The sequence below is a fragment of the Cronobacter sp. 153480017-3 genome, assembly GCF_053627815.1.
Genome location: NZ_JBSEYN010000001.1, coordinates 339,422 through 451,594, shown reverse-complemented (window position 1 = coordinate 451,594; position 112,173 = coordinate 339,422). Strand labels below are relative to the sequence as shown.

The 112,173-nt window shown below is 54.9% G+C and carries 108 protein-coding genes, 2 tRNA genes, 3 other RNA genes, 6 pseudogenes and 1 other annotated feature (1 of these 120 running past the window's edge); of the genes and pseudogenes, 66 read left to right on the top strand and 53 right to left on the bottom strand.

Going from position 1 to position 112,173, the window contains the following annotated elements; translation table 11 throughout:
* Positions 1 to 254 precede the first annotated feature (254 nt).
* From ACUW6V_RS02200 to narI, 5 genes are all read left to right on the top strand, one after another.
* Positions 255 to 1,646, top strand: a complete 1,392-nt coding sequence (locus ACUW6V_RS02200; RefSeq protein ID WP_085959421.1) for a NarK family nitrate/nitrite MFS transporter — start codon at positions 255 to 257, stop codon at positions 1,644 to 1,646.
* 418 nt (positions 1,647 to 2,064) lie between these two features.
* Positions 2,065 to 5,811: a nitrate reductase subunit alpha gene (locus ACUW6V_RS02195; RefSeq protein ID WP_069681942.1), complete on the top strand. Its 3,747-nt coding sequence runs from the start codon at positions 2,065 to 2,067 to the stop codon at positions 5,809 to 5,811.
* Positions 5,808 to 7,343 carry a nitrate reductase subunit beta gene (gene narH / locus ACUW6V_RS02190; protein ID WP_007890044.1) on the top strand — a complete coding sequence of 512 codons (1,536 nt, stop codon included), beginning with the start codon at positions 5,808 to 5,810 and terminating at the stop codon, positions 7,341 to 7,343. The genes ACUW6V_RS02195 and narH overlap by 4 nt, the downstream gene beginning before the upstream one ends.
* Complete coding sequence (narJ, locus tag ACUW6V_RS02185) at positions 7,340 to 8,050, top strand: nitrate reductase molybdenum cofactor assembly chaperone (protein ID WP_076726711.1); 711 nt, start codon at positions 7,340 to 7,342, stop codon at positions 8,048 to 8,050. The genes narH and narJ overlap by 4 nt, the downstream gene beginning before the upstream one ends.
* Positions 8,050 to 8,727, top strand: coding sequence for a respiratory nitrate reductase subunit gamma (gene narI / locus ACUW6V_RS02180; protein ID WP_004386024.1), 678 nt, complete (start codon positions 8,050 to 8,052; stop codon positions 8,725 to 8,727). Before narJ ends, narI begins: the two co-directional genes overlap by 1 nt.
* A 145-nt stretch (positions 8,728 to 8,872) precedes the next feature.
* On the opposite strand, the gene ACUW6V_RS02175 is transcribed toward narI, so the two are convergent.
* On the bottom strand, positions 8,873 to 9,814 hold the full coding sequence (locus tag ACUW6V_RS02175; RefSeq protein WP_105622253.1) for an AraC family transcriptional regulator: 942 nt from the start codon (positions 9,812 to 9,814) through the stop codon (positions 8,873 to 8,875).
* A 94-nt stretch (positions 9,815 to 9,908) separates the two neighbouring features.
* On the opposite strand from ACUW6V_RS02175, the gene ACUW6V_RS02170 reads away from it, so the two are divergent.
* Positions 9,909 to 10,679, top strand: a complete 771-nt coding sequence (locus ACUW6V_RS02170) for an SDR family oxidoreductase (RefSeq protein WP_105622252.1) — start codon at positions 9,909 to 9,911, stop codon at positions 10,677 to 10,679.
* A gap of 182 nt (positions 10,680 to 10,861) precedes the next feature.
* On the opposite strand, the gene ACUW6V_RS02165 is transcribed toward ACUW6V_RS02170, so the two are convergent.
* The 7 genes from ACUW6V_RS02165 to ACUW6V_RS02135 form a co-directional block, all read right to left on the bottom strand.
* Positions 10,862 to 10,993, bottom strand: a non-coding RNA gene (locus ACUW6V_RS02165) — RtT sRNA.
* Positions 10,994 to 11,038: 45 nt separating this feature from the next.
* Positions 11,039 to 11,123 (bottom strand) — tRNA-Tyr (locus ACUW6V_RS02160).
* 36 nt (positions 11,124 to 11,159) lie between these two features.
* Positions 11,160 to 11,290: non-coding RNA, RtT sRNA (locus tag ACUW6V_RS02155), on the bottom strand.
* Between the two features lie 44 nt (positions 11,291 to 11,334).
* Positions 11,335 to 11,419, bottom strand: a tRNA-Tyr gene (locus ACUW6V_RS02150).
* A gap of 28 nt (positions 11,420 to 11,447) precedes the next feature.
* Positions 11,448 to 11,588, bottom strand: a non-coding RNA gene (locus tag ACUW6V_RS02145) — RtT sRNA.
* A gap of 168 nt (positions 11,589 to 11,756) precedes the next feature.
* Positions 11,757 to 12,599: a formyltetrahydrofolate deformylase gene (purU, locus tag ACUW6V_RS02140; protein WP_004384993.1), complete on the bottom strand. Its 843-nt coding sequence runs from the start codon at positions 12,597 to 12,599 to the stop codon at positions 11,757 to 11,759.
* 50 nt (positions 12,600 to 12,649) lie between these two features.
* Entirely contained in the window at positions 12,650 to 13,108 is a 459-nt protein-coding gene (locus ACUW6V_RS02135) for a YchJ family protein (protein ID WP_015386618.1), read from the bottom strand.
* Positions 13,109 to 13,462: 354 nt separating this feature from the next.
* Between ACUW6V_RS02135 and rssB the strand changes: the two genes are divergently transcribed.
* The 4 genes from rssB (at position 13,463) to ACUW6V_RS02115 (ending at position 17,976) form a co-directional block, all read left to right on the top strand.
* On the top strand, positions 13,463 to 14,476 hold the full coding sequence (rssB, locus tag ACUW6V_RS02130; RefSeq protein WP_004384995.1) for a two-component system response regulator RssB: 1,014 nt from the start codon (positions 13,463 to 13,465) through the stop codon (positions 14,474 to 14,476).
* 201 nt (positions 14,477 to 14,677) lie between these two features.
* Complete coding sequence (gene galU / locus ACUW6V_RS02125; RefSeq protein ID WP_007850600.1) at positions 14,678 to 15,586, top strand: UTP--glucose-1-phosphate uridylyltransferase GalU; 909 nt, start codon at positions 14,678 to 14,680, stop codon at positions 15,584 to 15,586.
* 21 nt (positions 15,587 to 15,607) lie between these two features.
* Positions 15,608 to 16,948, top strand: a complete 1,341-nt coding sequence (locus ACUW6V_RS02120) for a UDP-glucose dehydrogenase family protein (protein ID WP_004384996.1) — start codon at positions 15,608 to 15,610, stop codon at positions 16,946 to 16,948.
* 14 nt (positions 16,949 to 16,962) lie between these two features.
* Positions 16,963 to 17,976, top strand: a complete 1,014-nt coding sequence (locus ACUW6V_RS02115; protein ID WP_454037933.1) for an NAD-dependent epimerase — start codon at positions 16,963 to 16,965, stop codon at positions 17,974 to 17,976.
* Positions 17,977 to 18,090: 114 nt separating this feature from the next.
* Here ACUW6V_RS02115 and hns read toward each other — a convergent pair whose 3' ends face one another.
* Positions 18,091 to 18,504, bottom strand: a complete 414-nt coding sequence (gene hns, locus ACUW6V_RS02110; protein WP_007679581.1) for a histone-like nucleoid-structuring protein H-NS — start codon at positions 18,502 to 18,504, stop codon at positions 18,091 to 18,093.
* Between the two features lie 541 nt (positions 18,505 to 19,045).
* On the opposite strand from hns, the gene tdk reads away from it, so the two are divergent.
* Positions 19,046 to 19,651, top strand: a complete 606-nt coding sequence (tdk, locus tag ACUW6V_RS02105) for a thymidine kinase (protein WP_007850597.1) — start codon at positions 19,046 to 19,048, stop codon at positions 19,649 to 19,651.
* A 359-nt stretch (positions 19,652 to 20,010) separates the two neighbouring features.
* Here tdk and adhE read toward each other — a convergent pair whose 3' ends face one another.
* Positions 20,011 to 22,689 (bottom strand): bifunctional acetaldehyde-CoA/alcohol dehydrogenase, encoded by a 2,679-nt coding sequence (adhE, locus tag ACUW6V_RS02100; RefSeq protein ID WP_007850596.1) that lies wholly within the window; start codon positions 22,687 to 22,689, stop codon positions 20,011 to 20,013.
* Positions 22,690 to 23,167: 478 nt separating this feature from the next.
* Between adhE and ACUW6V_RS02095 the strand changes: the two genes are divergently transcribed.
* The 7 genes from ACUW6V_RS02095 (at position 23,168) to ACUW6V_RS02065 (ending at position 31,061) form a co-directional block, all read left to right on the top strand.
* Positions 23,168 to 23,806, top strand: coding sequence for a YchE family NAAT transporter (locus ACUW6V_RS02095; protein WP_004385002.1), 639 nt, complete (start codon positions 23,168 to 23,170; stop codon positions 23,804 to 23,806).
* Positions 23,807 to 24,596: 790 nt separating this feature from the next.
* The gene (gene oppA, locus ACUW6V_RS02090; protein ID WP_007850594.1) at positions 24,597 to 26,225 is read left to right on the top strand and encodes an oligopeptide ABC transporter substrate-binding protein OppA; all 1,629 of its coding nucleotides are present in this window, start codon (positions 24,597 to 24,599) and stop codon (positions 26,223 to 26,225) included.
* An 83-nt stretch (positions 26,226 to 26,308) separates the two neighbouring features.
* On the top strand, positions 26,309 to 27,229 hold the full coding sequence (gene oppB / locus ACUW6V_RS02085; RefSeq protein WP_004385003.1) for an oligopeptide ABC transporter permease OppB: 921 nt from the start codon (positions 26,309 to 26,311) through the stop codon (positions 27,227 to 27,229).
* Positions 27,230 to 27,243: 14 nt separating this feature from the next.
* Positions 27,244 to 28,152: an oligopeptide ABC transporter permease OppC gene (gene oppC / locus ACUW6V_RS02080; RefSeq protein WP_004385004.1), complete on the top strand. Its 909-nt coding sequence runs from the start codon at positions 27,244 to 27,246 to the stop codon at positions 28,150 to 28,152.
* An 11-nt stretch (positions 28,153 to 28,163) separates the two neighbouring features.
* Positions 28,164 to 29,177, top strand: a complete 1,014-nt coding sequence (gene oppD / locus ACUW6V_RS02075) for an oligopeptide ABC transporter ATP-binding protein OppD (RefSeq protein WP_454037932.1) — start codon at positions 28,164 to 28,166, stop codon at positions 29,175 to 29,177.
* Positions 29,174 to 30,178, top strand: a complete 1,005-nt coding sequence (oppF, locus tag ACUW6V_RS02070) for a murein tripeptide/oligopeptide ABC transporter ATP binding protein OppF (protein ID WP_004385006.1) — start codon at positions 29,174 to 29,176, stop codon at positions 30,176 to 30,178. The genes oppD and oppF overlap by 4 nt, the downstream gene beginning before the upstream one ends.
* Before the next feature lie 46 nt (positions 30,179 to 30,224).
* Positions 30,225 to 31,061, top strand: coding sequence for an ion transporter (locus ACUW6V_RS02065; protein WP_014728736.1), 837 nt, complete (start codon positions 30,225 to 30,227; stop codon positions 31,059 to 31,061).
* A 29-nt stretch (positions 31,062 to 31,090) separates the two neighbouring features.
* Here the strand turns inward: ACUW6V_RS02065 and ACUW6V_RS02060 are convergent, their stop codons facing one another.
* Together ACUW6V_RS02060 and cls are read right to left on the bottom strand one after the other, a co-directional pair.
* The gene (locus ACUW6V_RS02060) at positions 31,091 to 31,420 is read right to left on the bottom strand and encodes an HI1450 family dsDNA-mimic protein (protein ID WP_004385008.1); all 330 of its coding nucleotides are present in this window, start codon (positions 31,418 to 31,420) and stop codon (positions 31,091 to 31,093) included.
* A 34-nt stretch (positions 31,421 to 31,454) separates the two neighbouring features.
* A complete protein-coding gene (gene cls, locus ACUW6V_RS02055) occupies positions 31,455 to 32,915 on the bottom strand; it encodes a cardiolipin synthase (protein ID WP_007850578.1) in 1,461 nt (486 codons plus the stop codon).
* Positions 32,916 to 33,059: 144 nt separating this feature from the next.
* Between cls and ACUW6V_RS02050 the strand changes: the two genes are divergently transcribed.
* Positions 33,060 to 33,233 carry a YciY family protein gene (locus ACUW6V_RS02050; protein ID WP_100207185.1) on the top strand — a complete coding sequence of 58 codons (174 nt, stop codon included), beginning with the start codon at positions 33,060 to 33,062 and terminating at the stop codon, positions 33,231 to 33,233.
* Positions 33,234 to 33,732: 499 nt separating this feature from the next.
* A complete protein-coding gene (locus ACUW6V_RS02045; RefSeq protein WP_454037931.1) occupies positions 33,733 to 34,002 on the top strand; it encodes a hypothetical protein in 270 nt (89 codons plus the stop codon).
* A gap of 83 nt (positions 34,003 to 34,085) precedes the next feature.
* Here ACUW6V_RS02045 and ACUW6V_RS02040 read toward each other — a convergent pair whose 3' ends face one another.
* Complete coding sequence (locus tag ACUW6V_RS02040) at positions 34,086 to 34,382, bottom strand: YciI family protein (protein ID WP_007868299.1); 297 nt, start codon at positions 34,380 to 34,382, stop codon at positions 34,086 to 34,088.
* A 223-nt stretch (positions 34,383 to 34,605) separates the two neighbouring features.
* Between ACUW6V_RS02040 and tonB the strand changes: the two genes are divergently transcribed.
* The gene (gene tonB / locus ACUW6V_RS02035) at positions 34,606 to 35,337 is read left to right on the top strand and encodes a TonB system transport protein TonB (RefSeq protein ID WP_171966138.1); all 732 of its coding nucleotides are present in this window, start codon (positions 34,606 to 34,608) and stop codon (positions 35,335 to 35,337) included.
* A gap of 49 nt (positions 35,338 to 35,386) precedes the next feature.
* Here the strand turns inward: tonB and yciA are convergent, their stop codons facing one another.
* The 5 genes from yciA to ACUW6V_RS02010 form a co-directional block, all read right to left on the bottom strand.
* Entirely contained in the window at positions 35,387 to 35,788 is a 402-nt protein-coding gene (gene yciA, locus ACUW6V_RS02030) for an acyl-CoA thioester hydrolase YciA (RefSeq protein ID WP_007890010.1), read from the bottom strand.
* 161 nt (positions 35,789 to 35,949) lie between these two features.
* Positions 35,950 to 38,139, bottom strand: a complete 2,190-nt coding sequence (locus ACUW6V_RS02025; RefSeq protein ID WP_454037930.1) for a TonB-dependent siderophore receptor — start codon at positions 38,137 to 38,139, stop codon at positions 35,950 to 35,952.
* Positions 38,140 to 38,369: 230 nt separating this feature from the next.
* Positions 38,370 to 38,906 carry a septation protein A gene (locus ACUW6V_RS02020; RefSeq protein ID WP_007775538.1) on the bottom strand — a complete coding sequence of 179 codons (537 nt, stop codon included), beginning with the start codon at positions 38,904 to 38,906 and terminating at the stop codon, positions 38,370 to 38,372.
* A gap of 51 nt (positions 38,907 to 38,957) precedes the next feature.
* Entirely contained in the window at positions 38,958 to 39,701 is a 744-nt protein-coding gene (locus tag ACUW6V_RS02015) for a YciC family protein (RefSeq protein ID WP_007868279.1), read from the bottom strand.
* A 24-nt stretch (positions 39,702 to 39,725) separates the two neighbouring features.
* Positions 39,726 to 40,133: a YkgJ family cysteine cluster protein gene (locus ACUW6V_RS02010; protein WP_004385013.1), complete on the bottom strand. Its 408-nt coding sequence runs from the start codon at positions 40,131 to 40,133 to the stop codon at positions 39,726 to 39,728.
* Between the two features lie 282 nt (positions 40,134 to 40,415).
* Here ACUW6V_RS02010 and ompW point away from each other — a divergent pair, with 282 nt between their 5' ends.
* The gene (gene ompW, locus ACUW6V_RS02005; RefSeq protein WP_004385014.1) at positions 40,416 to 41,048 is read left to right on the top strand and encodes an outer membrane protein OmpW; all 633 of its coding nucleotides are present in this window, start codon (positions 40,416 to 40,418) and stop codon (positions 41,046 to 41,048) included.
* 130 nt (positions 41,049 to 41,178) lie between these two features.
* On the opposite strand, the gene ACUW6V_RS02000 is transcribed toward ompW, so the two are convergent.
* The 7 genes from ACUW6V_RS02000 to trpL all read right to left on the bottom strand — a co-directional run bounded on the left by ACUW6V_RS02000 (position 41,179) and on the right by trpL (position 48,369).
* Positions 41,179 to 41,406 carry a hypothetical protein gene (locus tag ACUW6V_RS02000; protein ID WP_007698390.1) on the bottom strand — a complete coding sequence of 76 codons (228 nt, stop codon included), beginning with the start codon at positions 41,404 to 41,406 and terminating at the stop codon, positions 41,179 to 41,181.
* A gap of 291 nt (positions 41,407 to 41,697) precedes the next feature.
* Positions 41,698 to 42,507 (bottom strand): tryptophan synthase subunit alpha, encoded by an 810-nt coding sequence (trpA, locus tag ACUW6V_RS01995; RefSeq protein ID WP_004385016.1) that lies wholly within the window; start codon positions 42,505 to 42,507, stop codon positions 41,698 to 41,700.
* Positions 42,507 to 43,700: a tryptophan synthase subunit beta gene (gene trpB / locus ACUW6V_RS01990; RefSeq protein ID WP_012124565.1), complete on the bottom strand. Its 1,194-nt coding sequence runs from the start codon at positions 43,698 to 43,700 to the stop codon at positions 42,507 to 42,509. Before trpB ends, trpA begins: the two co-directional genes overlap by 1 nt.
* Before the next feature lie 12 nt (positions 43,701 to 43,712).
* On the bottom strand, positions 43,713 to 45,071 hold the full coding sequence (gene trpCF / locus ACUW6V_RS01985) for a bifunctional indole-3-glycerol-phosphate synthase TrpC/phosphoribosylanthranilate isomerase TrpF (protein WP_105545993.1): 1,359 nt from the start codon (positions 45,069 to 45,071) through the stop codon (positions 43,713 to 43,715).
* Between the two features lie 3 nt (positions 45,072 to 45,074).
* Positions 45,075 to 46,670 (bottom strand): bifunctional anthranilate synthase glutamate amidotransferase component TrpG/anthranilate phosphoribosyltransferase TrpD, encoded by a 1,596-nt coding sequence (trpD, locus tag ACUW6V_RS01980; RefSeq protein ID WP_454037929.1) that lies wholly within the window; start codon positions 46,668 to 46,670, stop codon positions 45,075 to 45,077.
* Positions 46,670 to 48,232, bottom strand: coding sequence for an anthranilate synthase component 1 (locus ACUW6V_RS01975; RefSeq protein ID WP_454037928.1), 1,563 nt, complete (start codon positions 48,230 to 48,232; stop codon positions 46,670 to 46,672). The genes trpD and ACUW6V_RS01975 overlap by 1 nt, the downstream gene beginning before the upstream one ends.
* Positions 48,233 to 48,255: 23 nt before the next feature.
* Positions 48,256 to 48,348, bottom strand: a sequence feature (Trp leader region).
* The gene (gene trpL / locus ACUW6V_RS01970; RefSeq protein WP_108463469.1) at positions 48,325 to 48,369 is read right to left on the bottom strand and encodes a trp operon leader peptide; all 45 of its coding nucleotides are present in this window, start codon (positions 48,367 to 48,369) and stop codon (positions 48,325 to 48,327) included. It overlaps the preceding feature by 24 nt.
* 139 nt (positions 48,370 to 48,508) lie before the next feature.
* Between trpL and rnm the strand changes: the two genes are divergently transcribed.
* The 3 genes and pseudogenes from rnm to rluB form a co-directional block, all read left to right on the top strand.
* A complete protein-coding gene (gene rnm / locus ACUW6V_RS01965; protein ID WP_015386625.1) occupies positions 48,509 to 49,387 on the top strand; it encodes an RNase RNM in 879 nt (292 codons plus the stop codon).
* The gene (locus ACUW6V_RS01960) at positions 49,384 to 50,004 is read left to right on the top strand and encodes an L-threonylcarbamoyladenylate synthase (protein ID WP_007775522.1); all 621 of its coding nucleotides are present in this window, start codon (positions 49,384 to 49,386) and stop codon (positions 50,002 to 50,004) included. The genes rnm and ACUW6V_RS01960 overlap by 4 nt, the downstream gene beginning before the upstream one ends.
* A 126-nt stretch (positions 50,005 to 50,130) precedes the next feature.
* Positions 50,131 to 51,003 (top strand): annotated as a pseudogene (gene rluB / locus ACUW6V_RS01955) (23S rRNA pseudouridine(2605) synthase RluB); the annotation flags it as partial.
* 269 nt (positions 51,004 to 51,272) lie between these two features.
* On the opposite strand, the gene cobO reads toward rluB, so the two are convergent.
* Both cobO and ACUW6V_RS01945 read right to left on the bottom strand, forming a co-directional pair.
* Positions 51,273 to 51,863 carry a cob(I)yrinic acid a,c-diamide adenosyltransferase gene (cobO, locus tag ACUW6V_RS01950; RefSeq protein WP_104672315.1) on the bottom strand — a complete coding sequence of 197 codons (591 nt, stop codon included), beginning with the start codon at positions 51,861 to 51,863 and terminating at the stop codon, positions 51,273 to 51,275.
* Positions 51,860 to 52,621, bottom strand: coding sequence for a YciK family oxidoreductase (locus tag ACUW6V_RS01945; protein WP_454037927.1), 762 nt, complete (start codon positions 52,619 to 52,621; stop codon positions 51,860 to 51,862). Before ACUW6V_RS01945 ends, cobO begins: the two co-directional genes overlap by 4 nt.
* A 258-nt stretch (positions 52,622 to 52,879) precedes the next feature.
* On the opposite strand from ACUW6V_RS01945, the gene sohB reads away from it, so the two are divergent.
* Entirely contained in the window at positions 52,880 to 53,929 is a 1,050-nt protein-coding gene (gene sohB / locus ACUW6V_RS01940) for a protease SohB (protein ID WP_104676998.1), read from the top strand.
* 75 nt (positions 53,930 to 54,004) lie between these two features.
* Here sohB and ACUW6V_RS01935 read toward each other — a convergent pair whose 3' ends face one another.
* Positions 54,005 to 54,256, bottom strand: coding sequence for a YciN family protein (locus tag ACUW6V_RS01935; RefSeq protein WP_007868251.1), 252 nt, complete (start codon positions 54,254 to 54,256; stop codon positions 54,005 to 54,007).
* Positions 54,257 to 54,656: 400 nt separating this feature from the next.
* On the opposite strand from ACUW6V_RS01935, the gene topA reads away from it, so the two are divergent.
* The 5 genes from topA (at position 54,657) to acnA (ending at position 62,172) form a co-directional block, all read left to right on the top strand.
* A complete protein-coding gene (gene topA, locus ACUW6V_RS01930; RefSeq protein WP_004387669.1) occupies positions 54,657 to 57,254 on the top strand; it encodes a type I DNA topoisomerase in 2,598 nt (865 codons plus the stop codon).
* A 187-nt stretch (positions 57,255 to 57,441) separates the two neighbouring features.
* Positions 57,442 to 58,416, top strand: a complete 975-nt coding sequence (cysB, locus tag ACUW6V_RS01925; protein WP_004387670.1) for an HTH-type transcriptional regulator CysB — start codon at positions 57,442 to 57,444, stop codon at positions 58,414 to 58,416.
* Between the two features lie 356 nt (positions 58,417 to 58,772).
* A complete protein-coding gene (locus ACUW6V_RS01920) occupies positions 58,773 to 58,901 on the top strand; it encodes a YmiA family putative membrane protein (RefSeq protein ID WP_007775505.1) in 129 nt (42 codons plus the stop codon).
* 329 nt (positions 58,902 to 59,230) lie between these two features.
* A complete protein-coding gene (gene ymiC / locus ACUW6V_RS01915; protein ID WP_225318182.1) occupies positions 59,231 to 59,329 on the top strand; it encodes a small membrane protein YmiC in 99 nt (32 codons plus the stop codon).
* A 167-nt stretch (positions 59,330 to 59,496) separates the two neighbouring features.
* On the top strand, positions 59,497 to 62,172 hold the full coding sequence (gene acnA, locus ACUW6V_RS01910; protein ID WP_454037926.1) for an aconitate hydratase AcnA: 2,676 nt from the start codon (positions 59,497 to 59,499) through the stop codon (positions 62,170 to 62,172).
* Positions 62,173 to 62,235: 63 nt separating this feature from the next.
* Here acnA and ribA read toward each other — a convergent pair whose 3' ends face one another.
* Positions 62,236 to 62,829 carry a GTP cyclohydrolase II gene (gene ribA / locus ACUW6V_RS01905; protein ID WP_454037925.1) on the bottom strand — a complete coding sequence of 198 codons (594 nt, stop codon included), beginning with the start codon at positions 62,827 to 62,829 and terminating at the stop codon, positions 62,236 to 62,238.
* A 199-nt stretch (positions 62,830 to 63,028) separates the two neighbouring features.
* Between ribA and pgpB the strand changes: the two genes are divergently transcribed.
* From pgpB to yciH, 5 genes are all read left to right on the top strand, one after another.
* On the top strand, positions 63,029 to 63,793 hold the full coding sequence (gene pgpB, locus ACUW6V_RS01900; protein WP_004387673.1) for a phosphatidylglycerophosphatase B: 765 nt from the start codon (positions 63,029 to 63,031) through the stop codon (positions 63,791 to 63,793).
* 147 nt (positions 63,794 to 63,940) lie between these two features.
* Entirely contained in the window at positions 63,941 to 64,249 is a 309-nt protein-coding gene (locus tag ACUW6V_RS01895; protein ID WP_004387674.1) for a LapA family protein, read from the top strand.
* A 6-nt stretch (positions 64,250 to 64,255) separates the two neighbouring features.
* Positions 64,256 to 65,425 carry a lipopolysaccharide assembly protein LapB gene (gene lapB, locus ACUW6V_RS01890; protein ID WP_004387675.1) on the top strand — a complete coding sequence of 390 codons (1,170 nt, stop codon included), beginning with the start codon at positions 64,256 to 64,258 and terminating at the stop codon, positions 65,423 to 65,425.
* Between the two features lie 225 nt (positions 65,426 to 65,650).
* The gene (gene pyrF, locus ACUW6V_RS01885) at positions 65,651 to 66,385 is read left to right on the top strand and encodes an orotidine-5'-phosphate decarboxylase (protein ID WP_209641403.1); all 735 of its coding nucleotides are present in this window, start codon (positions 65,651 to 65,653) and stop codon (positions 66,383 to 66,385) included.
* The gene (gene yciH / locus ACUW6V_RS01880) at positions 66,385 to 66,711 is read left to right on the top strand and encodes a stress response translation initiation inhibitor YciH (protein WP_004386702.1); all 327 of its coding nucleotides are present in this window, start codon (positions 66,385 to 66,387) and stop codon (positions 66,709 to 66,711) included. The genes pyrF and yciH overlap by 1 nt, the downstream gene beginning before the upstream one ends.
* Positions 66,712 to 66,832: 121 nt before the next feature.
* Here yciH and osmB read toward each other — a convergent pair whose 3' ends face one another.
* From osmB to ACUW6V_RS01860, 4 genes are all read right to left on the bottom strand, one after another.
* Positions 66,833 to 67,048 carry an osmotically-inducible lipoprotein OsmB gene (gene osmB, locus ACUW6V_RS01875; protein WP_004386703.1) on the bottom strand — a complete coding sequence of 72 codons (216 nt, stop codon included), beginning with the start codon at positions 67,046 to 67,048 and terminating at the stop codon, positions 66,833 to 66,835.
* A gap of 257 nt (positions 67,049 to 67,305) precedes the next feature.
* On the bottom strand, positions 67,306 to 68,061 hold the full coding sequence (gene yciT, locus ACUW6V_RS01870) for a DNA-binding transcriptional regulator YciT (protein WP_454037924.1): 756 nt from the start codon (positions 68,059 to 68,061) through the stop codon (positions 67,306 to 67,308).
* Positions 68,062 to 68,106: 45 nt separating this feature from the next.
* Positions 68,107 to 70,539 (bottom strand): formate C-acetyltransferase/glycerol dehydratase family glycyl radical enzyme, encoded by a 2,433-nt coding sequence (locus tag ACUW6V_RS01865; RefSeq protein WP_454038053.1) that lies wholly within the window; start codon positions 70,537 to 70,539, stop codon positions 68,107 to 68,109.
* Positions 70,540 to 70,544: 5 nt separating this feature from the next.
* Positions 70,545 to 71,444, bottom strand: coding sequence for a glycyl-radical enzyme activating protein (locus ACUW6V_RS01860; protein WP_454038052.1), 900 nt, complete (start codon positions 71,442 to 71,444; stop codon positions 70,545 to 70,547).
* Between the two features lie 136 nt (positions 71,445 to 71,580).
* Here ACUW6V_RS01860 and fsa point away from each other — a divergent pair, with 136 nt between their 5' ends.
* Positions 71,581 to 72,243 carry a fructose-6-phosphate aldolase gene (fsa, locus tag ACUW6V_RS01855; protein ID WP_007901598.1) on the top strand — a complete coding sequence of 221 codons (663 nt, stop codon included), beginning with the start codon at positions 71,581 to 71,583 and terminating at the stop codon, positions 72,241 to 72,243.
* A 13-nt stretch (positions 72,244 to 72,256) separates the two neighbouring features.
* Here the strand turns inward: fsa and ACUW6V_RS01850 are convergent, their stop codons facing one another.
* The gene (locus ACUW6V_RS01850) at positions 72,257 to 72,439 is read right to left on the bottom strand and encodes a YciZ family protein (RefSeq protein ID WP_004386706.1); all 183 of its coding nucleotides are present in this window, start codon (positions 72,437 to 72,439) and stop codon (positions 72,257 to 72,259) included.
* Positions 72,440 to 72,650: 211 nt separating this feature from the next.
* Here ACUW6V_RS01850 and ACUW6V_RS01845 point away from each other — a divergent pair, with 211 nt between their 5' ends.
* Entirely contained in the window at positions 72,651 to 73,520 is an 870-nt protein-coding gene (locus tag ACUW6V_RS01845) for a crotonase/enoyl-CoA hydratase family protein (RefSeq protein ID WP_454037923.1), read from the top strand.
* A 21-nt stretch (positions 73,521 to 73,541) separates the two neighbouring features.
* On the opposite strand, the gene pdeR is transcribed toward ACUW6V_RS01845, so the two are convergent.
* From pdeR to pspF, 10 genes are all read right to left on the bottom strand, one after another.
* Positions 73,542 to 75,536, bottom strand: a complete 1,995-nt coding sequence (pdeR, locus tag ACUW6V_RS01840; protein ID WP_454037922.1) for a cyclic di-GMP phosphodiesterase — start codon at positions 75,534 to 75,536, stop codon at positions 73,542 to 73,544.
* A gap of 296 nt (positions 75,537 to 75,832) precedes the next feature.
* A complete protein-coding gene (locus ACUW6V_RS01835; RefSeq protein ID WP_054624731.1) occupies positions 75,833 to 77,767 on the bottom strand; it encodes an exoribonuclease II in 1,935 nt (644 codons plus the stop codon).
* An 87-nt stretch (positions 77,768 to 77,854) separates the two neighbouring features.
* Entirely contained in the window at positions 77,855 to 79,009 is a 1,155-nt protein-coding gene (locus tag ACUW6V_RS01830) for a CMD domain-containing protein (protein WP_454037921.1), read from the bottom strand.
* A gap of 189 nt (positions 79,010 to 79,198) precedes the next feature.
* Positions 79,199 to 79,987, bottom strand: a complete 789-nt coding sequence (gene fabI, locus ACUW6V_RS01825; protein WP_004385358.1) for an enoyl-ACP reductase FabI — start codon at positions 79,985 to 79,987, stop codon at positions 79,199 to 79,201.
* Between the two features lie 120 nt (positions 79,988 to 80,107).
* Positions 80,108 to 80,914: a putrescine export ABC transporter ATP-binding protein SapF gene (sapF, locus tag ACUW6V_RS01820; RefSeq protein ID WP_014728759.1), complete on the bottom strand. Its 807-nt coding sequence runs from the start codon at positions 80,912 to 80,914 to the stop codon at positions 80,108 to 80,110.
* Between the two features lies 1 nt (position 80,915).
* Positions 80,916 to 81,908, bottom strand: a complete 993-nt coding sequence (gene sapD, locus ACUW6V_RS01815) for a putrescine export ABC transporter ATP-binding protein SapD (RefSeq protein WP_004385360.1) — start codon at positions 81,906 to 81,908, stop codon at positions 80,916 to 80,918.
* Positions 81,908 to 82,798: a putrescine export ABC transporter permease SapC gene (gene sapC / locus ACUW6V_RS01810; RefSeq protein ID WP_007868183.1), complete on the bottom strand. Its 891-nt coding sequence runs from the start codon at positions 82,796 to 82,798 to the stop codon at positions 81,908 to 81,910. Before sapC ends, sapD begins: the two co-directional genes overlap by 1 nt.
* A complete protein-coding gene (gene sapB / locus ACUW6V_RS01805; protein ID WP_014728760.1) occupies positions 82,785 to 83,750 on the bottom strand; it encodes a putrescine export ABC transporter permease SapB in 966 nt (321 codons plus the stop codon). Before sapB ends, sapC begins: the two co-directional genes overlap by 14 nt.
* On the bottom strand, positions 83,747 to 85,387 hold the full coding sequence (gene sapA, locus ACUW6V_RS01800) for an ABC transporter substrate-binding protein SapA (RefSeq protein WP_014728761.1): 1,641 nt from the start codon (positions 85,385 to 85,387) through the stop codon (positions 83,747 to 83,749). Before sapA ends, sapB begins: the two co-directional genes overlap by 4 nt.
* Positions 85,388 to 85,484: 97 nt before the next feature.
* On the bottom strand, positions 85,485 to 86,486 hold the full coding sequence (pspF, locus tag ACUW6V_RS01795) for a phage shock protein operon transcriptional activator (RefSeq protein WP_014728762.1): 1,002 nt from the start codon (positions 86,484 to 86,486) through the stop codon (positions 85,485 to 85,487).
* Between the two features lie 152 nt (positions 86,487 to 86,638).
* Here pspF and pspA point away from each other — a divergent pair, with 152 nt between their 5' ends.
* The 10 genes from pspA to ACUW6V_RS01745 all read left to right on the top strand — a co-directional run bounded on the left by pspA (position 86,639) and on the right by ACUW6V_RS01745 (position 94,937).
* Positions 86,639 to 87,310 carry a phage shock protein PspA gene (gene pspA, locus ACUW6V_RS01790; protein WP_007782094.1) on the top strand — a complete coding sequence of 224 codons (672 nt, stop codon included), beginning with the start codon at positions 86,639 to 86,641 and terminating at the stop codon, positions 87,308 to 87,310.
* Positions 87,311 to 87,375: 65 nt separating this feature from the next.
* Positions 87,376 to 87,600, top strand: a complete 225-nt coding sequence (gene pspB, locus ACUW6V_RS01785; protein WP_004385364.1) for an envelope stress response membrane protein PspB — start codon at positions 87,376 to 87,378, stop codon at positions 87,598 to 87,600.
* Positions 87,600 to 87,956 (top strand): envelope stress response membrane protein PspC, encoded by a 357-nt coding sequence (pspC, locus tag ACUW6V_RS01780; protein ID WP_454037920.1) that lies wholly within the window; start codon positions 87,600 to 87,602, stop codon positions 87,954 to 87,956. Before pspB ends, pspC begins: the two co-directional genes overlap by 1 nt.
* 45 nt (positions 87,957 to 88,001) lie before the next feature.
* Positions 88,002 to 88,244: a phage shock protein PspD gene (pspD, locus tag ACUW6V_RS01775; protein WP_004385366.1), complete on the top strand. Its 243-nt coding sequence runs from the start codon at positions 88,002 to 88,004 to the stop codon at positions 88,242 to 88,244.
* A gap of 174 nt (positions 88,245 to 88,418) precedes the next feature.
* On the top strand, positions 88,419 to 90,134 hold the full coding sequence (locus ACUW6V_RS01770) for an alpha-amylase family glycosyl hydrolase (RefSeq protein ID WP_454037919.1): 1,716 nt from the start codon (positions 88,419 to 88,421) through the stop codon (positions 90,132 to 90,134).
* Between the two features lie 11 nt (positions 90,135 to 90,145).
* Positions 90,146 to 91,438, top strand: coding sequence for an ABC transporter substrate-binding protein (locus ACUW6V_RS01765; RefSeq protein WP_319738335.1), 1,293 nt, complete (start codon positions 90,146 to 90,148; stop codon positions 91,436 to 91,438).
* 23 nt (positions 91,439 to 91,461) lie between these two features.
* On the top strand, positions 91,462 to 92,343 hold the full coding sequence (locus ACUW6V_RS01760; protein WP_007866710.1) for a carbohydrate ABC transporter permease: 882 nt from the start codon (positions 91,462 to 91,464) through the stop codon (positions 92,341 to 92,343).
* Positions 92,330 to 93,172 (top strand): carbohydrate ABC transporter permease, encoded by an 843-nt coding sequence (locus ACUW6V_RS01755; protein ID WP_105539718.1) that lies wholly within the window; start codon positions 92,330 to 92,332, stop codon positions 93,170 to 93,172. The genes ACUW6V_RS01760 and ACUW6V_RS01755 overlap by 14 nt, the downstream gene beginning before the upstream one ends.
* 25 nt (positions 93,173 to 93,197) lie before the next feature.
* Positions 93,198 to 94,247, top strand: a complete 1,050-nt coding sequence (locus ACUW6V_RS01750; RefSeq protein ID WP_080320693.1) for a zinc-dependent alcohol dehydrogenase — start codon at positions 93,198 to 93,200, stop codon at positions 94,245 to 94,247.
* Between the two features lie 18 nt (positions 94,248 to 94,265).
* On the top strand, positions 94,266 to 94,937 hold the full coding sequence (locus ACUW6V_RS01745) for a sugar phosphate isomerase/epimerase family protein (RefSeq protein ID WP_105536967.1): 672 nt from the start codon (positions 94,266 to 94,268) through the stop codon (positions 94,935 to 94,937).
* Here the strand turns inward: ACUW6V_RS01745 and ACUW6V_RS01740 are convergent.
* The 6 genes from ACUW6V_RS01740 to ACUW6V_RS01715 form a co-directional block, all read right to left on the bottom strand.
* The gene (locus ACUW6V_RS01740; protein WP_454037918.1) at positions 94,934 to 96,217 is read right to left on the bottom strand and encodes a tyrosine-type recombinase/integrase; all 1,284 of its coding nucleotides are present in this window, start codon (positions 96,215 to 96,217) and stop codon (positions 94,934 to 94,936) included. The two genes, ACUW6V_RS01745 and ACUW6V_RS01740, sit on opposite strands and share 4 nt — an antisense overlap.
* A gap of 25 nt (positions 96,218 to 96,242) precedes the next feature.
* Positions 96,243 to 96,494, bottom strand: a complete 252-nt coding sequence (gene xisR / locus ACUW6V_RS01735; protein ID WP_015386639.1) for an excisionase family protein — start codon at positions 96,492 to 96,494, stop codon at positions 96,243 to 96,245.
* A gap of 80 nt (positions 96,495 to 96,574) precedes the next feature.
* Positions 96,575 to 97,675, bottom strand: coding sequence for an AAA family ATPase (locus ACUW6V_RS01730; protein WP_454037917.1), 1,101 nt, complete (start codon positions 97,673 to 97,675; stop codon positions 96,575 to 96,577).
* 1 nt (position 97,676) lies between these two features.
* Positions 97,677 to 97,967, bottom strand: coding sequence for a host-nuclease inhibitor Gam family protein (locus ACUW6V_RS01725; RefSeq protein ID WP_105547612.1), 291 nt, complete (start codon positions 97,965 to 97,967; stop codon positions 97,677 to 97,679).
* 86 nt (positions 97,968 to 98,053) lie between these two features.
* The gene (locus tag ACUW6V_RS01720; protein ID WP_071818003.1) at positions 98,054 to 98,260 is read right to left on the bottom strand and encodes a cell division protein FtsZ; all 207 of its coding nucleotides are present in this window, start codon (positions 98,258 to 98,260) and stop codon (positions 98,054 to 98,056) included.
* Between the two features lie 175 nt (positions 98,261 to 98,435).
* Positions 98,436 to 98,846: a helix-turn-helix domain-containing protein gene (locus ACUW6V_RS01715; protein ID WP_085013490.1), complete on the bottom strand. Its 411-nt coding sequence runs from the start codon at positions 98,844 to 98,846 to the stop codon at positions 98,436 to 98,438.
* An 80-nt stretch (positions 98,847 to 98,926) separates the two neighbouring features.
* Here ACUW6V_RS01715 and ACUW6V_RS01710 point away from each other — a divergent pair, with 80 nt between their 5' ends.
* From ACUW6V_RS01710 to ACUW6V_RS01695, 4 genes and pseudogenes are all read left to right on the top strand, one after another.
* Positions 98,927 to 99,166 (top strand): Cro/CI family transcriptional regulator, encoded by a 240-nt coding sequence (locus ACUW6V_RS01710; protein WP_454037916.1) that lies wholly within the window; start codon positions 98,927 to 98,929, stop codon positions 99,164 to 99,166.
* Positions 99,166 to 99,618, top strand: a complete 453-nt coding sequence (locus ACUW6V_RS01705) for a toxin YdaT family protein (protein WP_088251140.1) — start codon at positions 99,166 to 99,168, stop codon at positions 99,616 to 99,618. The genes ACUW6V_RS01710 and ACUW6V_RS01705 overlap by 1 nt, the downstream gene beginning before the upstream one ends.
* A 23-nt stretch (positions 99,619 to 99,641) precedes the next feature.
* Positions 99,642 to 100,526, top strand: a complete 885-nt coding sequence (locus ACUW6V_RS01700; RefSeq protein ID WP_105665344.1) for a helix-turn-helix domain-containing protein — start codon at positions 99,642 to 99,644, stop codon at positions 100,524 to 100,526.
* Positions 100,527 to 101,087: 561 nt separating this feature from the next.
* Positions 101,088 to 101,443: pseudogene (locus ACUW6V_RS01695) on the top strand (phage virion morphogenesis protein); the annotation flags it as partial.
* On the opposite strand, the gene ACUW6V_RS01690 reads toward ACUW6V_RS01695, so the two are convergent.
* Positions 101,440 to 103,236: an AAA family ATPase gene (locus tag ACUW6V_RS01690; protein WP_105547610.1), complete on the bottom strand. Its 1,797-nt coding sequence runs from the start codon at positions 103,234 to 103,236 to the stop codon at positions 101,440 to 101,442. The pseudogene ACUW6V_RS01695 and the gene ACUW6V_RS01690 sit on opposite strands and share 4 nt — an antisense overlap.
* Before the next feature lie 154 nt (positions 103,237 to 103,390).
* On the opposite strand from ACUW6V_RS01690, the pseudogene ACUW6V_RS01685 reads away from it, so the two are divergent.
* The 11 genes and pseudogenes from ACUW6V_RS01685 to ACUW6V_RS01635 form a co-directional block, all read left to right on the top strand.
* A pseudogene (locus ACUW6V_RS01685) lies at positions 103,391 to 103,752 on the top strand (phage baseplate assembly protein V); the annotation flags it as partial.
* Positions 103,737 to 103,964, top strand: a pseudogene (locus ACUW6V_RS01680) (baseplate assembly protein); the annotation flags it as partial. The pseudogenes ACUW6V_RS01685 and ACUW6V_RS01680, both read left to right, overlap by 16 nt.
* Before the next feature lie 885 nt (positions 103,965 to 104,849).
* Positions 104,850 to 105,305 carry a YbcN family protein gene (locus ACUW6V_RS01675; RefSeq protein WP_454037915.1) on the top strand — a complete coding sequence of 152 codons (456 nt, stop codon included), beginning with the start codon at positions 104,850 to 104,852 and terminating at the stop codon, positions 105,303 to 105,305.
* A 2-nt stretch (positions 105,306 to 105,307) separates the two neighbouring features.
* Positions 105,308 to 105,508, top strand: coding sequence for a hypothetical protein (locus tag ACUW6V_RS01670; protein WP_454037914.1), 201 nt, complete (start codon positions 105,308 to 105,310; stop codon positions 105,506 to 105,508).
* Positions 105,509 to 105,510: 2 nt separating this feature from the next.
* The gene (locus tag ACUW6V_RS01665; RefSeq protein WP_181144300.1) at positions 105,511 to 105,795 is read left to right on the top strand and encodes a hypothetical protein; all 285 of its coding nucleotides are present in this window, start codon (positions 105,511 to 105,513) and stop codon (positions 105,793 to 105,795) included.
* Positions 105,792 to 106,154: a RusA family crossover junction endodeoxyribonuclease gene (locus ACUW6V_RS01660; RefSeq protein WP_075184250.1), complete on the top strand. Its 363-nt coding sequence runs from the start codon at positions 105,792 to 105,794 to the stop codon at positions 106,152 to 106,154. The genes ACUW6V_RS01665 and ACUW6V_RS01660 overlap by 4 nt, the downstream gene beginning before the upstream one ends.
* Entirely contained in the window at positions 106,151 to 106,846 is a 696-nt protein-coding gene (locus ACUW6V_RS01655; RefSeq protein WP_105624880.1) for a bacteriophage antitermination protein Q, read from the top strand. The genes ACUW6V_RS01660 and ACUW6V_RS01655 overlap by 4 nt, the downstream gene beginning before the upstream one ends.
* A gap of 134 nt (positions 106,847 to 106,980) precedes the next feature.
* A pseudogene (locus ACUW6V_RS01650) lies at positions 106,981 to 107,213 on the top strand (hypothetical protein).
* Positions 107,214 to 107,702: 489 nt separating this feature from the next.
* Positions 107,703 to 107,918, top strand: coding sequence for a class II holin family protein (locus ACUW6V_RS01645; protein ID WP_007749455.1), 216 nt, complete (start codon positions 107,703 to 107,705; stop codon positions 107,916 to 107,918).
* The gene (locus ACUW6V_RS01640; RefSeq protein WP_015386656.1) at positions 107,918 to 108,403 is read left to right on the top strand and encodes a lysozyme; all 486 of its coding nucleotides are present in this window, start codon (positions 107,918 to 107,920) and stop codon (positions 108,401 to 108,403) included. Before ACUW6V_RS01645 ends, ACUW6V_RS01640 begins: the two co-directional genes overlap by 1 nt.
* Positions 108,403 to 108,753 carry a hypothetical protein gene (locus ACUW6V_RS01635; protein ID WP_015386657.1) on the top strand — a complete coding sequence of 117 codons (351 nt, stop codon included), beginning with the start codon at positions 108,403 to 108,405 and terminating at the stop codon, positions 108,751 to 108,753. The genes ACUW6V_RS01640 and ACUW6V_RS01635 overlap by 1 nt, the downstream gene beginning before the upstream one ends.
* 795 nt (positions 108,754 to 109,548) lie before the next feature.
* On the opposite strand, the pseudogene iraP reads toward ACUW6V_RS01635, so the two are convergent.
* Positions 109,549 to 109,893, bottom strand: a pseudogene (gene iraP / locus ACUW6V_RS01630) (anti-adapter protein IraP).
* Between the two features lie 347 nt (positions 109,894 to 110,240).
* Here iraP and ACUW6V_RS01625 point away from each other — a divergent pair.
* On the top strand, positions 110,241 to 110,306 hold the full coding sequence (locus ACUW6V_RS01625) for a hypothetical protein (protein WP_231692259.1): 66 nt from the start codon (positions 110,241 to 110,243) through the stop codon (positions 110,304 to 110,306).
* 79 nt (positions 110,307 to 110,385) lie between these two features.
* Here ACUW6V_RS01625 and ACUW6V_RS01620 read toward each other — a convergent pair whose 3' ends face one another.
* Positions 110,386 to 110,643, bottom strand: a complete 258-nt coding sequence (locus tag ACUW6V_RS01620; RefSeq protein ID WP_109996159.1) for a biofilm development regulator YmgB/AriR family protein — start codon at positions 110,641 to 110,643, stop codon at positions 110,386 to 110,388.
* A gap of 611 nt (positions 110,644 to 111,254) precedes the next feature.
* On the opposite strand from ACUW6V_RS01620, the gene ACUW6V_RS01615 reads away from it, so the two are divergent.
* Positions 111,255 to 111,614 (top strand): HNH endonuclease, encoded by a 360-nt coding sequence (locus ACUW6V_RS01615; RefSeq protein WP_109996036.1) that lies wholly within the window; start codon positions 111,255 to 111,257, stop codon positions 111,612 to 111,614.
* Positions 111,615 to 111,779: 165 nt separating this feature from the next.
* Positions 111,780 to 112,173, top strand: the 5' portion of a protein-coding gene (locus ACUW6V_RS01610; RefSeq protein ID WP_015386663.1) for a phage terminase small subunit P27 family. 35 nt of this gene lie beyond the right edge of the window; the window shows 394 of its 429 coding nt (coding positions 1–394); its start codon is at positions 111,780 to 111,782; its stop codon lies off the right edge, out of view.

The window sequence follows — 112,173 nt, the reverse complement described above, 5'->3', positions numbered from 1 at the left end:
CCCCTGGAGTATACCCATACCCATTATGGATTACTCCTTAATTGCCATTCATGTCACCCATTGTACACCGGCGGCATGCGCACAAGCGCTGCGTCTGAAAAACCACACTTTTTTTAACGCTAAGCTCTACTCCCTGGGGGGTAAGGCGTTTTTTTGGACAAATCAGAGAGCGTATATCCATTGATTTACATCAACTTAAGCGCGCGGCGAGACGCTACCGTGGCGGCATTATCCCCTTCATGTTTGAGGTGTTTATGAGTGACTCTTCCGCTGCGGCACGTTCCACAAGCGGGTTGATTACCGACTGGCGACCTGAGGATGTTCAGTTCTGGCAGCGTACCGGCCAGCACACCGCCCGTCGTAATCTGTGGATCTCCGTGCCTTGTCTGCTGCTCGCTTTCTGCGTCTGGATGTTGTTCAGCGCAGTTGCGGTCAATCTGAATAAGGTGGGCTTTCGTTTTACCACCGATCAGCTGTTTATGCTGACCGCGCTGCCGTCGGTCTCCGGCGCGCTGCTGCGCGTGCCCTACTCCTTTATGGTGCCGATTTTCGGCGGTCGTCGCTGGACGGCGTTCAGCACCGGCATCCTGATTATTCCGTGCGTGTGGCTGGGTTTTGCCGTGCAGGATCCTTCCACGTCCTTTGGCACGTTTATCATCATTTCACTGCTGTGCGGTTTTGCCGGGGCGAACTTCGCGTCCAGCATGGCGAACATCAGCTTTTTCTTCCCGAAACAGAAACAGGGCGGGGCGCTCGGTATTAACGGCGGTCTCGGCAACCTGGGCGTCAGCGTGATGCAGCTGGTCGCACCGCTTGCGATTTCGCTCTCCATCTTCGCCGCGTTCGGCAGCGAAGGCGTTATGCAGGATGACGGCACGCGCCTTTATCTGGAAAACGCCGCGTGGGTGTGGGTGCCGTTCCTCGCAGTCTTTACGCTGGCGGCGTGGTTTGGCATGAACGATCTGGCGACTTCGAAAGCGTCTTTCCGCGCGCAGCTTCCGGTGCTTAAACGCGGTCATCTGTGGATGATGAGCCTGCTGTATCTCGCGACCTTCGGCTCGTTCATCGGCTTCTCGGCGGGTTTTGCGATGCTTTCAAAAACCCAGTTCCCGCAAGTGAACGTGATGCACTTTGCTTTCTTCGGGCCGCTGCTCGGCGCGCTGGCGCGCTCGGCAGGCGGAGCGATTTCTGACCGTCTGGGCGGTACGCGCGTAACGCTGGTGAACTTCATTCTGATGGCGGTGTTCAGCGCGCTGCTGTTTGTAACGCTGCCGTCAGGCGGTGTGGGCGGGAATTTTGCGGCCTTTTTTGGCGTGTTCCTGGCGCTGTTCCTGACCGCCGGGCTCGGCAGTGGTTCGACGTTCCAGATGATTTCGGTGATTTTCCGCAAGCTGACCATGGATCGCGTGAAAGCGGCAGGCGGCAGCGATGAGCAGGCGATGCGTGAAGCCGCGACTGACACCGCGGCGGCGCTCGGGTTTATCTCCGCGATTGGCGCCATTGGCGGGTTCTTTATCCCGAAAGCGTTTGGTACATCGCTGGCGCTCACCGGCTCACCGGCAGGCGCGATGAAAGTCTTCTTAGTGTTTTATATTGCTTGCGTAGTGCTGACCTGGGCCGTCTATGGCCGTAAATCAGCACGCTGACCCCTTAACCTTTTGGTTATCCTTTGCGCGGCCTGGCCGCGCTTTTTTTTATGCCTGAGTTAGTTACAACATACTTATTGATGGCTTTAGCGTTTCAGTGCGGGCGGGGGGCGATAAAACGGCAAATAAGCGTGGCGGAGCTCACGTTCACTTTCAGACTACCCCTTAATACCCGACGGTTAACCGAAAGCGGTTAAAAAATCGTCATTTCGATAAAAAATATATTATATACAAAGAGTTAATGGATTGTCCTGTATCCCCCTTTGGGGGTAATGACATTTTGCGGTGCATTTTCTAAGCCAGACCGCGTTGATCGTTGTCAATTCTGCTGGCTAATCCACGCGTTACCGTCCCGTCCATTGAGCCAATGTCGATTTGACCAGAGAGCCAACAGGCTCCACACAGGAGAACACCCCGAATGAGTAAATTCCTGGACAGGTTCCGCTATTTCAAACAGAAAGGCGAAACCTTTGCCGATGGGCATGGACAACTTCTGGATACGAACCGGGACTGGGAAGAGGGTTACCGTCAGCGCTGGCAGCATGACAAAATTGTCCGCTCCACCCACGGCGTTAACTGTACCGGTTCCTGCAGCTGGAAGATTTACGTCAAAAACGGTCTGGTCACCTGGGAAACCCAGCAGACCGACTACCCACGTACCCGCCCTGATATGCCGAACCACGAGCCGCGCGGCTGCCCGCGTGGGGCCAGCTACTCCTGGTATCTCTACAGCGCTAACCGTCTGAAATATCCGCTGATGCGCAAACGCCTGATTAAACTGTGGCGCGACGCGAAAGCGCAGCACAGCGATCCGGTGAACGCCTGGGCGTCCATCATGGAAGACAGCGAAAAAGCGAAAAGCTACAAACAGGCGCGCGGACGCGGCGGGTTTGTGCGCTCTTCCTGGCAGGAGGTGAATGAGCTTATCGCCGCCGCTAACGTCTGGACCGCCAAAACCTTTGGCCCGGACCGCATCGCAGGCTTCTCGCCGATCCCGGCCATGTCGATGGTTTCTTACGCCTCCGGCGCGCGTTACCTGTCGCTTATCGGCGGTACCTGCCTGAGCTTCTACGACTGGTATTGCGACCTGCCGCCCGCCTCGCCGATGACCTGGGGCGAACAAACCGACGTGCCGGAATCCGCCGACTGGTATAACTCCAGTTACATCATCGCCTGGGGCTCTAACGTTCCGCAGACCCGTACCCCGGACGCCCACTTCTTTACCGAAGTGCGCTACAAAGGCACCAAAACCGTCGCCGTTACGCCGGATTACGCCGAAATCGCCAAACTGTGCGACCTGTGGCTCGCGCCCAAACAGGGCACCGACAGCGCGATGGCGCTGGCGATGGGCCATGTGATGCTGCGTGAATTCCACCTCGACAAACCGAGCCAGTATTTCACCGATTACGTGCGCCGCTACACCGACATGCCGATGCTGGTGATGCTCGAAGCGCGCGACGGCTTCTACGCCGCGGGCCGCATGCTGCGCGCCTCGGATCTGGTCGATAATCTGGGCCAGGAAAATAACCCGGAGTGGAAAACCGTCGCGTTCGATAACCGCGATGGCGATATGGTCGCGCCGAACGGCTCGATCGGCTTCCGCTGGGGCGAAAAAGGCAAATGGAACCTGGAACAGCGCGATGGCACCACCGGTGAAGAGACCGAACTGCGTCTCTCCCTGCTGGGCCATCACGACGAGGTGGCAGAGGTTGGCTTCCCGTACTTTGGCGGTGAAAGCAGCGAACATTTCAACAGCGTGAAGCTTGAAAACATTCTGCTGCATAAACTGCCGGTGAAACGCCTGCAGCTTGCCGACGGCTCCAGTGCGCTGGTGGCGACGGTCTACGACTTAACGCTTGCCAACTACGGTCTGGATCGCGGTCTTGGCGATGGTAACTGCGCGGCGAGCTACGACGACGTGAAAGCCTACACCCCGGCCTGGGCCGAACAGGTGACTGGCGTGCCGCGCGCGCAGATTATCCGTACCGCACGTGAATTTGCCGATAACGCCGATAAGACCCATGGCCGTTCGATGATCATCGTCGGTGCCGGTATGAACCACTGGTATCACATGGATATGAACTACCGTGGGCTCATCAATATGCTGGTGTTCTGCGGCTGCGTCGGTCAGAGCGGCGGCGGCTGGGCGCACTATGTGGGCCAGGAGAAACTGCGTCCGCAAACCGGCTGGACGCCGCTGGCGTTCGCGCTGGACTGGAACCGTCCGCCGCGCCATATGAACAGCACGTCGTTCTTCTACAACCACTCCAGCCAGTGGCGCTACGAATCCCTGACGACCGACGATCTGCTGTCGCCGCTCGCGGATAAATCGCGCTACAGCGGCCATCTGATTGACTTTAACGTACGTGCCGAGCGTATGGGCTGGCTGCCGTCCGCGCCGCAGCTTGGCACCAACCCGCTGCGCATCAAAGCCGCGGCGGACGCCGCCGGCATGAGCCCGGTGGATTACACCGTGAACGCGCTGAAATCGGGCGACATTCGTTTTGCGGCCGAAGAGCCGGAAAACGGCAAAAACCACCCGCGCAACCTGTTCGTCTGGCGCTCCAACCTGCTGGGTTCTTCCGGTAAAGGGCATGAGTACATGCTCAAATACCTGCTCGGCACTGAAAACGGCATTCAGGGCAAAGATCTGGGCCAGCAGGGCGGCGTGAAGCCGGAAGAGATCGAATGGCAGGACAATGGCCTTGACGGCAAACTGGATCTGGTTGTGACGCTCGATTTCCGTCTCTCCAGCACCTGTCTCTATTCCGATATCGTGCTGCCGACCGCCACCTGGTATGAGAAAGACGATATGAATACTTCGGATATGCATCCGTTTATTCATCCGCTTTCCGCCGCGGTGGACCCGGCCTGGGAATCCAAAAGCGACTGGGAGATTTACAAAGGCATCGCGAAGAAATTCTCCGAGCTGTGCGTCGGCCATCTCGGCGTGGAAACCGACGTTGTCACGCTGCCTATTCAGCACGACTCCGCCGCCGAACTGGCGCAGCCGCTCGATGTGAAAGACTGGAAAAAAGGCGAATGCGACCTGATCCCTGGCAAAACCGCGCCGCATATCATTGCTGTACAGCGCGACTACCCGGCGACCTATGAGCGCTTCACCTCCATCGGCCCGCTGCTGGAGACCATAGGCAACGGCGGCAAGGGCATCGCCTGGAATACCCAGAGCGAAATGGATCTGCTGCGCAAGCTTAACTACACCAAGCAGGACGGCCCGGCCAAAGGCCAGCCGATGCTGAACACCGCGATTGACGCCGCCGAGATGATCTTAACGCTCGCGCCGGAAACCAACGGTCAGGTGGCGGTAAAAGCCTGGGCGGCGCTGAGTGAATTCACCGGCCGCGACCATACGCATCTCGCGCTGAACAAAGAAGAAGAGAAGATACGCTTCCGCGATATCCAGGCGCAGCCGCGCAAAATCATCTCCAGCCCCACCTGGTCCGGGCTTGAAGATGAGCATGTCTCGTACAACGCCGGTTATACCAACGTTCACGAGCTGATCCCGTGGCGTACGCTCTCTGGCCGTCAGCAGCTCTATCAGGATCACCCGTGGATGCGCGACTTCGGCGAAAGCCTGCTGGTGTATCGCCCGCCGATCGACACCCGTTCGGTAAAAGCCGTGATGGGGCAGAAATCCAACGGTAACCCGGAGAAGGCGCTGAACTTCCTGACGCCGCACCAGAAATGGGGCATTCACTCCACCTACAGCGACAACCTGCTGATGCTGACGCTGTCGCGCGGCGGCCCGATTGTCTGGATGAGCGAGGACGACGCGAAAGATCTCGGCATTGCGGATAACGACTGGATTGAAGTGTTTAACGCCAACGGCGCGCTGACCGCCCGTGCGGTGGTAAGCCAGCGTGTGCCTGCCGGGATGACAATGATGTACCACGCGCAGGAACGCATCGTGAATATTCCGGGCTCGGAAATCACCGGCCAGCGCGGCGGTATTCATAACTCGGTGACGCGCATCAGCCCGAAACCGACACACATGATTGGCGGCTATGCGCAACTGGCCTACGGCTTTAACTACTACGGCACCGTCGGCTCTAACCGCGATGAGTTTGTGGTGGTACGTAAGATGAAGAACATTGACTGGTTGGACGGCGAAGGCAACGACCAGAAACAGGAGAGCGTAAAATGAAAATTCGTTCACAAGTCGGCATGGTGCTGAACCTTGATAAGTGCATCGGCTGCCACACCTGTTCGGTGACCTGTAAAAACGTCTGGACCAGCCGCGAAGGGATGGAATACGCCTGGTTCAACAACGTCGAAAGCAAGCCGGGCGTCGGCTTCCCGAACGACTGGGAAAACCAGGAGAAGTGGAAGGGCGGCTGGGTGCGCAAAATCAACGGCAAACTGCAGCCGCGCATGGGCGGCCGCGGGATGCTGCTCGGCAAAATTTTCGCCAACCCGCATCTGCCGGGTATCGACGATTACTACGAGCCGTTCGACTACGACTATCAGCATCTGCATAACGCGCCGGAAGGCAAACACCAGCCGATTGCCCGCCCGCGCTCGCTGATTACCGGCCAGCGGATGAACAAAATCGAAGCGGGCCCGAACTGGGAAGAGATCCTGGGCGGCGAGTTCGAAAAACGTTCGCAGGACAAAAACTTCGAGAACATGCAGAAGGCGATGTACGGCCAGTTCGAAAACACCTTCATGATGTATCTCCCGCGCCTGTGCGAGCACTGCCTGAACCCGGCGTGCGTGGCGACCTGCCCGAGCGGCGCGATTTACAAACGTGAAGAAGACGGCATCGTGCTGATTGACCAGGACAAATGCCGCGGCTGGCGTATGTGCATCACCGGCTGCCCGTACAAAAAAATCTACTTCAACTGGAAGAGCGGGAAATCCGAGAAGTGCATCTTCTGCTATCCGCGTATCGAAGCGGGGATGCCGACGGTCTGCTCCGAAACCTGCGTAGGCCGCATCCGCTACCTCGGCGTGCTGCTGTATGACGCGGACGCCATCGAACAGGCGGCGAGCACCGAGCATGAAACCGATCTCTATCAGCGTCAGCTGGATGTGTTCCTCGACCCGAACGATCCGGCGGTTATTGAACAGGCGCTGAAAGATGGCGTGCCGCAGAGCGTGATTGACGCGGCGCAGCAGTCGCCGGTGTGGAAACTGGCGATGGACTGGAAGCTGGCGCTGCCGCTGCACCCGGAATACCGCACGCTGCCGATGGTCTGGTACGTGCCGCCGCTGTCGCCGATTCAGTCTGCCGCCGACGCGGGCGAGCTGGGCCGCAACGGCATTCTGCCGGATGTCGACAGCCTGCGCATTCCGGTGCAGTACCTGGCGAACCTGCTGACCGCGGGCGATACCGCGCCGGTGCTGCTGGCGCTGAAACGCATGCTCGCGATGCGTCACTACAAACGTGCGGAAACCGTTGACGGCGTGAACGATACCCGCGCGCTGGAAGAGGTGGGCCTGACCGAAGCGCAGGCGCAGGAGATGTACCGTTACCTGGCGATCGCGAACTACGAAGACCGCTTCGTGGTGCCGTCGAGCCACCGTGAACTCGCGCATGACGCGTTCCCGGAACGTAACGGCTGCGGCTTCAGCTTTGGCGACGGTTGCCACGGTTCGGACAGCAAATTCAACCTGTTCAACAGCCGCCGCATTGATGCCATCGACGTGACGGTGAAAACGGAGCCGCGCCAATGACCGAACTGCTGATTATCTCCCGCCTGCTGGAGTACCCGGATGCTGCCCTGTGGCAGCATCAGCAGGAGCTGTTTGACGCGCTGGCAGAGACGCAGCATCTGTCGCTGCAAAACGCCCATCACCTGGGCGTCTTTATCCGCGATCTGTTACAGGAAGATTTGCTGGATGCGCAGGCGGCTTACGGCGAACTGTTCGACCGCGGCCGCGCCACCTCGCTGCTGCTGTTCGAGCATGTCCATGGCGAATCGCGCGATCGCGGCCAGGCGATGGTGGATCTGCTGGCGCAGTATGAGCGCGCGGGGCTGATGCTCGACAGCCGCGAGCTGCCGGATCATCTGCCGCTTTACCTGGAGTATCTGGCGCAGCGTCCGGCGCAGGAGGCGATTGACGGCCTGCGGGATATCGCGCCGATTCTGGCGCTGCTCGGCGCGCGTCTTAAACAGCGTGAAAGCCGTTACGCGGTGCTGTTTGACCTGCTGATTGCGCTTTCTGACACGCAGGTGGATACCCACAAAGTGAGCGAGAAAATCGCCGATGAGGCGCGCGACGACACGCCGCAGGCGCTGGATGCCGTCTGGGAAGAAGAGCAGGTGAAATTCTTCGCCGACCAGGGCTGCGGCGAATCTGACATCGCCGCGCACCAGCGCCGCTTCGCCGGAGCGGTCGCTCCGCAATATCTGAATATCTCTGCCGGAGGACAGCAATAATGCACTTCCTGAATATGTTCTTCTTTAGTATCTACCCGTACATTGCCGGTACGGTATTCCTGGTGGGCAGCTGGCTGCGTTACGACTACGGGCAGTACACCTGGCGCGCCGCCTCCAGCCAGATGCTGGACCGCAAAGGGATGAACATGGCTTCAAACCTGTTTCATTTCGGGATCCTCGGCATTTTCTTCGGCCACCTGTTCGGGATGCTGACGCCGCACTGGATGTACGAATCGTTCCTGCCGATTGCCGTGAAACAGCAACTGGCCATGATCGCAGGCGGGATCTTCGGCGCGATGACACTCGTTGGCGGCCTGCTGCTGCTCAAGCGTCGTCTGTTCAGCCCGCGCGTGCGCGCGACCTCGACCGGCGCTGATATTCTGATCCTGGCGCTGCTGCTGACGCAGTGTACGCTTGGTCTTATCACCATTCCGTTCTCCGCCCAGCATATGGACGGTAGCGAGATGATGAAACTGGTGGGCTGGGCGCAGAGCGTGGTGACGTTCCGCAGCGGCGCGGCTGAACATCTGGACGGCGTGGCGTTTATCTACCGTGTGCATCTGGTGCTTGGCATGACGCTGTTCCTGGTGTTCCCGTTCACGCGTCTGGTGCATGTCTGGAGCGCGCCGGTCGAGTATCTGACCCGCAAATACCAGGTAGTACGCGCGCGTCGCTAAGGTTGTTGATACGCAACGCCAAACGCCAGTCCCGTCGGGCCTGGCGTTTTTTTTATGGCTTTACAGGCGGGGAATGGCGTTGCCCGCTTCTCTTTCCCTCCCGGTGTTCACCGGGCAAAAACACTGTTGCCGGTGATGCCCATCATCAGGCCAGTGGCTCCTCTTCGTGCTGGGCTGGCTGAATCGACCGCGCCGTTCTGCTCTGGCGGCGAAACTCGCCAGGCGGCATACCCGCGTGTTTCGTGAAGGCGACGCTGAACGCGCTCGCCGACTGGTAGCCTGTGCGCAACGCAATCTGTTCGATGTGATCCTGGCCACTCGTCAGGGCTTTTCTGGCAAGCGACATCCGCCAGAAGAGCAGGTATTGCATGGGCGACATGCCGACGGTCTCGCTGAAGGTGGCGAAAAAAGCGGAGCGTGACATCGCGCACTCTCGGGCGAGATGCGCGATTTGCCAGTCAGCACCAGGTTTTTGATGGATGAGATGCAGGGCGGTGGCGATTTTTTCGTGCTGTAACCCGCGCAGAATACCCGCCGTTTTCGCGAGCTGCGGATCGCTTCGCAACGATTCCACCAGCAACAGTTGCAAAAGATGCGTCATCACCACGTCACGTCCGGGCCGCCGGTTCCTGCTTTCATCCAGCAGGAGTTCAAAGAGCGTGACGAAACGACGCTGTCCTTTGATCAGAATTTCATTCGGCAGTAACGCGACGATAAGCGCTCTGTCCGGCGTGTCGAATTCACAGTGCCCCACATTCATCAGAAGCTCAGCCGGGCCCGTCTGGGAGCCAATTCTCACGTGTCCATCGCTGAGGAGCGTTGGCACGGAGATATCGACAGGAGGAGTGCCCGTGCTGGTGTTTTCAAAGGTGTAAGTGGCAGGGATCAGCATAAAATCGCCGGCCACCAGCCGAACGGGCGCTTTACCGTTAATGTGCATCAGGCATTCGCCCTGCAACACGGCGCAGTAAAACGCCTCGCCGGCAGACTCGCGGAGAATACGCCACTGACCTGCGCCTTCAACGAGTTTTGCGCGCGTTGGCCTGGGGTTAAGCAAACCAACAATATCGGTTAACGGATCGGTCACTGGACGCTCTCTAAAGTTAAGCGGACTTCTGATTATATATTGTCCAGCTGGCGGCGGCTATGATTGCTGCTCTTGCCAACAGAGAGGATTAACCATGTCAACTGCACTGATTACCGGATGCTCTTCAGGTTTTGGGCTCGCCACAGCTCAACTTTTTTTAGACAAAGGCTGGAATGTGATTGCCACCATGAGAACACCCGATCCGTCGCTTTTCCCTGAAAGTGATCGGCTGACAATTTTGCCGCTGGATATTACGTCTGAGGAGAGTATTCGTGCCGTGGTGAAAAGGGCGGGCGCGATCGATCTACTGGTGAATAATGCAGGCGTCGGCGCGCCGGTCCCGGTTGAACTGACGCCGCTTGCCACCGCGCAGCAGTTAATGAACACCAATGTTCTGGGCACGCTGTTATTGACTCAGGCCTTTCTCCCGCTAATGAGAGAACAAAAATCAGGGGTGATCATCAATGTGTCGTCCTCTGTCACCACCAAAGCGATGCCGCTGATTGGGCTTTATCGTGCCAGTAAAGCGGCGCTGAATGCCTGGAGCGAGTCATTAGCCCTTGAGGTTCGGCCTTTTGGCATTCGCGTTCACGTGGTACTACCAGGGCGCTCGCCTGAGACGAAGTTTGGCGAAAATGCCCGGGCGTATTTTGGCGGGCGAGACGATCTGGCGTATGGAAAAATGGTGGATGAGTTTATCCGCATGGCGGGTGATGCCGACTCGCCCGTGACGCACGCCGCTGATGTAGCGAACGCTATTTTTGCCGTGGCTCGCGATAAAAACGCGCCGCTCTACACCGCGGCGGGCGAAGATGCCCTGCAATTTCTTACCGAAGCGCAGCAACATTCCCCGTTTGCTTGCTAATTAGCCGGGCGAAGGTATGAAGGCACTGTAGGGTGGATAAGCGAAGCGCATCCACCAAAACGCGGCAACGTTGTCTCGCTGTCGCTCGACTCGAACCTTCGTCGAAGCTTCTCATCCTTTCCCGGTCCATAGCATATGCAAGATGGGAGAGTGTATGAGTCTGGGGAGATATTTGAAAGAGATGGTGGTGGGGGAAGGATTATTCGTCGCTACGCTCCTCACCCTTCGGGCCGTTGCCTGCGGCAACGTTGTCTCGCTGTCGCTCGACTCGAACCTTCGTCGAAGCTTCTCATCCTTCCCCGGTCCATAGCATATGCAAGATGGGTGTGTGTATTAGCAAGCGGGATATTTGAAAGAGATGGTGGTGGGGGAAGGATTCGAACCTTCGAAGTCTGTGACGGCAGATTTACAGTCTGCTCCCTTTGGCCGCTCGGGAACCCCACCACGGGGTAATTCATATTGTAGAGGTACTGCGTGAAATGGTGGTGGGGGAAGGATTATTCGTCGCTTCGCTCCTCACCCTTCGGGCCGTTGCCTGCGGCAACGTTGTCTCGCTGTCGCTCGACTCGAACCTTATCAAAGGTTCTCACCCTTCCCCTGTAAGTTTTCTTATGAAGTAAACTTTACAAGGTAATCACGGTGCAGTGGTTGAAAATGGTGGTGGGGGAAGGATTCGAACCTTCGAAGTCGATGACGGCAGATTTACAGTCTGCTCCCTTTGGCCGCTCGGGAACCCCACCACGGGGTAAAACGCTTTATTACGCATTATCGTAGCAAGGAAGGATTATTCGTCGCTTCGCGACTCACCCTTCGGGTCGTTGCCTGCGGCAACGTTCTCTCACTACGCTCGAGTCGAACCTTCGAAGTCGATGACGGCAGATTTGCAGTCAGCTCCCTGATGTACGCTCGGGAACCCCACCACGGGGTAATGCGTTGTACTGGCCTGCCTCCGCTGCGGGAAGCGGGGCGCATCATATCAAATGTCGCGCCCCTGTAAAGCCTTCCGTTAGCGAATAACGATTGTTTGCGTACTTTTTGCCCGTAACGTTTTAAACCTAAACAGAAACGGGCAAAGCCTTACAGAATAATCGTGCGGTTACCGTAAACAAACACGCGCTGTGCCAGCACCTGATACAGGGCGCGGCTGAGCACGTTTTTCTCAACGTCACGGCCCGCGCGCATCATATCTTCGGCGGTATACGTGTGATCCACATGAATCACGTCCTGCATGATGATCGGACCTTCATCCAGATTGTCATTCACATAGTGCGCGGTAGCGCCGATGATTTTCACGCCGCGCTCGTAGGCCTGGTGATAAGGGCGCGCGCCAATAAACGCCGGCAGGAACGAGTGATGAATATTAATTATCTTGTTCGGGAAGCGGGCGACGAAATCTGGGGTCAGGACGCGCATGTATTTCGCGAGAACCACGTAATCCGGCTCGTGCGCCGCGATGGCGTCTGCCATCTGTTTATCGTGTGCTTCGCGGGTCAGCCCTTCATGGCTTACCAGTTCAAACGGAATATCGAAACGCTCAACCAGCGGGCGCAGCGTTTCATGGTTGCCGATGACCGCGGCGATGTCGACATCCAGACCGCCGTAGTTGGCTTTCATCAGCAAATCGCCAAGGCAGTGCGCCTCTTTGGTCACCAGAATGACGATGCGGCGACGTCCGGCCGGGTTCAGCTCGCGAACGGAACCTGCAGGCAGCGCGCTGTCGAGATCGGCAAGCAGTGTGGCGTCGTTAAAAATCCCTTCCAGCTCGGTTCGCATGAAGAAGCGACCGGTGCGGTGATCGACGAACTCATTGTTCTGCACAATGTTCAGCTCGTGCTTGTAGCAAATATTGGTGATGCGCGCGATGAGCCCTTTCTGATCCGGGCAGATGGTACGCAGTACTTTACGTTGTAATGCTTGCATTGCAGGGGTGATCCTGTTGAAGGTTTGCCAGTGTGTTGTCAGTCAGCGGTTTATTGCCCGCAACACTTTTTAAATTTTTTCCCGGAACCGCACGGGCACGGATCGTTGCGCCCGAAAACCGGACGGGTGCCGTCGATATAGTACCAGCGGCCCTGTTCACTGAGAAAACGCGACCGCTCGATAATTGCGCCCGATTTGCCATTTTCCTGGAAACGCGCCACAAAACTGACGTACGCTTCGTTTTCGGTATGACCAGGCGCTTCTTCAAAAATCGTCAGGCCAAGCCACTGTGTATGGGCAAAACCCGCTTCAATATCGGCGCGAAAACGGTCTGCCTGGCAGGCGGGATGCCAGGTCTTTATCAAATACTCCGCATTTTTCATCACGAAAGCGCAGTAGCGAGAGCGCATAAGCTGTGATGCCAGGGCTGCGCTCTTGTTACCAGAAAGATAAGGCTGGCAACATAGGCTATACTCCAGAGCGCTACCGCAAGGACAAAGTTGCGACACGATTTCTCCTTGAGGACAAAATTAAGGCGTTAAACGCCACAGCGGCACTATGTTAACCGAGCGACGGCCTTGATGCCACGCCGCCGCCAGAGATGCAGACTTTTACGCCCGTGGCGCCTGATGCCTGGGCGAACACACACAGCAAGGCTTAGCCTTACACAAAGGTATAAAATAAAGTATTCACATGCTGCAGTTTATCTTTTGGTCACAGGGCACTATCACTCCCGCTATATTGCGCCAGGCGCAAAAGCGTTATGTTTCTTCCTGTTGCGCTGACATTCTTCGGGCAATTCTGACAGGCACAGCCCGCCTGAGCATGCCAAACTTGGCAACAAGTCATTCAGGGGGGGAGAGATGACGCAACCATTAGCCGGCAAACAGATCCTCATCGTTGAAGATGAAGCCGTTTTTCGTTCAATGCTTGACGCATGGCTGTCATCGCTGGGCGCGCAGACCCATCTTGCTGAAGATGGCGTTGACGCGCTGGAGCAAATGCACGACGCCGCGCCCGATCTGCTGATTTGCGATCTGGAAATGCCGCGCATGAATGGCCTGAAGCTGATTGAGCGTCTGCGCAATGACGGCAATCAGACCCCGATTCTGGTCATCTCCGCGACGGACAATATGGCGGATATCGCCAAAGCGCTGCGCCTTGGCGTGCAGGATGTGTTGCTAAAACCCGTCAAAGATTTTAACCGCCTGCGTGAAACCGTTTACGCCTGTCTCTATCCCAACATGTTTAACTCGCGGGTTGAGGAAGAAGAGCGGTTGTTCCAGGACTGGGATGCGCTGGTCAATAATCCTCACGCCGCCGCGAAGCTGCTGAAAGAGTTGCAGCCGCCGGTGCAGCAGGTGATGTCGCACTGCCGGGTGAATTATCGCCAGTTAGTCGCCGCGGATGAACTGGGACTGGTGCTGGATATTGCGCCAATTTCCGACAACGACCTGGCGTTTTATTGCCTGGATGTGACGCGCGCTGGCGACAACGGCGTGCTGGCCGCGCTGTTATTACGCGCATTATTTAATGGTTTGCTTCAGGAACAACTCTCGCAACAGCGGCAGCGTTTACCCGAGCTTGGGGCTTTACTTAAGCAGGTAAATCAATTGTTGCGCCAGGCAAATTTGTACGGGCAATTTCCTTTGCTGGTCGGTTATTACCACAGCGAATTAAAAAACCTCATATTAGTCTCAGCCGGTCTTAACGCGACGTTAAATACCGGAGATAACCAAATTCAGCTCAGTAATGGTGTCCCTTTGGGCACTCTGGGTAATACTTACTTAAATCAAATCAGCCAGCGCTGCGAAGCCTGGCAGTGTCAGGTCTGGGGTGCAGGTGGTCGCTTAAGACTCATGTTGTCTGCAGAATGAGCATTTGATTTATCTGATGCAGATAGCTTTTCCAGGCTGTCTGCACGGGTGGTAATATCGCGTCAGTTTTCTTCGTATTTGTCCTAAATTGCCATGACGTAAGGGTATTCAGACTCTTTCCCCATTTTTTAACTGATATACTCGAACGCGTTTTTAATTGACGAACAAGTGTGAAACTTGAACAGTCCAGGAGAATATTCAATGGCTGCCATTAATTCGAAAGTGAAAAAAGCAGTAATCCCTGTTGCGGGATTAGGAACCAGGATGTTGCCGGCCACGAAGGCGATTCCAAAAGAGATGCTGCCGCTGGTGGATAAACCGTTAATTCAGTATGTGGTTAATGAGTGTATTGCCGCTGGCATTACTGAGATTGTTCTGGTCACTCACTCCTCAAAAAACTCCATCGAAAACCACTTCGATACCAGTTTTGAACTCGAAGCGATGCTGGAAAAACGCGTGAAGCGCCAGCTGCTGGAAGAAGTGCAGTCTATCTGCCCGCCGCACGTGACCATCATGCAGGTGCGTCAGGGCCTCGCAAAAGGTCTGGGCCATGCGGTGATGTGCGCGCATCCGGTTGTCGGCAACGAGCCGGTAGCGGTCATTCTGCCAGACGTCATCCTTGATGAATTTGAATCCGACCTCTCCCAGGACAACCTGGCAGAAATGATCAAACGTTTCGATGAGACTGGCCGCAGCCAGATTATGGTTGAGCCGGTAGAAGACGTGACTGCCTACGGCGTGGTGGACTGCCAGGGCGCGCAACTGCAGCCGGGCGACAGCGTACCGATGGTGGGCATCGTTGAGAAACCGAAAGCCGACGTGGCGCCGTCCAACCTCGCGGTTGTTGGTCGTTACGTGCTCGGCGCGGATATCTGGCCTCTGCTGGCGAAAACGCCTCCGGGAGCAGGTGATGAGATCCAGCTGACCGACTCCATCGCGATGCTGATGGATAAAGAAACCGTCGAGGCGTACCACATGAAAGGCAAAAGCCACGATTGCGGTAACAAACTGGGTTACATGCAGGCCTTTGTGGAATACGGAATTCGCCACAATACGCTGGGTGAAGAGTTCAAAGCCTGGCTTAACGACACCGTCGGCGACAAGAAGTAATTAATCACCCGGGACAACGTAATGAAAGTAACCGTATTTGGTATTGGCTATGTGGGGCTGGTACAGGCCGCTGTACTGGCGGAAGTTGGTCATGACGTTATGTGTATTGACGTCGACGCCAACAAGGTTGAAAACCTGAAGAAAGGGGTTATCCCTATCTATGAACCAGGCCTCACGCCGCTGGTGAAGAAAAACTACGAAGAAGGGCGTCTGCATTTCAGCACCGACGCCGCAGAAGGCGTAAACCACGGCGTGATGCAGTTTATCGCTGTGGGTACGCCGCCAGACGAAGACGGCTCTGCCGACCTGAAATATGTTACTGCCGTGGCGCGCACTATCGCCCAGCATATGACCAGCCATAAAGTCGTGCTGGATAAATCTACCGTTCCGGTTGGCACGGCGGATAAAGTGCGTCAGGTAATGAGCGAAACGCTGAAAGCGCGCGGTGTGGATTTCCCGTTCGATGTGGTTTCCAACCCGGAATTCCTCAAAGAGGGTGCCGCGGTTGCCGACTGCATGCGTCCTGAGCGTATCGTGGTTGGGACGGACAACGACGACGTGGTCGAACTGCTGCGTGAGCTGTATGAGCCGTTCAACCGCAATCACGATCGCATGATCCTGATGGATATCCGCAGCGCCGAGCTGACGAAATATGCCGCCAACTGCATGCTGGCAACCAAAATCAGCTTCATGAACGAGATCTCAAACCTGGCTGAGCGCCTGGGCGCGGATGTCGAGAAAGTGCGTCAGGGCATCGGCTCCGATTCCCGTATCGGCTACCACTTTATCTATCCTGGCTGCGGCTACGGCGGTTCCTGCTTCCCGAAAGACGTTCAGGCGCTGATCCGCACTGCTGAGCATATCGGTTATGTGCCGCGCCTGCTGAAAGCGGTGGAAGACGTCAACAACGATCAGAAGATGAAGCTGCCAGAATTTATTCGTCGTCATTTCGGCGAGAATCTGGAAGGTAAAACCTTCGCGGTCTGGGGACTTTCTTTCAAACCAAATACTGACGATATGCGCGAAGCCTCAAGCCGCGTGCTGATGGAAGAGCTGTGGAAACATGGCGCCACCGTTCAGGCTTACGATCCGGAAGCGATGGATGAAACCCAGCGTATTTACGGTCATCGTGCAGACTTGCGTTTGATGGGCACCAAAGAAGCGGCGCTGCAGGGCGCGGACGCGTTGATTATCTGCACCGAGTGGCAGGCATTCCGCGCGCCGGATTTTGATTTCATCAAAAATTCCCTGAAAGAACCGGTTATCTTTGATGGCCGTAACCTGTATGATCCGGCAAGGCTCAGCAAACGCGGCTTTGTTTATTATGCAATCGGCCGTGGAGCATCCATTAACATTGCATAATTAATGAGGATCGTATGAAATTTCTGGTTACCGGCGCAGCGGGCTTTATTGGTTTTCATGTTAGCGAACGTCTGCTGGCAGCCGGTCACCAGGTTATCGGTATCGATAACCTGAATGACTATTATGACGTCAACCTCAAACTTGCCCGCCTCAATCTTCTTAAACAACACACTGCTTATTATTTCGAAAAAATTGATCTGGCAGACCGTCAGGCAATGGAAACGTTATTTGCACAGCATCAGCCGCAACGCGTCATTCATCTTGCCGCACAGGCTGGCGTGCGTTATTCACTGGAAAATCCTCATGCCTATGCGGATGCCAACCTGACCGGGCATTTAAACGTGCTGGAAGGTTGCCGCCACCATAAGGTTGAGCATTTATTATACGCATCTTCCAGCTCCGTTTACGGTCTTAACCGTAAAATGCCATTTTCTACTGACGACTCTGTCGATCATCCTGTTTCTTTATATGCGGCGACCAAAAAAGCCAATGAGCTGATGTCGCATACTTATTCGCATCTGTATGGCTTGCCGACCACAGGGCTGCGCTTTTTCACCGTATATGGCCCCTGGGGGCGTCCGGATATGGCGCTCTTTAAATTTACGCAGGCAATTGTCAAAGGCAGCAGCATTGATGTTTATAATCATGGCCAGATGCGACGCGATTTTACTTATATCGACGATATTGCTGAGGCGATTGTCCGGTTGCAGGATGTTATTCCGCAGGCAGACCCGCAGTGGACCGTGGAAAACGGTTCTCCGGCCACCAGTTCCGCGCCGTACCGTGTTTATAATATCGGCAACAGTTCTCCCGTTGCGTTAATGGATTATATTTCCGCCCTGGAAAAAGCGCTGGGCAAAGAAGCGCAGAAAAATATGCTGCCGATGCAACCGGGTGATGTGCTTGAGACGAGTGCTGACACCTCCGCACTCTATGAGGTGATCGGGTTTAAGCCGCAGACCAGCGTGGAAGAGGGCGTTAAACGCTTTGTGACGTGGTATAAAGCGTTTTATAACGTAGAGGCGTAGTCCTCCACTGTTATTGTCTCAAATCGCCTCTCGCTTGTTATGAGAGGCTTTAAAACAAAAAACCCGCCGAGGCGGGTTTTTTAATACAGCACCAAAAGCACTGTCTGAACGAAATTAATCCTTGATCAGGAAATCGTCCAGCTGTTTGCCTTGCTCGTCGATTGCTTTTTTGATCACGGCAGGCGTACGGCCCTGGCCGGTCCAGGTTTTGCTTTCGCCGTTTTCGTCGGTATAACGATATTTAGCCGGACGTGCAGCACGTTTAGCTTTAGTACCGGTTTTAGCGGCAGACATGCTGTTCAGTAATTCATTCGGATCAATACCGTCAGCGATCAGCATTTCACGGTACTGCTGTAATTTGCGAGTACGTTCTTCGATTTCCGCAGCGGCAGCGCTTTCTTCTTCACGGCGCTCATTTACAACCACTTCTAATTTCTCCAGCATCTCTTCCAGAGTTTCCAGAGTACATTCTCTCGCCTGTGCACGAAGAGTACGGATGTTGTTCAGAATTTTAAGTGCTTCGCTCATTGTAGTAATCTCAAACTTATAATGGGGTGGTGTGTTGAGCTAATAATAGAGCCTTAAATTCAGTTCTGCAATAGGCCGAAATGTAAGGAAGTCAAAATATCGGATTATTTGTGCGCGTTTAATAAAGCGATACTTAAATTTTTCTTGAAGTGACGCACAAAGTTACCCATGTAAAAACTGCCCTGATAGCGGGGCCGCCAGGTACGAATTCACAAGAGAAACACCATTTTTTAAGGGATTATTATCCGCATCAGTAAATATCTCGCCTCTGTATTAGTGGATCACTCATCAATCGCTGACCGCTGCTTATTAGAATAGCCAGCACGTTATGCCTATTTGATTAACAGGCTAAAATGGCCGCGGTCTCCACAGTTTATCCACAATAAGAGCCATAAATGTGTTTCAAAGTGTTGAGCGGGCGGCCTTTCGCCACTCGCTATATAAGGATGGCTTGCGACGAGCCGAGAGTTGCATGCCCCTTACAGAGAATATGATACACTGGCTGCGACTAACCAACACTTAAGCCAGGGTTATCGAGCAGATGGCGCAACTTTATTTTTACTATTCGGCGATGAATGCCGGTAAATCTACAGCATTACTCCAGTCTTCATATAACTACCAGGAAAGGGGAATGCGTACCCTTGTTTATACCGCGGAAATTGATGATCGTTTTGGCGCAGGAAAGGTGAGTTCTCGTATAGGATTATCCTCGCCAGCAAGACTTTATAATGCGCATACGTCTTTATTTGAAGATATTCGCGATGCGCATCAGGAAGCCCCCGTTCATTGCGTGCTGGTGGATGAAAGTCAGTTTCTGACCCGCGATCAGGTTTACGCCCTTTCTGAAGTCGTCGATAAGCTGGATATACCCGTGCTCTGTTATGGCCTGCGTACGGATTTTCGTGGTGAACTCTTTGGAGGAAGCCAGTATTTGCTGGCATGGTCTGACAAACTGGTAGAGCTGAAAACCGTCTGCTTTTGCGGTCGTAAAGCGGGCATGGTGCTCCGTCTCGACCATGAGGGCCGGCCTTATAATGAAGGCGAACAGGTCGTCATTGGTGGCAATGAGCGTTATGTGTCGGTGTGTCGTAAGCATTATAAAGAAGCCCTGGAAAAGGGCTCCCTAAAAGCGATTCAGGGCCGCTAAAAGACTTTAGCCTGCGCCCCGTATGGGTCCAACTGAACAAGCCTCACGATTGCGCTGAGGCTTTTTTATGAATAGGGTCATCTGACCGTTAAAGTCAAAAGAAACTGGGGCGCAGGAGGGTACTGAGAGAAGGATATGGGTTTTTCCATCTCGTATGCCTCTTCTATATGCCTCGCCACATTGCCTGGTAAAACCGATGAAGCGCAACATTCATTAGTGCATCAGTGAGGTTTAAGTCTGATGTGGGGTTTTAGTCAGACGATGGATGGTAACGCGCTGTCTGCTTTTCGTTTGGTACACCGGTTTGCACAGAGCAAAAAAAAACCCGCCGGGCGGCGGGTTTTTAACTTTAAACGATCTTAAACCGTTTTCTTGGCTTTTTTGTCAGCTTTCGCGACAGGAGCGGCTTCAGCTTTTACAGCTTCAGCACCTTCTTTGTATTCACGACCGTAGAAGCTATCCAGCAGGATCTGTTTCAGCTCGGCAATCAGCGGATAGCGCGGGTTAGCGCCTGTACACTGATCATCGAAGGCATCTTCAGACAGTTTATCAACATGGGCCAGGAAGTCGGCTTCCTGAACACCCGCTTCACGGATAGATTTCGGAATACCCAGCTCAGCTTTGATGCTTTCCAGCCATGCCAGCAGTTTCTCAATTTTCGCTGCGGTACGGTCGCCCGGTGCAGTGAGACCCAGATGGTCAGCCACTTCAGCATAACGGCGACGCGCCTGCGGACGGTCATACTGGCTGAAAGCGGTCTGCTTGGTCGGGTTATCGTTCGCGTTATAGCGGATAACGTTGGAAATCAGCAGGGCGTTCGCCAGACCATGCGGAATGTGGAACTGTGAACCCAGTTTGTGAGCCATGGAGTGACACACGCCGAGGAAGGCGTTCGCAAACGCGATACCGGCGATAGTCGCAGCACTGTGAACACGTTCACGCGCAACCGGGTTTTTCGAACCTTCATGGTAAGACGCCGGCAGGTTTTCTTTCAGCAGTTTTAGTGCCTGCAGCGCCTGACCATCGGAGAATTCAGAGGCCAGTACAGAAACGTAAGCTTCCAGCGCGTGAGTGACCGCATCCAGACCACCGAAGGCGCAGAGTGACTTCGGCATATCCATCACCAGGTTGGCATCGACAATCGCCATATCCGGGGTCAGGGCGTAGTCCGCCAGCGGATATTTCTGACCGGTTTCGTCGTCGGTAACCACCGCAAACGGCGTGACTTCAGAACCGGTACCGGAAGTGGTAGTGACGGCGATCATTTTCGCTTTCACGCCCATTTTCGGGAACTTGTAGATACGTTTACGGATATCCATAAAGCGCAGCGCCAGTTCTTCGAAGTGGGTTTCCGGGTGTTCGTACATGACCCACATGATTTTCGCGGCATCCATCGGGGAGCCACCACCGAGCGCGATGATAACGTCCGGTTTAAAGGAGTTCATCAGCTCAGCGCCTTTGCGAACCACGCTCAGGGTCGGGTCAGCTTCTACTTCAAAGAACACTTCAGTTTCAACACCAGCCGCTTTCAGTACGGAAGTGATCTGGTCGGCATAACCGTTGTTGAACAGGAAGCGGTCAGTCACGATCATGGCGCGTTTGTGACCATCAGTAATCACTTCATCCAGCGCAATCGGCAGTGAGCCGCGACGGAAGTAGATAGATTTCGGAAGTTTATGCCACAACATGTTTTCAGCTCGCTTAGCAACGGTTTTCTTGTTGATCAGGTGTTTCGGACCAACGTTTTCAGAGATGGAGTTACCACCCCAGGAGCCGCAACCCAGCGTCAGAGACGGTGCCAGCTTGAAGTTGTAGAGATCCCCGATACCACCCTGAGAAGCCGGCGTGTTGATAAGGATACGCGCGGTTTTCATTTTATCGCCGAAGAATGTGACGCGAGCCGGTTGGTTATCCTGGTCGGTGTACAGGCAAGAGGTATGACCGATACCGCCCATCGCAACCAGTTTTTCCGCTTTTTCAACAGCATCCTCGAAATCTTTCGCGCGATACATGGCGAGGGTCGGAGAGAGTTTCTCATGAGCGAACGGTTCGCTTTCATCCACCAGAGAGACTTCGCCAATCAGGATCTTAGTGCTGGACGGCACAGTGATGCCTGCCATCTCGGCGATTTTTACCGCCGGCTGACCTACGATAGCCGCGTTCAGCGCGCCATTCTTCAGAATGATATTCTGCACGGCTTTCAGTTCCGCGCCCTGCAGCAGGTAGCCGCCGTGGCTCGCGAAACGTTCGCGCACCGCATCATAAACAGAATCAACAACGATGACAGACTGTTCAGAGGCACAGATAACGCCGTTATCAAACGTCTTAGACATCAGGATAGAAGCGACAGCGCGTTTGATATCGGCTGTTTCGTCGATAACAACCGGCGTGTTACCAGCACCTACGCCGATAGCAGGCTTACCGGAGCTGTACGCTGCTTTCACCATGCCCGGGCCACCGGTGGCCAGAATCAGGTTGATATCCGGGTGATGCATCAGCGCGTTAGACAGCTCAACGGAAGGCTGATCAATCCAGCCGATCAGATCTTTCGGCGCGCCTGCAGCGATAGCGGCTTGCAGCACGATATCCGCTGCCTTATTAGTTGCATCTTTCGCACGCGGATGCGGAGAGAAAATGATCGCGTTACGGGTTTTCAGGCTGATAAGCGATTTGAAAATGGCGGTAGACGTTGGGTTAGTGGTCGGAACGATACCGCAGATGATGCCGATAGGTTCAGCGATGGTAATCGTACCAAAGGTGTCATCTTCGTCGAGAATGCCGCAGGTTTTCTCGTCTTTATAGGCGTTGTAGATATATTCAGAAGCAAAGTGGTTTTTGATCACTTTATCTTCGACGATACCCATTCCGGATTCGGCAACGGCCATTTTAGCGAGGGGGATTCGAGCATCTGCAGCGGCCAGAGCGGCGGCGCGGAAGATTTTGTCAACCTGTTCTTGGGTGAAGTTGGCATATTCACGCTGGGCTTTTTTGACGCGCTCGACGAGGGCGTTTAGTTCAGCGACATTAGTAACAGCCATAATGCTCTCCTGATAATGTTAAACTCTTTTAGTAAATCATCTGCTCGAAACGACAGTATAGTCAGCCCCAAACAGCGTGCGTTACAGACAGGTTTACCAGCACAACGACCACAAACCCCGCTGATTTACTAAAAGAGCCTTGCCTTAAAACATTTCTCTGGAAAATGTCTTACTCCCTGGCGGCATCATCAAGATACTCACTTCTGGTTACCAAAAGCGTGATCTAAATCAATTTAACCCCATGCTGACTCCTTTCAGCAGCCCTTATAGCGGTATTTCAGCGTTGGTTAATATATTTACTACACTTTTGAATAATTAAATCACCATAAATCAACAAAAGAATAACACAGGTCGACGCGGTCAAATGGGCGCGAGATCAGGAATGTATAAAGGCGTAAGGGCGTAGCGTAAGCAGGGGTTTTGCATTACATTACGCACGCCGTTGCCTCACCAATCTGCGGAGCTTCCCTTGAATTCTATGCTGTTTGATTTGCCAACCTTTTTTAAGTTCTTTATTGGTCTGTTCGCACTGGTAAACCCGGTGGGCATCATTCCCGTCTTCATTAGTATGACGAGCTATCAGACCGCGGCGGCGCGCAATAAAACCAATCTGACGGCAAACCTCTCCGTGGCCATTATTCTCTGGACATCGCTGTTTCTCGGCGATGCCATACTGCAGATTTTCGGCATCTCGATTGACTCCTTCCGCATCGCTGGCGGTATTCTGGTTGTCACCATTGCGATGTCGATGATTAGCGGGAAACTGGGTGAGGATAAGCAAAACAAACAGGAGAAGTCAGAAACGGCGATCCGTGAAAGCATCGGCGTCGTACCACTGGCATTGCCACTGATGGCGGGCCCGGGGGCAATCAGTTCAACTATCGTCTGGGGTACGCGTTACCACAGCTGGCAATATATGCTGGGCTTTACGGTCGCCATCGCGCTTTTCGCGGCGTGTTGCTGGGGGGTGTTTCGCCTCGCGCCGTGGCTGGTTCGCCTTCTGGGGCAGACGGGCATTAACGTCATTACCCGTATCATGGGGCTATTATTGATGGCGCTGGGCATTGAATTTATCGTGACAGGGATTAAAGCGCTCTTTCCGGGCCTGGTAAGCTAGTCATTTTCTTTCCTCATAAAAGCGAAGCGGATGCTTCGCTTTTTTCTTTTATTATTAGCATTTCCTATAACCCTCTGCGTTTCGATTTTTTACTCATAACTTTATCTGATATCTGGTAATTGATTATTAAAACAATCAATTACAGTGTCGGTTACATTCGTTGCGTTCATAAATAAAGCAATCAGTCTGTTATTTTTGTCACATGATAGTTTGAGTGTTGATGCGGGTTTAACGAAATGATATTAGTAATTTCAACGCCACCGCAGATAAATGTGCTAATTTTTGTTCAATTGTTAACTTTATGTTGCGATGCGCTGTGAGCAGAGTGACATGACGCGCGCATACGACTGATTTTGTGTAACCTGTTGAATGAACAGGATAATAATTAGAAATCTGTACTTTGCAGCCTGCCTGGCTCCACATTGTCCTTCATGACAAAAGAGAAGCGGTTAACAAATTTGTAAATTGTATTGGCGCACAATTCACGCATTTGATACTTTCCGGCAAAACATTTGCCTGCGAATTATCAACAGGTGAGAACGATTTTCGTATGAAAGCGCTTTCCTCCAACAGGTAGCGCGCAAAGAGACTGTCCTTAAAACAGGGAAGGGCAGTAAAGAATCGACGACAGGCTGCCAGAGAGCGGCCGTGATAAATAAAGTCGGTGATAGCAAGCTGTAAAAAAGAAAACCACCTGGCAGACGCGAAAGCTCCTGCGCTGCACAGGTCCCCGTCAGGGGAGAACGGGCTGACTTTCGTCAGTAATAATAATGAGTGGAGTACCAACACAATGTCCATCATCACAAAAAAAAGTCTGGTAGCTGCGGGGATCCTTTCTGCGCTAATCGCGGGTAACGCAATGGCTGCGAATGTCCCTGCGGGTGTGCAACTGGCGGAAAAGCAGACGCTGGTGCGCAACAACGGTTCAGAAGTACAGTCTCTCGACCCGCATAAAATTGAAGGCGTGCCGGAGTCCAACATCAACCGCGACCTCTTCGAAGGTCTGCTGGTTACTGATGTTGAAGGCCACCCGAGCGCGGGTGTTGCCGAAAAGTGGGAAAACAAAGATTTTAAAGTCTGGACCTTCCATCTGCGTAAAGACGCAAAATGGTCCAATGGCGAGCCGGTCACGGCACAGGATTTCGTTTACAGCTGGCAGCGCCTGGCTGACCCGAAAACCGCCTCTCCGTATGAAAGCTACCTGCAATACGGCCACATTACGAATATCGACGACATCATCGCCGGTAAAAAACCCGCCACCGATCTTGGCGTAAAAGCGATCGACGACCATACGCTTGAAGTCACCCTGAGCGAGCCGGTCCCGTATTTCTACAAGCTGCTGGTTCACTCCTCCATGTCTCCGGTGCCGAAAGCCGTCGTTGAGAAATTTGGCGAGAAATGGACTCAGCCGGCAAACATCGTGTCCAACGGCGCGTACAAACTGAAATCCTGGGTGGTGAACGAGCGCATCGTGCTTGAGCGCAACACCAACTACTGGGATAACGCGAAAACCGTTATCAACGAAGTGACCTACCTGCCTATCTCTTCTGAAGTCACTGATGTTAACCGCTACCGCAGCGGCGAAATCGACATGACCTATAACAACATGCCGATTGAACTGTTCCAGAAGCTCAAAAAAGAGATCCCGAAAGAAGTGCACGTCGACCCGTACCTGTGCACCTACTACTACGAAATCAACAACCAGAAAGCGCCGTTTAACGATCCGCGCGTCCGTACCGCGCTGAAGCTGGGTCTGGATCGCGATATCATCGTGAATAAAGTGAAAAACCAGGGCGACCTGCCAGCCTATGGTTACACCCCGCCGTACACCGACGGCGCGAAATTCACCGAACCGGCCTGGTTTAAAATGACCCAGGAACAGCGTAACGCCGAAGCGAAAAAACTGCTCGCCGAAGCGGGCTATACCGCTGACAAGCCGCTGACGTTCGATCTGCTGTACAACACCTCCGATCTGCACAAAAAACTGGCGATCGCGGCCGCGTCCATCTGGAAGAAAAACCTGGGCGTGAACGTGAAGCTGGAAAACCAGGAGTGGAAAACCTTCCTGGATACCCGTCATCAGGGCAACTTTGACGTGGCGCGTGCGGGCTGGTGTGCGGATTACAACGAACCGACATCCTTCCTGAACACCATGCTGTCCAACAGCTCGAACAACACCTCGCACTATAAGAGCGACGCGTTTGATAAGGTGATGCAGGAGACGCTGCAGGTGAGTGACGAAGGTCAGCGTAGCGAGCTTTACAACAAAGCGGAGCAACAACTGGATAAAGATTCCGTTATCGTTCCGGTTTATTACTACGTGAACGCCCGCCTGGTGAAACCGTGGGTCGGTGGCTACACCGGTAAAGACCCGCTGGATAATGTATACGTTAAAAACCTGTATATTATCAAACATTAATGGCAATGCGTGGGGCAGGGCGTCCTGCCCCACTGTGTCTTATTTTTCCGTGAGTCAAAGGCACACGCCAGAAGGTACGGGCAATGTTGAAATTTATTTTACGTCGCTGTCTGGAAGCGATTCCGACGCTGTTTATTCTAATTACTATCTCCTTCTTTATGATGCGTCTCGCGCCGGGGAGTCCTTTTACCGGCGAACGTAATCTTCCGCCGGAAGTGATGGCGAATATCGAGGCGAAATATCATCTTAACGACCCCATCATGACCCAGTACTTCAATTATCTGAAGCAACTGGCGAAAGGTGATTTCGGTCCGTCCTTTAAATACAAGGATTATTCGGTAAACGATCTGGTGGCCTCAAGCTTCCCGGTTTCCGCGAAATTAGGCGCTGCGGCGTTTTTACTGGCGGTGATTTTAGGCGTGGCTGCAGGCGTGATGGCCGCGCTCAAACAAAACACGAAGTGGGATTTCGCCGTCATGGGGGTGGCGATGACCGGCGTGGTCATTCCAAGCTTCGTGGTGGCACCACTGCTGGTCATGATCTTCGCGATAACGCTGCACTGGCTGCCGGGCGGCGGCTGGAACGGCGGGGCGCTGAAATTCATGATCCTGCCGATGGTCGCGCTGTCGCTGGCTTATATCGCCAGTATCGCGCGTATTACCCGTGGCTCGATGATTGAAGTGCTGCACTCCAACTTCATTCGTACCGCCCGCGCCAAAGGGCTGCCGATGCGCCGCATTATTCTGCGCCACGCGTTGAAACCCGCGCTGCTGCCGGTGCTCTCCTATATGGGCCCTGCGTTTGTCGGCATCATCACCGGTTCGATGGTTATTGAAACTATTTACGGCCTGCCGGGCATTGGCCAGCTGTTCGTGAACGGCGCGCTGAACCGCGACTATTCGCTGGTACTGAGCCTGACAATTCTGGTCGGCGCGCTGACCATTCTGTTTAACGCGATCGTCGATGTGCTGTATGCCGTTATCGATCCGAAAATTCGTTACTGACACTGGAGTACGCCATGATGTTGAGTAAGAAAAACAGCGAGGCGCTGGAAAACTTCAGTGAAAAACTGGAAGTAGAAGGACGTAGCCTGTGGCAGGACGCCCGCCGTCGCTTTATGCATAACCGCGCGGCGGTGGCGAGCCTGATTGTGCTGGCGCTGATTGCGCTGTTCGTCACTCTCGCGCCGATGCTGTCGCAGTTCAGCTATTTCGATACCGACTGGGGCATGATGTCCGCGCCACCTGATACCGAATCGGGCCACTGGTTCGGCACCGACTCTTCAGGCCGCGACCTGCTGGTGCGTGTTGCTATCGGCGGGCGTATCTCGCTGATGGTGGGCGTCGCGGCGGCGCTGGTGGCGGTGATCGTGGGTACGCTCTACGGCTCGCTTTCCGGCTATCTCGGCGGCAAAGTGGATTCGGTGATGATGCGTCTGCTGGAGATCCTTAACTCCTTCCCGTTCATGTTCTTCGTTATTCTGCTGGTGACCTTTTTCGGTCAGAACATCCTGCTGATTTTCGTCGCTATCGGGATGGTCTCCTGGCTTGATATGGCGCGTATCGTGCGCGGCCAGACGCTCAGCCTGAAGCGTAAAGAGTTCATCGAAGCAGCGCAGGTGGGCGGCGTGTCGACGGCGAACATTGTCGTGCGTCATATCGTGCCGAACGTGCTGGGCGTGGTGGTGGTTTACGCCTCGCTGCTGGTGCCAAGCATGATCCTGTTTGAATCCTTCTTAAGCTTCCTCGGCCTCGGTACGCAGGAGCCGCTCAGCTCCTGGGGCGCGCTGCTGAGCGATGGCGCTAACTCCATGGAAGTGTCGCCCTGGCTGCTGCTCTTCCCGGCGGGTTTCCTGGTGGTCACCCTGTTTTGTTTTAACTTTATCGGCGATGGCTTGCGTGATGCCCTCGACCCGAAAGATCGTTAAGGAGTGCCGCCATGAGCACCATTGAACTCTCTGCGCCGCAACAGAGCGCGGCGTCTCAAGCGACGCTGCTTGACGTCAAAGATTTGCGCGTCACTTTCGCGACGCCCGACGGCGACGTTACCGCCGTCAACGACCTCAACTTCAGCCTGCGCGCCGGCGAAACGCTCGGCATCGTCGGCGAATCCGGCTCCGGCAAATCCCAGACGGCGTTCGCGCTGATGGGTCTGCTGGCCGCCAACGGTTGCATCGGCGGTTCGGCGACGTTTAACGGCCGTGAAATCCTCAACCTGCCGGAGCGCGAGCTCAATCGCCTGCGCGCCGAGCAGATTTCGATGATTTTCCAGGATCCGATGACCTCACTGAACCCATATATGCGCGTTGGTGAGCAGCTAATGGAAGTGCTGATGCTGCATAAAAGCATGAGCAAAGCCGAGGCATTTGAAGAGTCGGTACGGATGCTGGACGCGGTGAAAATGCCGGAAGCACGCAAGCGCATGCGCATGTACCCGCACGAATTCTCCGGTGGTATGCGCCAGCGCGTGATGATCGCGATGGCGCTGCTGTGCCGTCCGAAATTGCTGATCGCCGATGAACCGACCACCGCGCTCGATGTGACCGTTCAGGCGCAGATCATGACGCTCCTGAACGAACTTAAGCGCGAATTCAACACCGCCATCATTATGATCACCCACGACCTCGGCGTGGTCGCGGGCATCTGCGATAAAGTGCTGGTGATGTATGCAGGACGCACCATGGAATATGGCAAAGCGCGTGAGGTCTTTTACGATCCGGCGCACCCGTATTCTATCGGTCTGCTTAATGCCGTGCCGCGTCTCGATGCGGAAGGCGAATCCCTGCTCACCATTCCGGGCAACCCGCCGAACCTCCTGCGCCTGCCAAAAGGCTGTCCGTTTCAGCCGCGCTGTCCGCACGCAATGGAAATCTGCAGCACGACGCCGCCGCTGGAAGAATTCGCCCCTGGCCGCCTGCGCGCCTGCTTTAAACCGGTGGAGGAGCTGAAATGAGCACCGTAGCTGAAGAGAGAAAAGTTCTGCTCGAAGTGGCCGATCTCAAGGTGCATTTCGATATTAAAGACGGTAAACAGTGGTTCTGGCAGCCGGCCAAAACGTTAAAAGCGGTCGATGGCGTGACGCTGCGGCTGTATGAAGGCGAAACGCTGGGCGTGGTGGGGGAATCCGGCTGCGGAAAATCCACCTTCGCGCGCGCGATTATTGGTCTGGTCAAAGCCACCAGCGGCCGCGTGGCGTGGCTCGGTAAAGATCTGCTGGGCATGCAACAGGAAGAGTGGCGCGATGTGCGCAGCGATATCCAGATGATTTTCCAGGATCCGCTGGCTTCGCTGAACCCGCGTATGACCATAGGTGATATCATCGCCGAGCCGCTGCGCACCTATCATCCGAAAATGCCGCGTCAGGAAGTCCGTGACCGCGTAAAAGCGATGATGATGAAAGTGGGCCTGCTGCCAAACCTCGTCAACCGCTACCCGCATGAATTCTCCGGTGGCCAATGCCAGCGTATCGGCATCGCTCGTGCGCTGATCCTTGAGCCGAAACTGATTATCTGCGACGAACCGGTCTCCGCGCTCGACGTGTCGATTCAGGCGCAGGTGGTGAACCTGCTGCAAAAACTGCAGCGTGAGATGGGCCTGTCGCTGATTTTTATCGCGCACGATCTGGCGGTGGTGAAGCACATTTCCGATCGCGTGCTGGTGATGTATCTGGGACACGCCGTGGAGCTTGGCACTTATGATGAGGTTTATCATCATCCGCTGCACCCTTACACGCGCGCGCTGATGTCGGCGGTGCCGATCCCGGACCCGGATCTCGAAAAAAACAAAACCATTCAGTTGCTGGAAGGCGAGCTGCCGTCGCCTATCAATCCGCCGTCGGGCTGCGTATTCCGCACGCGATGCCCGATGGCCGGACCGGAATGCGCCCAGACGCGGCCGGTGCTGGAAGGCAGTTTCCGCCATGCGGTTTCCTGCCTGAAGGTGGACCCGTTATAATCGCAAGGGCTGGCAGGTGCCAGCCCTTTTCTTTTGCGAGGACAACGTGTCACGGATAACCGAATTTCGTCAGCGCGCCTACCATTTTCTTTTCGACCAGCATCAGCGCAGCGGTCGCCGCTTTGAGGCGCTTTGTGGGCTGTTTGCGCTCTTCAGCGTCATTGTTGTGTTTATCGAGTCCGGCCTCGGCACGCAATATCATCTCACTTACAGCGAATGGCATGTCTTCGTATTGATTGAGATGGGCATTACCTTTGTCTTTACGCTGGAGTATCTGCTGCGCCTGCTGGTCTGGCCGAATCCGGCGCGCTATGCGCTGAGCTTCTGGGGGCTTATCGATCTGGCGACCGTGCTGCCGCTCTATGTGCTCTGGCTCTGGCCTGAGCTTGGCATGAACTACCTCTTTATCTGGCGTACGCTGCGCGCGGTGCGCGTGCTGCGTATTCTGAAACTGCTGCGCATCATGTCCTCCTCCAGCCTGCTCTGGCAGGCCATTGTGAATGCCCGCCATCAGCTCATCGCGTTTTATGCGTTTATTTCTATCGTCATGGTCATTGCAGGCGCGCTGATGTACGGCATTGAGGGGGCATCAAGCGGTTTTAACACGCTTGGCACCTCTGTCTACTGGGCGGTGGTGACGGTAACGACGGTCGGTTATGGCGACATTACGCCGCATACCGCGGGTGGCCGCGCGGTGGCTTCGCTGCTCATTCTGATCGGCTATTCTGTGATTGCTATTCCGACCGGCATTATTACTTCGCAAATGACCAGCGCGCTGGCGGATAAAAAAGAGGCGCAGCGCTGCCCGGCATGTGGCGCGAAATATCAAAAACAGGCGAATTATTGTCAGGCGTGCGGGGTAAAAATCAGGAACGAGAAATAATTGCGCGGCGAATGCCGCGCGAATTGTGATTACTCACGCCACAGAATGTGGCACAGCTTGTGATCTTTTTCGCGGCACAGCAGCACGCGGGCGAAGACGTCGGTGATTTCATCGCCGTCTTTCTCCGCAAGGCCAATGACGACCTCAGAGAAGAAATCCGGGTTCAGATCGTAATCGACATGCGACAGCCACTCTTCAGACGGATCGAACAGCTCCGCGCCGCCACGCTCTTCAAACTGTAAATTAAACAGAATGATATCCGCCGGGTCGAGATTGTCCGCCGCCAGCTCCAGAAAAATATCGTAAGCCTGTTCAAGCGTTTCGTCTTCCGTCAGGCGGTTATTCAGATCCATTTCCATCGTGACTACCCCAGTAAATGATGTTGGGCACGTTTTACAGCAACGGACTGAAGAAGTAAAACAGTCGCTCTACCACACGTTGCCAGAAGGGCCGTTTTACCCACAGGCGCGCATCCAGCAGGCGCGAGCGAGAAATATAATCATCCTGCACTTCGGCGAGATCGGCACCGAATCCGGCGTCATCGATGACCAGCGTAATTTCAAAATTAAGCCACAGGCTGCGCATATCCAGATTAACGGTACCGACCAGGCTCAGTTCGCCATCGACCAGTACGCTTTTGGTGTGCAGCAGCCCGCCTTCAAACTGATAAATTTTCACGCCCGCCGCCAGCAGCTCGCTAAAGAACGCGCGGCTCGCCCAGCCCACCAGCAGGGAGTCATTTTTACGCGGCAGAATAATGCTCACATCCACGCCGCGCTGCGCCGCCGTACAGATGGCGTGCAGCAGGTCGTCGCTCGGCACAAAGTAGGGCGTGGTCATTATGAGATATTCACGCGCCGCATACACCGAAGTCAGCAGCGCCTGATGGATGAGATCTTCCGGGAAGCCAGGCCCGGACGCGATAGTATGGATCGTATGTCCGCTCGCTTGCTCAAAAGGCATAATATTGGCATCCGGCGGCGGAGGAAGCAGGCGTTTGCCGGTTTCAATCTCCCAGTCGCAGGAGTAGACGATGCCCATCGCGGTGGCGACCGGGCCTTCCATGCGCGCCATCAAATCCACCCACTGACCGACCCCCGCGTCCTGTTTGAAATAACGCGGGTCGACCATATTCATACTGCCGGTGTAGGCAATATAGTTGTCGATCATGATCATTTTGCGGTGCTGGCGCAGGTCCATACGGCGCAGGAACACACGCATCAGGTTGACCTTCAGCGCTTCGACGACTTCAATGCCTGCATTGCGCATCATGCCCGCCCAGGGGCTGCGAAAGAAGGCGACACTGCCTGCGGAGTCGAGCATCAGGCGGCAATGCACGCCGCGACGCGCTGCGGCCATCAGCGATTCGGCGACCTGATCGGCCATTCCGCCGGGCTGCCAGATATAAAAAACCATCTCGATATTATGGCGGGCGAGCTGAATATCGCGGATCAGCGCCTGCATCACGTCGTCAGAGGAAGTCAGCAACTGCAACTGGTTGCCTTTAACGCCCGCGATGCCCTGGCGGCGCTCGCAAAGCTGAAAGAGGGCGCTCGCCACCGCGCTGTTTTCTTCGGCGAAAATATGTTTACAGGCTTTAAGATCGTTCAGCCATTTCGCGGTCGATGGCCACATGGCGCGGGCGCGTTCGGCGCGTCGTTTGCCCAAGTGAAGCTCACCGACCGACAGATACGCGACTATCCCGACCAGCGGCAGAATATAAATGACAAGCAGCCAGGCCATGGCAGAAGGAACCGCGCGACGTTTCATCAGAATGCGCAGCGTCACGCCTGCGATGAGTAGCCAGTATCCCAGAATGATCAGCCAACTCACTACCGTGTAGAAGGTTGTCATAGATTAAAAATCCTTTAAAAAGCGTATCGTTAAGAGTTTACGCACAACCCTTTCGCACTCCAATAAGAACCTGTCAGAAAAGCGCTGGTTTGCAGGCGGGAAGGGGCTATAATGACGGTTCTGTTTCAGTCAAGAGTATCAGAAATGAGGCGTAGTAGAACCGAAGTTGGGCGCTGGCGCATGCAGCGGCAGTCTCAACGACGTAAAGCGCGCTGGCTGGAAGCACAATCCCGACGCAATATGCGAATTCACGCTATCAGAAAATGTCTTGTGAATCGTCAGCGCAATTCGTTGCTGTTCGCCATCCACGATCGCTAAACGTAGTGAAAGGGCACCGCCTGCGGTGCCCCGAAATATCGCCAAAACCGCCCCTTCGTAAACCTTCTATCGCTGTCGTCTGAATTACGCCAAATTCCTCTTTTTATCGTCTCTTTAATCGTGCGTGCATTAAGGTAAATTTTAGATCTTGTCTTCTCGCGTCGCGCTAATGGGTTGGAATAAAATTAGGAATATTCTGGTATAAAAAACCACCATCTAAAATTCGTTGCTTTTGAATATTTTCGATTTGGGATTATGCTGATCGAATCAAAGTAATCCATTAAAAAACAATGCTTTAAAATACTTTTCGAAACTTAACGTAAATTCACAAATTGTCATATATCGTGTATTTCCGCCGGTGATAATTGCTCTTATGTAAAATGAAGCCTTTTTAATGTTATTTCCGGCGATTGTTTCTGGTCAGTCCAGGTTAGATTATCTTCATCGACAGCTTGTATTCCTACAGGTGCAACTTTCATTCGTGACTGCTGGAGCATTTATGACTAAGCAAGAGGAATTTCTGACAGAAATCCATAAATTTTTGTTACACAAAGGCGCCTGTGGAGCGAGGCCAAAAACTGTTGATGACAGAACATTAACCAGCGGAATTTTTGGTTTTGCAAAAGAGGCGGTTACCGTCAGTCAGCGTCTGCCAGAAAGTGTTTCGGCCTGCGAAGCGGCGCGTCAGTTTGTGACGTCTCATCGATGCCATAACGCACGTCACTATGCCTCGGCAACGGTGCTACAACTGGTTCCGGGCGGGAAATAACGCCCGGCTGCTAAAATGACCGCGCAAAAAAAGGGCACACCAACGGTTAATGCCCTTTGCACTACGCAGCCTGTCGGCCGCGGTCAGAATACTTTTTTGTAAGGCTTTACCGCGACTGTCTTGTAAACGCCTGCGGCAATATACGGGTCGGCCTCAGCCCAGGCCTGCGCTTCTTCAAGCGAGGCGAACTCCGCAATTACCGTTGAGCCGGTAAAACCCGCTACACCCGGATCGTTGCTGTCCACCGCAGGCATTGGCCCTGCTGTCAGCAGACGCCCTTCATCACGTAACAGTTGTAAACGCGCCAGGTGCGCCGGGCGCACCGACTGACGCTTGTCCAGAGAATCAGCCACATCTTCCGCGTAAATGACATACAGCATGTCGCACTCCTTTTTATGAAACGGCAAGGTGAATAACGGTAGGTGAAAGCCGTCAGGTGTGCAACGCAAAGTTAAATGGCCTGTTAAATCCTTAACATCAGCGCAGGAATTTTCAGCACTCCGCCTGAGAAACGACGCAGAAGCGGGCTGAGTTGTTGAATATGATTGCTATTTGCATTTAAAATTAAGCTCTCATTCATTCAGTGAAACGACTATGACTTCAATGACCCTTGATATGCCTCGCCGTTTTCCGTGGCCGACGCTGCTTTCCGTCGCGATCCACGGCGCCATTGTGGCGGCGGCTGTGCTATATACCTCGGCAAATCAGGTGGTTGAGATGCCCGCACCGTCGCAGCCGATCTCCGTGACGATGGTCGCGCCTGAATCGTTGGAGCCGCCAAAGCCTGCGGTGGCGCCGCCGCCGGAGCCTGTCGCCGAGCCAGAACCGGAACCCGAAGTTGTACCGGAGCCGCCGAAAGAAGCACCGGTCGTTATTGAAAAACCGAAGCCGAAACCGAAATCTAAGCCGAAACCCAAACCGGTGAAAAAGGTGGAAGAGGCACCGAAGCGGGAAGTCAAAACAGCTGAGCCGCGCCCGGCGTCGCCGTTTGAGAATAATTCCCCGGCGCGTACCACGGCCCCTGCGTCGCGGCCCGCGCCGTCAGCGCCCGCGAATGTCGCGCCCGCGGGCCCGCGCGCGCTAAGCCGTAATCAGCCGCAATATCCGGCGCGCGCTTATGCGCTGCGTATGGAAGGGCAGGTGCGCGTGAAATTTGACGTCGCACCCGATGGCAGCGTGGAGAATGTGCAAATCCTGTCGGCGAAACCCGCCAACATGTTTGAACGAGAAGTAAAACAGGCGATGCGCAAATGGCGTTACGAAGCCGGTAAGCCCGGTACGGGGCTGATTGTGAATATCGTGTTCCGCATTAATGGCGGCGCTACGATGCAGTAACGCGGCATGTGAAAAAAAGCCAGAGCTGAGCTCTGGCTTTTTTTTGCCATTACGCCGCGGGCGGCAGCGGACGCGGTTTGCCGTCGTCATCGACCGCGACATAAATAAACAGCGCTTCGGTCGCGCGATAGCGCTGGCCAATCGGCTCGGAAGAGACCTTTTTGACCCACACTTCGATATTGATCGTCACCGACGTGTTGCCGCGCTTGACGCAGCGGGCGTAACAGCACACCACATCGCCTACCGCGACCGGGCGCAGAAACGTCATGCCGTCGACACGCACGGTTACCACGCGCCCGTGGGCAATTTCTTTGGCAAGGATCGCGCCGCCAATATCCATCTGGGACATCAGCCAGCCGCCAAAAATATCGCCGTTGGCGTTGGTATCGGCGGGCATCGCCAGGGTACGTAAAACCAGTTCACCTTGTGGAGTGGCTTGCTCTGTCGTCATGGGGCTTCTCAGCTAGTGTTATTCGTTCATCGTGCGCAGCCTGAAGGGCGTGGCGCGACCGTATAATAACACCGGTTAAGAGCGCTAAAGGCAGGAAAAAACGGGAAAAGCGGGGTTATCTTGCTGTGGTAAAAGGGGAGGCGCGCCTCCCCCATGAGGCATCAGAACGACATCGTCACACCCGCGTAGTACGCACGGCCCGGTTCGTTATACGTTGAAGCGCCTTCGTTTTCTCGATACAGCGTTTTGTCGAACAGATTGCTGACGCCGCCGTTCAGGCGCAAATCTTTAGTCAGCGCATAGTTTACGCCCACGCCGACGATGGAATACGCGCCGACCTCTTTACGCGAAAGGTTCCCACCGTCTTCAAGACGAATTTCCGCCGCCTGGCGCGGTTTCTGACGACCATAGAAGGTCCAGTTCAAATTGGTGGAGAGCTTGTCAGTCACCTGCCAGTCGAGCATGGTGTTCACGGTATATTTCGGGATAACCGACAGCGGGTTGCCGTTCTTTTTCATTTCCGACTTAATCATATACGTCGCATTGGTGCGCCAGCTCAGCACATCCTTCATGACCGGGATCGTCAGGTTGCCTTCCAGCCCTTCGACCACGGCTTTGCCGCCGTTCTCCCAGCGCAAAATATTGTTGCCGTTAGAGGCGATGCCCACCACGCGATCGCCGGAGACAATTTTGTTACGGTAATCGTTACGGAACCAGGTAAGGCCGGCATCAAAACCCTCTTTGGTGTATTCCAGCCCAATCTCTTTATTGATGCTGATTTCTGGTTTCAGATCGTCATTGCCGAGCAGATAGCAACTGCCGCTCACGCCAATCGGGCAGCCGTTGCCACGCGTGGAGAGCAGATAACCCTTGCTCGACTGATACAGATTTGGCGCTTTAAAGGCGCGCGCGATGCCTGCCTTCAGCTTAACGTTATCGCCAAGTTCCTGTGACACGTTCAGGCTCGGGCTCCAGTTACCGCCAAACTGGCTGTGGTGATCGTAACGCAGCCCCGGAATTACTGCCGTGCCGGGCAACACGTCGATATTATCTTCGAACCAGACCGCACCCGTCGTGGCGCTGTTTTTACTGCTGCGCGAGGCAGCATCGCCGGAGATATCGCCGATGGTTGTACCGCTGACGTTGGTGGCCTGCATGGAGGCCGGATCGTTAAGCTCAGCGCGATCCCACTCGGCCCCGAGCGTGACGGTCTGATCTACCATTAATTCCAGGGGCACGTTGATTTCGCTGCTGGCGCGATAGTTTTCGAGACGGCTGGTGGTGTATTTATCGTCCGTGATCATGCCTTCCACGCGGCCCGTGGTGCCTTCCTGAAGACGGGTATTATTGGTTTTTTCGTAATAAAAACCGGTTTTCGACTGGCCCCAGTCCCAGAGGCCGTTATGGGTAATGCCGTAACTCTGGCGATACATCCGGTTAGTCTCATGACCATAAAGCGACGGAACAAGGCCGTTCGGGCTGGCGTTGCTGTTGCTGTTTTGCGTATCGCCCGCGTAGATATTGCCCTGGCGGCTGTAGCTATATTCGAAATCCAGCATCTGTTCCGGCGTGATTTTCCAGGAGATAACGCTGTTGATGTCTTTATTGCGCACGCCTTCGCGCCCGGCGGCGTAAGAGCCGTTCTGCGCGGTATTGATATCGTAATCGTCGGCGTCTGTTTTATTGATATTGCCGTAGAGGCGCATCGTCAGGGCATCGCCCGCCAGCGGGCCGCTGAGGCTAACGTTTGCGCGACGCGTCGCGCCTTCTTTATCGTTTTCCGGTTGGTTAGTGAAAAGCGACAACGAGCCGTGCCAGTCATTCGTCGGGCGTTTGGTAATGATATTCACTACGCCGCCTGCAGCCCCGCTGCCGTAACGCGCCGCCGCCGGGCCGCGCAGCACTTCAATGCGCTCGACCATTTCCGCCGGCACCCAGTTGGTATCGCCGCGCGTGTCGCGCTCGCCGCGCCAGCTATAGCGCACGGCATTACGCGAACTGACCGGGACGCCATCAACCAGAATTAAAGTGTTTTCCGGGCCCATGCCGCGAATATCAATCTGGCGGTTGTTGCCGCGGCTGCCGCTCGCGCTGTTACCGGTCAGGTTGACGCCGGGCATTTTGCGAATAATGTCTGAAAGGTCGTTCACGGGCGGGTCTTTCTCGATATCCTCTGCGGTGATAATGGAGACGCCGGGCTGCTGTTTCAGCGCCTGCTCAGCGGTTGCCTGAACCACCATTACATCGCCGTCGTTCATCTCCGCCGCCTGTGTAAAACCTGTGCCGCCACCAAGCAGTGAAGCTACCGCCAGCGCCAGCGGTGTGCGAATGCCACGCTTTTTTTCAAACATTATCAATTATTCCATTATGTGTAGAAATGTAATCATTCGCCCGCATGATAATGATAATAATTATCATTACAACATAAAATCGGGATTCTCCATGATTTCTCCACAATTGGTTTATCGTTGTGCAGATGAGAGTAATGGCTTAAAAAATATGAGGAGTTAAGGAACGCTGGCGCAAAAAAAACGCCCCGGGCATAAGCCACAGGGCGTTTTTTCAGTGGAGCGGAAGGGTGTTATTTCTCTTCCTGCGGCATATGACGGTAGATATAAACACCGCTCAGCAGAGTGAAAACCAGCGTCAGGCCAGGAATGCCAAACACTTTAAAGTTCATCCACACCGCTTCCGGGAGCCAGAACGCGACATAAATATTCAGCAGACCGCAGAAAATGAAAAAGAGCGCCCAGGCGATGTTAAGACGCGACCACGCATGCGCGGGCAGGGTAATTTCTTTGCCGAGCATGCTCTGGATCAGCGGCTTTTTCATCACCCACTGGCCAATCAGCAGCGCGCCTGCGAACAGGGCGTAAATGATGGTTACTTTCCACTTAATGAATTCCGCGTTGTGAAAATAGATAGTCAGCCCGCCGAACACCGCGACCAGCACAAACGTCACCAGGGTCATTTTTTCGACCTTGCGGTATTTGTACCAGCTATAGATCACTGCCAGCGCGGTGGCGACGATCAGCGCCGCCGTCGCCCAGAATATGTCATGCAATTTATAGACGACAAAAAAGACGATCAGCGGCAAAAAATCGAGTAACTGCTTCATACATCGGTTCCGTAAAAGGCCCGCGAGCGACCACCGCCGCGGGCAGAAGGGTTATTCCCGGATAAGCATATACAACCGGAAAAGATAAATGAGGAGCAGCGCGGTCAGCAGATTGCTCAGCGTTCCGGCAACCACCGCGCCGATTTGCGGCGTCAGCGCGGCAAACGCGGGCGCGAACAGCAGCAGGGCGGCGCGAGCCAGCAGCCACAGCAGCACCGCAGGCGCGACGAGACGCATATTGCGCCACGCAAGACGCATGCTGTTTCGCATCGCCCCGAAAATCCCGGCTTTATCCTGCGCCATCATTACCGGTGCCAGCGACAATACAATCGCGAGGATCACGCCCGGCACGACCACCAGCAGGATCCCCATCTGCACCAGAAAAGTGGTGAGGAAGATCAGGATAAACAGGCGTGGCAGCAGCGGCGCGGAGGCCCCGATGGCGCGCAGCGCGCTGACGTTTTGCCCGGCGGAAACCGCCTGAATGAGCACCAGCACGCCGCCCACCAGCAGCGTATTGCCGAACATGCCAGAAAATGTCGACGCCGCCGAGGCTTTCAGCAGAACCTGCTGCTGCTCCGGCGTCATATTTTGCACCAGTTCGAACAGGCTGGCGCTGTTGGTCATGGCGTCGCCCTCGCTCAGAATAGCCAGCTGATCCGCGTTCGGCGTAAAGGCGTGACCGAGGATCATAGAAATAAAGGCGCAAAGCAGCGCAATCAGCAGGATGGTGACGAGCTGATTGCGGAAAAAATTACCCGTGTCACGGTAAACGGATTTTGCCGTGATTGACATGCACACTCCTTGGGTTGGCAGATATTATTCCGCCGACGATTGTACCCTGGATGATGGCGCAGTGGCAGGGCTGTAAAGGGCGGCAGCAGGTAAGGAATTGTCAGGAAGCGGCGGCAGACCGTAACGGGCGCGGGCGCGATTGCACGCCTCGTTCTCCACGCCGCCTTCGCCGGACATCGCAAACTCGCGACACGGCGACGGTCGGTTTTCATAGATAGTACAGCGCACCGCCTCGCCAGGCGTGCCCTGCAACGCCACGCAACGGCTCTGTTTTTGGTTAGTGCCGCTCATGCAGCGCAGAAAAGGAGTGAGCGGCTCGGTAAGCGCCGCCGGGACAAGGCCGCCCGCGTCATCCGCTTCGGCCCAGTAGAAAGAGACACGAAAATAAGCACAACAGGCTCCGCACGTCATGCACGGGTTCAGATCGCTCATCATTCACCTGCAACTAAACAACGCATCGTTTCAAAATTGTGAAGAAGCTAAATTATTCCCGGCCGGGACGACTTTCAAGAGGGGGCGAGAGATATATTTTCGCCCGGTGAAAAGGGAAAAATTGACCTGAAATCAAATTCATCGAAGCCATAAGGGTGGCAAAAATTAACTCAGATCAATGAATGTTAAATTAGCGGCCCGAATGTGATCTCTGTTGGATCACTTATTAACTCGTAGTGAGTATATTCACCCGGCAAATAAAACCACAAAAGGGAAACGGGAATGAAAAAACTTATCGTGGCGCTGGCATTAGCGAGTTGTTTTTCGGGTATGGCCTCTGCACATGAAGCTGGCGAATTCTTTATGCGCGCCGGTACGGCGACGGTGCGTCCGACAGAAGGCTCAGACGATGTGCTGCACATGGGCGGCTTTAAGGTTAACAACAACACGCAGCTCGGCCTGACCTTTACTTATATGGCAACCGACAACATCGGCGTTGAACTGCTGGCCGCGACGCCGTTCCGCCATAAAGTCGGTCTTGGGCCGACGGGCGATCTCGCAACCGTGCATCAACTGCCACCGACCTTAATGGCCCAGTGGTATTTCGGCGATTCTCAAAGCAAACTGCGCCCGTATATCGGCGCGGGCATTAACTACACCACCTTCTTTGACGAAGACTTCAACGATACCGGTAAAAAGAATGGCCTGAGCGATCTGAGCGTTGACGATTCCTGGGGCGCGGCGGGTCAGGTGGGTCTGGATTACATGGTGAATAAAGACTGGCTGATTAATATGTCCGTCTGGTACATGGATATCGACACCACCGTGAAATTTAAAACCGGTGGCAAACAATACAACATCGATACCCGCATCGATCCGTGGGTCTTTATGTTCTCGGCGGGCTACCGCTTCTGAGTTTGCGCACTCGCGTTTCTCAGCAATAAAAAAACCAACCTCAACGGGTTGGTTTTTTTATTGCTGCCGGGTCAGGCGTAAAGCCGGCGTCCTGTAAGGTGCTGCAATGTACATCCTGAGACTCCACATCTCAGTTAAATGCGCTGGCGGCCGCCTGGCGCATAATACGGTTGGCTTCATCCCATTTGCGGGCGTTTCGTTTGGTCAGTGCTTCACGTGCTGCACGGCGAGCTTTATTCATCATATGCTGGTTAATCATCTTCACCTCCACCCTTTCCCGTAATCCAGCCAGACCGTTCTGGCTGCGATTGCGCGTTACGTTTTCACGCGGTTTATGGTCTGAAGTCAGTTGCCACACCTTGCTCCGGCTCTCCTGCCGGGGCGGCATCACTGCCGCGAGATGTGGCTCCAACGCTTGATGTCATCGAAACCTGCGGAATCCTTTGTGGCGGGCCTGCAAGTGCGGCCGGGCTTCGTTGTCATGAGAATAAGTTTTGGTCAGAAATGCGACGTGTGCCTTAAGATTTTGCTCAAAACACGATCGTATCGCTGGACTCGCAGGGGAAATTATGAATGTAAAGCCGGATGTCCCTGATATTCAGGGGAAATAAAAGCGCGACGGCTCGCGCTTTTTTTAAGAAGGAAATGCTCAGGCAGGCAAACTGGCCGCTTTTAACTGGCGCACAAACGTTTTCAGCGACTCCAGCATCGCCGCGCGATCGTTCAGGTTGTTCTCGATGATCTTGACGATCGCCGAGCCAGAAATCGCGCCTGCGGCACCGGCCTCAATAGCGGCTTTCACCTGCGCAGGCTCTGAGATCCCGAACCCTTGCAACGGTGGTGCAGCGTGGTATTCGGTGAGTTTATTAATCAGGTGGTTCAGCGGCAGCGCGGCGCGGTTTTCCGCGCCCGTCACCCCGGCACGCGACAGCAAATAGGTGTAACCGCGGCCATAAGAGGCAATCTGGCGCAGCAGATCGTCATCGGCATTTGGCGGGCAGATGAAAATTGGCGCAACATTGTGGCGCATCGCCGCCTGGCGGAAAGGCGCGGATTCTTCCACCGGCACATCGGCCACCAGGACCGAATCGACGCCGACGGCGGCGCAGCGGGCGTAGAATTCGTCCACGCCGCGGCTGAACACCAGGTTGGCATACATTAATAGCCCGATGGGTAAGTCCGGGTATTTCTGACGCACCGCGGCCAGCATTTCAAAGCACTGATCCGGCGTGGTGCCCGAAGCGAACGCGCGCAGCGTCGCACTCTGGATCGTCGGGCCATCCGCCAGCGGATCGGAGAACGGAATGCCGAGCTCCAGCGCGTCAGCGCCGCCTTCCACCAGCGCGTCGATAATCTGTAACGACTGCTCGGGCGACGGGTCGCCGAGCGTCACAAAGGGAACAAACGCGCCTTCCTTACGGGCTGCCAGGCGGTCAAACAGCTGCTGATAACGCTCCATTACATTTCCCCTCGTGCTTTGAAAATATCGTGAACGGTGAAGATATCTTTATCGCCGCGCCCGGACAGGTTGACGACCAGTAACTGCTCTTTCTCCGGGGCGGCGCGCATCATTTTCAGCGCATGGGCGAGGGCGTGCGACGACTCCAGCGCCGGGATGATCCCTTCCTGACGGCAGAGCGTTTTAAAGGCTTCCAGCGCTTCGTCATCGGTAATTGAGACATACTCCGCGCGTCCGGTGCTGTTCAGGTACGCATGCTGCGGCCCAACGGACGGGAAATCGAGACCGGCGGAGATCGAGTAAGACTCTTCAATCTGGCCGTCGTCGGTCTGCATCATCGGCGCTTTCATGCCGAAATAGATGCCGACGCGTCCGTGCTTGAGCGGCGCGCCGTGTTCGCCGGTTTCGATACCGTGGCCGGCAGGCTCGACGCCAATCAGGCCGACACTCGTTTCGTTAATGAAATCCGCGAACATGCCGATGGCGTTGGAGCCGCCGCCAACACAGGCGATCACGGCATCCGGCAGACGGCCTTCTTTTTCCATGATCTGCGCGCGCGTCTCTTCGCCAATCATGCGCTGGAATTCACGCACGATAGTCGGGAACGGATGCGGGCCTGCGGCGGTGCCGAGCATATAGTGCGCGCGGTCATAGCTGCCGGACCAGTCGCGCAGCGCCTCGTTACAGGCGTCTTTCAGCGTCGCGGAGCCGCTGTAGACCGGAATGACTTCCGCGCCCATCAGCTTCATGCGAAAGACGTTTGGCGACTGACGCTCGACATCTTTGGCACCCATATAGATGCGACACTTGAGGCCGAGCAGGGCGCTCGCCAGCGCGGAAGCCACGCCATGCTGCCCCGCGCCGGTTTCGGCGATTATTTCCGTTTTGCCCATGCGTTTGGCGAGCAGTGCCTGTCCTAACACCTGGTTAGTTTTATGCGCACCGCCGTGCAGCAGATCTTCACGCTTGAGATAGAGCGTGGTGCGGGTGCCTTCGGTGAGGTTCTGACATTTGGTCAAGGCCGTCGGGCGCCCGGCGTAGTTTTTAAGCAGGTCGGTAAACTGCGCCTGAAACTCGGCGTCGCTCTGGGCGCTGACGAACGCCTCTTCCAGCTGACGCAGGGCGGGCATCAGGATCTGCGGCACGTACATGCCGCCAAATTCGCCAAAATAGGGGTTTAACAGTGTGCTCATCATTGCCTTCCTTTAGTAAGCCCGCAGGGTTCTGAATACCGCTGCCAGCTTGTCGCTGTCTTTAATACCCGGCGCGCTCTCCACCCCGGAGTTAAAATCGAGTCCCGCGCAGCCGAGCTGTGCGGCCTGCACGCAGTTATCCGCGCCGAGACCGCCCGCCAGCATCACGTTGTCCAGCGTCTGCCCTTCAAGCAGTGACCAGTCGAAACGCTGGCCGGTACCGCCCTGGCCATTATCCAGCACGTAACGGTCAACATACTGGAGGTTACGCGGCGGCAGGGCGTGGCTGACGCTCTGCGCTTTCCAGATAGCGGTCGTTTCCGGCAGGCTGGCGCGCAGGGCGCTGATGTAAGTCTGGTCTTCGTCGCCGTGCAGCTGTACGGCGGCAAGCGAAAATGCGTTGGCTTTCGCAACCACGTCCTCCACCGGCGCGTCACGGAAAACACCGACATAGCGCAGCGGCGCGGCCTCGATCACCGCACGGGCCTGTTCATCGCTGACGGCTCGCGGCGATGAAGCGACAAAAATCAGGCCGCCGTAGAGCGCACCCGCCTGCCAGGCGCTTTGGGCGTCCTGCGGGCGGGTCAGGCCGCAGACTTTGTTTTCGCCAAGCAATACCTGGCGCACCGCCGATTCCAGATCGTCATGTTCCATCAGCGCGGAGCCAATCAGGAAACCGTTGGCGAAACGGCTCAGCTCCCGCACCTGGCCGTAAGTATGGATGCCGGATTCGCTAATCACCGTCACGCCGTGGCCCAGACGCGGCGCGAGTTCGCGGGTGCGGTTCAAATCGATGGAGAGATCGCGCAGGTCGCGGTTATTAATGCCGACCACTTTGGCTTCGAGGCGCAGCGCGCGCTCAAGCTCTTCTTCATTGCTGACTTCGGTCAGCACGCCCATACCGAGGCTATGCGCCACCGCCGCGAGCTGGCGGTACTGTTCATCGTCCAGCACCGAGAGCATTAACAGGCAGGCATCGGCCTGATAAAAGCGCGCCAGGTAAATCTGATACGGGTCGATAATAAAGTCTTTGCACAGCACCGGCTGGTGGGCAACCGCGCTGACGATGGGCAGGAAATCAAAGCTGCCCTGGAAATATTTCTCATCGGTCAGCACCGAGATTGCCGAGGCGTGATGTGTGTACACGCCTGCGATGCGCGCCGGGTCAAAATCGCTGCGGATCACGCCTTTGGACGGCGACGCCTTTTTGCACTCCAGGATAAAAACGGTGCGGGCGCCCTGCAGCGCGTCATAAAAGCGGCGCGTGCTCGGCACGACATCATTCTGAAAGCTCGCCAGCGGCTGCTGTGCCTTGCGGGCTTCCACCCACAGCGCTTTATCCGCGACGATTTTCGCTAAAACGGTTTCCATCTCTTATCCTCTTGCTGCCAGTGCGGTAACACGGTCATAAGCGGCGCCGCTGCGCAACACCGCCAGCACTTTACGTGCGTTGGCCTGTAAATCCTCTTCGCCGTGCAGACGCATCAGCATGGCGACATTGGCGGCCACGGCGGCTTCGTGAGCACGCTCACCTTTACCTTGTAACAGGCGGCTCAGAATGTCACGGTTTTCTTCCGGCGTGCCGCCTGCCAGATCTGACTGTTCATAAGGCTCAAGGCCGAAATCCCCAGCCGTAAGCTGATAGCTGTGAATCTCGCCGTCGCGCAGTTCGGCGACCTGCGTCGGCGCGTGCAGCGACACCTCATCCATACCGCCGCTGTGCACCACGGCCGCACGCTGATACCCCAACACCCGCAGGGTTTCGGCGATCGGCAGCACCAGTTCCGGGCTGTAGACGCCAATTAACGCCAGCGGCGGATGCGCCGGATTAATCAGCGGCCCCAGCACGTTAAACAGCGTGCGGGTTTTCAGCTGCTGGCGCACCGGCATCGCGTGACGAAACCCGGTGTGGTATTTCGGCGCGAACAGAAAGCAAACGCCCAGTTCATCCAGCGCCTTGCGCGATGCGTCGGCGTTCATCTCAAGATTAATCCCGAACGCGGCGAGCAGATCCGACGACCCCGATCGGCTGGAGACGCTGCGGTTGCCATGCTTGGCGACTTTCAGCCCCACCGCGGCGGCCACAAAGGCGCTGGCGGTAGAGATATTAATGCTGTTACTGCCATCGCCCCCGGTGCCGACGATATCCGCGAAAGCGTAATCCGGGCGCGGGAACGGCGCGGCGTTTTCCAGCAGGGCGCTGGCGGCCCCGGCAATCTCAACCGGGTGTTCGCCGCGCACTTTCATGCTCACCAGCGCCGCGGCCAGTTGTTCGGGTTTCAGCTCGCCGCGCACCACCGCGCTGAAAAGCTGGTGGCTCTCTTCGCGGCTCAGCACCTCGGCCTGATAGAGTTTTTCCAGGATCGGCTGGACGCTGTTTTGCTGCTCGGCGCGGGTCAGCGCCCAGGCGAGCGTCTGCTCCAGCAGGCGAGCGCCTTGCGTGGTCAGAATCGATTCCGGGTGAAACTGAAAACCGCAGACGCGATCGGCGTCGTGACGTACGGCCATCACCATGCCGTTAAAGTGCGCGTTCACCGTCAGCCCGGCCGGAATATCGCTGCCCACCAGCGAGTGGTAGCGCGCCACCGGCAGCGGGTTCATCAGACCGCTGAACATCGCCTTGCCGTCATGTTCAATGCTGGACGCTTTGCCATGCAGAATTTCGCCCGCCTGGCCGACATAGCCGCCGTAGGCTTCAACGATTGCCTGATGGCCAAGACAGATGCCGATAATCGGCAGCTTGCCGCGCAGGCGGGTTAACAGCTCCGGCATACAGCCCGCGTCTGATGGCGCGCCGGGGCCTGGCGAAAGCATCAGCACCGGGTTGTTCATGGTGGCGAGGCGCTCAATCAGCGTCTGGGCCGGAATATGGTTACGGTAGATAACTACGTTGTGTCCGTTCGCGCGCAGCTGATCCGCCAGGTTGTAAGTAAAGGAATCGATATTGTCGAGCAGCAGAATGTCGGCCATCAGAAAGTCTCCTGTGCGTGATGGGCAGCGGCGATGGCGCGCAGTACCGCGCGGGCTTTATTACGGGTTTCGTCAGCTTCGGATTGCGGGACGGAATCAAGCACGACGCCCGCGCCCGCCTGTACCGTGGCGATGCCGTTCTCCACCCAGGCCGAGCGGATAACAATACAGGTGTCGAGATCGCCATGACCGGTGAAATAGCCGACCGCGCCGCCGTAGCTGCCGCGACGCTCGCCTTCCGCCCCGGCGATAAGCTGCATCGCGCGCACTTTCGGCGCGCCGCTCAGCGTGCCCATGTTCATGCAGGCGCGGTAAGCGTGCAGCACATCGAGATCGCGGCGCAGTTCGCCGACCACGCGGGAGACCAGGTGCATAACGAAGGAGTAGCGGTCCACTTTGGTTAAATCCGCCACATAGCGGCTGCCCGGCGTACAGATGCGTGCCAGATCGTTGCGCGCCAGATCCACCAGCATCAGGTGTTCGGAGAGTTCTTTATGGTCGGTGCGCATTTCAAGCTCAATGCGGCTGTCGAGATCGCGGTCCAGCGAGCCGTCAGCACGGCGGCCGCGCGGGCGGGTGCCGGCTATCGGGTAGATTTCAATCTGGCGGGACGGCGCGTCATATTTCAGCGAACTTTCCGGCGACGCGCCGAACAGCGCGAAATCGCTGTCCTGCATGAAAAACATATACGGGCTCGGGTTGCTCTTTTTCAGCGTGTCGTAGGCCGCGAGCGGCGACGGGCAGGGCAGGCTGAAGCGGCGCGACGGCACCACCTGGAAAATCTCACCGGCGCGAATCGATTTTTGCATTTCACGCACTACCGCGCCGTACTCTTCATCGCTCTGGCTGCATTCGCACTGCATCTGCGGCACGGTTTCAACCGGCAGCGGCGCGGGCGGCTCCTGGAGTTGCAGCTGGATCTGCGCGAGACGCTGGTTCAGGCGGGCTTTTTCACCATCATCCGGCGTAAACAGGCTCGCCTGAATACGGGTGGTGCGCGTCTGGTGATCGATAATCAGCAGCGTTTCGGCGAGATAAAAGCAGTAATCCGGGCAGCTGTTGGTTTGCGCAAGCGGCGGCAGTTCTTCAAACCCGGCGACGAGATCGTAGGCAAACAGCCCGCCGAAGAACATCGCTTCGCGCTCGTCCTGCGGCAGCGTCACCAGCTCCTGCAACAGACGAAACGCGTCAAACACGGACAGCGAACGCAGACGCTCATCTTCATCCAGCAGCGTACTTACCGGCGGGAAGCGCAGCGTGCGCCCCTGTGGCCGGGCTTCAACGGTGACAGTTTCCGGCAGGGCGTTATCCAGTAGAGAGAGCAGCGACGCGCCGTTAGCGCTCAGCGCTTCAATCGTGACAGTGTCACCATTGGCGGTTATGCGCAGCGCGCTGTCGACAAGAAGCAGGCTTTTCAGATCGTCTTTACTGTCGATATCCGCCGATTCCAGCAGTAACGTCGCCGGGCGGTCACCGCAGAGCTGGTGAAATACCGCGGTCGGGTTTTCGCGATAAAGGCCGTCGCAGGTAAGCAGTTCGAGTGCCGGTTTGTCTGTTTGCATGGTCTGTATCTCTGTTTGTGTTCAAAAAAAAGCCCGCGGTGAGCGGGCCTGGTATCTGAATGCTTGCGCATACGTGAAGACACCGCCCGGGATCAGGAGGTACGCCACCAGCCATGCAGAGAAAAAATGTGAGTCATTTTCAGATACCTTCTTCGCGTGAACTTGTGTACTAGTAAACTGGTTCATGACGAGAATGTCAACTCTGATTTCTGATAATTTCCACAAACCGTTATGATGAGCAGGACGATATAAAAGACCTTAGCCACGGGAGCCGTTTTGAGCGAACCTGAATTAGCTATTATTTACGATCTACACAGCCATACGACGGCCTCCGACGGTCTGCTGACGCCAGAGCAACTGGTACACCGCGCCGTTGAGATGGGTATTCATACGCTCGCGATAACCGACCACGACACCACGGCAGGCCTGCCAGCCGCCCATGAAGAAATTGCCCGCGCTGGCCTTGCGCTGCGGCTGATTGACGGCGTCGAAATTTCCACGCTCTGGGAAAACCACGAAATTCATATCGTCGGACTGGGGATTGATATCACGCACCCTGAAATGGTCGCGTTTCTTGACGGACAGGCGCAGCGCCGCACGCGGCGCGCTGAAATGATCGCCGAGCGTCTGGAGAAGGCGCGCATTCCGGGGGCGCTGGAGGGGGCGAAGCGTCTCGCGGACGGCGGCGTCGTCACGCGCGGCCACTTCGCGCGTTTTCTTATCGAAGACGGACGCGCCACCAATATGGCGAACGTTTTTAAACACTATCTGGCGCGCGGGAAAACCGGCTATGTTCCTCCCCAGTGGTGTACAATAGAACAAGCTATTGATGTGATTCATCATTCTGGCGGCCAGGCGGTGATAGCCCATCCCGGGCGCTATCAGCTCAGCGCCAAATGGCTTAAGCGCCTGTTAAATCAGTTCGCTGCAGCGGGCGGTGACGCGATGGAAGTGGCCCAGTGCCAGCAGGCGCCCAATGAGCGTAACCAGCTGGCAAGCTACGCCGGACAGTTTGGTCTGCTGGCGTCGCAGGGCTCCGATTTTCATCAGCCATGCCCGTGGATTGAACTGGGGCGCAGGCTGCGGTTGCCTGATGGGCTGACACCCGTCTGGCATCGCTGGCCGCCGGAACTGAGTAAAGAGAGGGCAGTATGAGTCAATTTTTCTATATCCATCCGGACAACCCGCAGCCGCGTCTTATCAAACAGGCGGTAGAGATCGTGCGTAAAGGCGGCGTTATCGTTTATCCGACCGACTCCGGCTATGCGCTCGGCTGTAAGCTTGAAGACAAAGGCGCGATGGAGCGCATCTGCCGCATCCGCGACCTGCCGGACGGCCATAACTTTACGCTGATGTGCCGCGATCTCTCGGAGCTGTCGACCTATTCGTATGTCGATAATGTCGCGTTCCGTCTTATCAAAAACAACACGCCAGGCAACTACACCTTTATTCTTAAAGGGACGAAAGAGGTGCCGCGCCGTCTGTTGCAGGAGAAGCGTAAAACCATCGGGCTGCGCGTGCCGTCTAACCCGATTGCGCTCGCGCTCCTTGAGGCGCTTGACGAGCCGATGCTCTCGACGTCGCTAATGCTGCCGGGCAGCGAGTTTACCGAATCCGATCCGGATGAAATCAAAGACCGTCTGGAAAAGCAGGTGGATTTGATTATTCACGGCGGTTATCTCGGCCAGCAGCCTACTACAGTGATCGATTTAACCGACGATGCGCCCGTCGTGCTGCGTGAGGGCGTGGGCGACGTTAAGCCTTTCCTGTAAGGGGGCTTACCGCTATACTACGCGGCCTGAAATCGGGCGGCTGAAACCGGGGTGTGGCCAGACGGCGGCACCCCCGCCCGGTTATCCTGTTCGACGCCTGGGAAGGCGACACCTGAAGGAAGCTCCATGAGCGAAAAGTTACAAAAAGTGCTGGCGCGAGCCGGTCATGGCTCCCGCCGTGAAATCGAAGCCATGATCGAAGCCGGTCGCGTCAGTGTCGATGGCAAAATCGCCACCTTAGGCGACCGCGTTGAAGTGACGCCTGCGCTGAAAATCCGTATCGACGGCCATTTGATCTCGGTAAAAGAGTCCGTAGAGCAGATTTGCCGCGTACTGGCCTATTACAAACCGGAAGGCGAGCTGTGTACACGCAGCGATCCGGAAGGTCGCCCGACCGTCTTTGACCGTCTGCCGAAACTGCGCGGCGCGCGCTGGATCGCGGTAGGGCGTCTTGACGTCAATACCTGCGGCTTGCTGCTGTTCACCACCGACGGTGAGCTGGCGAACCGCCTGATGCACCCGAGCCAGGAAGTCGAGCGCGAATATGCTGTGCGCGTTTTCGGCCAGGTGGATGACGCGAAAGTGCGTGAGCTGGCGCGCGGCGTTCAGCTTGAAGATGGCCCGGCGGCGTTTAAAACCATCCGTTTTAGCGGCGGCGAAGGCATCAACCAGTGGTACAACGTGACGCTGACCGAAGGGCGCAACCGTGAAGTTCGCCGTCTCTGGGAAGCGGTTGGCGTTCAGGTAAGCCGCCTCATTCGCGTGCGTTATGGCGATATTCCGCTGCCGAAAGGCCTGCCGCGCGGCGGCTGGACCGAGCTTGACCTGGCGCAGACCAACTACCTGCGCGAGCTGGTGGGTCTTGAGCCTGAAACCTCAAGCAAAGTGGCGGTGGAAAAAGATCGTCGCCGCATGAAGGCGAATCAGATTCGTCGTGCGGTAAAACGCCATAGCCAGACGGCGGGCGCTTCACGTCAGGGCGCGCCGGCGCGTCAGGGCCAGGCGGGTGCTGCGCGCCCTGCAGGCAGCGCGCGTGCGGCGGAAAACACCCGTTCGGGCAACAGCACCTCGCGTGCCAGTGGTAATGCCCGTCCGGGCGGCAATGCACGCTCAGGCGGCGCTCGCGCCACCACCGGCAATGGCCGTCCAGCCAGCAGCGGTGGTCGTGCGAACAACGGCGGTAACCGTCGCTCCGGCGGCGGTCGCGGAAACTAAGAAAAACGCCCTCTGATGAGGGCGTTTTTTTATGACTGCGGAATCAGCGCGCGTTAATAATCGATACCGATCTGCGCTTTGATGCCTGCGTCGAAAGCATGCTTGACCGGGCGCAGTTCGCTCACCGTATCGGCATACTCCAGAATGTCACGGTGGCAGCCCCGGCCGGTAATAATCACCGTCTGGTGCGCCGGGCGCGCACGCAGCGCCGTCAGTACCTCCTCCAGCGCCAGATAATCGTAAGCCAGCATATAAGTCAGCTCATCAAGCACCACCAGATCGAGCGAGGCGTCCGCCAGCATGCGTTTGCCATGCTGCCACACGGCCTGGCAGGCCGCGGTATCACTTTCACGGTTCTGCGTATCCCAGGTAAAACCTGTCGCCATTACCTGAAACTCAACGCCATGCGGCTCCAGCAGGCTGCGCTCGCCGTTCGGCCACTCGCCCTTGATAAACTGTATCACTGCCGCTTTTTTACCGTGGCCCACTGCGCGCGTGACGGTGCCGAAGGCGGCTGTGGTTTTGCCTTTACCGTTGCCGGTAAAAACAATAACGATGCCGCGTTCGTCCTGTGCTGCCGCGACGCGCGCGTCCACTTTTTCTTTCACACGCTGCTGGCGCCGCTGATAACGTTCATCGCTCATTCGGCTATTCCTGGTTTGCGGCCTGGCTGGGCGTCAAAACTAATACCGGTTTTACGGCGGCTGTCGTCGCCCATCAGCCACAGGTAGAGCGGCATGAGATCCGCAGGCGTTTTCAGCTTATCGGGATCTTCGGTCGGGAACGCGCTGGCGCGCATTTTGGTGCGGGTGCCGCCAGGATTGATGCAATTCACGCGCAGGTGGCGGCTTTGATACTCTTCGGCGAGCACCTGCATCATGCCTTCGGTCGCGAATTTCGAGACGGCGTAAGCGCCCCAGTTAGCCCGGCCCTGACGGCCGACGCTTGAGGTGGTAAACACCAGCGATCCGGCTTCAGATTTCAGCAGCAGCGGCAATAACGCCTGGGTTAAAAAGAAGGTGACATTGACATTCACCTGCATCACTTCGCTCCAGACCGCCGGGTTTTGCTGGTCCATTGGAACGATGTCGCCGAGTACGCCCGCATTATGCAGTACGCCATCGAGGCGAGGGACGCGCTGGGCAATAGCCTGGGCTAACTGCTGACACGCTTCGGGCGTTGCGGTGGCGTAATCCAGGGTAAACCAGTGCGCCTGCGCAAGCTCTTCCTGTTCGATTTCATGTGCGACACCGCGCAGTTTTTCTTCGCTGCGGCCAAGCAAGAGCACCTGCGCGCCGTAGCGTGCATAGGTCAGCGCCGCTTCGCGGCCAATGCCGTCGCTGGCGCCAGTGACAAGAATAATTCGGTTTTGCAGCAAATCGCGTTGGGGTTGATAGTGCACGGGTCACTCCTTGCAGGGGCGAAACGGTGTGCCGCCAGGCTGCGCTTCGCATCGGGTAAAAACGCTTTATGCCTTAATCCTTCGCGTATTTCAATCAGGCGGCCGGAGGGTTGCGCTGACGCAACCTCATTTGCAACTGTTTCATCGGTAAAGAAAACTTCAGCGAGAGCTCTCGCACAGTTTCGCTTTGTTACAAGACGCGGGCCCGGGGCTCAGTTACACTAACGCCCGGGTCATGCCTGAATAAAAGGTGGAGAAGTGAATTTACTTGCAGAGTATGGACTGTTTTTAGCCAAAATCGTCACGGTGGTCGTGGCGATCGCGATTGTCATCGCACTTATCGCCAACCTGACGCAGCGCAAGAAAGCCCAGCGCGGTGAGCTGCGCGTTACGCGTCTCGGGGAAGAGTATAAAGAGATGAAGGAAGAGGTGGCCGCCGCGCTGCTCGATCCTCATCAGCACAAGCAGTGGCATAAGAATCAGAAAAAGAAAAACAAGCAGGAGGCGAAAGCCGCTAAAGCACGCGCTAAACGTGGCGACGCGGCACCTGCCGGAAAGCCCACCCTCTACGTGCTTGATTTCAAAGGCAGCATCGATGCCCATGAAGTCAGCGCGCTACGCGAAGAGGTGACGGCGGTGCTGGCGGTTGCAAAGCCCGCCGATGAAGTCCTGGTGCGTCTTGAAAGCCCCGGCGGCGTGGTGCACGGTTACGGGCTTGCCGCGTCGCAACTGCAGCGTCTGCGCGAGCGCCAGATCCCGCTGACCATCGCCGTGGATAAAGTCGCCGCCAGCGGCGGGTATATGATGGCCTGTGTGGCGAATAACATCGTGGCGGCCCCGTTCGCTATTATCGGTTCTATCGGCGTAGTCGCGCAGATCCCGAACTTCAACCGTCTGCTCAAGCGCAACGATATCGATATTGAGCTGCACACGGCGGGGCAGTACAAGCGCACGCTGACGCTGCTTGGTGAGAATACCGAAGAAGGGCGCGAGAAATTCCGCGAAGATCTCAACGAAACGCATCATCTCTTCAAAGAATTTGTACACAGTATGCGTCCTTCGCTGGATATAGACACGGTCGCAACCGGCGAGCACTGGTACGGCGTACAGGCCAAAGAGAAAGGTCTGGTGGATGAAATCAGCACCAGCGACGATCTCATTATTGCCCGCATGGCAGAGCGTGAGGTCGTCAGTCTGCGCTATATGCAGCGTAAACGGTTGATGGATCGCTTTACCGGCAGCGCGGCGCAAAGCCTGGATCGCCTGCTATTGCGCTGGTGGCAGCGCGGGCAGAAACCGCTGCTGTAAGGTAAATAAAAAGCGAGGCGTCAGGCCTCGCTTTTTTCTGGTAGCCAGTAATGTGTGTTCACGCTGTGGGAGTGCTCAGGGCAGCAGATGATATTTTTCGGAAAGCTGATGGGCCAGATATTTAAACATATTAAATACCGCCGTGGTTTTTGCCGTCGGCAGCCCCTGTTCGTCCATAAAATATTCGCCGCGAAAGACGAGTACGCCATTTTTTTGCTCAACGTCGGTGGCCACCATGCCGGCAATATAGTCTTCATGCTCGCGGATCATTTTATTGGCCTGCGCCAGCAGCGTAGCGCGATCGATAGGCTGAGTTAACTCTTGCATAATCATCTCCTTACAAACAGGGGGATAGTGTACGTCTCACCGGGTGCGATGGGCAAATTTTCCCTGCGATTTACAGGGCTTTTCAAAAAGGTCCACTGGTGGCGTTAATCACTTTTGCATGCTAATAAAGTTGCGTAACGAATTTTATCAGGTAGAGTGTGACGCTTTCGCAAATCTGGCAACAGAATTGCTTGACATTCGACCGAACTTCCGTCGTGCTGTAGCGCATTTGCACGATAAAACCTGACGACTCAGCCACCGTAGTAGCGTGAACCACGCCTGGTGATGGATTAAGGGGTTGATAACCTTTGGGGCGGCCACAATATACGAGGCTTGTCGCCAGTGACGGTGAATCAACGTGCGACGTATTCTGGAAGAATCAAATCAGGTAAAGGTGAATATGGGTAAAGCTCTCGTCATCGTTGAGTCCCCGGCAAAAGCCAAAACGATCAACAAATATCTCGGTAAAGACTACGTGGTGAAATCCAGTGTCGGTCATATCCGCGATTTGCCGACCAGTGGCTCCGCCCCTAAAAAAAGCGCTGAATCCGCCCCGACGAAACCGGCTAAAAAAGTCAAAAAAGATGAACGTGGCGCGTTAGTCAACCGCATGGGCGTCGACCCCTGGCATAACTGGGAAGCGCACTATGAAGTGCTGCCCGGCAAAGAAAAAGTGGTTTCTGAACTGAAATCGCTGGCTGAAAAAGCTGACCACATCTATCTCGCAACCGACCTTGACCGCGAAGGGGAAGCCATTGCCTGGCACCTGCGGGAAGTGATCGGTGGTGACGACACGCGCTATAGCCGCGTGGTGTTTAACGAAATTACGAAAAACGCGATCCGTCAGGCGTTTGAAAAGCCGGGCGAGCTGAATATCGATCGCGTTAACGCCCAGCAGGCGCGCCGTTTCATGGACCGCGTGGTGGGTTATATGGTCTCCCCGCTGCTGTGGAAGAAAATCGCCCGCGGGCTGTCCGCCGGTCGCGTGCAGTCCGTCGCAGTACGTCTGGTGGTCGAGCGCGAGCGTGAAATTAAAGCGTTTGTGCCGGAAGAGTTCTGGGAAGTGGACGCGCTGCTCTCAACGCCGAAGAGCGACCAGCTCAGCGTTCAGGTCACGCATCATAAAGATAAACCGTTCCGTCCGGTAAACCGTCAGGATACCGAAGCGGCGGTCGCGCTACTGAAAGCGGCAAGCTATCAGGTTATCGAGCGCGAAGATAAGCCGACCAGCAGCAAACCAGGCGCGCCTTTTATTACCTCCACGCTCCAGCAGGCGGCGAGTACGCGCCTGGGCTTTGGGGTGAAGAAAACCATGATGATGGCCCAGCGTCTCTACGAGGCGGGTTACATCACTTATATGCGTACCGACTCCACCAACCTGAGTCAGGACGCGGTCAGCATGGTGCGTAACTATATCGGCGAGGAGTTCGGCAAGAAATATCTGCCGGAGAACCCGAACCAGTACGCCAGCAAAGAGAACTCTCAGGAAGCGCATGAGGCAATTCGTCCTTCAGATGTCAGCGTGCTGGCGGAATCACTGAAGGACATGGAAAACGACGCGCAGAAACTGTATCAGCTGATCTGGCGTCAGTTCGTTGCCTGTCAGATGACGCCGGCGCAGTACGACTCCACGACGCTGACCGTCGCTGCGGGTGATTTCCGCCTGAAAGCGCGCGGTCGCATTCTGCGCTTTGACGGCTGGACCAAAGTGATGCCTGCGCTGCGCAAAGGCGACGAAGACCGCACGCTGCCTGCGGTTAACCAGGGCGATAAGCTTTCTCTGGTTGAGCTGACCCCTGCACAGCACTTCACCAAGCCGCCTGCGCGCTTTAGCGAGGCGTCACTGGTGAAAGAGCTGGAAAAACGCGGTATCGGCCGCCCGTCGACCTACGCGTCTATCATCTCGACCATTCAGGATCGCGGCTATGTGCGCGTTGAAAACCGTCGCTTCTATGCCGAAAAAATGGGTGAAATCGTCACCGATCGCCTGGAAGAGAACTTCCCTGAGCTGATGAACTTCGATTTCACCGCGCAGATGGAAGACTCTCTTGATCAGGTGGCCAACCATGAAGCCGAATGGCGCGCGGTGCTGGACACTTTCTTCGACGACTTCTCAAGGCAACTGGACACCGCGGAAAAAGATCCTGAAGAGGGCGGTATGCGCCCGAACCAGATGGTGCTTACCAGCATTGACTGCCCGACCTGTGGCCGCCCGATGGGCATCCGTACTGCCAGCACGGGCGTATTCCTGGGCTGCTCCGGCTACGCGCTGTCGCCGAAAGAGCGTTGCAAAACCACCATTAACCTGGTGCCGGAAAACGAAGTGCTGAACGTGCTGGAAGGCGATGACGCGGAAACTAACGCGCTGCGCGCCAAACGTCGCTGCCAGAAGTGCGGCACGGCGATGGACAGCTACCTTATCGATCCGAAGCGCAAACTGCACGTGTGCGGCAATAACCCGTCCTGTGACGGCTATGAAGTCGAAGAGGGCGAGTTCCGCATTAAGGGTTATGACGGTCCGGTAGTAGAGTGCGAAAAATGCGGTTCTGAAATGCACCTGAAGATGGGGCGTTTCGGCAAGTACATGGCCTGCACCAACGACGAGTGTAAAAACACCCGTAAGATCCTGCGTAACGGTGAAGTCGCGCCGCCGAAGGAAGATCCGGTGCCGCTGCCTGAACTGCCGTGCGAGAAGTCAGACGCTTACTTCGTCCTGCGCGACGGTGCCGCTGGCGTGTTCCTCGCCGCGAATACGTTCCCGAAATCGCGCGAAACCCGCGCGCCGCTGGTGGAAGAGCTGCAACGCTTCCGTGACCGCCTGCCGGAAAAACTGCGTTATCTGGCGGATGCGCCTGCAAAGGATCCGGAAGGCAACCCGGCCGTGGTTCGCTTCAGCCGTAAAACCAAACAGCAGTATGTGGCGTCGGAAAAAGACGGCAAGGCCACCGGCTGGTCTGCATTCTATGTTGACGGTAAGTGGGCGGAAGGCAAAAAGTAAGCCTGCCGCGTGCAAAAACGAAGGCCAGCGCAAGCTGGCCTTTTTGCGTTTATAACGACCTTATTATTTTTTTCACTGAACTATACACATAAGCTATAAAAGCCAGCGCGGTTATAGTATCTTCCTTTTTTATTATCAAATCGTCTTAAGCCTGATTGCAGGCGTCTCTGATTCTGGATGGTCAGTCATGAAACTACAGCAGTTGCGCTATATCGTTGAGGTGGTGAACCATAACCTGAATGTCTCATCCACAGCGGAAGGGCTTTATACGTCGCAGCCCGGCATCAGTAAGCAGGTGCGTATGCTGGAAGATGAACTCGGGATTCAGATTTTTGCCCGCAGTGGCAAACATCTGACGCAGGTGACGCCCGCCGGTCAGGAAATTATCCGTATCGCACGCGAAGTGCTCTCCAAAGTGGACGCCATCAAATCGGTGGCGGGCGAACATACGTGGCCGGACAAAGGCTCGCTGTATGTCGCGACTACGCATACACAAGCGCGCTACGCGCTGCCGGGCGTGATCAAAGGCTTTATCGAGCGCTACCCGCGCGTGTCATTGCATATGCATCAGGGCTCGCCCACTCAAATTGCTGAAGCGGTCTCTAAAGGTAATGCCGATTTTGCGATTGCGACCGAAGCGCTGCATCTCTATGACGATCTGGTGATGCTGCCGTGCTACCACTGGAACCGGTCGATAGTCGTCACGCCGGATCACCCGCTGGCGTCGAAAGAGAGCGTGAATATTGAGGAGCTGGCGCAATATCCGCTGGTCACTTACACCTTCGGCTTTACGGGACGCTCAGAACTCGACACCGCGTTTAATCGCGCCGGACTGACGCCGCGAATTGTTTTCACCGCGACTGACGCCGATGTGATTAAAACCTACGTAAGGCTGGGATTAGGAGTAGGGGTGATTGCCAGCATGGCCGTCGATCCGGTCTCCGATCCGGATCTGGTGCGTCTTGACGCGCACGATATTTTTAGCCACAGCACAACGAAAATCGGTTTTCGCCGCAGCACATTCCTGCGTAGCTACATGTATGATTTTATTCAGCGTTTTGCGCCGCATTTAACCCGCGATGTGGTGGATGCCGCCGTTGCGTTGCGCTCAAATGAAGATATTGAAGCGATGTTTAAAGATATCAAATTACCTGCCAAATAATGCCAGCGCGTACCTTTTCACTGGTGCAAAGGTACGCACGTTTTTCCCGCCTTTTATTCAAATTAAAAACATAATCATTCGTACTAAGTGAAATTATTATCGCGCATTCCCTTATTAAAGGTATGGGTAAGGTGTCGCCGCGTCACGACAAAAGTAGGAAATAATTCTTAGCTACGCAAATTCACAACTTCAATAATTTATTTCACGTCAAAAGATTGAATATTTTCTCTAAAAATGATCGTAAAGACGCTGGATTTTTGGCTGGTTTTTATTTAGGATTTATCTCAACTGATGATTACTTCTGCCAATTGTTTGGTGTCCATATGATAAGCAATGTCGATTGTACGAGGTTAGCAATGCCATCAGAAAGCGACGATTCGCAAAGAGATCCTGATCTTAAGCGTAAAGCGTGGCTGGCGGTGTTCGGCATCTCAACCCTGTTCTGGATTGGGATTGCGCTTCTGGTGTGGACATTTTGGGGTTAAGCATGGCTTTACAACAGCACGCTTTCACTCGTTCGCCAATATGTCAACCAGATGACAGGCACGAAAGCAGCCCAAAAGGGGGTTTTTCGACCCTCCCGACGGGCTGGAAGCTAACAAAAGAGCAACAAGATTTTATCGCTTTATTTTCGGAAGAAGATCACAAAAACAATAAACGCTAACTGGCGTAGATAATAAAAAACAAGAATTTAATTTAAGCTAAATTTATCTGTTCTCGTTGTTAACGCAGCGAGGAAAATTACACACAGCAATCTTTACATTTCTGGCAAGCGCCAGAGCGATCAATGGTTTTAATTATTGGTGTAACAGGTATGAATAATCAGCTCACGCTCAAATACTGGTCATGGATTGGCGCATTTACCGTTTCCTCCTTGTTCTGGTGTCAGCTTGTCTGGATGCTTGCTCACTGATTCCTCTGCGCCTGGCTCCCCGCCAGGCGTTTTGTTTCTCCCCCTGACGTCTCCTCACTTTTAGCGATTTGGGTTGTTATCAAATCGTTACGACATGTTTGTGTTATCTTTAATACAGACCCTGATAACAATCGGGGCATCGCTATCTCAGGACTGAAGGAGGAGCTATGTCGTCGACCCTACGCGAAGCCAGTAAGGACACATTACAGGCGCAGGATAAAACCTATCACTACTACAGCCTGCCGAAAGCCGCCCGGGAGCTGGGCGATATCGCGCGGTTACCCAAATCACTGAAAGTTTTGCTTGAGAACCTGCTGCGCTGGCAGGATGGCGAGACCGTTACGCTTGAAGATATTCAGGCGCTGGCGGGCTGGCTTGAACATGCGCATGCCGATCGCGAAATCGCGTATCGTCCGGCGCGTGTGCTGATGCAGGATTTCACCGGCGTTCCGGCGGTGGTGGATCTTGCGGCCATGCGCGAAGCGGTGAAACGTCTCGGTGGAGACGTCTCGAAAGTGAACCCGCTCTCACCGGTCGACCTGGTGATTGACCACTCTGTCACCGTCGACCACTTTGGCGACGATAACGCGTTTGAAGAGAACGTGCGTCTGGAGATGGAGCGCAACCATGAGCGTTATGCGTTCCTGCGCTGGGGCCAGCAGGCGTTCAGCCGGTTCAGCGTGGTGCCGCCAGGCACCGGCATTTGCCACCAGGTAAACCTTGAGTATCTGGGTAAAGCCGTCTGGAGCGAACTCCAGGACGGTGTGATGGTGGCATACCCGGATACGCTTGTCGGTACAGACTCCCACACCACGATGATCAACGGTCTCGGCGTGCTCGGCTGGGGCGTTGGCGGTATCGAAGCGGAAGCGGCGATGCTTGGCCAGCCCGTGTCGATGCTTATCCCGGATGTCGTCGGTTTTCGTCTTACCGGCAAACTCAGTGAAGGCATTACTGCCACCGACCTGGTGCTGACCGTTACCCAGATGCTGCGCAAACATGGCGTGGTCGGGAAATTTGTCGAATTCTTTGGCGACGGCCTGGATTCGCTGCCGCTGGCAGACCGCGCGACCATCGCTAATATGGCGCCCGAATATGGCGCGACCTGCGGCTTTTTCCCGATTGATGACGTCACGCTTGGCTATTTACGCCTGAGCGGGCGCAGTGAAGAACAAGTGGCGCTGGTGGAAGCCTATGCCAAAGCGCAAGGCCTGTGGCGCAATCCGGGTGACGAGCCGGTATTCACCAGCACGCTGGAGCTGGACATGGGCACGGTTGAAGCCAGTATCGCCGGGCCGAAACGTCCTCAGGACCGCGTGAGCCTGGGCGACGTGCCGAAGGCGTTCGCCGCGAGCACAGAGCTTGAAGTGAACTCGCCGAAAAGGGATCTGCATTCGGTCGAATATACGCTGAACGGGCATCAGTATGAGCTGCCGGACGGCGCGGTGGTTATTGCCGCTATTACTTCCTGTACCAATACGTCCAACCCAAGCGTGCTGATGGCGGCGGGCCTGCTCGCCAAAAAAGCTGTCAAACTTGGGCTCAAACGTCAGCCGTGGGTAAAAGCGTCGCTGGCGCCTGGCTCAAAAGTCGTTTCCGATTATCTGGCTCACGCGAAGCTAACGCCGTGGCTGGATGAACTGGGCTTTAACCTGGTCGGGTATGGCTGTACCACCTGTATCGGTAACTCCGGGCCGCTGCCGGAGCCTATCGAACAGGCGATCAAGAAAGGCGATCTGACCGTCGGCGCGGTGCTTTCGGGCAACCGCAACTTTGAAGGCCGTATTCATCCGCTGGTAAAAACCAACTGGCTGGCGTCGCCGCCGCTGGTGGTCGCGTATGCGCTGGCGGGGAATATGAACATCAACCTGGCAACCGATCCCATCGGCCACGACCGTAAAGGCGATCCGGTTTATCTCAAGGATATCTGGCCCACCGGGCAGGAGATTGCGCAGGCGGTGCAGGAAGTCTCCACCGATATGTTCCGTAAAGAGTACGCGGAAGTTTTCGAAGGAACCGAAGAGTGGCGGTCGATTCAGGTGCAGGCGTCAGACACCTACGACTGGCAGAACGATTCCACCTATATCCGCCTGTCGCCATTTTTCGATGACATGCTTTCGGAGCCTGCGCCAGTACAGGATATCCACGGTTCGCGCATTCTCGCGATGCTGGGCGATTCCGTCACCACCGACCACATTTCGCCTGCGGGCAGCATCAAGGCGGACAGCCCCGCCGGGCGCTATCTGCAAAGCCACGGCGTGGAGCGCGCAGACTTTAACTCTTACGGCTCGCGTCGTGGTAACCATGAAGTAATGATGCGCGGCACGTTTGCCAATATTCGCATCCGTAACGAAATGGTACCGGGCGTGGAAGGGGGTATGACGCGTCTTATTCCGGGTAACGAGGTGATGTCGATTTATGACGCCGCCATGCGTTATCAGGAGCAGGGCACGCCGCTTGCGGTGATCGCCGGGAAAGAGTACGGCTCCGGCTCCAGCCGCGACTGGGCGGCCAAAGGCCCGCGTCTGCTCGGTATTCGCGTGGTGATTGCCGAGTCGTTCGAGCGTATTCACCGCTCTAACCTTATCGGCATGGGTATCCTGCCGCTGGAGTTCCCGCAGGGTGTGACGCGTAAAACGCTGGGGCTGACAGGCGACGAGACGCTGGACATCGGCGATTTACAGTCACTGACGCCGGGCGCAACGGTGCCGGTTACGCTCACGCGTGCCAATGGCGCAACCGAGGTGCTGGAATGCCGCTGCCGCATCGATACCGGTAATGAGATGACCTATTACCGTAACGACGGCATTCTGCACTACGTGATCCGTAACATGCTGCGCTAAGGCGCGGTATCCGGTGCAACAAAAAGGCCTGCGTTTGCAGGCCTTTTTTATTGCGCGCGCCGGTTAGTTACCGGAGAGCAGATGCCCCATTTTGGCGGCTTTGGTATCGAGATAGTGCTCGTTTTTCGGGTTACGTCCGACAATCAGCGGCACGCGCTCAATGATATTAATTCCCGCTTCGGTCAGGATCTCCACCTTGCGCGGGTTGTTGGTGAGCAGGCGCACTTCATCCACGCCCAGCAGCTTAAACATATCCGCACACAGGGTGAAATCGCGTTCGTCGGCGGCAAAGCCGAGCTGATGGTTCGCTTCGACGGTATCGTAACCCTGATCCTGCAATGCATAGGCGCGGATTTTATTCAGCAGACCAATATTACGCCCCTCCTGGCGATGATAGAGGAGCACGCCGCGCCCGGCTTCCGCAATGTGCGACAGCGCCGCTTCCAGCTGGAAGCCGCAGTCGCAGCGCAGGCTAAACAGCGCGTCGCCGGTCAGGCATTCGGAGTGGACACGGGCCAGTACCGGCTCAGCGCCTGAAATGTCTCCAAAAACCAGGGCTACGTGATCCTGTCCGGTTGCCAGTTCTTCAAAACCCACCATCAGGAAATCGCCCCAGGGGGTTGGCAGTTTGGCTTCTGCCACACGTTTAAGCTGCATGTGATTCTCCGGATATTATGAACGCCCGCAGGCGCCTGCCAGTCTGTTGGCTTTCTGTCGTTATCCTGTATTTTGCCACATCCCGACAGGGTTCGCCTCACTCAGTCGTGCTCTCAATATCAATCGCATCAATAGTTAACTATCCTGCGTGGCGCGATTTTCGGTTATTCTTGAAGGACTTCATGAAAAAGGAGAGAACATGCTGGCCATTGCAAAACGTACCGCGGTTGGTGCCGCGCTGTTGCTCATTATGCCGCTGGCCGTCTGGATATCAGGCTGGCAGTGGCAGCCAGGCGGCGGTTCGCTGTGGCTTAAAATGCTGTTCTGGGTGACAGAAACGGTCACGCAGCCCTGGGGCATTCTGACTCACGTTTTGCTGTGCGGCTGGTTCTTATGGTGTCTGCGCTTCCGGTTGCGCCCGGCGCTGATGCTGTTTGCGATTCTGGGTATCGTCATTATGGCGGGGCAATGGTCTAAATCGCTAATTAAAGAAAGGGTTCAGGAACCGCGCCCGTTCGTCATCTGGCTTGAAAAAAACCGTAACATCCCGGTTGACGAGTTCTACAATTTAAAGCGCAAGGAAAGAGGGGCGCTGGTGAAAGCGCAGTTGCAAAACGAGACCGATATCCCGGTCTGGCTGCGTAAACACTGGCAAAAAGAGACCGGTTTCGCGTTTCCTTCCGGGCACACCATGTTTGCCGCAAGCTGGGCGATGCTGGGCTTTGGACTCCTCTGGCCCCGCAGGCGAACCATTACGCTTGTGGTGTTGACCGCCTGGGCTATCGCCGTGATGGGCAGCCGGATGCTGCTCGGTATGCACTGGCCACGCGATCTGGTGGTGGCAACACTGCTCTCCTGGCTGCTGGTGACTATCGCCGCCTGGCTTGCGCAGCGCCTCTGTGGCCCGCTCACGCCGCCGGTGGAAGAGAAAGTCGAAATCGCCCGGCGCGAGACAGAAGAGTGACGGCGGCTTGAGTTTCGCCGTTCCGCCCCTATTAATAAGGGATGTCCTGGCGCTTTATCATTTCACGCAAAGGGTGGAAATGATAACGTATAGCGCGTTGAGCCGAGGCCGGGACATTGGTCGCACAAAACACATACGGGATGTCATGTGAAATATCTGATTATTTTTTTAGTGGTATTAGCGATTTTCGTCGTTTCCGTCACGCTGGGTGCGCAAAACGATCAACAGGTCACCTTTAACTTCCTGCTCGCGCAGGGCGATTATCGTATCTCTACGCTACTGGCGACCTTATTCGGCGCGGGTTTTATCATCGGCTGGATCATCTGTGGATTGTTCTGGTTACGCGTTCGTCTGCAACTGGCGCGCGCCGAACGTAAAATTAAACGCCTTGAGCAGCAGATCGCGCCCGCAGAGCCGGTTCCGGCAAATGCCACTGCGCCTGCTGTTAAGGATTAACCCTCTATGCTGGAGTTGTTGTTTCTGCTATTGCCTGTCGCCGCTGCGTATGGCTGGTATATGGGCCGCAGAAGTGCGCAACAGGATAAAGAGCAGGAAGCGAATCGCCTGTCACGTGATTACGTCGCAGGGGTAAACTTTCTGCTGTCCAATCAGCAGGATAAAGCGGTGGATCTGTTCCTTGAAATGCTCAAGGAAGATACCGGCACCGTTGAAGCCCACCTGACGCTCGGTAATCTTTTCCGCTCGCGCGGCGAGGTCGACCGGGCTATCCGTATTCACCAGTCGCTGATGGAAAGCGCGTCGCTCACCTACGATCAGCGGCTGCTCGCCGTACAGCAACTGGGCCGCGACTATATGGCCGCAGGCCTCTATGACCGCGCCGAAGGCATGTTTAATCAGCTGGTGGATGAAACCGATTTCCGCGTCGGTGCGCTCCAGCAATTGCTGCAAATCTATCAGGCCACCAGCGACTGGCAGAAAGCCATCGATGCCGCTGAACGGCTGGTTAAGCTTGGCAAAGAGCACCAGCGCGTCGAAATCGCCCATTTTTACTGCGAGCTGGCGCTCCAGGCGATGAGCAATGAAGATATGGATCGCGCCATGTCGCTCCTGAAAAAGGGCGCTGCGGCGGATCGTAACAGCGCGCGCGTCTCGATTATGATGGGCCGCATTTTTATGGCGCGCGGCGATTACGCCCACGCCGTGGAAATGCTGGAGAAGGTCATCAGTCAGGATCGCGAGCTGGTGAGCGAAACGCTGGAGATGCTCCAGGTGTGCTATCAGCAGCTTGGTAAACCTGACGAGTGGGCAGAATTCCTCAGACGCTGTGTTGAAGAAAACACCGGCGCGGAAGCGGAGCTGATGCTCGCGCAGGTGCTGGAGCAGCGCGAAGGCGCAGACAGCGCGCAGATCTATATTACGCGCCAGCTGCAACGCCACCCGACGATGCGCGTGTTCCATCGTCTGATGGATTACCACCTGCATGAGGCGGAAGAGGGGCGCGCGAAAGAGAGCCTGATGGTGCTGCGCGATATGGTGGGTGAGCAGGTACGCACCAAGCCGCGCTACCGCTGCCAGAAGTGCGGCTTTACTGCGTTCACGCTCTACTGGCACTGCCCGTCGTGTCGTGCCTGGTCCACCATCAAGCCTATCCGTGGCCTCGACGGCCAGTAAATCATTGTTTTCGCTGCCGCACAGTTTGTCGCGGCTTTATTTTGCACGCTTTTTAGTTACAACATACTTATAGTGTTTGTTTTTGTGCGGCGGCGTCTGCGCAGTAACAACAAACAAGACGTCAGGCAGGGCGATCTTGCCTGTAAATTTTCACGGACGGCGGGTAGAATGCTTGCCGTTTATCAATCCCGCGCCACGCCGGTGCGCCTGTCAGAAGGTCTGGTCATGACATCAATTGCCTCATCCTCTCATTCTGTAACCCATTCTCCTGTCGTTGTTGCGCTTGATTATGACAATCGCGACAGCGCGCTGGCTTTTGTGGACGGCATCGATCCGCGCGACTGCCGCCTGAAAGTCGGCAAAGAGATGTTCACGCTGTTTGGACCGCAACTGGTGCGTGATTTGATTACGCGCGGTTTTGAGGTCTTTCTGGATCTTAAATTTCACGATATTCCGAACACCACCGCGCGTGCCGTTGCTGCCGCGGCGGAGCTTGGCGTCTGGATGGTGAACGTTCACGCGGGTGGCGGCGCGCGCATGATGACGGCGGCGAAAGAGGCGCTCGCGCCCTTTGGCAAGGACGCGCCGTTACTGATTGCGGTGACGGTTCTGACCAGTATGGAAGCCGAGGATCTGCAAGGGCTTGGTATTACCCTCAGCCCGGCAGAGCAGGCGGAGCGTCTTGCGCGTCTGACTCAGCAGTGTGGTCTGGATGGCGTGGTCTGCTCTGCGCAGGAGGCGGTGCGTTTTAAAGCGGCGTTCGGGCACGAATTTAAACTGGTCACGCCCGGCATTCGTCCGGCGGGGAGCGAGGCTGGCGATCAGCGCCGTATTATGACGCCCGCTGAAGCACAACAGGCGGGCGTGGACTATATGGTCATCGGACGGCCCATCACCCGCGCGGTTAACCCGGCACAGGCGCTGCGCGATATTCTGGCGTCTCTGAAGCAGGAGGGATAATGAGCGATAATAACAGCCGCCTGGTCTATTCCACGGAAACCGGGCGCATTGACGAACCCAAAGCGGCGCCCGCGCGCCCGAAAGGTGACGGCGTGGTGCGTATTCAGCGTCAGACCAGCGGTCGCAAAGGAAAAGGCGTATGCCTTATCACGGGTATTGATGCTGACGATGCGACCTTAAATAGTCTCGCGGCCGAACTGAAGAAAAAATGTGGCTGTGGCGGAGCGGTGAAAGAGGGCGTCATTGAAATTCAGGGCGACAAGCGGGAATTAATTAAAAGCCTGCTTGAGGCAAAAGGAATGAAAGTCAAACTGGCGGGCGGTTAATTGTTAGCCACGGCGAAAGCGCCGTGGCTATTTTGTTATGTTTACTGCGGTATAGCCAGACCTGTAATTATTCGGTGATGCGAGTAATACGTCAAAGCGTTATGCTTTTGCGGGCCGCAGATTAATGAACCTGATGACCGATAATACCGCCTACCGCTGCGCCGCCGAGGGTGCCGAGCGCGCTGCCGTTGGTCAGCACGGAGCCGCCGATTGCACCTGCACCCGCGCCGATAGCGGTGTTGCGGTCACGTTTAGACCAGTTTGAGCATCCGCTCAGAGAGGCTACCAGAGTTACGGCCAGCACTGCCGCGGCTACTTTTTTGTAATTTAATGACATAATACTTTCTCCTGAATAATTGATTCACGGAAAGGCTGCTCACTTTAAGTATAGTGGCTAAATCACAGCTTAAAGCGCCAGTCCGTGAAACGGTGCAGCGATACGGAATAAAGAATCACGCAGGTGACAATCAACACTCAGTAATATCGCTGAGATTAATTTTAATTTCTTAAGCGAATTCAGACAGGTAAAAAGTCTTAATTGATGCTGAGAATAGTCTCAAGCGAGGCGCGCCAGACACGGCGCGCCAGAAGAATTCAGGCAGGAAAGGGCGAAATGATATCCAGCGTCAGCCCGGAGGCGCTGAGCGCGTCGCGACTGGCCTCGTTCAGGCCATCATCGGTAATAACGCGATTGAAGCGAGAAACCGGGCCAAGCGTATAGGGATGCACCGCGCCGAATTTACTGCTGTCGGTGAGGATAATCGCCTCGCTGCCTTTTTCCAGCACCGCATTGACCACGTCGGCGCGCATCATGTCGCGGCCCGTAAAGCCGGTTTCTGGCGACCAGCCGTCAATCCCGATAAAGGCTTTGCTGAAGTGCACCTGTGAGATGTACTGGCGCGTCAACGGGCCCACCATGGTTTCGCTTTTTTTCTGGTAGATGCCGCCGAGCAGGATAATTTCGCATGAGGTTTCTTTCAGCAGGTGCGCGATAAAACTGCTCACGGTGATAAGCGTAATCTTCTTTTGTTCAGCCAGCGCTCGCGCCAGCAGGGCGTTGGTACTGCCGTTTTCGATAAACACCGTTTCGCCATCATTCACCAGCGAGCACGCGAAATCCGCGAGCCTGCGCTTGAGCGAGAAATTGTTCATCATGCGGGTTTCCACGTCGTCGCTGTCGAGCGGTACAGCAAACCCGTGAGTGCGGCGCAGATAGCTCTGCTTTTCAAGAAGGTTCAGATCCTGACGAATGGTGACTTCGGAGACGCCGGTGATTTTTGCCAGTTCCGCCACGCTCATGCGGCCGCGGTCAATCACCATTTGTAAAATGATTTGTTGTCGGGAGTTCATATCTGCATCGTTATGCGCGGTGGCATGACGCCACCGCGGATTCATTTAAAGCGTATGTTCGGTACGGGCGATAATATCATCCTGCGCATCAGGGGATAAGGCCGTAAAGAACGCGGAGTAACCCGCCACGCGCACGACCAGATCGCGGTACTTGTCCGGATGTGCTTTGGCGTCCAGCAGGGTTTCACGCGAGACAATGTTGTACTGAACGTGCCATCCCTTATGCACTTCAAAGAATGTGCGCAGCATCTGCATCAGTTTTTGGCGATCGCGTAAGTTATTCAGTGTGGACGGGTTAAGCTTCTGATTCAACAGCACGCCGCCAAGTATTTTCGCCACCGGCAATTTCCCGACCGAGTTAATCACCGCGGTTGGCCCCAGACGGTCCGTACCTGACGCCGGGCTTGCGCCTTCAGCGAGCGGCGTTCTGGCTTTGCGCCCGTCCGGCGTTGCCATCGTCGCCGCGCCAAAAGGCACGTTCGCGGAGATAGACGACGTACCCGCGTAGTAGGTGCCGCCGATGGGGCCGCGCCCGAAGCGGGTGTTGTGATAGTGCTTCAGCTCGTCGATGTATGTCTGGTAGGCGCGCGCCAGCAGCAGATCGACATCGTCGTCGTCATTGCCATATTTCGGCGCGCTGTTTATCAGGCGCTGGCGCAGTTGCTCGCCGGTCAGCCCTTCAAAATCGTTATTCAGCGCCTGCGCCAGCTGCGGCTGCGTCACCACGCCCTGTTCAAACACCAGTCTGCGCACGGCTGCCAGACTGTTGCCGAGGTTGGCGATCCCCACCTGTAGCCCCGATACCCAGTCATATTTCGCGCCGCCCTGCTTAATGCTCTTGCCGCGCTCAATGCAGTCATCGACCAGCGCCGAGCAGAGAATATCGTGCGCGTTCTCTTCAAGAACGGTGTCCACCACGCACTCGATTTCAATCGATTTGCGGGTGTAGTAGCGGATCTGGTTATCCCAGGCGTCCAACACTTCACTGAAATGGCTGAAATTACCGGCGGAAAGCGCTTTTTCCTGCGGCAGGAAAACTTTACCGGTCGTCGCGTCGCGACCGCCTTCCAGCGCCGCCAGCATCACGCGGGCGAAGTTAATAAAGCTCATACCGGTACAACGATAGCCCCATTTGCCGCCGACCGCCGTTTCAATGCAGCCGATGGCCGCGTAGTCATAGGCGTCTTCGCGGCTGACGCCAAGCTTAATAAATTCGTCGATAACGATTTCATCGTTATTAAACGCGGGCATCCCGAAGCCGCAGCGGATCACCTGGACGCAGGCGTCGAGGAATTCGTTACTCATCCCGGCGTGGTAGCGTACGCTGAGGTTTGGCTGGGTGGAGCGCAGGCGACCGCACGATTCCAGCACAGCCCACGAGAGCGGATTAACCGCATCCACCGGCTCGCCGTTAAGCAGGCGTTGCCCGCCAATCGTCACGTTCTGGTACAGCGGGCTGCCCGCCGAGGCTTTCGAGTGTGAGCCGGAGCGGATTTTGTTGACCTCCAGCAGCTTCAGCCAGCAGCTCTGCAACAGCTCGATGGCGCGCTCGCGCTCCAGCGTCTGTTCAAGTTCGACATCGCGGCGATACCAGGGATAGAGATATTGATCGAGACGACCAAACGACACGGAATGCCCGTTGGACTCAATCTGTAATACCAGCTGCACGAAATAGCAGAGCTGTAACGCCTGCCAGAAAGACGCAGGCGGCTTGTGCGCGATATGCTCGCAATTCGCCGCGATAGCGAGCAACTCATCACGACGCGCCGGACGGCTCTCCTCTTGCGCCATTTTCGAGGCCAGCGCCGCGTAACGCAGGATATGCTCGCTGAGCGCGCTAAAAGTAATATCGATCGCTTTCAGGAACTGTTCTTTGTGCAGATCGCCCTGATCGGTGAGCAGCAGGCGTGCGCGGCGCTCCGCCACTTTGGCGCGCAGGCCGTCGAGACCCTTTTCCAGCAGTAGCGGGAAATTCACCGCCAGATGCGCGTCGCCGGAGGTCATATTGCCTTCCGCTTTAATAATGCCCGATGCCAGCAGTTCTTTTTGCTCATCGGTAAACATGCCGTAGCAGCGATCCTGCACCGTCTGGCCGCGCCACCATGGGCAGATTTCATGCATCACGGCTTTATCCTGCGGGCTGACGGAGAACCCGGCGCCGGGGCGGTCGGCGAGATCGTCTATCTCTTTCTCAATCCAGCTGACAGTATATTCCGGAAAGAAGGGGGCGGCGCGCACCTGGCTTGCCTGATTGCCGACAATCAGCTCGTCATGCTTGATCCAGAGGGTGCGGTTCGCCAGGTGGTACGCCAGCGCGAGCGCGCGGCGTACCGGCAGCGGTTTATCCTGATGCTGCTGGTATATCGCGGTGTAGTGCTGCGCGCGCTCGGTACAGACGGGCGGACGGACGATCTGCACCAGCGCCGCTTTGTGGGCTTTAATGCGCTCCGGGAGAAAATCGAGATTGAGTTCGGTCATGATGGTTATCCTCTTATCCATGCGGTGAGTCCTTTCTGGCGGGCGTAATCTTCGGCAAACGCCAGCAGCGCCGGTTCGTCGAGCGGCGTTGCGGGTGCCAGATAGGGCCAGTCCAGCAGGCGGTACTTATTGATGCCAAGGGTGTGGTAGGGCAAAAAGTGAATGTCGCGGGCGCCGGTTTCATCGGCCGCGAAATCCGTGATGGCGCGAATGGAAGCTTCATCGGCGTTAAAACCGGGGATCAGCGGCACGCGAATGGTCATTTTCACGCCCGCCGCGGCCAGCCGCCGGAAATTATCCAGCACCCGTTCGGCGCTGCCGTCTGTCCAGGCGTGAAAGCGCTTCGGGTCGACATGCTTTAGGTCAGCCAAAAGAAGATCAAGAAACGGCAGCGACGGGGCGATATGTTTCCACGGCACATGCAGACAGGATTCCACCGCCGTATGGATACCCGCTTCACGGCTGCGCTGTAACAGCGCTTTCGCCATCTCCGGCTGCATGAAGGGCTCGCCGCCGGAAAGCGTGATGCCGCCGCCGCTGCGGGCGTAGAAAGGACGATCGCGCAGCACGGTGTCCATGATTGCCTCAACGCTTCGGGATTCGCCACAGACGCTCAGCGCCTGCGTGGGGCAGCAGTCGGTCAGCGCATCGAGCGCGGTGTCATCAAGGGCTTCCCGGTTGATGACCAGCGCGTCACCCCGGCGGCTGATCGCCTGCGGGCATGCCGCTTTACACAGCTCGCAGCCTTGCAGGCACAGCCGTTCATCAAACAGCACATCACGCTGGCGGCGACGGCTTTCGGGGTTCTGGCACCAGCGGCAGCCGAGCGAACAGCCCTTGAGGAAAACTACTGTCCGTATACCTGGCCCGTCATGAGTGGAATAGCGTTGCAGATTAAAAATCATCATCGTCATGCCTGTTATCTTTCATTAGAAAATAATGTTACTTTCGAATGAAAGTTTTATTGACGGCGATCAGCTTTATCTGCACCGGCTGATTTAAGATGGCGGCAATGTTAACTTGCTCAAAACAGGAGTCGTTATGGAACTGTATCTCGACACGGCGGATGTCGCGGCCGTCAAACGTCTGGCGAATATTCTGCCGCTACAGGGCGTCACCACGAACCCTTCCATTGTGGCGCGCGCGGGTGTCAAACTCTGGGATCTGCTGCCCGCATTGCAGGAGGCGCTGAACGGCGAGGGCAAACTTTTTGCGCAGGTCGTGGCGTCAGACACGGCGCAAATGGTTCGAGAGGCGGAACAGCTGGCGCAGCGCGTACCGGGTCTGGTAGTGAAAATTCCGGTCACGCAGGCGGGGCTTGCGGCAATGAAAATTCTTAAACCGTCCGGCATTCCACTGCTCGGCACCGCGGTTTATGGCGCGCTGCAAGGCTTAATGGCGGCGCTGGCGGGTGCGGAATATGTCGCGCCTTATGTCAATCGTCTGGATGCGCAGGGCGGTGACGGCGTGGCGACGGTCAGTGAATTGCAGGAGCTGCTAACGCTGCATGCGCCGCAATCAAAAGTGCTGGCGGCGAGTTTCCGCACGCCGCAGCAGGCGCTTGGCTGCCTGCTCGCCGGGTGTCAGTCCATTACGCTGCCGCTGGATGTCGCGGAGCAGTTACTGAATACGCCTGCCGTCGCGGCGGCGGTTGACGGCTTCGGGCGTGAATGGCAGCAGGCGTTCGGCACGCTCAGTTTGTAAGCTCGTTAAGGCGTCAGATTTCCCAGGGCGCCTTCTGTTTTTTCTCCCCCGGTTCATCATTCTGCTGGCTCTGCGCCAGCAGTTCCGCCTTCAGAATTTCCAGATTATGAATGGCGGAGTGGTAATCGCCCGCCACCAGAATATCCAGAACGGTATCGATACGATCAGCCAGCTGCTGCGGATTTACTGTCGGCATAATGCTTCCTTTTTACGGTCAGAACCGTTTCATGATGCAGAAAAGCGGCGTCAAAGAGAAGCCGTTCGCCCTCTTAATACACTACCAGAATCAATCATTTCGCTTTAACAGAGAAATAATGGTTATAAAACAAGCCGGCTCCCCGTGCAAAGCGATGCTGTGAATTAGTCTGATCCTGCGCATAACGCGTTAACTTACATGAGGAAAGACTATGTCAGTATTCAACCAATCGACCTGCAAACTCTTTACCGATACAGCGCGTTTTACTCAACTTTCCGGCTTTTACGAGGAAGAACGCCGCATTATCTGGATGATGTTGCGGGCCCAGCCGCGTCCCTGTTTTAACCACGCGCTCATTGAAGAAATCATGAATCTCAGCTATCTGGTGCAGGAGGCCAGACTGGAGGTGGATTTCTGGGTGACCGGATCGCTGGTCCCCGGCATGTATAACACCGGCGGCGATTTGCAGTTTTTTGTGGACTGCATCCGCAACGGCAGGCGAGAAGCGCTGCGTGCCTATGCGCGCGCCTGCGTGGATTGCGTACACGCCGCCTCGCGCGGTTTTGACTGCGGTGCCATCAGTCTTGCGATGGTGGAAGGCAGCGCGCTCGGCGGCGGTTTCGAGGCGGCGCTGGCGCACCATTTCGTGCTGGCCCAGCGCGATGTCCGCATGGGGTTCCCGGAGATTGCCTTTAATCTCTTCCCCGGGATGGGGGGGTATTCCCTGGTGACACGCCGCGCCGGGATGCGGCTTGCCGAGGAGCTTATCTGGCAGGGCGAATCACATACCGCCGAGTGGTATCAGCCGCAGGGGCTGGTGGATCTGCTCTTTGAACCAGGGCAGGGATTTGTGGCGACACGTACCTTCATCGATACGCTTAAACCGCGCCTGAATGGGGTGAGGGCGATGCTTCGCGCGCGGCAGCGCGTGCTGCGCCTCTCGCGCAATGAACTGATGGAAATTACCGAAGACTGGGTGGATGCGGCGTTCAGTCTTGAGCCTAAAGACGTCAGCTACATGGAGCGCCTGATCCAGCTACAAAAACGTCACACCGCCGCAGCCCTGCGTAAGGCAGGCTAACGGCCATTCCTCAGACGCCGGTTACGGCGTCTGTTTCCCGGCCTGATAGCACTGATACCATTGTTCAAGCTCGGTTGCCGTCATCGGACGGGCGAACAGAAATCCCTGACGTTGATCGACACCGTTTTGCATCAGAAACGCATCTTCTTCTTCACTTTCCACGCCTTCGGCGATCACCTGCAAATCCAGCGCTTTTGCCACTGCGACGATGGCGTGAACCAGCGATTGCGACACGGGCTGCTTATGGACATCGCGCACAAAGCTTTGATCGAGCTTAATGGCATCCAGCGGAAATCGCGCCAGCTGCGATAGGGACGAATAGCCGGTGCCGAAATCATCCAGATGTACCTGCGCCCCCAGCGCGCTAAATTCATTAATCACCGACAGCGCCAGCTCGGCGTTTTCAATCAGGCAGCTTTCGGTGATCTCGACATCAATGGGGCTTTGGGTGAAGTGCATGTCAGTCAGCGCCTGACGCAGATCGCTTATCAGCGTCTGGTCGGCGAGCTGGCGCGCTGACACGTTCACCGCAACCCGCAGCTCAATGCCCGCATCGCGCCACTTCGCCACCTGACGCACCACATCGAGCATCACCCAGCGCCCGAGCGGTACGATAAGCCCGGACTCTTCGGCGTAGGAGATAAAATCGAGTGGCGAAATCAGCCCGCGCTCCGGCGACTGCCAGCGCACCAGCGCTTCCAGACTGTGAACGACGCCGTTGGCCAACATTTTCGGCTGGTAGTGAATAACCAGCTGATTTTTCTCAAGCGCCTTACGCAGATTGGTGTCAAGCCAGAGATATTCGAACACCCGCTGGTTCATCTCCGGGCAAAAGACGCAGAATTTACCGCGCCCGTTCTCTTTGGCGGTGTACATCGCCGTATCGGCGTTGCGGATGACGCTCTCGCGGTCTTCGCCATGTTGAGGCGCGAGGGCAATGCCGAGCGAGCAACCGGTATAGACTTCAATCAGCCCGATACGAAACGGGTGCTTCAGCCGGGAGATGATTCGTGAGGACATCGCCTCCAGTGCCGCCTGCGAGGTATCGGTCGCCATCACGAGAAACTCGTCGCCACCGAGCCGCGCCAGCACCTGATCTTTTTCAAGACAGCTTAAAATCGCGAGCGACACCGCCTGAAGGAGTTGATCGCCGAACATATGCCCGTAGGCGTCGTTCACTTTCTTGAAATTGTCGAGATCGAGATAGACCACACCCACCTGTGTATCGCCGCGTTTAGCGATGGCGTCGCTTATCATCTCAAGAATAGCGTTGCGGTTGGGCAGGCCGGTAATGGCGTCGGTATTGGCCAGCACGCGCAGGCGCTCCTGCGCGCGGCGCTCTTCGGTAATATCGGTGCCGGAGCAGATCAGGAAAATTTCGTTTCGCCCGCTGCCGCTGTGGACAAATTTATTGCGAAAGAGAAACAGCCGCTGGCCTTTGCGGGTTTTGATCCAGCGCTCGACTTCATACGAGCTGCCGTTGCGAAAAAAACCGGTGATATTGCGCCGCGAGGCGGACGCTTCAGCGGGCGTCATAAAGAGCTTAAAGACATTCTGCCCGATCACTTCCTGTTCTTTCAGGCCTGTATATTCTTCGCTCAGCCGGTTGAAACGCTGAATGTTGCCGTGACGATCGAGAATAACGATGACCGAATTGGCTTCAGAAACCACCTGTTCGGCGAAGGAAAGTCCTTGCACCAGATCGCGGGCCACCGATGTTGTGTCGTGCCACGCCGACGCCGTGCCCGCCCACTCTTTACGCGACACTTTGCGGCCCACCAGATGCACCGGCACCGGCTCGCCAAACAGCGACAACGAGAGCGTGACGCTTGAGGTGATCACACTCATGGCGCGGATTTGCGCGGCCTGATCCGGCGTGAGCGGCACCACGTGGCTGGTGACGGCCTCTTCGCTGGCGGCGAGCTGTAGCGCGTTGCTGTCCAGCGGCAGCCGCCAGAAAGGACTGGCGGCACCGCAGTAGCGGTACAGCAAATTATTCTCCAGGTCGTCTTTCATGCATTCTCCCGAACCCACACCATGCGCTACGCAAACGGCACAGCCGGACTCTGCCGGCAATAAGAGGCAAAACGTTTGTTTTTACGGGAATATATTGTTGGCGAAGGCGGCAAGCCGGTGTCGGTTACGGCCATTTCGCTTAATTCTCAACGCGTTAAATTACGACGCACTCTGTTAGTGTGATCGTTTTTTGGAAAAATGCCCAAGTGAGACGGGAAAAATGTGCGCGCTCACACAGAGGAAAAGGCGAGGCGTGAGAGAAGAAAAACTCCCCGGCGGGGCCGGGGAGTGGAGGGTCAGACGACCGGGCGTGCGATCACGCTGCGGGTTTCCATACGCACTTCAGCGATGGTCACGTCGATAACGTCGGTGACTTTATAAACGGTTTCGCCTTTGATCTGTACGGTGCCGTTTTCCTGGCTGCAGACCAGCTCATCGCGCACCGCGTGCAGGAAGGGTGCGGGAATAAAGGCGACCGCGCCGTTATCCACCAGACGCACGCGCATGCCGCCGCGGCTGACATCGATAATTTCCGCCGCGAAGCGGGTATCGGTGCCGGCTTTGTCTTTCAGGAAGCGGGCATACAGCCAGTCGCCCACATCGCGCTCCGCCATGCGGTTAAGACGACGACGCTCGGCCATCTGCACGGTGGCTTCATCCTGTGGACGCGTAGCGCTTTCGCCTTTGATGATGGCTTTCAGCAGGCGGTGGTTGACCATATCGCCATATTTACGAATCGGCGAAGTCCAGGTCGCATAGGCTTCAAGGCCGAGGCCGAAGTGCGGGCCCGGCTCGGTGCTGATTTCCGCAAACGACTGGAAGCGGCGAATGCGGCTGTCGAGGAAACCGGACGGCTGTGCGTCCAGCTCGCGGCGAAGCTTGCAGAAGCCCGGCAGCGTCAGCACGTCGTTCGCATCCACATGCATCCCGTGGCTTTGCAGCAGCGTCGCCAGCTGTTCGGTGCTCGCCGGGTCAAAGCCCGCGTGGACGTTATAAACGCCGAAGCCGAGCTTGTCGCGCAGCACGCGCGCGGCGCAGATGTTCGCGGCGATCATCGATTCTTCAACGATACGGTTAGCGATGCGGCGCGGCTCGGCCACGATATCCAGCACTTCGCCTTTCTCGCCCAGCACAAAGCGGTAATCCGGGCGGTCTTTAAACACCAGCGCGTGTTCGGTACGCCAGGCGCTGCGGCGCTGGCAAATCTGTTGCAGCAGGCGGATCTGCGCGGCAATCGCCTCGCTGCCCGGCTGCCAGTCGCCTTTTTCTTCCAGCCAGTCGGAAACGTCGTCATAGGCCAGTTTGGCTTTCGATTCGATGATAGCGGCGAAGAAGTGAATGTCGTCGCTGATAGCGCCATCGGCCTCGATAATCATGCGGCAGACCAGCGCAGGGCGCTGCACGCCTTCGCGCAGCGAGCATAGATCGTCAGACAGCTCGCGCGGCAGCATCGGGATGTTAAAGCCCGGCAGGTAATTGGTGAACGCGCGCACTTTAGCAATGTTATCAAGCTTGCTGCCTTCGGCTATCCACGCGGTCGGGTCGGCGATCGCGACGGTCAGTTGCAGGCGGTCGCCATCCAGCGCTTCCACATACAGCGCATCGTCCATATCTTCGGTGCTGGCGCTGTCGATAGTGACGAAATCCAGCGCGGTTAAATCTTCACGCGTCAGGTTTTCATCCAGCATTTCGGTCGCCACGCCGTCCGGCGCTTCGCGCTCAAGATTGTGGCGTGCCAGCGTCACCCACCACGGTACGAAATGGTCGTCGCCGAAGGTAATAAACTGTGTCAGTTCCGCGTAGAAACCGCGATCGCCTTTCAGCGGATGGCGGCGCATTTCCGCCACCGCCCAGTCGCCATTCTGGAAATCGTGGCTGACGCCGCGTTCAGCGCGGCACGGGATGGCGTCTTTCAGCAGCGGATGATCGGGAACGATTGAGAGACGATCGTCTTTCTTTTGCACCCGGCCCACAAAGCGGGTCAGGAAGGGTTCGATAAGCTCTTCGGGCTCGGCGGATTCTTTTTCCTTTTCCGTATGGATAACGGCAATGACGCGATCGCCGTGCATCACTTTCTTCATCTGCGGCGGCGGAATGAAGTAGCTTTTCTGCGCGTCAACCTCAAGGAAACCAAAACCTTTTTCCGTGGCTTTTACTACCCCTTCGGCGCGCGGCGTCTGGGAATGCAGTTGCTGTTTAAGCTGCGCAAGCAGCGGGTTATCCTGAAACATAGTGTCGAATTTTCGTGGCCAAAAGAGCGGCTGACAGTTTTACGCGATTGCGCGCCTCCCGGCAAGCGCTCTTTAGGCAACCGCAGGCTACGCGGCGACCCCAAGACCAAGCCGCAGACGGTTTACCCAGCCGCAAACGCTGCCGAAGGCGAGCAGACGTAGCGCGTCCTGCGCGTCGAAACCGGCCTCAATCAGCGGCTCAAGCTGTGCGTGGCCAAACCGCGCCGGGGCGCGGGTCAGCATCTGCATCGCCTGAATAATCGCGCGCGCTCTGGGGTGATTATGGCTCCAGGCCTGCAGCGCCCGTTCACCGTTGCGCGCCGCATCCGCAAGCCCTGGCTCGTCGCGCAGGCGCAGCGCGGCTTCATCAAAACAGCTGGCGCTGCCGTTGATACGCGCCGATACCAGCGCCACCAGTGCAGCATCAGCCGCATCCTCCGGCCTTTGCAGAGTGGCGAGCAAGGCGGCGAGCCCCTCTAATGCGTTCGCGTCATGGGCCAGCAGAGAGAGCATCGGTTGCAGCCGCGGCTCATCCAGCGCCGCGTTATAAGCCGCCTGCTGGTCGGCGCTGGCCCAGCCCATTTCGAGCGCCGGGAGATCGGGCTGCCAGCGCGATTCAGCGGCGCTAAAGAGTGAGGCGGGCGCGTCCTGCTGCATATCGATGCCCGGCAACCAGCGCGCCGGCTGGCCGGGCTGTGCCTGTAACAGCGCCACCGCGCGGGCCTGAAAGCCTACGAAACCAATAATCTGCGTAAATGTGACGATGTCATGCACCGACAGCCCCGCGTCTTCCAGTTGCGCGCGCGCCGCGCTGTCAATCAGGGTGGGCTGACTGGCGAGCTGACGCGCGGTCTGGGTGAGCAGCGTCAGGCGGCGGTTGCTTTCCCGCGAGGAATCCGGCCCCGGCTCGGGCGCCAGACGGGCGGCGTAATGGTTGCACAACCGCTGCACGCCGCAGACCTGTGCGACGGTCAGTGCGGCGCTGAGGCGGTCATAGACGCTCAGCGTATGAAGACGGGTGACGTCGCGTTTATCAGGCAACAGAGAAGGGATAAGCGCGCGTGCGGCGTCGCACCACGGCGCGTGGGCGGCGATGTTCACGTCGTCCAGCGGCAGGTCGAGCAGAAAACGGTCCTCCACCTTTGCGGCTTCGGGAACTAACGGCAGCGGATCTGCCGGACAGAGGCTGGACTGGGTTTCATGATACCAGTGGCTTTTGCCGGTAAGGCGGCGTTGTTCCATGGTCGTTCCTTGTCTGAAAATGAGCGCCCGGAACGGCGGAAACAATACGCGGCGCCGGGCAGGTCACGCACGACTATCCTGGCGTAACACTTCACGGCGATAAAAGATTGTTCGGTGATAACAAATATCAGAAAGGTATAAATAAAAAGGGCAGGTTGAAAACCTGCCCTTTGGCGAGAAACCGGAGGATTATTTCAGTTCCAGCTCGTTCATCGCTGCGATGCTGAAGCCGCCGTCAACGTGAACCACTTCACCGGTGATACCGCCGGAAAGATCAGAGCACAGGAACGCCGCGGAATTACCCACGTCTTCGATGGTGACGGTGCGACGGATCGGGGTGACCGCTTCGCAGTGCGCCAGCATCTTACGGAAATCTTTAATGCCGGAAGCCGCGAGAGTGCGGATCGGGCCTGCGGAGATAGCGTTAACACGCACGCCTTCCGGACCCATCGCGTTCGCCATGTAGCGCACGTTAGCTTCGAGAGACGCTTTCGCCAGACCCATTACGTTGTAGTTCGGGATAGCGCGCTCTGCGCCGAGGTAGGAGAGCGTCAGCAGCGCCGCGTTCGGGTTCAGCATAGAACGGCATGCTTTCGCCATTGCCACAAAGCTGTATGCGCTGATGTCGTGCGCGATTTTGAAGCCTTCACGGGTCACGGCGTTAACGTAGTCGCCATCCAGCTGGTCAGCCGGCGCGAAACCGATGGAGTGTACGAAACCGTCAAATTTCGGCCAGACTTTGGCAAGCTCGGTGAACAGCGCGTCGATGCTTTCATCTTCCGCAACGTCACACGGCAGCACGATGCTGGAGTCCAGTTGAGCGGCAAACTCTTCCACGCGGCCTTTCAGCTTGTCGTTCTGGTAGGTGAACGCCAGTTCAGCCCCTTCACGGTGCATTGCCTGTGCGATACCGTATGCGATGGACAGTTTGCTGGCTACGCCAGTCACCAGAATGCGCTTACCGGTAAGAAAACCCATAGCTTTTAATCCTTATCGTCATTGTTATGGCGGCTGGCCGAAAGCGCCAGCCGTCGTTAAAACGCGGCGATTCTAACATGACTCGCCGGAGGAGTTAATCCGACCACTACAGATGGCGGATTAGCGGTCTTTTCGCCAGGCGTCGGCGGTTAAGGCTTCGCCGAAATGACTGGCGATAAGCCGTTTGGTTAAATCGTGCAGCGGCGAGGCGAGAACGTCGGCCGTGCTGCCGCGCTCCACCACTTCGCCCTGATGCATCACCATCACCTGATCGCTGATGTGTTTCATCATGCCGATGTGCTGGGTGACATAAATATAAGAGATACCCTGTTTTTCCTGTAATTCCAGCATCAGGTTGATTAACTGCGAACGCATCGACATATCAAGCGACGCCAGCGCTTCGTCGGCGATAATGACTTTCGGGCGCAGGATCAGCGCGCGCGCGAGGCCCAGACGCTGTTTCTGGCCCGGGGCCAGCATATGCGGATAGTAACTCACGTGATCGGGCAGCAGTCCGACCATGCGCAGCGTCTCTTTAATGCGCTTCGCGCGGGCTTCCGGCTCCAGATCGGTGTTGAGCCGCAGCGGGAAGTCGAGAATTTGCGAAATCCGCTGGCGCGGGTTGAGCGACGTCGACGGATCCTGAAAAATCATGCGAATGCGCTGACTGCGAAACGAATAATCGCCAAACATCAGCGGATGATCGTCAATCACCAGTTCGCCCGTGGTGGGGGCGACCATACCGGCCAGCATTTTGGCAAGCGTGGATTTACCCGAGCCGTTCTCGCCGATGATAGCGAGCGTCTGGCGCTCGCGCAGGGTAAAGCTCAGCGGTTTCACCGCCTCGACGGTCTGGCGGCGGAACCAGCCGGTGCGATAGCGATAAGTTTTACTCAGGTTGCGAACCTGTAACAGCGTTTCCACCATTTCACTCTCTCTCCATGTTCAGCGGGAAATGGCAGGCGAAAAGATGATTTTTCGGCCCGTCGAGACGCGGGGTTTCGATACATTTGCGCTGGGCATACGGGCAGCGCGGCCCGAGGCGGCAGCCAATCGGCAAGTGCTCAAGCAGCGGGATCGCGCCCGGCAGCGTATTGAGGCGGCTTTTATGCGGCATCGCGCTGCCGAAATCCGGGATCGCGCGGATGAGCGCCTGAGTGTAAGGGTGATGCGGCGTGGAGATAAGCTCCTCACTTGGCGCGGTTTCTACTGTTTGCCCGCAGTAGAGCACGTCGATGCGGTCGGCCCACTGGCTCAGCATCTGTAAGTCGTGGCTGATAAGCAGAATCGTCGTGTTGTTATTCTGATTCAGCCGCGAGAGCAGGCGGAAAATCTGCGCCTGGGTGGTTGGCTCCATCGCGTTGGTTGGCTCATCGGCAATCAGCAGACGCGGCTGATTAGCGAGCGCGATGGCTATCATCACCTTCTGACATTCACCTTCCGTCAGTTCATACGGAAAGCTGCGCATCGCGTCTTTATGGTCTTTAATCCCGACACGGTGCAGCAGTTCGATGGCCCGGCGCTTGCGCCAGCCGAAACGCTGCCACCAGCGGCCTTTGTACGTCCAGCCGGGGATGTTTTGCATCAGCTGGCGGCCAATTTTCTCTGACGGATCGAGACAGGATTGCGGCTCCTGGAAAATCATCGACACGTTATGGCCCACCAGACGGCGGCGCTCGCGCGGCGAGAGGCGCAGCAGATCGATATCGTCAAAGCGCATACGGTCGGCGGTGATGCGCCAGTTATCTTTGGTCACCCCACAGATCGCTTTCGCAATCAGGCTCTTACCGGAGCCCGATTCGCCCACCAGCCCGCGAATGTCGCCTTCCGGCAGGCTCAGGCTCACGCGGTCCACGGCTTTCACCCAGCCTTCGCTGGTTTTAAATTCAATCGTCAGGTTACGAATATCCAGCAGCGGCATTATTCCACCCCCGCGTCGATGGCGCGACGAATGCCGTCGCCCAGTAAATTCACCAGCAATACGCTAATCATAATGGCAGCGCCCGGCAGCATCACCGTCCAGGGGGCGACATATATCAGTTCCAGCGCGTCGCCGAGCATCGCGCCCCATTCGGGCGAGGGGAGCTGCGCGCCGAGATCGAGAAAACCGAGCGCCGCGATATCCAGAATCGCAATCGACAGCGCACGGGTGATTTCGCCGACCAGCACCGACGCGGTGTTAGGCAGAACGGCGAACCACAAAATATTAAAGGTGGTCGCGCCATCCAGGCGTGCGGCGATCACATAGTCTTTCTCCAGCTCGTCATGCACCATGCTGTACACCGAGCGCACCATACGCGGCACCAGCGCGAGCCAGACAGCCAGCATCGCGTGGCTGAGCTGCGGTCCGGCGAAGGCGACCACGATAATCGCCAGCAGCAGCGAGGGGATCGAGAGCAGCGTATCCAGTACGTGATTAAGCACCGCCGAGCGCAAGCCGTGGGTGGCGCCCGCCAGCACGCCCAGCACCATTCCGCAGGCAGTCGCGGCCAGCGTCACCACAAACGCGCCGCCGATCGTGGGCGCCGCGCCGCTCAGCAGGCGGCTTAACAGATCGCGTCCTAAATCGTCAGTCCCGAGGAAGAACGAGACTTCGCCATAGCGCGACCACGACGGCGGCAGCAGCTGATAGCCGAGAAATTGTTGATCGATGCCGTAGGGCGCAAAGAGCCTGCCGAACACGCACAACAGCACCAGACCCGCACAACCGTACAGGCCCACCATTGCGACGGTGTCGCCATAAAATTTACGCCAGACGGTGCGCAGCGCGCCCGGCGCGCGTTTCTCGCGATAGACGCTATCGTAAGGCATACCATTCCTTATGTTTCAGCGGGTTCGCCAGCGCGCCCAGAATATCCGAAATCACGTTCACCAGAATCACAAGCGACCCGACGACCATCACGCCCGCGGAAATCGCGGCGTAATCCTGCTGACGAATGGCGTTAATCAGCCAGCGGCCAAGGCCCGGCCAGCTAAAGACCATCTCAGTGATCATCGCGAGCGTCAGCATGGTGGAGAATTGCAGCCCCAGACGCGGAATGACCGGCGGCAGGGCGTTATGCAGCACGTGGCGGCGCAGAATGGTCAGGCGCGACAGCCCGCGCGTGGCGGCCGCTTTGATGTAGTTGCGCTCCAGAATTTCAACGGTACTGACACGCACCAGCCGGATCACTTCGGTGGTTGGCGCGACGGCGAGCGTCAGCACCGGCAGCACCATATGGCGCAGCGCGCTTAAAATCATCTCGTGACGCCACGGCGAGTCGGAAAGCCAGGCGTCAATCAGCGCGAAGCCCGTCACCGTTTTCACTTCATACAGCAGGTCGAAGCGCCCGGAGACCGGGAACCAGCCAAGCGTCAGCGAAAAGAACAGCGTAAAAAGCAGCGCCAGCCAGAATACCGGAATCGAAAAGCCGAGCAGCGCCAGCGCGCTGATGATTTTATCCTGCCATTTATGGCGAAGGATGCCCGCCACCATGCCGACCGGGATACCCACCAGCAGTGCCAGCCCGAACGCCAGCACGCACAGCTCCATCGTGGCCGGGAACACTTCGCGCAATTGGGTGGAGATAAGCTGGCCGTTGATGCTGGAGACGCCAAAATCCCAGTGCAATACGCTATCGCACCAGAACAACCACGCGTTCCAGAACGAAGCGCCCTGGAGCGGCGCATGCGGCGTGAAATAGCTCAGGCAGAAGCCGACAATGGTCAGGAAAAACAGCGTGATCAACAGCAACACCAGACGGCGGAGAGTGAAAATAATCATGGCTGCTTCTCCTCAGAAGGCTCGCGCGAGACGCCGGCGAACGAGGCGTTGCCAAACGGGCTCAGTACCAGGCCTTTCATATCGTAACGGTACGCCTGCAACCGCAGCGACGACGCCAGCGGCAACACCGGTAGCTGTTCGGCGAGGATCGTCTGCGCGCGGGTGTAGGCTTCAATCCGGTACGCCAGCTGCTGCGAGGAGAGGGCCGATTGCAGCACGGCGTCAAAATCACGATCGCACCAGTGCGCGTAGTTGGTTTGCGAGCGAATGGCCGCACAGCTTAACAGCGGACGGAAAAAGCTATCCGGATCGTTACTGTCCGTCGCCCAGCCCGCGAGCGTTAAATCGTGGTTCATATCCATCAGACGGGCCTCCTGAAAACGGCCCTCCACCGGCACGATATCCACCGTCACGCCCACCTGCGCCAGATCCGCCTGCAACAGTTCGGCGGTTTTAAGCGGGCTTGGGTTCCAGGCTTGCGAGCTGGTGGGCACCCAGAGCTTCAGCGTCAGGTTTTCAAGCCCCAGCGCTTTCAGCTGCGCACGCGCTTTATCCGGGTTGTATTCGGTGATTTTGGCGTTGTTGTCATAGGCCCAGGAGGCGCGCGGCAGAATCGACGCGGCGGTCTCCGCCGTGCCGTAGTAGATAGACTGCATCAGGCGCTGGTTATTGATGGCCAGCGCCAGCGCGTGACGTACTTTCGGGTTATCCAGCGGCGGTTTATGGGTATTAAACGCCAGATAAGCGATATTCATGCCGGGGCGCAGCGTCAGGCGCAGGCGCGGATCGTCTCTGAGACTCGTAAGCTGGCTCGCGGCAGGCCATGCCAGCACGTCGCACTCGCCGGTCAGGAGCTTCGACAGACGCCCCGTGCCGCCGGAGCCGAGATCGATAACCACCTGCGGCATCTGCGGCTTGCCGCGCCAGTAGGCGTCGTGGCGCAGCAGGCGAATGTACTGCCCGGCGCGATACTCGCCAAGACGGAACGGCCCGGTGCCGACCGGCTCGCGATCGAGCTCCTCCTGATTGCCGCTGCGCTCAAGCGCCGCGGCGTACTCCGCCGACATCACCGACGCGTAATGCGTGGCGAGATGCCATAAAAACGAGGCGTCCGGCTGGCGTAAGCGAAACTCCACGGTGCGGTTGTCAAGCTTGCGCACGCTGCGGACGTTATCGGCGAACTGGAGACTGTCGAAATAAGGGTAGCTGCCGCCGTTGACGTTATGCCACGGATGGTTCGGGTCGATAATGCGCTGAAAGCTGAACACCACATCGTCGGCATTTAGCGCGCGCGTGGGCGTAAACCAGCGGGTGTGCTGAAACTGCACATTCGGGCGTAGGCGAAAACGCCAGGTAATGCCATCGTCCGGCGTCTCCCAGCTTTCGGCGAGTTCCGGCACCAGCCGGTAAGTATAAGGATCGACATCCAGCAGCCTGTCATAGAGCTGTGCGGCGAGCGTATCTACCGTCAGCCCGCTGCCCGCTTTTTGCGGGTTAAAGGTATTAACCTGGCCATTAACGCAATAGACAAAACCGCTCTGGCGAATATCGCCGGGCGATTCGGCGAGAGGCGCAGCAAAAGCCGGTACGCTCAGCAGCCCGAGCGTCGCTAAAAAGGAGGAGAGAATTCCGCGCATAAGTTTTTGAGTTGTTTTCGTCACCAGGCAAAGTGTATCGCACTTACGCGGCCTGCGTAAAAAACTCTGCGGGCGTTTGGGTTAAAAGTAGTCGTGTTTAGCGAATTTCATGTTTTTTCAGCAGCGCCCGCAACTGATGGTAGGTTAAACCGAGCAATTCAGCGGCCTGTTTCTGGTTATATTTCGCCGCCTGCAGGCTCGTCTCCAGCAGCCGTTTTTCTTCATCATGCTGCCATTTGCGCAGGTTCAGCGGCAGCGACGGGCCGCTGGTCGATGCATTGGGTGTCGTCACAGGCGCTATCTCCGCCGGTTCGCGGCGAAACGGATCGAGAATAATGTTATCCACCGGCTCATCGCTGCTGGCGTGACGATAGACGGAGCGCTCCACCACGTTTTTCAGCTCGCGAATGTTGCCCGGCCAACGATAGCCGAGCAGGGTTTCCCGCGCACGTTCGGTAAAGCCCGGAAAGAGCGGCAGGCCCAGCTCGCGGCACATCTGGATGGCGAACTGCTCCGCCAGCAGCATAATATCGCTGTCGCGCTCGCGAAGGGCAGGGAGCAACACGACATCAAAGGCGAGACGGTCGAGCAGGTCGGCGCGGAATTTCTCCTCTTCCACCAGACGCGGCAAATCGGCGTTGGTGGCACAGATTAGCCGCACGTTCACCTGCAACGGCTGGCTGCCGCCGACGCGCTCCAGCTCGCCATATTCAATCACTCTTAACAGTTTTTCCTGCACCAGCATCGGCGCGGTGGCGAGTTCATCCAGAAACAGCGTGCCGCCGTCGGCGCGCTCAAAGCGGCCCGGGTGGCGCTTCTGCGCGCCAGTAAACGCCCCGGCCTCGTGGCCGAAAAGCTCGGAATCCAGCAGGTTTTCATTCAGCGCCGCGCAGTTCAGCGAGATAAATGGCCCCTGCCAGCGGCGCGACAGGTAGTGAAGACGATGTGCGATAAGCTCTTTGCCGGTACCGCGTTCGCCAATAATCAGCACCGGTTTATCAAGCGGCGCGAGCCTTGAGACCTGTTCCAGCACCTCAAGAAACCGGTTTGCCTCGCCAATCAGGTTATCTTTGTATTCAGTCATGATGAAATTCACCACTTAGTAGCGTATATCACTACTCTAGCCTGGAAGGGCGTAACGGTAAAATTTTAACTATGCTTTAAAATCAATGCATTAAAAAATTGGCACGGAGTTTGTATTAAGCCATACAGCAAGGGCTTAGCCCGTCTTACCATGTAGAGGATGAAATTATGGGTATTTTTTCTCGTTTTGCCGACATCGTGAACGCCAACATCAACGCCCTGCTGGAGAAGGCTGAAGATCCACAAAAACTGGTCCGCCTGATGATTCAGGAAATGGAAGATACGCTGGTGGAAGTGCGTTCAACCTCCGCCCGCGCGCTGGCGGAAAAGAAACAGATCGCGCGCCGCATTGAGCAGGCTAACGCGCAGCAGGCCGAATGGCAGGAGAAAGCCGAGCTGGCGCTGCGTAAAGATAAAGACGATCTGGCCCGCGCCGCGCTGATTGAAAAACAGAAACTGACCGACATTATTCGTGTGCTGGAAGAAGAAGCGTCTCAGCTTGATGAAACGCTGGCGCGTATGAAACAGGAAATCGGCGAGCTTGAGAATAAACTCAGCGAAACCCGCGCGCGTCAGCAGGCATTGACTCTGCGCCACCAGGCGGCGTCTTCCTCCCGTGATGTGCGCCGTCAGCTCGACAGCGGCAAAATCGATGAAGCGATGGCGCGTTTCGAATCGTTTGAGCGCCGCATCGATCAAATGGAAGCCGAAGCGGAAAGCCACGGTTTTGGTAAGCAGAAATCGCTGGACCAGCAGTTTGCCGAACTGAAAGCTGATGATGACATCAGCGTGCAGCTGGCAGCGCTGAAAGCGAAAGTGCAGCAGCGCGACGGCGAATAATCGCCCGCGTTGACAAGGAGCGCGGCGGCACGTGCCGTCGCAATATTGACCCGTAAGGAGAACCCATGAGTGCACTGTTTCTGGCTATTCCGTTAACGCTGTTTGTGCTGTTTGTGTTGCCGGTCTGGCTCTGGCTTCACTACAGCAACCGCTCCGGACGCGATGCGCTATCTCAGAGCGAGCAGCAGCGCCTGGCGCAGCTCAATGAAGAGGCGCAGCGCATGCGCGAACGCATCCACGCGCTGGAACAAATTCTTGATGCCGAGCACCCGAACTGGAGAAACCAATAATGACGCGTACGTTTAGCGGCAAAAAGCTGGGACGCCTTCCCCGCGAAGGTATGGTGAAGGGCGTTTGTGCCGGTATCGCGCACTATCTGGACGTGCCGGTCAAACTGGTGCGGCTGATAACCGTGCTGTCGATGCTCTTCGGGCTGTTTTTTATCACTATTGTTGCCTATATCGTGCTGACCTTCGCGCTCGACCCGCTCGATGAGACGCAGGAAGGGGAGTCGGCGCCCACCAGCAGCGACTTGCTGAATTCGGTGGATGCCGAACTTGCCGCAGGCGAGCAGCGTTTGCGGGCGATGGAGCGTTACGTCACATCGGATGCCTTCTCGCTGCGCAGCCGTTTCCGCCAGCTATAATGAGGCTATCAGGGGGCTGTGCCCTTGGTTAATAAAGGAGCCGTTATGAATTCCACCACCCGTTGGCAACGTGTCTCCCGCCGTGCGAAGCCAGGGCTTAAAATCGCCGGTAAACTGGCGCTGATGACCGCGCTGCGTTACGGCCCGGCAGGGTTTGCCGGATGGGCGGTGAAATCCGTTGCCCGCAAGCCGCTTAAAATCGCGCTGGCGTTTGCGCTTGAGCCCTTATTAAACCGGCTCGCGAAACGCGTCTCGGCGCGTTATATCAATAAACCTTCACGCAAATAGCCCGAGCCTCTCGGGCTTTTCTTTTTCAGGTGTTTTTTGCGCTACTTCACAATTACTCACACTGATTTCCGGAAACCGGGTTTTATTCCTAAAAGCCAAATTTACGCGCGTTGACACCTCTATTTACCAGGGGTAGCCTTTCTTCGTGGGACCGCTACCATGGAAATATCAATAATGGAAAATATAACCCCTTCCACGATAAATCTCGACGCGATTAAAAATCTGATTGCGCGAATTTATGGCGATGGATTTACTACTTCGCATTACGAAACACTCGAAAAACATATTTCAGAAACGCGTAAAGCCATTACAGTGCCGCGTAAAAAAGGCTGGGATCAAACCGATGTGGTATTAATTACCTATGCCGATCAGTTCAGCGCGCCCGGTGAAAAACGCCTCGCGACTTTTCAGCGCTTTTTTGAAAAGTGGTTAAAACCGTATTTTTCTCATATTCATCTTTTGCCGTTTTATCCCTGGTCGTCTGACGACGGATTTTCGGTGGTGGATTACCACCGCGTCGACCCACAGTGCGGCGACTGGGACGATATCGCGAGGCTTAATACCCAGGCGCGGCTGATGTTTGACTTCGTCTGCAACCATATTTCCGCCCAGAGTGAATGGTTTGCGGATTATCTCGCGCAAAAACCGGGCTATGAAGATTTCTTTATTGCCGTTGACCCGGCGACGGATTTATCCGCCGTCACCCGACCGCGCGCGTTGCCGTTATTAACGCCGTTTACGATGCAAAACGGCCGGGTACGTCACCTGTGGACCACCTTCAGCGAAGATCAGATTGACCTCAATTTCGCCAGCCCGGTTGTTCTGCTGGCGATGGTGGATGTGCTTTTGCATTATCTGCGCGAAGGGGCGCAATATGTCCGCCTCGACGCCGTCGGCTTTATGTGGAAAACACCTGGAACGAGCTGTATCCATCTGGAAAAAACACATCTGTTAGTGAAGCTGTTCCGCGCGATCTCCGATGTGGTGGCTCCGGGCACTGTGATCATCACCGAAACTAACGTACCGCATAAAGACAATATCGCGTATCTGGGTAATGGGTTTGATGAGGCGCAGATGGTGTACCAGTTCCCGCTGCCGCCGCTGGTGCTGCATGCTATTCATACCCAAAATGCCCGCACGCTCTGCGAGTGGGCGCAGGGGTTAAGTGACGCGCGTATCGGTGAAACCACCTGGTTTAATTTCCTGGCGTCGCATGATGGCATCGGGCTTAATCCGCTGCGCGGCATTCTTCCCGAAGACGCGATTTTACGCCTGGTGGAAGACCTTCAGGCGCAAGGCGCTCTGGTCAACTGGAAAAATAACCCGGACGGCACGCGCAGCCCGTATGAAATTAACGTCACGTATATGGATGCCCTTAGTTTACGGGATGACAGCGACGCGACGCGCCTTGCGCGTTTTTTGCTGGCGCACGCGCTGTTATTAACCTTCCCCGGCGTTCCGGCGATTTATATTCAAAGTATTCTCGGCTCGCGCAATGATGAAGAGGGCGTTGAACGGCTTGGCTATAATCGCGCTATTAATCGTCAAAAATATACCGAGGCGGAAATGAACGCGGCGCTACAGGCCGAAGGGAATTTACGCCACGAAACGTGGAAGCAACTCGGCGAGCTTATTTCGCTTCGCCGCCAGCACGCGGCGTTTCATCCCGACAGCGCCTTTGCCGCGCGCTGTATTAATGATGCAGTGCTGGAAATTATGCGCGTTGCAGATAATGGCGCGACGGTTATTGCTCTCTTTAATCTCAGCGATACCGCGCAGGTTATTGATTATGACGCCCGCGGCTGTCGTGAATTAATCACCGGCGCGACGATAAATAGTGACTCGCTGATTCTTGCCCCATGGAAAGCAATGTGGCTTAGCAAAGCCTGAAAGGACTGAATATGCGAAACAATAATATTGTGCTGATTTCAGCACTGGTTGCCTGCGCCCTGATGTCAGGCTGTGACGACAAGAAAAAAGAGAATGTCGCCATCGAATTTATGCATTCGTCGGTGGAACAGGAGCGCCAGGCGGTAATTACGCGCCTTATCGAGCGCTTCGAAAAGGCGAACCCGGGGATCACGGTGAAACAGGTGCCGGTCGAAGAAGACGCGTACAACACCAAAGTCACCACGCTTGCCCGCTCTGGCGCGCTGCCAGAGGTCATTGAGATTAGCCACGACTACGCCAAAGTGATGGACAAAGAACAACTGCTCGATCGCGAGGCCATCAAAGCCGCGGTGGCGCAGGTCGGCGAAAATCAGTTCTTTGACGGCGTGCTGCGCATTGTGCGCACTGAGGACGGCACGGCCTGGACCGGTGTGCCCATCAGCGCCTGGCTTGGCGGCGTCTGGTATCACAAATCGCGTCTGGCGGAAGTGGGCATCAGCGAACCGGAGGACTGGCAGTCACTGCTGAACGCCGCAACGCTTTTGAATAAACCGTCCGATAAAAAATACGGCATCGCGCTGCCCACCGCCGAGAGCGTCATGACCGAACAGGCGTTCTCGCAGTTTGCGCTCTCCAACGGCGCGAACGCGTTTGACGCCAGCGGCACCATTACGCTTAACACGCCTGAAATGCGCGAGGCGCTGGAGTTCTACCGCGAGCTCGCGGCGCTCTCCATGCCCGGCTCGAACGACGTCATGGAAATCAAAGACGCCTTCATGAACGGCACCGCGCCCATGGCTATCTACTCCACCTACATCCTGCCTGCGGTGTTTAAAGAGGGCGACCCGCAGGATCTCGGCTTTGTCGTGCCGACCAAAAAATCTGCCGCCGCCTACGGAATGCTGACTTCACTCACCATCACCGCCGGGCAGCGTGAAGAGGAAACCGAAGCCGCGAAGAAATTCGTGGTCTTTATGGAGCAGGCGGAAAACGCCGCCGACTGGGTGCTGATGTCGCCGGGCGCGGCGTTGCCGGTCAACAAAACCGTGGTAGAGACGCCCACCTATCAGCAAAACCCGGTCATTAAAGCGTTCGGTGGGCTCACCCGCGAACTCATCGCGCAATTCCCTAACGTGCAGGTCTTCGGCTCTGTTGGCGACAAAAACTTCACCCGTATGGGCGATGTGACGGGATCCGGCGTCATTAACGAAATGGTCAACAGCGTCACGGTTGGCGGCAAGTCGCCGGAAGCGGCGCTGGTTGACGGGCAAAAACGTCTCGATGAACTGGTCGCCAGACCGTAACCCCGACGCAGGAAATGGCTCTCATGAAGAAGTTAACTTCAGGTGGTTCTGATATGCCATTCGCCATGCTGCTCCTGGCCCCCAGCCTGCTGTTGCTGGGCGGCCTGGTGGCCTGGCCGATGCTGTCGAATATCGAAATCAGTTTTTTACGCCTGCCGCTCAACCCGCGCCTGCCGTCGCAGTTCATCGGGCTTGAGAACTACCTCAAAATTCTCAGCGATCCGGGCTTCTGGCACTCGCTGTGGATGACCTGCTGGTACACGGCGCTGGTGGTGGCGGGCAGTACCGCGCTTGGGTTGTCCGTCGCGATTTTCTTTAACCGCGAGTTTCGCTTTCGCAAAACCGCGCGCTCGCTGGTGATCCTCTCTTACGTCACGCCGTCCATTTCACTGATATTTGCGTGGAAATATATGTTCAACAACGGCTATGGCGTCGTGAACTGGATTGCGGGCGATCTGCTGCATCTCTACGACCAGGCACCGCTGTGGTTCGACAACCCGTCCAGCAGCTTTGCGCTGGTGGTGCTGTTCGCCATCTGGCGCTACTTCCCCTACGCCTTCATCTCGTTTCTGGCGATTTTGCAGACCATCGACAAATCGCTCTACGAGGCGGCGGAGATGGACGGCGCAAGCGCCTGGCAGCGGTTTCGCATCGTGACGCTGCCCGCCATCATGCCGGTACTGGCGACCGTCGTGACGCTGCGCACTATCTGGATGTTCTACATGTTCGCGGACGTTTATCTGCTGACGACCAAAGTCGATATTCTGGGCGTGTATCTCTACAAAACCGCCTTTGCGTTCAACGACCTCGGTAAAGCGGCAGCTATCTCCGTCGTGCTGTTCATCATTATTTTCGCAGTGATACTGATTACCAGAAAGCGGGTGAATCTCCATGGCAACAAATAAACGTTTTGTACGGCGCGCGGGGTTTTACTTCGGGCTGGCGCTGTTCCTGATTGCAACGCTGCTGCCTTTCTTTGTGATGCTGATGACCTCGTTCAAAAGCCCCAAAGAGGCGATTTCGCTGCATCCGACGCTGTTCCCGCAGCACTGGACGCTGGAGCACTATGTCGACATTTTCAATCCGCTGATCTTTCCGTTCGTCACCTATTTTCGCAACAGTCTGGTGGTATCGGTGGTGTCATCTGGCGTCGCGGTGTTTATCGGCATTCTCGGTGCCTATGCGCTGTCAAAGCTGCGCTTCAAGGGGCGGATGACCATCAATGCAAGTTTTTACACGGTCTATATGTTCTCCGGCATTCTGCTGGTGGTGCCGCTCTTCAAAATCATCACCGCGCTTGGCATCTATGACACACAGCTCGCCATTATCGTGACGATGGTGACGCAGACGCTGCCGACCGCTGTGTTCATGCTGAAAAGCTACTTCGACACCATTCCTGATGAAATCGAAGAGGCGGCGATGATGGATGGCTTAAACCGTCTGCAAATCATCTTTCGCATCACCGTGCCGCTGGCGGTTTCCGGCCTGGTCTCGGTGTTCGTCTACTGCTTTATGGTGGCGTGGAACGATTACCTCTTCGCCTCGATTTTCCTTTCCAGCGCGTCGAACTTCACGCTGCCTGTTGGGCTGAACACGCTCTTTAGCACGCCGGACTACATCTGGGGACGCATGATGGCGGCGTCGCTGGTGACGGCACTGCCGGTAGTAGTGATGTACGCGCTTTCCGAACGTTTCATAAAAAGTGGGTTGACCGACGGCGGCGTGAAGGGCTGACCGGGTCATTTTCAGGGAGAAAGTAATGAAAAAATTAGTGGCTCAGGCACCGCGCGTGGCGGCGCTGGTGGAATATCAGGACCGTGCAGTCGCGGATAACGAAGTGAAAATCCGCGTGCGCTTCGGCGCGCCGAAACACGGCACCGAAGTGGTGGATTTTCGCGCGGCCAGTCCGTTTATCGATGAAGAATTTTCCAGCGAATGGCAGCTCTTCACGCCGCGCCCGGAAGGCGCACCGCGTGGCATTGAGTTCGGCAAATTCCAGCTTGGCAATATGGTGGTGGGCGAGATTATCGAGCGCGGCGCACGCGTCACCGAATACGCCGTGGGCGATATGGTCTGCACCTATGGCCCGCTAATGGAAACCGTCATCGTTAACGCCGTGGATAACTATAAGCTTCGCAAAATGCCGCAGGGCAGTAGCTGGAAAAACGCCGTCTGCTATGACCCGGCGCAGTTCGCCATGAGCGGCGTGCGCGACGGCAACGTGCGTGTCGGCGATTTCGTGGTCGTGGTAGGGCTTGGCGCCATCGGGCAGATAGCCGTACAGCTGGCGAAAAAAGCGGGCGCGTCGGTGGTCATCGGCGTCGATCCTATCGAGCACCGCTGCGCGATTGCCCGTCGTCATGGCGCGGACACCACCTTTAACCCCATTGGCGCGGACATCGGGCTTGAAATTAAAAAGCTCACCGGCAAACAGGGCGCGGACGTCATCATCGAAACCAGCGGCAACGCCGATGCGCTTCAGGCCGCACTGCGCGGTATCGCCTACGGCGGCACCATCTCGTATGTGGCGTTCGCCAAGCCATTCACCAGTCTTAACTTCGGGCGCGAAGCGCACTTCAACAACGCGAAAATTGTCTTCTCCCGCGCCTGTAGCGAGCCGAACCCGGACTATCCGCGCTGGAGCCGCAAGCGTATCGAAGAGACCTGCTGGGAGCTGCTGATGAACGGCTATCTCAACTGCGAAGATCTGATTGACCCGGTCGTGCCTTTCGCGCAGAGCGCGGAGAGCTACATGAAGTATGTCGACCAGCACCCGGAACTGAGCATCAAAATGGGCGTCACTTTTTAATTCACGGATGAAACAACAATGAAAATCGCAACGCAGAATCAGGCATTTTTCCCGGAAAACATTCTGGAGAAATTTCGTTATATCAAAGCGATGGGCTTTGACGGCTATGAAATCGACGGCAAGCTGCTGGTGGACAATCTTGCGGAGGTCAAAGCCGCGATTCAGGAGACCGGCCTGCCGGTGACGAGCGCCTGCGGCGGTTACGAGGGCTGGATCGGCGACTTTATCGAAGAGCGCCGCCTGAACGGGCTTTCACAGATCACCCGCATTCTGGAGGCGCTGGCGGAGGTCGGCGGCAAAGGGATTGTGGTGCCTGCGGCCTGGGGCATGTTCACTTTTCGTCTGCCGCCGATGAAATCGCCACGAAGCCTGGCGGGCGACAGAAAAGCGGTCAGCGATTCGCTGCGCTATCTCGACGAGGTGGCGGCGCGTACCGGCACCACGGTTTTCCTTGAGCCGCTCAACCGCTACCAGGATCACATGATCAACACGCTCGCCGACGCGCGACGCTATATCGTCGAGGGCGGCCTGAAGCACGTCAAAATCATCGGTGATTTTTATCACATGAATATCGAGGAAGATAACCTCTGCAAGGCGTTCCACGATAACCGCGATCTCTTAGGGCACGTTCACATCGCCGAGATGATCAGCTATAAGGGAAAGGTTATTGATTACAAAAGGAATATTTAATAAGCGGTTTTACTATGGGGCATGGTCGGGGCATTTACAGTTATGCTTTTGTTCAGGATAGACAACTGATCCGCGTCGTTTTCAGACATCCATTTACCGTAAACTTGATACACCATCCTCGCGTTAGCGTGACCCATTTGCCCGGCGATAAAGTTAGGGTTAGCTCCTGCAGAAAGAGCCCAGCAAGCATAAGTATGTCTGGACTGATAAGCTTTTCTGTGACGAATTCCCGCACGCCGCATAGCCGAGGCCCAGCTTTGGTTCAGTGAGCCTGTGGCGTAGTTAATCCCACAATGAGGGTTTTTAGTGTACACGGCAGGGCTGAAGACGAACGTGCACTTATCCAGTCGCTTTTTACCGTATTCGCGTAGAGTGACACTGATATCATGCTGCTTACCAAGTCTTGTAAGTTCCGCTTGATCTCGTAAGACAGCAATAGCTGCATCAATCAGCACTATTTTCCTGTCTGTTCCGGCGTCAGTTTTAGGAGGAGTAAAGTTACGGGCGGCAGTGTAATTCCTTGTGACAGAGATAGTACCAGCCTTGAGGTCTACATCTTCCCAAGCTAAGGCACATATTTCACCATGTCTCATGCCGGTGAATACAGCCAGACTCCAGAGATTTTTAAGCTGCCGATTGTCACAAGCTGCGATAAGCCGCTCAAACTCATCTTTCGTTAATGGGTCTGGTTCTGATTTCGATCTTTTTAATGAGGTTATATTTCGCATGGGATTTGTAGATATATAACCATTATGGCTGGCGAACTCTAATACCCCGTTTATAACACGCATATAGTAATTTACAGTCGAGGCGGTACGGCCTTTAATCGGTTTTGTATGCCAATGTTTAGGGCGCTGGAAACCCAGAAGTAATTCTCTACGCAACGAGAGCAAAAATTCTTGGTTTATTGAGGCGATAAGCGTATCTGCGCCAACATATGGCATAACGTTCTTAATAGATGCTTTGTAACGCACGTAGGTATTCTTGCAAACATCGATTTCTTTTAACGAGAGCCATTTCTCACTGAGAGTAGCGAAATCGATGTTTGGTTTAGCTAAACCAAAGCGTGCCAAGTGACGTGAGTCTGGGAACTGTGCGGCATAATCAAACGTGCCCGTTTTGATGGCATAGCAAATCGCATTGCGAAGCTCGCCCGCTTTTTTACGATTCTTAGGGGAGTCAGGGACTCCCAAGTTTTCCCTGACTCTTACTCCTTTATATATAAACCAGATGCGAAGCTTCCCACCGTGGTTTTCCACACCAGTTGGGTACTCAATCATTACGTCTCCTTTTTACTAAATACACTCAAGCTATATAACGACGCGGCTTTGCCATTGCCTGTCGTTCAATCCAGCGATCTATCTCTTCTAGGTTATAAAAGCAGGGGCTGTTATCCCAGGGCTGACCATCAGGCGCGACATGTATGTACTCTTTGCCTTCCAGAAAGCTTTGTTCCCTTGCTCTTTTCAACGTTCCTCTTTTGAACCCTTTAAGCGCAATAAGCTGTTCTTCCGCAACCCATTTCCCAGGGGATACAATCATCACTACTTCACTCATGAAATCCTCCTCGGCCCGAAAGCCGCTATCAAAATACAAAAGTTAATTCACTACTAAAAAGCGGGGCGTGGGCCCGGTTATTACTGTGGGATCACTTCATCGTAAGCCCCATCTGGTTCGCTTTTCTCCGCGCTAGAGGGAGCGGGTAATTCGTAAGGAACTCCTTCCAGTTGAAGCCATAGAGCGGAGCGGGCCGCTTTTATGGTCGGCCAGTCCATGCCTCTAATTCGCTCCCAGGAACGAGAGCAGAACACCTGTTCCAGAAGGTCGGCTTTAGCGCGTTTAGCGTCGTTACTTGTGCCGCCATGATGTTTATTCAGTAGCTCGACGATCTCGTCGAGCGCGATCTCTTTCGCGCGTTTCTCTTTTTGCCATGTCGGCAAACCGTCATCAGCAAACAGCTCCCCATTGTCGCGAGAGGTATCCACGCCTAAATGTGTTCCTCCCAGGTTAAGGAACTCAATGTGCGGCAGAAAGTGTTTAAACGTTGGGTTCGCGAATGTCTGGCCGTCGATACGGGTAGAGCGGTCCTTAAGAATGCGCGCGGTGCGCCATACCTGCCCAGACTCCAGATCCATTTGCTTTTCCATTTGGACCAAAATCGAGGGCTCATAACCCGTCTCGGTTTCGGCTTTCATTTTGATGCCGGTTTTTTCTAATTGGCGCTTGCCGTCGTCGCCTTCGAAAAAATCGTACTCATAGCCCGCGCGGCCACACATGATGATATGCGCCTGGCTGTTAACGAAACGATCGGTAAAACGCCGCCATTCCTGTTTCAGCCACGACCAGTCCGAGAATTCAAGGCCACGCTTACGTTTGCGGCGGGTTGCGTACTCATCACACAAGCACGTCCAGAAATGGCTGATGGAGTCGATGATGAGCACTGAGCCGCTTTGTTCCGCTTCATTAACTGCGGCAAGCAGATCCACAAACGCGCGCGTTTTAGCTGTATAAAGCTCAATGTTCTCTGCATCGAAGCGGGGTTTAACCCAATCCGAACCGGTTTCGGTATCAAGGAACATTACCGGCTTATCACCCATTGCAAGCCCACGCTGGCGCATCAACAGGACGAGGCCGATCGCCAGTTCGCTGGCAGTGTAAGTTTTGCCGTCTCCGGCAAAGCCCATGATTCCGGCTTTAAGGAAAGCCTGTGTATTAGTGGCTCGTTGGAAAAGGGCCATTTCATCCTCTCCTCAAATCCATGTTTAATGCTGTCTGTTTGGCCGCGAGCGTTTCGGCGGCATACCGCAGAAAATCCGCTGCCTTTTCCTGAAAATCCACATCATCGAAAGTTGCGGTAAGGGCGGCTTTATCCGCTTGGGTGTTGCTGAGTAGAGCGTGAAGGTGTTGAAACTTGATCTGGCGATCGTATAAGTCGGCCAGCTCTGCTTCTTCCTCTTCCCGAGCTATTTGTATGTAGTGGTCTTGCCATGCGCGCTCTTCGATACGGTCATGCATGAAATACGCGTTCACGATTCCTCCTGTAAAAGGGCGTAAAAATCCCCGGCGCCTTGTTAGCCGCCAATTACGAGGGTTTGATTAATGTCCGAAAGGGTGGGTCAGTGAGTTAACGGATTACCGAACCCATCAAGAAAAACTTCGACTACGCGATCAGTGATGCGGATTTGCTCGCGCATTGAGTGAAGGTAAACGTGTTTACCGCGGATCGCTGAGACTCGATAGGCGCAACCATCGCGGAGCGCCATCATTCCAGGTGCAAGACATTGCCTAATTAACGGCATAGTGCCGTAGTGTTGATTAACCATCTTCTCCCTTGCCGTTATCGCCCGGCTGGCGGAACGTTTAGAGCTTTGTAATCACTGCGTCGTGGTTACGTAATGGCTCTAAGATTAGATATGTCTAACGAACAAGGCAAGATATTTTTGTTAGATAATCCTAACAAAAGAACCCAAAAAAACTAAGTTTTTGATTTTAATTAGCTTATCTTTTTGATTGGCGTTGTCTTGCCTTAAGCAACTCTTCGAAGAGTTTATTGAAGTTTTTTACTCGAGCGCGTAACTCTTGAATCTGCGCCTCTTGTTCAGATTCAGGCAGGGAATCGAAGAGTTCAAGTAACTCTTTTTGCCTTTCAGATAGCGGCGGTGCTGCTTGGAGAGCATCTGCTGGAGAGGGAGCTTTGTCTTCATCACCGAACATCAACCATGTTGGGCTGCACGACAATGCTTTTGCAAGTGCGAACAGTCTTGCTCCAACAGGCTGAGTCTCATCACGTTCCCACTGAGATATGGTTACATGCGCAACATCTGCCAATTTGGCAGCTTGTCGTTGCGTTAATTTCAGCTCCTTACGTCTGGCAAGGATCCGTTGTCCGAGGCTATTCGCATTCTTCATAGTTAGACAATTCTAAATTTATTTGACTTAGATATCTCGCGCAAGATAATGTTAGACATACCTAACAAATTGGGGGTCACATGCTTACGCGTGAAGCACTTAATTTCTTCGGCACTAAAACTAAGCTCGCAAGAGCAGCGGGTGTCGAATTGCAGTCTACTTACAAATGGAAAGAACTGGTTCCAGAGGCACGGGCATATCGCCTCGAAATTGCTTCTGAAGGGACACTTCACTACGACAAAAACGTTTACGACGAATACCGCAAGAAAAAACGTTTGAGTCGAAAGGCTAGCACTGAACTTCAAAAGGATTCTGACTGATGGAAATCAAAAAACTCGGCATGGAGCTTGAGCAGTGGGCGGCGGAAAAGGGCTGGAAGACCATCACGCCGATGATAACGGCGCATCATTCCGGCGGTCTTCTGGAAAGCCTGAGCGTTCAGGACGCCAAAGAGTACAGCCGCCGGCTGCATAACAACGCGCAGATTATCAAGCGCGCTTTCCGGGGCGACTCACCAAAGTACCGCCGCAACGCTGAAGCGCTGAGCTATGCGGTTAAGGCTGCCATGAACGCTGAGCTGGAAACCGCTGCCGCCGAACAGCTGCGGGCCGCTGTGGCGAACCGCGAGTGTATCGAGGCGACGAACGCCGTGCTGATGCGCAAACCGAAGGAAATTATCCGTAAGGAAACGCTGGAAGCGATTAATGCCCTGGCAGATTTACTGCCGGGTTACGAAGTGAAACTGGTTCCGGCTATGCCGAACGCAGTTTAGCGCGGGAGATTCGAGGTCTTTTTATGAGTATGGAACTGATGGTTCAGGCAATGAAAGTAAAAGTGGGGAACCCGCTGCGCAAGCTGGTCCTGCTTAAGCTGGCCGATAACGCAAGCGACCAGGGCGAATGCTGGCCGAGCTATCAGCATATCGCCGATCAATGCGAAATCAGTCGACGCTCAGTGATGAACCATATTAATGCATTATGCCTGTCCGGGCTGATGATTAAAGAAACCCGAACCGGACCCAAAGGAAATACCAGTAATTTTTACCGGCTGACCTTAGACGGGGCCAGTGATAAACAAGGCGTAGTGCAACACATTCACCAGGGGGGTGAAGGATATTCACCAGGTGGTGCAACAGATTCACCAGGGGGTGGTGCAGGAGATTCACCCAGAATCAGTCACTCTTTTGAACCAGTCAAAGAACCAGAAAACACTTCTTGTCCCGACGCTTCGCTGTCGGACGAAAAGATCACCAAAGCTGAGTTTTTGAAGCGGCATCCTGAAGCCGTGGTTTACAGCCCGAGGAAAAGCCAGTGGGGCAGCCAGGAAGATTTGACCTGCGCGAAGTGGATCTGGACGAGAGTGCTGAAATTGTACGAGCAGGCCGACACCCTTGACGGCGAACCTGTCCGGCCTAAAGAGCCTAACTGGACGGCATGGGCGAACGATATACGCCTGATGCGCATGCTGGATGGCCGTACACACAAACAGATTTGCGAGTTATTTCGACGGATACAGAGCGACCCGTTCTGGATCCGTCAGGTTAAATGCCCGTCCAAGTTGCGTGAGAAATGGGATGACCTGGTGATCAGGTTCTGCACTGGCGTGAACATGCCCGCCTGGCGCGATGTGAATCATATTCCGGAGCCGGATAATACAATTCCGGCTGGTTTTAGGGGATAACCATGCACAGTGCGGCTTCACTCACAATTTCTGCTTCTGGCAAGAGGGGTTGAAACATAGGCTGATGTCAGCTTTGAGCGATTAGCAGACGTTGCCTGTTAAGTCCGTTTCCTGAGTAACGCGTTATTGCTCATCCATGAAATTTTTCACGGATTTTTGTGTTCTGCCGGTAATACTGCGGCCAAGCATGCCTATAGTACCAGAACCTGCCGGTCTGTATCCGGACTGGCACTTATGCTGATGACTGATATGGACATCGGCCCGCTCAAGCGATACATGGCCGGATTCAACCAGTGCTGCCGCATACTGACGCGACCTTTACCTTAAAGCCACTGAACACGTTAACTGACTGCGAAGTCAGCCCAGTATCCCGACTATAGAGGTCTGTATTTCCGAAACAGCGAGTCACCGGCCATAAACATGGCCGGTGAGCTGTTACAGAGTATTGATGAGATTATGACACTGGGTTTTACGGTGGGAGACATAGCAGGCGTAGTGCTTTGAAGTGATTTACTGAATTTGGCCACCTGAACAGAGGTAATATGCTCACTTCAGAGTGGACTGGCGCAGGAATTGTGCAGGAACCAACAGAACAACATCTGTCTGCAGCGAAATCCTGACGGCACCGGCCGGGTAACTGCCCAAACAAACAAGGGGCGGATTAAACGACAGATGTTCGCCAAGCTCCGCACTGCGAAATACCTCAAACTGCCGCCTATGCTGACACTGCCAGCGCGCAGTTCGTCGGGCAGGTGTAGCGGATTGCCCGGATGTATCATTACGGCTTACGGGATCGTGTAAGCCGTCGGAGACCTGAGGTGCAGTACACTGAACGGCGTTTGCTGGGCGTCAACTCAAAAATAACATCTTTTATACGTGATAAGCTATTCGACGTAATAACCTCAATTGCAGATTAGGGGGTTGCGAAGGTTATTAAACATTGACAGAAATACTTAATGTCATCGCACATCCTGTCTTGCTCCATATTATTTAATACTTGGTCTCTTGTGATCGAAAACTCTTTTTTTAGACCGTCTTGACCGTCAGTGAATATTTCTTTTCCACGAGCGTCTTTTATTGCTGCGGCAATGTCCGTTGCGACTATTGAATCAGGCATTGCTAGTGCATGTTTCTCGACAAAAAAATCACGTACTTGCTTCTCGTTAACCCCAGCAGCTGCAGCTATAGCTGATACATCCAAAAAATAGTTTTCTATATGTCTACGCCGCCATTTCATAGCTTGAAAATTTACATCGGAATAGGTTGTACCCTTATCCTTAAGATTTGCGTCTACGGAGCCATCACTGTCATCATCACGATCTCGTATACTTATGGCTTTTAATTCTGGAATTTCATTTTTGAGCTGTCTATAAAGTTGAAATCTTTCCGATGATTTACCTGTCCAGAACCATGTGACGATATTTTTCGGCCAAGTTAATTGTAGTTTTTCAAATATTTTCTTTAAAAATCTCTCGTCACTAACACCCTCGACAATTAATAATCTTTTTTCTTCAGTGAGTTTGTGTATTTTAGGGCTAAACATTGTGCCTATGCCACTTAATAAACCAATTTTCTCATCGTCTGATCCAAGATATCTTCCCCTTGAATTTGATAGTGATAATATTTTGTAGGGTTCATATGCCCTAATAAGCTCAGTGGAGTGAGTCGCTAGAAGGACTTGTTTTTTCTTTTTAATGGTTATATCTTCCAAGCGTTCGGTAAGATTTTTTTGCAGTTGTGTGTGCAGGTGAGCGTCTGGTTCGTCAAGTAGAATTACGTTAAATTCTTCGGATAATGCTAGTGTATATACACTTAACCATTGAAGAAAACCGCTCCCTTCAACCATAATATCACGAGCATTAAAATTTTTATGTTTAGTGAATTGATAACCGTTCACTTTACCTGCAGTACATTCTATTTTTAGATAGCTATGATATTGATCATTAAATGGCGTAACTTCAATTTTTAAGGAGAAAAGGTCGAATAGTGTCTTTTGTAGTATTTCCCAAGCGTCATTTTCCCTAAGTTCAGCAAGATCTTTGTTGGCAATTTTTGTTCTTCCTTGCTTCAAAGCTTGTCGTTTATTCTGATTGCTCAAATGGATATCATAAAGCGAGTTTCGTATAACCCCTCCAGACAAACCTTGCCCTATCAATCGGTTTCGCATGGCTGGGCTCAACCTACTTTCTCGATCGGTAATTCCCGCAAACGGAGGTAGATAAGCTATTTGTGGTATATTGGTGTTATTCGGAGAGCCATCAATGTTTATAATTTCTTGGATGCTGATATTGCTAGAAGTGTTTTTAATGAATAATCTATCGTTCGCTAAAGATAGCCCCATCTCCAAAAACTTTTCATTGCCGGCCGAGTCATCCCAAAATAATTTTATTTTAAGTGTGTATCCGTCATTTTCTGTTTGTTTTTGTGATTTTAGATTCGTCCATAAATGACTTAGTGATGGTAAGAACATTGGTGTGAAGTCTACTATGCTTAAACCTAAACCTTGGTTCGTTGCATTTGCCGTCCAACTTACTCGCCCTTTTTCAATCTCTAAAAGAGTTTTGCAAAACTGCCATGTAGCCATCGCTTGAAGTAAAGAGGATTTACCTGAGTTATTCCCTCCAACAAGGAGGCTTAGCTCATTATTCAACTCTAATGTTGAGTCTTTATATTTTTTGAATTTTTTAAGAGTGATTTTTTTTACATGCATTATAGAGCACCTAGTATTTGGTTGAACTGTGAAGCCTCATTAGCAGAACTGGTACAGTTTACTACCCATAAATCTGTTTCTGAAAGATATTGTTTGAGCTTTAACACAATGGCTGACTGTTTTTGAGTAAAATGATGTATGGCAGTTTAATGGCATGAACGCACAACTTACAAAAATCATGCGCCTTATCACCAACTGATCCGCACAGGGACTGAAACGGAAGTGGACCGGGTTAACTGGCTGTGCAGGGTGAAAACGGGCGCCCTTGAAACCAAATGGATTAACGGGCTGACCTGCCGTGCCGGGAAATCCCGCACATGGTGGAAACCGTCCGTGGGAGAACAGGTTGTTCTGTTCAGTCTGGGCGGCAATCTGGAAACCGCCTTTGCCCTGCCTGCCGTCTACTCAAATCGGTTTCCGCCCCCCTCAGACTCTGAGGACGGCAACGTGACGGCGTATGACGACGGCGGCTGGTTTGAATACGAAAGCGCTGGTACGTGCGCGTGGCGGATGCGAGCGCAACCAGCGCCGCCTCGGCGGAGGAGGTGCTTACCTTCCTGAGCCATGAGGGTGACGGCACGGCAGGTGCTGAACTGCTGGCGGTGGTTGATAAGGCACTTAACAGCGAGAGCGTGCGCCTGGTGGATGACCGTCTGACGGTGCGCAGCGCTGAAATTATCCTGTACAGCGTGGACGCCAAGATCTTTATATATCCGGGGCCAGAGGCAGGTTAATCCCTCGAAAAATCGATGCAGGAATAAGTAGCATTTTCTCCTAACCCGAATACAGGGAGATTTCTATGAAACGATCACGTTTACCGGCAGCCAGATAATTGCCATTTTCATTCACACCGATGAGGCACTTAAACTTGGCCATCAACTTCCGCTTGTGGCACGAAGCGGACTGTGGATGCCACTTAACGTACCTCGCCCTCCTCGTCTATAACCTTTTTGCCTCTGTCAGCAATTTCAGTTAATCATTGATTTCAATCATAAAGCTAAAGTCGAAACTACATGTGGCTTTGCTGAGATCATGGAAATTAATCAAATAGAGTTCCTAGTTCTTGTATTTCCCTCTTTCACAAAAGATACTGTATTTATGTACAGTTAATGTATCAACAAGCCGTTACTAAAATGTTATCTGGTTGTGTGGGTGCGTAAATTTTCACGAGCGAAGCTGCGATAGAGTTTTAAGTGTTAGACGATAACGAACTTATCGTTAAGATGTAAGGGGTGTATTTTGTGAAAACGATCAATATCGAGGTACCCAAGGCACTGATTCCCGTACTCGAAAGCGGAAGTTTCAATGGCGCGATCTTGCTTTACATGAAGAATTTAGAGGTTGTGGATGGATTTGCGCTTAGAGAAGATGAATTCGTGACATCTCTAGAAGATTTCAGACAGGCCACTCGGCTAGCTGGATTTAGCTCCCTTAGCTCGAATATAATTAAGCAATAGGGCTGAACACCCTAGGCTTTGTAGTCACTGCGCCTTATCGGAGAAACCGATGGCGCATATCAACTTAGTACTAGCCTTTCCTGATACGCTGGCCCCGGGTACCCCCGAGACTGGCGCTTTCCTTTGTCCAGCGTTCGACCTCTGCGGAGGTGCGGCGTGAACTTCCCCAAAGACGGCATCCGCCTTCACAAATCCAACTTCGCTTCCATCGGCAAGCAATTGCAGCCGCTACTGGCTAATGGTGATTGCTACCGCCTGATCATCAAACCGTGGCGCGAAACTCGCAGCCTTTCACAGAATGCGCTGGCGCACATGTGGTTTGCTGAAATCAGCGACTATCTCATTAAGCGGGGCAAAGCCTTTGCTTCGCCGGCGTGGGTTAAGGACGCGCTTAAGCATTCTTACCTCGGCTACGAACACCGTGAGATGACCGACGTCATTACCGGCGAGAAAACCACTATCAGTTCCCTCCGTCATACCTCCGATCTCGATACCGGCGAGATGCATTTCTTCCTCTCGCAAGTTGAGGCTTGGGCTCTGAGCATCGGTTGCCGCCTCACTATTCCCGAAGACTGTGAATATGCGCAGCTCCGGGCAGAGCAGGAGGCTTAATCATGCGTATGGGATGGTTTGAACATTCGGATTGCACCGCAGAAGAAGCCGACGAGCTGCTTCGCCAGTATAGCAAACGAGGCATTAAAGCTGAGCGATCTCTGTCTGCTGACTGTAAGACGTTCGTTGTTCGCGTGCTGCTGCCGGAAAGCAAATACCCGCCACGGCAGGACACCACATTTCAACAACGGATGTGGAGGTGAGGATGAAGAGTATTTATCGAAGCGCTAAATGGCTGGCCGCCGTTCGCCAGTTAGATTGTTGCGTGCTTTGCCGCCGCTGGGGTGTACAGGCGGCACATCGCAACGAGGACAAAGGCATGGGCCTTAAGGTCGATGACAGCCTGACGGCAGCGCTCTGTGTTGACTGTCATCATGCTATCGATAACGGCAGCGAACTGACAAGAGAGGAGCGTCGCGCACTAATGGACCGCGCCATCGTGCTTACGCTTCGGGAGCTGACGCGGCGCGGTCTGGTGGTGCCCAAATGACGAACACCTATGAATTCACATTGCCGTATCCACCAAGTGTTAACGACTACTGGCGGCGTGGAAATGGCATTACCTACATCAATAAGAAAGGCCGCGAGTACCGTCGGGCAGTGCAGGAGATCCTGCATATCCTCAAGCTCGACATAAACACCTCTGCGCGGCTGAGGCTGCGCATTATCGCGAACATGCCTGATAAACGCCGCCGCGATATCGACAACATTCTCAAAGCGGTCTGCGACTCACTGGAGAAGGGCGGTTTCATGCAAAACGACTCGCAAATAGACGAACTAAAAGTGGTACGCGGGGAAGTCATTCCCGGTGGACGTCTGGGTATTAAAGTCACGGAGATTGAAGAGTGATAGCACAGGATTACGAATACATCCGTCAGCAACTCATTACCGCGACCGCTGATTTAAGCGGGTCAACCAAGGGGCAACTCATTGCGTTCGCAGAAAACGCTCAATTAGCCACGAACCGCTTCAAGCGAAAGCGCCTGAAGGTTAGGGATGAGGAAACCGGGGAGATGATCACCATACATAACCCACCCGTACCGGGAGTACAGTCCCGAGACAAAGGTTCATCAATCGCGCTGGTGCTTCCCGTCGAATACGCTACCGCGAGCTGGCGTCGGGCTGTACTGGCGCTTGATGAAGTCGAATGCGCCTGGCTGCTTTGGTGTTACTCCGAAAACATACTTTATGCACATCAGGTCGAGATAGTACGCTGGGGTTGGGAGACTTTCAGCGAGGAACTCAAAGGACAGCGCATCGCCGGTAAGACACTGGAGCGTTTGCGTGCGTTGGTATGGCTGGCGGCGCAGGACGTTAAACGCGAGTTACGAAATGAGCCGCAAGGCTGCTACAAAGCCCATGAGCTGGCGCAGATGGTTGGGGTAACAAAATCTACGTGGTCGGAAGGATATGCCGCACGGTGGGCGCAAATGAGAGCCAATTTTCTGTATCTGGATAAGAGGGCCATAATAGATGCAGCAAAAACACGTTCGAAGCAGAAGGTAGCAAATTACAAACAAGTTATTGCAAATCCGAACTAAAACCGGTAAATTTGTCTGCATTATGTTATTTTGCCTCTGTTGTATCTAACCCGCCTTGTGCGGGTTTTCTTGTTTCTGCGACATGTGCCCTCGGATAATATGGCTTCCATTACCGATACCTTCAGAGGCAACAAATGGCACTGGTATTTATTCCGGCTCTCATCGTTTTACTTACCGCAAAAGAGAAAGAACTCGGTCGTGAGTTGACGCAACAAGAGGTTGAGACACTGCGCGATAATGCAGTCGGTATGGTAATGCCTGACGATATCGCTTTAAAATGAATGAGAGCCGTGGTTATCCTGACGTTGACCCAGAGAACGTCTGGCATGATTGGCTTTCCTATAAAAACTCTTTTGACGTCCAGTAAAGAGATACGCTCCTGCTCTTTAATATAGACAAATTCTAAAACCGCCTTGTTGTCCAAGTGTGGAGCTTCTTGTGTGAGATGTGGCCTTTTCGTGTTGTCTGCCTTTTTAACATTGCAAACGCGCCAGAAACTCAAAATTTGATAATAATCACGCTATGAAAATAAAACATCTTAAGTTAATGCCAGCGACACTTTTTGTACCAAGACCCTGCTACTTTTAAAGTGCGCCCCTCACATGGTGCAAATAATTAGCTGTAGCGAATTCTTCCGGTATTGAGTGCCGAATGCATCTTGATTGTTAAAATTAAGATGTGCCGCACCTAACTAACTCAGGGAAGAATAGTACGTTACAGAACAAGGGCTATGGAGCGTCCTGAAGTCACGCATGTCGCCAGTTCTGCCGAACTGGCTTTTTTTTGCCCTTTTCCTTATCTCCGTTCCACTCCTGTCTTAACACAGAACACTTCCCTGAACAGAGGAGGTGAGAGTATGTATCAAATGGATAAATTAACGACAGGCATTGCCTATGGTACATCTGTAGGTAATGCCGGGTTTTGGGTGCTCCAGCTCCTCGATAAAGTTTCCCCATCACAGTGGGCGGCTATTGGTGTACTCGGCAGCCTGGTATTCGGTTTCCTTACCTTCCTGACCAACCTCTATTTCAAACTCAAAGAAGATCGGCGTAAAGCCGCAAGGGGAGAATAATGTCCCCGGCATTAAAACAACGAATCGTCGCAGCTGTGGGCGGTGGGGCTATTGCCATTGCCACCGCAATGGTTGCTGGTAAAGACGGCTTAGAAGGGCGCGAGTATGTGCCTTATCGGGATGTGGTTGGCGTTCTTACGGTCTGTGATGGACATACCGGCAAAGACATTATTCCGGGAAAGCGTTACACCGATGCCGAGTGTGATGCGCTTACCCAAGCTGATATGACACATATCGCTCGCCAGATTGATCCGCACATCAAAGTAAACACTACTGATACCCAACGCGCCGCTATCTACTCATTTGCCTATAACGTCGGCCCCTCAGCAGCTATCAAATCTACTCTGATGAAAAAGCTTAACGACGGTGATTATGTCGGGGCATGTAACGAGCTTAAGCGCTGGATTTACGCTGGGGGCAAGAAGTGGAGAGGGTTGATGAGCAGGCGAGAAGTTGAACATCAGGTTTGCATGTGGGATCGGTAATGAAGGTCATTGGAAAATTTGTAATCTATGTACTGCTTTTTATGCTCACGGGTTTACTTTCCTGGCGCGCTGGCTGGAATGCCCACTCTGATTACGTAAACGCGATGGCGGCAAGAAAGAAAGCAAAAGCTGAAGATATGATTCGTTCTTCTGAGATTAAAGCTGCTCGCACCAGTCACGAAGGAAAAATCGTTTACCATGTTATCAATCGTGATGTAATTAAATATGTCCAGTCTCCAAATCGTACTGTGTGTAAGTTTGACAATGATGCTGTGCAGTTGCGGCAGCGCGCCATTGACGCTGCCAATTCCCTCAGCGGATTTGATGGAGCCCCCATGCAAAGCAAGTAATGCTGGTAGAAACAGTGACGAAGATTTACTGGCTGATGTAGAAACCGCAAAGTGCTTAAGACAGTTAAGGCTCGACAAATACCGATGGCAGGCTTGGTATAATTCTCTTAAATAGGCGAATTTATGAGCTATAAACCCCTATTTTTTGCTTTTTTATGGTCTTTATTGTGGGTAATCACCTGATAAAGCAAGGAATTATCTGACATGGTGCGCATATCCTCTGCCTTAAATTAATTCCCCCTATTAACGTCCAAAAATAGCCAATCTACGATACATTGATTGTTACTATCAATTGTTTTAAAATTTTCGATAGTAATTTCCGATTTGGTGTTAAGCTTCGTGTAACTTCGGTTCACCTGCCAACACCAGATGAGGGTATTGAAGCCAGTTTAATTGGCCGAACGTCGACATTTTCCGGTGGCACCTGAGTGTTGACTTCGTTAAGCCCAGCTAAGCGATAAACAAAGGCCACGCTTTTGCGTGGCCTTTTCTGTAACGAGATGGGTTTTCTCTAGCCCATGTTCGCTGGGAATAATTATGAATGATGTCATGCTCTTCGGTGAGAGCTGGAATGGCGAAATTTTGACGATAGCAAATCGTGCAAGAGCCATTCACCATATACCCATTAAACACGAAACCAGAACCGTTACATTTTTTATCACAACATACATATCTGATAGCGGCATACCTTATCTTATCGGTATCTCTGAACTAGAGCCTTCGCAGGAAGATATTGAAAAGGCCATCGTGATTTATTCACCTAGGGGTACGTCTTTTCCGAAGTACTAGACCCTTTTAAAGGCCTTTGTCGCTCGATAGTGAAGAGGTGAGCTTGAGGAGTCCAGATACGTCAAGTTCAGGATCTTTTTTATCTAGAGAGGCTGCGATCGACAGTAGCGCGTTGAACTGAGTTAGCAAAACTGTCGTTTCGGATTTGAAAGAATTATCTTCCGAGTCCAGTGCTGCGTTGATTGCTTGCTTAACGGATTCAATCATTTCCTCAAAACTGCCACCTTTACCAATCGTAATTAACATCGCACTTAAGAGCAGAGCTTGAGCTTCTACCTACGCAGTCAGCTGCTTCGCTTCTGCATCCATTTTCGAAATCTTTGCAAGCATGCTGTAAATCACGTTTTTCATGAAGATCTCCTTTTCTTTAGTTCACATTAACAACGCAGTTAATGAGGATAATCAACTTTTTCCTAATATTTTCAGGAAGCTGGATATATTCTGCATCTTTTGGGGTGAGTTACTTCACATAACCATAAGCAACTTAAATGGAACTTAATTGTGAATTAAAGCTGAATAAAGATGGTATGGAAGATACTAGTCCCACCACAGGGATAAGCGGCCGTAAGTTGTAAGAAGTTGCGGCCCAGCACAACCTGCCCAGCAAACGGTACGTTCGATGCAACCAGCATGGATGATGTAACCCGCCCTGGCTTACTGACTCAGCTGAACGGGATTATTTCACCCTCAAAGAGCGAATCGGCACCATCACAGGGCAAGTAAATTTCTTGCAGCAGTCCATCAAAGAGCAGTGTTTAAGATAAAAAAAGCCTCTGTATGATCAGAGGCTGAAATGGTGATGCAAGGGAACAGCTTTCTTTTAATAGTTATCTGGGAGCCCGGTCAGGACTGAATGTCGTCTGGAGTGCGCTGGACAACAATCTCTAATGCGTTGCGGAGGATATCTTTCTTTGCCTCGTTATGCTCAACCTGAAGTCTGTAGATCAAAGCAAGGATGATATCTTTATTGGTAACACTGTTTTTTTTTGCAGTCAGTTCTAAGCGGACTTCTGAGATGATAACTTTTTCGCAAAGGTATTGATCGCCATTAGCAGCAAAGTAGTCGACAAGCTGAGAATCTGCGGATACTGAGGGTGCCATATGTAGCCTCATAATTTAAGAATATTAGAGACTGTTCATTGCCTCGTAGGGAAGTTACAGTCTGATCGGATGTGAACACATCAAAAAAGGACCTCTGAAGGTGGAAATCCTTACACCTTCAGAGGCGATGCAAAGCATCATTCGTTACTTACGGTGATATACCGTTTCACAAACCTATACACATTCACCAAACCTGTACATCAAGAAATGTAGCATAACGTGTGGTCATTCCTGTATATCGAATGCACCTTCTATTTCAATCAATTTTTTTGAAGTGGCATTTCCTTATCTTAATAGACATTGGATTAAAAATTAATTCTAATATATCTTGTGGGATCAATATTTTTGAATGAAAATAATTAATGTTACGTTAAGAAAATTTGGCGCTAAAAAACCTAAACTTGTACAGCTTTGATTTTTTGGCATCCATTCACCCGCCTGTTGGCGGTTTTTTATGCCTGCGACAAACAAGGTTTATATGAAATATTGCTGTTGCATAACCTCATAGACCTTAGCCAAAGCAATGTCGGATTAAAGTGTTATCCGTTACAGCAATAGAGAACATCTTTCGTGTGGTTTGCCCTCTGTAATCCTACTGAAAGGAATTGCGCATGCCCCCAAGAATTCCTAAAGCCTGCCGTAAACGTGGATGTGGTAAATCAACTACAGACAGAAGCGGATACTGCGAAGAGCATAAAGGCGCTGGCTGGGAACGACACAATAAAGGGCGGTCAGCAGCACAGCGAGGCTATGGTGCTGAGTGGCGAAAGGTAAGGAACCTGGTTATCAAGCGCGACAAGGGGTTGTGTCAGACCTGTAAGCGTGAGGGCGTCATTCGTCCCGGTTCAAGCGTCGACCATATCATCGCTAAGGCTCATGGGGGTACAGACGACCCGAGCAATCTCGAATGCATTTGCACAGAACATCACAAAGCTAAAACCGCGAGAGAGCGACTGAGCGTGATGCGGTGAAGAATGCAGGTCATCAGGGAGAGTGAGCAGGGAGGGGCGGGGGTAAATCTCTGGTGAATAAAGCGTTCCAGACTGCCCGCCCCGCTAAATTTTTACGCGTGAGAAATAAGAATTTTTTTCCGGGAGGCTTTCCGCCGGTTTTTTGCTCAGCCAGGAGGTGAATTTATGGCCGGAGTCCGGGCCGCGGGTGGAGGTCGAAAGAAGAATCTCCCTGTAAGCGGCAAAAGCTCAATTACAAATATCAGACCGCCACAAGAGCTAATGAGCGCCGTGGCGGTGAAGGTCTGGAAAAGCACCTCAAAGATACTTATTGAGCGTGGTTTATTTGAACCGGAGGACGCTCCTGTCCTCATGGCCTACTGCAATGCATTTCACCTCATGATCGAAGCCGAGAAGATGATCGCAACCAGTGGAATCATCGCTACCGGCGAGAGCGGCATCAAAAAACATCCCGCGATTAATGTTCGAAACGATGCCGTAGCGCAGATAGCCAGGCTTGGCTCGTTGCTGGGCCTGGACCCTATGAGTCGTGCGCGTATGCTCGGCGCGGGTACGCCTG

What these genes read in the sequence shown, in the direction of transcription:
- ACUW6V_RS02200 (WP_085959421.1), top strand. Translation starts at nt 255, where the DNA reads ATGAGTGACTCTTCCGCTGCGGCACGTTCCACAAGCGGGTTGATTACC.
- ACUW6V_RS02195 (WP_069681942.1), top strand. Translation starts at nt 2,065, where the DNA reads ATGAGTAAATTCCTGGACAGGTTCCGCTATTTCAAACAGAAAGGCGAA.
- narH (WP_007890044.1), top strand. Translation starts at nt 5,808, where the DNA reads ATGAAAATTCGTTCACAAGTCGGCATGGTGCTGAACCTTGATAAGTGC.
- narJ (WP_076726711.1), top strand. Translation starts at nt 7,340, where the DNA reads ATGACCGAACTGCTGATTATCTCCCGCCTGCTGGAGTACCCGGATGCT.
- narI (WP_004386024.1), top strand. Translation starts at nt 8,050, where the DNA reads ATGCACTTCCTGAATATGTTCTTCTTTAGTATCTACCCGTACATTGCC.
- ACUW6V_RS02170 (WP_105622252.1), top strand. Translation starts at nt 9,909, where the DNA reads ATGTCAACTGCACTGATTACCGGATGCTCTTCAGGTTTTGGGCTCGCC.
- purU (WP_004384993.1), bottom strand. Translation starts at nt 12,599, where the DNA reads ATGCAAGCATTACAACGTAAAGTACTGCGTACCATCTGCCCGGATCAG.
- rssB (WP_004384995.1), top strand. Translation starts at nt 13,463, where the DNA reads ATGACGCAACCATTAGCCGGCAAACAGATCCTCATCGTTGAAGATGAA.
- galU (WP_007850600.1), top strand. Translation starts at nt 14,678, where the DNA reads ATGGCTGCCATTAATTCGAAAGTGAAAAAAGCAGTAATCCCTGTTGCG.
- ACUW6V_RS02120 (WP_004384996.1), top strand. Translation starts at nt 15,608, where the DNA reads ATGAAAGTAACCGTATTTGGTATTGGCTATGTGGGGCTGGTACAGGCC.
- ACUW6V_RS02115 (WP_454037933.1), top strand. Translation starts at nt 16,963, where the DNA reads ATGAAATTTCTGGTTACCGGCGCAGCGGGCTTTATTGGTTTTCATGTT.
- hns (WP_007679581.1), bottom strand. Translation starts at nt 18,504, where the DNA reads ATGAGCGAAGCACTTAAAATTCTGAACAACATCCGTACTCTTCGTGCA.
- tdk (WP_007850597.1), top strand. Translation starts at nt 19,046, where the DNA reads ATGGCGCAACTTTATTTTTACTATTCGGCGATGAATGCCGGTAAATCT.
- adhE (WP_007850596.1), bottom strand. Translation starts at nt 22,689, where the DNA reads ATGGCTGTTACTAATGTCGCTGAACTAAACGCCCTCGTCGAGCGCGTC.
- ACUW6V_RS02095 (WP_004385002.1), top strand. Translation starts at nt 23,168, where the DNA reads ATGCTGTTTGATTTGCCAACCTTTTTTAAGTTCTTTATTGGTCTGTTC.
- oppA (WP_007850594.1), top strand. Translation starts at nt 24,597, where the DNA reads ATGTCCATCATCACAAAAAAAAGTCTGGTAGCTGCGGGGATCCTTTCT.
- oppB (WP_004385003.1), top strand. Translation starts at nt 26,309, where the DNA reads ATGTTGAAATTTATTTTACGTCGCTGTCTGGAAGCGATTCCGACGCTG.
- oppC (WP_004385004.1), top strand. Translation starts at nt 27,244, where the DNA reads ATGATGTTGAGTAAGAAAAACAGCGAGGCGCTGGAAAACTTCAGTGAA.
- oppD (WP_454037932.1), top strand. Translation starts at nt 28,164, where the DNA reads ATGAGCACCATTGAACTCTCTGCGCCGCAACAGAGCGCGGCGTCTCAA.
- oppF (WP_004385006.1), top strand. Translation starts at nt 29,174, where the DNA reads ATGAGCACCGTAGCTGAAGAGAGAAAAGTTCTGCTCGAAGTGGCCGAT.
- ACUW6V_RS02060 (WP_004385008.1), bottom strand. Translation starts at nt 31,420, where the DNA reads ATGGAAATGGATCTGAATAACCGCCTGACGGAAGACGAAACGCTTGAA.
- cls (WP_007850578.1), bottom strand. Translation starts at nt 32,915, where the DNA reads ATGACAACCTTCTACACGGTAGTGAGTTGGCTGATCATTCTGGGATAC.
- ACUW6V_RS02050 (WP_100207185.1), top strand. Translation starts at nt 33,060, where the DNA reads ATGAGGCGTAGTAGAACCGAAGTTGGGCGCTGGCGCATGCAGCGGCAG.
- ACUW6V_RS02045 (WP_454037931.1), top strand. Translation starts at nt 33,733, where the DNA reads ATGACTAAGCAAGAGGAATTTCTGACAGAAATCCATAAATTTTTGTTA.
- ACUW6V_RS02040 (WP_007868299.1), bottom strand. Translation starts at nt 34,382, where the DNA reads ATGCTGTATGTCATTTACGCGGAAGATGTGGCTGATTCTCTGGACAAG.
- tonB (WP_171966138.1), top strand. Translation starts at nt 34,606, where the DNA reads ATGACCCTTGATATGCCTCGCCGTTTTCCGTGGCCGACGCTGCTTTCC.
- yciA (WP_007890010.1), bottom strand. Translation starts at nt 35,788, where the DNA reads ATGACGACAGAGCAAGCCACTCCACAAGGTGAACTGGTTTTACGTACC.
- ACUW6V_RS02025 (WP_454037930.1), bottom strand. Translation starts at nt 38,139, where the DNA reads ATGTTTGAAAAAAAGCGTGGCATTCGCACACCGCTGGCGCTGGCGGTA.
- ACUW6V_RS02020 (WP_007775538.1), bottom strand. Translation starts at nt 38,906, where the DNA reads ATGAAGCAGTTACTCGATTTTTTGCCGCTGATCGTCTTTTTTGTCGTC.
- ACUW6V_RS02015 (WP_007868279.1), bottom strand. Translation starts at nt 39,701, where the DNA reads ATGTCAATCACGGCAAAATCCGTTTACCGTGACACGGGTAATTTTTTC.
- ACUW6V_RS02010 (WP_004385013.1), bottom strand. Translation starts at nt 40,133, where the DNA reads ATGAGCGATCTGAACCCGTGCATGACGTGCGGAGCCTGTTGTGCTTAT.
- ompW (WP_004385014.1), top strand. Translation starts at nt 40,416, where the DNA reads ATGAAAAAACTTATCGTGGCGCTGGCATTAGCGAGTTGTTTTTCGGGT.
- trpA (WP_004385016.1), bottom strand. Translation starts at nt 42,507, where the DNA reads ATGGAGCGTTATCAGCAGCTGTTTGACCGCCTGGCAGCCCGTAAGGAA.
- trpB (WP_012124565.1), bottom strand. Translation starts at nt 43,700, where the DNA reads ATGAGCACACTGTTAAACCCCTATTTTGGCGAATTTGGCGGCATGTAC.
- trpCF (WP_105545993.1), bottom strand. Translation starts at nt 45,071, where the DNA reads ATGGAAACCGTTTTAGCGAAAATCGTCGCGGATAAAGCGCTGTGGGTG.
- trpD (WP_454037929.1), bottom strand. Translation starts at nt 46,670, where the DNA reads ATGGCCGACATTCTGCTGCTCGACAATATCGATTCCTTTACTTACAAC.
- ACUW6V_RS01975 (WP_454037928.1), bottom strand. Translation starts at nt 48,232, where the DNA reads ATGCAAACAGACAAACCGGCACTCGAACTGCTTACCTGCGACGGCCTT.
- ACUW6V_RS01960 (WP_007775522.1), top strand. Translation starts at nt 49,384, where the DNA reads ATGAGTCAATTTTTCTATATCCATCCGGACAACCCGCAGCCGCGTCTT.
- cobO (WP_104672315.1), bottom strand. Translation starts at nt 51,863, where the DNA reads ATGAGCGATGAACGTTATCAGCGGCGCCAGCAGCGTGTGAAAGAAAAA.
- ACUW6V_RS01935 (WP_007868251.1), bottom strand. Translation starts at nt 54,256, where the DNA reads ATGCAAGAGTTAACTCAGCCTATCGATCGCGCTACGCTGCTGGCGCAG.
- topA (WP_004387669.1), top strand. Translation starts at nt 54,657, where the DNA reads ATGGGTAAAGCTCTCGTCATCGTTGAGTCCCCGGCAAAAGCCAAAACG.
- cysB (WP_004387670.1), top strand. Translation starts at nt 57,442, where the DNA reads ATGAAACTACAGCAGTTGCGCTATATCGTTGAGGTGGTGAACCATAAC.
- ACUW6V_RS01920 (WP_007775505.1), top strand. Translation starts at nt 58,773, where the DNA reads ATGCCATCAGAAAGCGACGATTCGCAAAGAGATCCTGATCTTAAGCGT.
- ymiC (WP_225318182.1), top strand. Translation starts at nt 59,231, where the DNA reads ATGAATAATCAGCTCACGCTCAAATACTGGTCATGGATTGGCGCATTT.
- acnA (WP_454037926.1), top strand. Translation starts at nt 59,497, where the DNA reads ATGTCGTCGACCCTACGCGAAGCCAGTAAGGACACATTACAGGCGCAG.
- ribA (WP_454037925.1), bottom strand. Translation starts at nt 62,829, where the DNA reads ATGCAGCTTAAACGTGTGGCAGAAGCCAAACTGCCAACCCCCTGGGGC.
- pgpB (WP_004387673.1), top strand. Translation starts at nt 63,029, where the DNA reads ATGCTGGCCATTGCAAAACGTACCGCGGTTGGTGCCGCGCTGTTGCTC.
- lapB (WP_004387675.1), top strand. Translation starts at nt 64,256, where the DNA reads ATGCTGGAGTTGTTGTTTCTGCTATTGCCTGTCGCCGCTGCGTATGGC.
- pyrF (WP_209641403.1), top strand. Translation starts at nt 65,651, where the DNA reads ATGACATCAATTGCCTCATCCTCTCATTCTGTAACCCATTCTCCTGTC.
- yciH (WP_004386702.1), top strand. Translation starts at nt 66,385, where the DNA reads ATGAGCGATAATAACAGCCGCCTGGTCTATTCCACGGAAACCGGGCGC.
- osmB (WP_004386703.1), bottom strand. Translation starts at nt 67,048, where the DNA reads ATGTCATTAAATTACAAAAAAGTAGCCGCGGCAGTGCTGGCCGTAACT.
- yciT (WP_454037924.1), bottom strand. Translation starts at nt 68,061, where the DNA reads ATGAACTCCCGACAACAAATCATTTTACAAATGGTGATTGACCGCGGC.
- ACUW6V_RS01865 (WP_454038053.1), bottom strand. Translation starts at nt 70,539, where the DNA reads ATGACCGAACTCAATCTCGATTTTCTCCCGGAGCGCATTAAAGCCCAC.
- ACUW6V_RS01860 (WP_454038052.1), bottom strand. Translation starts at nt 71,444, where the DNA reads ATGATTTTTAATCTGCAACGCTATTCCACTCATGACGGGCCAGGTATA.
- fsa (WP_007901598.1), top strand. Translation starts at nt 71,581, where the DNA reads ATGGAACTGTATCTCGACACGGCGGATGTCGCGGCCGTCAAACGTCTG.
- ACUW6V_RS01850 (WP_004386706.1), bottom strand. Translation starts at nt 72,439, where the DNA reads ATGCCGACAGTAAATCCGCAGCAGCTGGCTGATCGTATCGATACCGTT.
- ACUW6V_RS01845 (WP_454037923.1), top strand. Translation starts at nt 72,651, where the DNA reads ATGTCAGTATTCAACCAATCGACCTGCAAACTCTTTACCGATACAGCG.
- pdeR (WP_454037922.1), bottom strand. Translation starts at nt 75,536, where the DNA reads ATGAAAGACGACCTGGAGAATAATTTGCTGTACCGCTACTGCGGTGCC.
- ACUW6V_RS01835 (WP_054624731.1), bottom strand. Translation starts at nt 77,767, where the DNA reads ATGTTTCAGGATAACCCGCTGCTTGCGCAGCTTAAACAGCAACTGCAT.
- ACUW6V_RS01830 (WP_454037921.1), bottom strand. Translation starts at nt 79,009, where the DNA reads ATGGAACAACGCCGCCTTACCGGCAAAAGCCACTGGTATCATGAAACC.
- fabI (WP_004385358.1), bottom strand. Translation starts at nt 79,987, where the DNA reads ATGGGTTTTCTTACCGGTAAGCGCATTCTGGTGACTGGCGTAGCCAGC.
- sapF (WP_014728759.1), bottom strand. Translation starts at nt 80,914, where the DNA reads ATGGTGGAAACGCTGTTACAGGTTCGCAACCTGAGTAAAACTTATCGC.
- sapD (WP_004385360.1), bottom strand. Translation starts at nt 81,908, where the DNA reads ATGCCGCTGCTGGATATTCGTAACCTGACGATTGAATTTAAAACCAGC.
- sapC (WP_007868183.1), bottom strand. Translation starts at nt 82,798, where the DNA reads ATGCCTTACGATAGCGTCTATCGCGAGAAACGCGCGCCGGGCGCGCTG.
- sapB (WP_014728760.1), bottom strand. Translation starts at nt 83,750, where the DNA reads ATGATTATTTTCACTCTCCGCCGTCTGGTGTTGCTGTTGATCACGCTG.
- sapA (WP_014728761.1), bottom strand. Translation starts at nt 85,387, where the DNA reads ATGCGCGGAATTCTCTCCTCCTTTTTAGCGACGCTCGGGCTGCTGAGC.
- pspA (WP_007782094.1), top strand. Translation starts at nt 86,639, where the DNA reads ATGGGTATTTTTTCTCGTTTTGCCGACATCGTGAACGCCAACATCAAC.
- pspB (WP_004385364.1), top strand. Translation starts at nt 87,376, where the DNA reads ATGAGTGCACTGTTTCTGGCTATTCCGTTAACGCTGTTTGTGCTGTTT.
- pspC (WP_454037920.1), top strand. Translation starts at nt 87,600, where the DNA reads ATGACGCGTACGTTTAGCGGCAAAAAGCTGGGACGCCTTCCCCGCGAA.
- pspD (WP_004385366.1), top strand. Translation starts at nt 88,002, where the DNA reads ATGAATTCCACCACCCGTTGGCAACGTGTCTCCCGCCGTGCGAAGCCA.
- ACUW6V_RS01770 (WP_454037919.1), top strand. Translation starts at nt 88,419, where the DNA reads ATGGAAAATATAACCCCTTCCACGATAAATCTCGACGCGATTAAAAAT.
- ACUW6V_RS01765 (WP_319738335.1), top strand. Translation starts at nt 90,146, where the DNA reads ATGCGAAACAATAATATTGTGCTGATTTCAGCACTGGTTGCCTGCGCC.
- ACUW6V_RS01760 (WP_007866710.1), top strand. Translation starts at nt 91,462, where the DNA reads ATGAAGAAGTTAACTTCAGGTGGTTCTGATATGCCATTCGCCATGCTG.
- ACUW6V_RS01755 (WP_105539718.1), top strand. Translation starts at nt 92,330, where the DNA reads ATGGCAACAAATAAACGTTTTGTACGGCGCGCGGGGTTTTACTTCGGG.
- ACUW6V_RS01750 (WP_080320693.1), top strand. Translation starts at nt 93,198, where the DNA reads ATGAAAAAATTAGTGGCTCAGGCACCGCGCGTGGCGGCGCTGGTGGAA.
- ACUW6V_RS01745 (WP_105536967.1), top strand. Translation starts at nt 94,266, where the DNA reads ATGAAAATCGCAACGCAGAATCAGGCATTTTTCCCGGAAAACATTCTG.
- ACUW6V_RS01740 (WP_454037918.1), bottom strand. Translation starts at nt 96,217, where the DNA reads ATGATTGAGTACCCAACTGGTGTGGAAAACCACGGTGGGAAGCTTCGC.
- xisR (WP_015386639.1), bottom strand. Translation starts at nt 96,494, where the DNA reads ATGAGTGAAGTAGTGATGATTGTATCCCCTGGGAAATGGGTTGCGGAA.
- ACUW6V_RS01730 (WP_454037917.1), bottom strand. Translation starts at nt 97,675, where the DNA reads ATGGCCCTTTTCCAACGAGCCACTAATACACAGGCTTTCCTTAAAGCC.
- ACUW6V_RS01720 (WP_071818003.1), bottom strand. Translation starts at nt 98,260, where the DNA reads ATGGTTAATCAACACTACGGCACTATGCCGTTAATTAGGCAATGTCTT.
- ACUW6V_RS01715 (WP_085013490.1), bottom strand. Translation starts at nt 98,846, where the DNA reads ATGAAGAATGCGAATAGCCTCGGACAACGGATCCTTGCCAGACGTAAG.
- ACUW6V_RS01710 (WP_454037916.1), top strand. Translation starts at nt 98,927, where the DNA reads ATGCTTACGCGTGAAGCACTTAATTTCTTCGGCACTAAAACTAAGCTC.
- ACUW6V_RS01705 (WP_088251140.1), top strand. Translation starts at nt 99,166, where the DNA reads ATGGAAATCAAAAAACTCGGCATGGAGCTTGAGCAGTGGGCGGCGGAA.
- ACUW6V_RS01700 (WP_105665344.1), top strand. Translation starts at nt 99,642, where the DNA reads ATGAGTATGGAACTGATGGTTCAGGCAATGAAAGTAAAAGTGGGGAAC.
- ACUW6V_RS01690 (WP_105547610.1), bottom strand. Translation starts at nt 103,236, where the DNA reads ATGCATGTAAAAAAAATCACTCTTAAAAAATTCAAAAAATATAAAGAC.
- ACUW6V_RS01670 (WP_454037914.1), top strand. Translation starts at nt 105,308, where the DNA reads ATGCGTATGGGATGGTTTGAACATTCGGATTGCACCGCAGAAGAAGCC.
- ACUW6V_RS01665 (WP_181144300.1), top strand. Translation starts at nt 105,511, where the DNA reads ATGAAGAGTATTTATCGAAGCGCTAAATGGCTGGCCGCCGTTCGCCAG.
- ACUW6V_RS01660 (WP_075184250.1), top strand. Translation starts at nt 105,792, where the DNA reads ATGACGAACACCTATGAATTCACATTGCCGTATCCACCAAGTGTTAAC.
- ACUW6V_RS01645 (WP_007749455.1), top strand. Translation starts at nt 107,703, where the DNA reads ATGTATCAAATGGATAAATTAACGACAGGCATTGCCTATGGTACATCT.
- ACUW6V_RS01640 (WP_015386656.1), top strand. Translation starts at nt 107,918, where the DNA reads ATGTCCCCGGCATTAAAACAACGAATCGTCGCAGCTGTGGGCGGTGGG.
- ACUW6V_RS01635 (WP_015386657.1), top strand. Translation starts at nt 108,403, where the DNA reads ATGAAGGTCATTGGAAAATTTGTAATCTATGTACTGCTTTTTATGCTC.
- ACUW6V_RS01620 (WP_109996159.1), bottom strand. Translation starts at nt 110,643, where the DNA reads ATGGCACCCTCAGTATCCGCAGATTCTCAGCTTGTCGACTACTTTGCT.
- ACUW6V_RS01615 (WP_109996036.1), top strand. Translation starts at nt 111,255, where the DNA reads ATGCCCCCAAGAATTCCTAAAGCCTGCCGTAAACGTGGATGTGGTAAA.